Annotated in this window: 62 protein-coding genes and 1 CRISPR repeat array; of the genes, 11 read left to right on the forward strand and 51 right to left on the reverse strand. The window is 24.3% G+C overall.

Annotated features, from left to right (window positions below):
* Window positions 1-114: 114 nt before the first annotated feature.
* From thrC to npdG, 5 genes are all read right to left on the reverse strand, one after another.
* Window positions 115-1,320 (reverse strand): threonine synthase, encoded by a 1,206-nt coding sequence (gene thrC, locus Q0087_RS00815; protein WP_297897346.1) that lies wholly within the window; start codon window positions 1,318-1,320, stop codon window positions 115-117.
* Window positions 1,321-2,002: 682 nt separating this feature from the next.
* Window positions 2,003-2,566: a stage II sporulation protein M gene (locus Q0087_RS00820; RefSeq protein ID WP_297897349.1), complete on the reverse strand. Its 564-nt coding sequence runs from the start codon at window positions 2,564-2,566 to the stop codon at window positions 2,003-2,005.
* A 300-nt stretch (window positions 2,567-2,866) separates the two neighbouring features.
* The gene (locus Q0087_RS00825; RefSeq protein ID WP_297897351.1) at window positions 2,867-3,955 is read right to left on the reverse strand and encodes a tryptophan--tRNA ligase; all 1,089 of its coding nucleotides are present in this window, start codon (window positions 3,953-3,955) and stop codon (window positions 2,867-2,869) included.
* A 320-nt stretch (window positions 3,956-4,275) separates the two neighbouring features.
* Window positions 4,276-4,800, reverse strand: a complete 525-nt coding sequence (gene endA, locus Q0087_RS00830; protein WP_297897353.1) for a tRNA-intron lyase — start codon at window positions 4,798-4,800, stop codon at window positions 4,276-4,278.
* A 314-nt stretch (window positions 4,801-5,114) separates the two neighbouring features.
* Window positions 5,115-5,795 (reverse strand): NADPH-dependent F420 reductase, encoded by a 681-nt coding sequence (npdG, locus tag Q0087_RS00835; RefSeq protein ID WP_297897356.1) that lies wholly within the window; start codon window positions 5,793-5,795, stop codon window positions 5,115-5,117.
* Between the two features lie 526 nt (window positions 5,796-6,321).
* On the opposite strand from npdG, the gene Q0087_RS00840 reads away from it, so the two are divergent.
* The gene (locus tag Q0087_RS00840) at window positions 6,322-6,855 is read left to right on the forward strand and encodes a DUF2115 domain-containing protein (protein ID WP_297897359.1); all 534 of its coding nucleotides are present in this window, start codon (window positions 6,322-6,324) and stop codon (window positions 6,853-6,855) included.
* 123 nt (window positions 6,856-6,978) lie between these two features.
* Window positions 6,979-9,373: direct repeats of the CRISPR family, unit length 30 nt; unit sequence ATTTCAATCCTAATATAGTCTGATTTTAAT.
* Window positions 9,374-9,726: 353 nt separating this feature from the next.
* On the opposite strand, the gene cas2 is transcribed toward Q0087_RS00840, so the two are convergent.
* The 9 genes from cas2 to Q0087_RS00885 all read right to left on the reverse strand — a co-directional run bounded on the left by cas2 (window position 9,727) and on the right by Q0087_RS00885 (window position 19,572).
* On the reverse strand, window positions 9,727-9,990 hold the full coding sequence (cas2, locus tag Q0087_RS00845) for a CRISPR-associated endonuclease Cas2 (RefSeq protein WP_297897362.1): 264 nt from the start codon (window positions 9,988-9,990) through the stop codon (window positions 9,727-9,729).
* A 26-nt stretch (window positions 9,991-10,016) separates the two neighbouring features.
* Window positions 10,017-10,985 carry a type I-B CRISPR-associated endonuclease Cas1b gene (gene cas1b / locus Q0087_RS00850; RefSeq protein WP_297897365.1) on the reverse strand — a complete coding sequence of 323 codons (969 nt, stop codon included), beginning with the start codon at window positions 10,983-10,985 and terminating at the stop codon, window positions 10,017-10,019.
* 9 nt (window positions 10,986-10,994) lie between these two features.
* Complete coding sequence (gene cas4 / locus Q0087_RS00855) at window positions 10,995-11,501, reverse strand: CRISPR-associated protein Cas4 (RefSeq protein WP_297897368.1); 507 nt, start codon at window positions 11,499-11,501, stop codon at window positions 10,995-10,997.
* A 4-nt stretch (window positions 11,502-11,505) separates the two neighbouring features.
* Window positions 11,506-14,334: a CRISPR-associated helicase Cas3' gene (cas3, locus tag Q0087_RS00860; RefSeq protein ID WP_297897371.1), complete on the reverse strand. Its 2,829-nt coding sequence runs from the start codon at window positions 14,332-14,334 to the stop codon at window positions 11,506-11,508.
* Entirely contained in the window at window positions 14,316-15,140 is an 825-nt protein-coding gene (gene cas5 / locus Q0087_RS00865; protein ID WP_297897373.1) for a CRISPR-associated protein Cas5, read from the reverse strand. The genes cas3 and cas5 overlap by 19 nt, the downstream gene beginning before the upstream one ends.
* 46 nt (window positions 15,141-15,186) lie before the next feature.
* Window positions 15,187-16,170 (reverse strand): type I CRISPR-associated protein Cas7, encoded by a 984-nt coding sequence (locus Q0087_RS00870; protein WP_297897375.1) that lies wholly within the window; start codon window positions 16,168-16,170, stop codon window positions 15,187-15,189.
* Window positions 16,163-18,121, reverse strand: coding sequence for a hypothetical protein (locus tag Q0087_RS00875; protein ID WP_297897378.1), 1,959 nt, complete (start codon window positions 18,119-18,121; stop codon window positions 16,163-16,165). Before Q0087_RS00875 ends, Q0087_RS00870 begins: the two co-directional genes overlap by 8 nt.
* A 94-nt stretch (window positions 18,122-18,215) precedes the next feature.
* Window positions 18,216-18,947 (reverse strand): CRISPR-associated endoribonuclease Cas6, encoded by a 732-nt coding sequence (gene cas6, locus Q0087_RS00880; RefSeq protein ID WP_297897381.1) that lies wholly within the window; start codon window positions 18,945-18,947, stop codon window positions 18,216-18,218.
* 355 nt (window positions 18,948-19,302) lie between these two features.
* Window positions 19,303-19,572, reverse strand: a complete 270-nt coding sequence (locus tag Q0087_RS00885) for a winged helix DNA-binding protein (protein WP_297897383.1) — start codon at window positions 19,570-19,572, stop codon at window positions 19,303-19,305.
* Between the two features lie 532 nt (window positions 19,573-20,104).
* Here Q0087_RS00885 and Q0087_RS00890 point away from each other — a divergent pair.
* A complete protein-coding gene (locus tag Q0087_RS00890; protein WP_297897386.1) occupies window positions 20,105-22,054 on the forward strand; it encodes a hypothetical protein in 1,950 nt (649 codons plus the stop codon).
* A gap of 750 nt (window positions 22,055-22,804) precedes the next feature.
* Here the strand turns inward: Q0087_RS00890 and Q0087_RS00895 are convergent.
* The 3 genes from Q0087_RS00895 to Q0087_RS00905 all read right to left on the reverse strand — a co-directional run bounded on the left by Q0087_RS00895 (window position 22,805) and on the right by Q0087_RS00905 (window position 31,432).
* Window positions 22,805-23,440 carry a hypothetical protein gene (locus Q0087_RS00895; protein WP_297897392.1) on the reverse strand — a complete coding sequence of 212 codons (636 nt, stop codon included), beginning with the start codon at window positions 23,438-23,440 and terminating at the stop codon, window positions 22,805-22,807.
* 23 nt (window positions 23,441-23,463) lie between these two features.
* Window positions 23,464-30,576: a pseudomurein-binding repeat-containing protein gene (locus tag Q0087_RS00900; protein ID WP_297897395.1), complete on the reverse strand. Its 7,113-nt coding sequence runs from the start codon at window positions 30,574-30,576 to the stop codon at window positions 23,464-23,466.
* A 448-nt stretch (window positions 30,577-31,024) separates the two neighbouring features.
* Entirely contained in the window at window positions 31,025-31,432 is a 408-nt protein-coding gene (locus Q0087_RS00905; protein ID WP_297897397.1) for a hypothetical protein, read from the reverse strand.
* 526 nt (window positions 31,433-31,958) lie between these two features.
* On the opposite strand from Q0087_RS00905, the gene Q0087_RS00910 reads away from it, so the two are divergent.
* Window positions 31,959-32,720 carry an alpha/beta hydrolase gene (locus tag Q0087_RS00910; RefSeq protein ID WP_297897401.1) on the forward strand — a complete coding sequence of 254 codons (762 nt, stop codon included), beginning with the start codon at window positions 31,959-31,961 and terminating at the stop codon, window positions 32,718-32,720.
* Between the two features lie 184 nt (window positions 32,721-32,904).
* On the opposite strand, the gene Q0087_RS00915 is transcribed toward Q0087_RS00910, so the two are convergent.
* The 7 genes from Q0087_RS00915 to Q0087_RS00945 form a co-directional block, all read right to left on the reverse strand.
* Window positions 32,905-33,735 (reverse strand): Bro-N domain-containing protein, encoded by an 831-nt coding sequence (locus Q0087_RS00915; RefSeq protein WP_297897405.1) that lies wholly within the window; start codon window positions 33,733-33,735, stop codon window positions 32,905-32,907.
* Window positions 33,736-34,088: 353 nt separating this feature from the next.
* On the reverse strand, window positions 34,089-35,606 hold the full coding sequence (locus tag Q0087_RS00920) for an MATE family efflux transporter (RefSeq protein ID WP_297897408.1): 1,518 nt from the start codon (window positions 35,604-35,606) through the stop codon (window positions 34,089-34,091).
* A gap of 824 nt (window positions 35,607-36,430) precedes the next feature.
* Complete coding sequence (locus Q0087_RS00925) at window positions 36,431-37,915, reverse strand: glutamate synthase-related protein (protein ID WP_297897411.1); 1,485 nt, start codon at window positions 37,913-37,915, stop codon at window positions 36,431-36,433.
* 51 nt (window positions 37,916-37,966) lie between these two features.
* On the reverse strand, window positions 37,967-38,713 hold the full coding sequence (locus Q0087_RS00930) for a GXGXG domain-containing protein (RefSeq protein ID WP_297897414.1): 747 nt from the start codon (window positions 38,711-38,713) through the stop codon (window positions 37,967-37,969).
* A gap of 15 nt (window positions 38,714-38,728) precedes the next feature.
* Window positions 38,729-39,682 carry a glutamine amidotransferase gene (locus Q0087_RS00935; RefSeq protein ID WP_297897417.1) on the reverse strand — a complete coding sequence of 318 codons (954 nt, stop codon included), beginning with the start codon at window positions 39,680-39,682 and terminating at the stop codon, window positions 38,729-38,731.
* A 38-nt stretch (window positions 39,683-39,720) separates the two neighbouring features.
* Window positions 39,721-40,341 (reverse strand): pyridoxal 5'-phosphate synthase glutaminase subunit PdxT, encoded by a 621-nt coding sequence (gene pdxT, locus Q0087_RS00940; protein WP_297897419.1) that lies wholly within the window; start codon window positions 40,339-40,341, stop codon window positions 39,721-39,723.
* Between the two features lie 1,043 nt (window positions 40,342-41,384).
* Window positions 41,385-41,858, reverse strand: coding sequence for a HEAT repeat domain-containing protein (locus Q0087_RS00945; protein ID WP_297897421.1), 474 nt, complete (start codon window positions 41,856-41,858; stop codon window positions 41,385-41,387).
* 970 nt (window positions 41,859-42,828) lie between these two features.
* Between Q0087_RS00945 and aksF the strand changes: the two genes are divergently transcribed.
* Complete coding sequence (aksF, locus tag Q0087_RS00950; protein WP_297897424.1) at window positions 42,829-43,857, forward strand: homoisocitrate dehydrogenase; 1,029 nt, start codon at window positions 42,829-42,831, stop codon at window positions 43,855-43,857.
* Between the two features lie 186 nt (window positions 43,858-44,043).
* On the opposite strand, the gene argB is transcribed toward aksF, so the two are convergent.
* The 4 genes from argB to Q0087_RS00970 all read right to left on the reverse strand — a co-directional run bounded on the left by argB (window position 44,044) and on the right by Q0087_RS00970 (window position 49,017).
* Window positions 44,044-44,949, reverse strand: a complete 906-nt coding sequence (gene argB / locus Q0087_RS00955) for an acetylglutamate kinase (protein WP_297897427.1) — start codon at window positions 44,947-44,949, stop codon at window positions 44,044-44,046.
* Window positions 44,950-45,349: 400 nt separating this feature from the next.
* On the reverse strand, window positions 45,350-46,759 hold the full coding sequence (locus Q0087_RS00960; RefSeq protein WP_297897429.1) for a glutamate decarboxylase: 1,410 nt from the start codon (window positions 46,757-46,759) through the stop codon (window positions 45,350-45,352).
* A 179-nt stretch (window positions 46,760-46,938) separates the two neighbouring features.
* The gene (gene argJ / locus Q0087_RS00965; RefSeq protein WP_297897432.1) at window positions 46,939-48,195 is read right to left on the reverse strand and encodes a bifunctional ornithine acetyltransferase/N-acetylglutamate synthase; all 1,257 of its coding nucleotides are present in this window, start codon (window positions 48,193-48,195) and stop codon (window positions 46,939-46,941) included.
* A gap of 504 nt (window positions 48,196-48,699) precedes the next feature.
* On the reverse strand, window positions 48,700-49,017 hold the full coding sequence (locus tag Q0087_RS00970; protein ID WP_297897435.1) for a hypothetical protein: 318 nt from the start codon (window positions 49,015-49,017) through the stop codon (window positions 48,700-48,702).
* 918 nt (window positions 49,018-49,935) lie between these two features.
* On the opposite strand from Q0087_RS00970, the gene Q0087_RS00975 reads away from it, so the two are divergent.
* A complete protein-coding gene (locus Q0087_RS00975; RefSeq protein ID WP_297897438.1) occupies window positions 49,936-50,133 on the forward strand; it encodes a hypothetical protein in 198 nt (65 codons plus the stop codon).
* Window positions 50,134-50,358: 225 nt separating this feature from the next.
* On the opposite strand, the gene Q0087_RS00980 is transcribed toward Q0087_RS00975, so the two are convergent.
* The 18 genes from Q0087_RS00980 to glmS form a co-directional block, all read right to left on the reverse strand.
* The gene (locus tag Q0087_RS00980; RefSeq protein ID WP_297897440.1) at window positions 50,359-51,564 is read right to left on the reverse strand and encodes a hypothetical protein; all 1,206 of its coding nucleotides are present in this window, start codon (window positions 51,562-51,564) and stop codon (window positions 50,359-50,361) included.
* Window positions 51,565-51,743: 179 nt separating this feature from the next.
* Window positions 51,744-52,784 carry a Zc3h12a-like ribonuclease gene (locus Q0087_RS00985; protein ID WP_297897442.1) on the reverse strand — a complete coding sequence of 347 codons (1,041 nt, stop codon included), beginning with the start codon at window positions 52,782-52,784 and terminating at the stop codon, window positions 51,744-51,746.
* Between the two features lie 519 nt (window positions 52,785-53,303).
* Window positions 53,304-54,074: a metallophosphoesterase gene (locus Q0087_RS00990; protein ID WP_297897445.1), complete on the reverse strand. Its 771-nt coding sequence runs from the start codon at window positions 54,072-54,074 to the stop codon at window positions 53,304-53,306.
* Window positions 54,075-54,301: 227 nt separating this feature from the next.
* A complete protein-coding gene (locus Q0087_RS00995; RefSeq protein WP_297897450.1) occupies window positions 54,302-54,652 on the reverse strand; it encodes a nascent polypeptide-associated complex protein in 351 nt (116 codons plus the stop codon).
* A gap of 338 nt (window positions 54,653-54,990) precedes the next feature.
* Window positions 54,991-55,683 carry a hypothetical protein gene (locus tag Q0087_RS01000; protein WP_297897452.1) on the reverse strand — a complete coding sequence of 231 codons (693 nt, stop codon included), beginning with the start codon at window positions 55,681-55,683 and terminating at the stop codon, window positions 54,991-54,993.
* A 313-nt stretch (window positions 55,684-55,996) separates the two neighbouring features.
* A complete protein-coding gene (locus Q0087_RS01005; RefSeq protein ID WP_297897454.1) occupies window positions 55,997-56,503 on the reverse strand; it encodes a hypothetical protein in 507 nt (168 codons plus the stop codon).
* A 214-nt stretch (window positions 56,504-56,717) separates the two neighbouring features.
* Window positions 56,718-57,128 (reverse strand): tetratricopeptide repeat protein, encoded by a 411-nt coding sequence (locus Q0087_RS01010; protein WP_297897457.1) that lies wholly within the window; start codon window positions 57,126-57,128, stop codon window positions 56,718-56,720.
* 259 nt (window positions 57,129-57,387) lie between these two features.
* Window positions 57,388-59,376 (reverse strand): tRNA guanosine(15) transglycosylase TgtA, encoded by a 1,989-nt coding sequence (tgtA, locus tag Q0087_RS01015; RefSeq protein WP_297897519.1) that lies wholly within the window; start codon window positions 59,374-59,376, stop codon window positions 57,388-57,390.
* A gap of 632 nt (window positions 59,377-60,008) precedes the next feature.
* A complete protein-coding gene (locus Q0087_RS01020) occupies window positions 60,009-61,283 on the reverse strand; it encodes an MnmC family methyltransferase (RefSeq protein ID WP_297897459.1) in 1,275 nt (424 codons plus the stop codon).
* Window positions 61,284-61,512: 229 nt separating this feature from the next.
* Window positions 61,513-62,682, reverse strand: coding sequence for a DegT/DnrJ/EryC1/StrS aminotransferase family protein (locus Q0087_RS01025; protein ID WP_297897462.1), 1,170 nt, complete (start codon window positions 62,680-62,682; stop codon window positions 61,513-61,515).
* 183 nt (window positions 62,683-62,865) lie between these two features.
* Entirely contained in the window at window positions 62,866-63,822 is a 957-nt protein-coding gene (locus Q0087_RS01030) for a GDP-L-fucose synthase (RefSeq protein ID WP_297897466.1), read from the reverse strand.
* A gap of 21 nt (window positions 63,823-63,843) precedes the next feature.
* Complete coding sequence (gene gmd / locus Q0087_RS01035; RefSeq protein ID WP_297897469.1) at window positions 63,844-64,914, reverse strand: GDP-mannose 4,6-dehydratase; 1,071 nt, start codon at window positions 64,912-64,914, stop codon at window positions 63,844-63,846.
* Window positions 64,915-65,028: 114 nt separating this feature from the next.
* Window positions 65,029-66,147, reverse strand: coding sequence for a glycosyltransferase family 4 protein (locus Q0087_RS01040; protein WP_297897472.1), 1,119 nt, complete (start codon window positions 66,145-66,147; stop codon window positions 65,029-65,031).
* A 29-nt stretch (window positions 66,148-66,176) separates the two neighbouring features.
* Window positions 66,177-67,175: a glycosyltransferase gene (locus Q0087_RS01045; protein WP_297897475.1), complete on the reverse strand. Its 999-nt coding sequence runs from the start codon at window positions 67,173-67,175 to the stop codon at window positions 66,177-66,179.
* A gap of 92 nt (window positions 67,176-67,267) precedes the next feature.
* Complete coding sequence (locus Q0087_RS01050) at window positions 67,268-68,284, reverse strand: glycosyltransferase family 2 protein (RefSeq protein ID WP_297897478.1); 1,017 nt, start codon at window positions 68,282-68,284, stop codon at window positions 67,268-67,270.
* On the reverse strand, window positions 68,271-69,212 hold the full coding sequence (locus Q0087_RS01055; protein ID WP_297897480.1) for a UDP-glucuronic acid decarboxylase family protein: 942 nt from the start codon (window positions 69,210-69,212) through the stop codon (window positions 68,271-68,273). Before Q0087_RS01055 ends, Q0087_RS01050 begins: the two co-directional genes overlap by 14 nt.
* A gap of 86 nt (window positions 69,213-69,298) precedes the next feature.
* Window positions 69,299-70,306 carry a sugar phosphate nucleotidyltransferase gene (locus tag Q0087_RS01060; RefSeq protein WP_297897483.1) on the reverse strand — a complete coding sequence of 336 codons (1,008 nt, stop codon included), beginning with the start codon at window positions 70,304-70,306 and terminating at the stop codon, window positions 69,299-69,301.
* Between the two features lie 327 nt (window positions 70,307-70,633).
* Window positions 70,634-72,415: a glutamine--fructose-6-phosphate transaminase (isomerizing) gene (gene glmS, locus Q0087_RS01065; protein ID WP_297897521.1), complete on the reverse strand. Its 1,782-nt coding sequence runs from the start codon at window positions 72,413-72,415 to the stop codon at window positions 70,634-70,636.
* Window positions 72,416-73,401: 986 nt separating this feature from the next.
* Between glmS and purC the strand changes: the two genes are divergently transcribed.
* The 5 genes from purC (at window position 73,402) to Q0087_RS01090 (ending at window position 76,861) form a co-directional block, all read left to right on the forward strand.
* On the forward strand, window positions 73,402-74,145 hold the full coding sequence (gene purC / locus Q0087_RS01070; RefSeq protein WP_297897486.1) for a phosphoribosylaminoimidazolesuccinocarboxamide synthase: 744 nt from the start codon (window positions 73,402-73,404) through the stop codon (window positions 74,143-74,145).
* 79 nt (window positions 74,146-74,224) lie between these two features.
* On the forward strand, window positions 74,225-74,470 hold the full coding sequence (gene purS / locus Q0087_RS01075) for a phosphoribosylformylglycinamidine synthase subunit PurS (RefSeq protein ID WP_297897489.1): 246 nt from the start codon (window positions 74,225-74,227) through the stop codon (window positions 74,468-74,470).
* A gap of 16 nt (window positions 74,471-74,486) precedes the next feature.
* Entirely contained in the window at window positions 74,487-75,140 is a 654-nt protein-coding gene (purQ, locus tag Q0087_RS01080; RefSeq protein WP_297897493.1) for a phosphoribosylformylglycinamidine synthase subunit PurQ, read from the forward strand.
* A gap of 124 nt (window positions 75,141-75,264) precedes the next feature.
* A complete protein-coding gene (cobA, locus tag Q0087_RS01085; RefSeq protein ID WP_297897495.1) occupies window positions 75,265-75,990 on the forward strand; it encodes a uroporphyrinogen-III C-methyltransferase in 726 nt (241 codons plus the stop codon).
* A gap of 91 nt (window positions 75,991-76,081) precedes the next feature.
* Window positions 76,082-76,861, forward strand: coding sequence for a uroporphyrinogen-III synthase (locus Q0087_RS01090; RefSeq protein WP_297897499.1), 780 nt, complete (start codon window positions 76,082-76,084; stop codon window positions 76,859-76,861).
* 459 nt (window positions 76,862-77,320) lie between these two features.
* On the opposite strand, the gene Q0087_RS01095 is transcribed toward Q0087_RS01090, so the two are convergent.
* Together Q0087_RS01095 and Q0087_RS01100 are read right to left on the reverse strand one after the other, a co-directional pair.
* Complete coding sequence (locus Q0087_RS01095) at window positions 77,321-78,610, reverse strand: DEAD/DEAH box helicase (protein WP_297897501.1); 1,290 nt, start codon at window positions 78,608-78,610, stop codon at window positions 77,321-77,323.
* A 636-nt stretch (window positions 78,611-79,246) separates the two neighbouring features.
* The gene (locus Q0087_RS01100; RefSeq protein ID WP_297897504.1) at window positions 79,247-79,975 is read right to left on the reverse strand and encodes a PD-(D/E)XK nuclease family protein; all 729 of its coding nucleotides are present in this window, start codon (window positions 79,973-79,975) and stop codon (window positions 79,247-79,249) included.
* Between the two features lie 154 nt (window positions 79,976-80,129).
* Here Q0087_RS01100 and Q0087_RS01105 point away from each other — a divergent pair, with 154 nt between their 5' ends.
* On the forward strand, window positions 80,130-80,669 hold the full coding sequence (locus tag Q0087_RS01105) for a thermonuclease family protein (RefSeq protein ID WP_297897507.1): 540 nt from the start codon (window positions 80,130-80,132) through the stop codon (window positions 80,667-80,669).
* A 179-nt stretch (window positions 80,670-80,848) separates the two neighbouring features.
* Here Q0087_RS01105 and Q0087_RS01110 read toward each other — a convergent pair whose 3' ends face one another.
* The 3 genes from Q0087_RS01110 to Q0087_RS01120 form a co-directional block, all read right to left on the reverse strand.
* Entirely contained in the window at window positions 80,849-82,219 is a 1,371-nt protein-coding gene (locus tag Q0087_RS01110) for a hypothetical protein (protein WP_297897510.1), read from the reverse strand.
* Window positions 82,220-82,237: 18 nt separating this feature from the next.
* Window positions 82,238-84,214, reverse strand: coding sequence for a transglutaminase domain-containing protein (locus Q0087_RS01115; protein WP_297897513.1), 1,977 nt, complete (start codon window positions 84,212-84,214; stop codon window positions 82,238-82,240).
* A 798-nt stretch (window positions 84,215-85,012) separates the two neighbouring features.
* On the reverse strand, window positions 85,013-85,822 hold the full coding sequence (locus tag Q0087_RS01120) for a winged helix-turn-helix transcriptional regulator (RefSeq protein WP_297897516.1): 810 nt from the start codon (window positions 85,820-85,822) through the stop codon (window positions 85,013-85,015).
* Window positions 85,823-86,229: the final 407 nt, after the last annotated feature.

The raw sequence follows: 86,229 nt of genomic DNA on the forward strand, positions 1-86,229 counted from the left end.
AAAAAATATTTTAAAATAAATAGCTAAAAAATATTTTAAAATAAATAGCTAAAAAATATTTTAAAATAAATAGCTAAAAAGAATTTAAAATAAAAAGATAAATAGATTTTTAATCTATTTGTTTAATAAAATCTTTTTTAATGCATTAATATCTGCATCGATTTTAGTAGGTTCAACACAAGCATCGATAGCTGTATTAGGATCTTTAAGTAAATGTCCAGTAACAATACATACAACTTGTTCGCCTTTATCAATTACTCCTTCAGCAACAAGTTTTTTAAGACCTGCGATTGAAGCAGCAGATGCTGGTTCAACACCAATTCCTTCTTTTCTTGCAAGTTCTTTTTGAGCATCTAAAATCTCATCATCATTAACAGTTTCTGCATAACCATTAGAGTCATAAATTGCCCTTAAAGCTTTAGTTGAACTTACTGGAGCCCCTATTCTAATAGCTGTAGCTATAGTTTCAGGATTTTCAGTAGGCACTAACTCCATAGTTTTTTTCCTAAATGCATCCACAATAGGACATGCTCCTTCAGCTTGAATACCAGTCATCATAGGTAAATTTTCAACAAAACCTGCCTTATAAAATTCAGTTACACCTTTCCATATTGCAGAAATATTTCCTGCATTACCTACAGGAAGTATAATCCTATCTGGAGATTTCCATCCAAGTTCATGGACAATCTCGAATCCAATGGATTTCTGTCCTTCAAGCCTATAAGGATTAATAGAATTAAGAAGATATAAATGTTTTTCAAGAGCAAGTGCAGTTATAGCTTCAAGTGCTTCATCAAAATTTCCATTAACTGAAAGCACACGAGCTCCATGGAACATAGCCTGAGCTAATTTTCCAAGGGCAACTTTACCACTTGGAAGAAGTACAACACACTGAAGACCAGCTCTAGCTGCATAAGCTGCAAGTGATGCAGAAGTATTACCTGTAGAAGCACATCCAACAGTGTCCACACCAAGCTCCATAGCTTTTGTCATTCCAACACTCATACCCCTATCTTTAAAACTTCCAGTAGGATTTGAGCCTTCAACTTTAACATATAGCTCAATTCCAAGTTCTTTACCTAGCTTATCACATTTGCAAAAAGGAGTTCCGCCTTCGTCTAATGAAACTATCTTATTTTCATCAACAGGCATGAGTTCTTTATATTTCCATAGTGTATCTTTCCTACAATCAAAAATGTCCTTTGAGATATCTAAACTTTCAATATCTATATCTACTTCTAGTACAGAGCCACATTCTTTACAGTTATAAATAACTTCATTATCATCATATTTTGCATTACAGTTTACACATACAATCATAAAACCACTTTGATATAAAACCACTTTAATATGGAAACAATATCAATCTTAATTTAATTAAATTTAATTATAAAATTACTAATTATTATTTCTAGTATATTAATGTTATTTATTTCTAAATATATCAATATTATCCATTAAAATATCATCAATATAATATTAATATAATATTAATTTTTGATTATTTTTATAATTTAGATCATATTTTATAATATAGATTATTTTTAAAATCTAAATTATGTTTATAATATAAATTATTTTATAATATAACTTATTTTTAAAATCTAAATTATTTTTATAATATAAATTATTTTTACAATTTAAATAAAATCATATATCATACAACATTATGTTATTTTTTTTATTGATAATATTATATAAGTTTATTTTATAATTCTAATTATTCAATTAATTAAAGATCACATTATAATTAAAATATAAATTAATATTAAAAAATTATATTAAAATAAAAAAATATTATTAAAATAAAATATTATTAAAATGAAAATAAGGATATTAAAATGAAAAATAATAGGAAAAATAATAGTAAAATAATTAAAATATAAATTAATATTAAAAAATATTATTGAAATAGAATATTATTAAAATAAAAAAATAATCGGAAAATAAAAAATAAAAATAAATTATAACTCACTAAATAGCCATACAATATTTAATAAAATTAAATAAAAAGATTAGCTATACTTATAGTAAGATATGCTTCAATAAAAGCAGCTATAACAAGTAAAATAGCTGAAAATCCTAATAAAGCTAATGATTGAGTAAGTCTATCAATATTATTATTTAGTGAATTAGTTATCCTGTGTTTTACTGATATTTTAACCTCATCTGAAATAGCTTTTGGATAGGCAATATCTTTTATAAATTCAACTAAAAATTTAAACATTACAAAACCACTTGCTCCTGCAATAATAATAGCAGGAATCTCAAATATTCCATGAGGAAGTGTTAAAAGTAAAAATGAATACAAAGGCATCTTTGTTGCAAAATATCCAATGAAAACACCATTAGTAATCAAAACAGAAGCTGTGATTAAACAAAAGGTAATAGCTCCACAATATAATATTATTCCAACATATATATTATTGAAAAAGATTGAATTATGTGTTAACTGAATATCTCCTTGTTGAACTCTTTCACGAAAAGAGTTAACCATCGGATTCATAGCCCCTGAAATATAAGGTGCAAAGAAGTATCCGAAAAACATTGGAATTAAAAATAACAAAGCTGAAAATAGAATTATAAATCTGTTCTCTGAAAATGCATTCTTCAGCTCATTCCATAAAATAGAAAAATAATGTTTAATATTCTGCAGTATATCACCTATTAATAAATTTAATTAATTTAAGAAATATTATTTATATTTTTAAACTAATTTTAAATAAATTACTATATTAGTAAACTATCATATAAAAATATTAGTTTTGTATTATAAATATAAAAATTAAAAATTCTTGAAAAATTCATACCTAAAATATAATTCATAAAATTTATATTTAAATCATAATTTCAGAAATATTTAATATTATAAAAGAGTTTTTGCAATCTCTAATGATTCTTCTCTTTTATCTGATAGCTTTTCAAAAAAATCTTTCATTTTTTCTGCAGTAAGTGATTTACATTCACCGCAAAGTAAAGTTCCGTTTTTACAATTTTCATAAACACTTTTAAGTTCATCATCATCTTCAATCAAATGATAAACTAACATTTCATAAACAACACAATGATCTGGACAACCACCAAGTTTTTTCTGCTCATCTAAACTTTCACGGCCTCCTGTTTTAGCTGATTTAACTTTTTTCTCAGCTTCTTTTGGAGTATCATTTAAGTAAATAGCTGTTTTCGGATCACTGCTTGACATTTTACCACCAGTAAGTCCTGTAAGAAACCTATGATATGTTGAAGCAGGAGGAATAAATCCATCTTGAGATTTAAATCTATCAGCAAGGTCCCTAGTTAATCTTATATGAGGGTCTTGGTCAACACCAACAGGTACAACCACATTTTTTGGACCACCATATTCTTCAATTTGAGGAAGTAAAATATCAGCTACTTGAACAATAGGAGCATATAAATGAGACATACTTGTAGACTGAGAAAACCCATATATAGCTTTTAATTCATTAAAGTTTACTTTCTTAGATAATTTGAATGATAAATCTTTAACAGGGTTGTGTTCTGATTGAAGATAAACAAGAACATTTTCATCAGTTAAATCAAGTCCCAATGCAATATAATTAGATAAATATTCAGTAACAGCCATTTCTTTCGCTTGTTTAAAGTCAATTCCTCTTGCACCATAAGATTCCATATCAGCTATAGGAAGAGATAAATTTCCTCCCCTTTCTAAATACCATTTAAGTTGATCTACAACCATTTTATGGCCAATATGCATTTTTCCACTAGGCATCATTCCAGATACGACAGCGAATTCTTTATTTTCATTGACCAAAGGAACCATTTTCTCAAAGTCTCTGTGGCCAAATATAACTCCCCTAGTCATGAGAGGAAGAGGATCTTTAATATCTTTTAATATATTTGAGAATTTTTTTATTCCGAACTTATTTACTAATTTATCATAATCAACAGATGATGATGCCCATGGATCAATCAAAAAAAATCACCTTAACTTAAATCTGACTTGAATAATTCTTATATTTTATCTAATTATTCTTTATTTTACTTTAAAAAGTTTATTTTGCACTAAATACGATTATATTTTATGATATAGATTATAATTATATTTTAAAAGTATAATTTTATAATTATTTTTATAATTATTTTTTAAATTATAATTTATGAAATAGATTATAGCTATTTTTTTAAATTATAATTTTATAATTATTTTTATAATTATTTTTATAATTATTTTTTAAATTATAATTTGTGAAATAGATTATAGCTATTTTTTAAAAGTATATTTTAAATTACTAATTATGGTCTAGTCCATTCAATTTTATAGTAAGTTATATCTTCTTCGTCATCTACAACAGCCATTAAAAGCTTCTTTTTAACACCATGTGATACTCTTATATAGCTAGCAAAGTCTAAAGCATTGATATCATAATCTTCATGAATGATTTTTACTAAATAATCTGAATGTCCCTCTCCAGGAGATTTTCCTCTTTCATAGAGTCTAAATTCAGAACCATATTTAAAACCAGTTTTAATGATATATCCTCTTTCTTTCAAATCTTTGTATACACAATATTTTGCATAATTCCCTTTTTTCTTAATAATTTCCCTGAAAGAGTTTATTTCTATCTTTTCATCAGAATCTGGATAATATATATTTAATCTTCCATTTTCCATTAAATAAAAAGCTTCAATAATAGAAAGCTCAAGAATATCATCATCAAGTTTTCCAAAACAGCTTTTTTGATTAAGAGAAATAGCTTTTTGATTAAGATTTTCTTTAATAGTTATAGTTACTATATCATCAGTTAAGCATCCACGCATTTAATACCTCAAAAACCATAGATAATTAATATTTCAAATTTTAAATCATTAATAATTAAAATAATGTCTTCTAATAATGTTTATATAAATATATATAATTAAAATTATATTTTCTAATAATTTTTATATAAATTCTTATAATTATTTTTATATAAAGTTTATAATAATTTTTATATAAATTTAATAAATGTTTATAAAATGTTTATAAATTTTTTATAAAATAATTGTATAAATTTAATATAATTTTTATAAAATATTTATGAAAATATTCATATAATATTTATATATAATTTAGTGTTTTTATATTTAATTTACTATTTTTTATCTAATCCTGTTATTCGAATACCAGCATAATGAGTTTTATTTTTAATGTTGAGGCCGATTAATAATGGAGTTATCTTTTCAACAATTTTAGTTCTGGATAATGGCCCACAATCAATTGCATTTACACCAGGAAGAAGATTAACAAGTTCCATAGCTTTTAATTTAGCTTTATTATTATCTCCACAAACTAAACAATCACAATCAATATCTTCCCCATGATTCATTAAACTTGAAGAAGAGATATTACTGTATGCAGATACAATATCAACATTTTTACCTTTCAATATAGCAACGGTTCTCTCAGCAGCAGAACCTTCCCATACTTCTATAAATTCAATTGGAGAACCTCCAATATTAGAGCTAAGTGGAGCAGTAGCATCAATTATAATTTTACCATCAACATGGTCTTTTATGCTATCTAAAGTAGCTTTTTGAGCTTGTAAAGGAACAGTAAGGATAATTATATCTGCTAAAACAGCAGCATCAGGATTACTTAAACCTTCTAAATTTTTAATATTGGTTTGACCTAAAAGATTTTCAATTTCTGAAACAGCATTTTCAGCTTTTTCAGCTTTTCTTGAACCAATAACTACATCTTCACCTATTTTAGCATATCTCATAGCTAAACCTAAACCTTGGTCTCCAGTCCCACCTATAATAGCAATTTTCATATTTTGATCCTCATAAATATTATTTTTCTATTGATTATCTATTAATTAATATAATCAATAATATAATTGACATGGTTAATATAGATAATAAATAATATATTAATATAAAAAATATATTAACAATCAATACAAATTTAGTAACCAATATAAATTTAATAATCAATATAAATTATAAATTTTATATCAAGCATTAATAATATTAAGACATATTCAATGATATTAATCCCAGATTTTAATATTTTTAATTATAATATTTTAGATATTTATTCTATGCTAAATATTTTTATATTAAATATAAAAAATATTAATTTAAAATAAAGCATATTCTAAAAGAATAATATGTCTTTTTAGAAATTTGTTAAACTCCCTTAATAAATATTACTTTTAATTTAAATTAAAAATTAATATTAAAAATAAAATTGAATAAAAATTTAATTAAAAAAACTAAAAAATCAATGAAATGAAAAGAATGATTTTAAATTTAAAATAGAATTTTTATATGATATGTGAATAAAAGGTTTTTGTAATGTTTAAAGAGCTTAATACATTAAAATCAGAAGAAAATATTTTAAAAAAAGATTTAATGATAACTATTAAAAATTTAGCTAATACAATTTCAGTTCATGATCTTATGTTAGCTACTGCCATATTAAGAGATGAAGGAAAATATGTTACAGCAAGTTATAGAGAATCTTATCTTGAAATATATATAAAATATTTTATTATGAGAATAAAAGATGTAAAAGCAGATAAAAATAGCTATAATTTGGAAATCGATAACAAAGAAGATTTTTCACAAGCTATTGAATTACTAGAAGCCCAATTCAACAACAAAGAATTATATAAAAATGAAAATGATAAATTCCCAATAATTTATACAGTTATTGGTTTATATACTACTTTTATATTAAATGAACCAATTCACCCAAAAGGAACTCCTTTTCCAGGTAATTTAAAAGTTACTTATAAAGATAATACATATTTTTGTCCTGTAAAAGACAAACAAAAAGAAAACCCCAATGCAGTATGCAGATTTTGCATAGCTAAACAAACTGAGTAAATGGTATTTTTAAAAGGATTATGGTTTATTAGGGAGAAATAAAACTAAGAAGATGATTAAAGTATAAATTTTAAAAAGAAAAAATGGCTTTTTTATATACTAAAAATCATGAAATGAGGAATAATTTCAATCTTAATATAGTCTGATTTTAATAAATAATTTATTCATCTCTATCATACCTTTAGTAATTTCAATCCTAATATAGTCTGATTTTAATCAATAAAAAGATATATTGATTATAAGATAGATAGATTTCAATCCTAATATAGTCTGATTTTAATCCATATCACATGATACTTAGAGGGGCTTATGCTACATTTCAATCCTAATATAGTCTGATTTTAATCTTTTTTAGTAAAAGGTCAATGGATTAGTTTTATGATTTCAATCCTAATATAGTCTGATTTTAATACTTGAACCCCTCGCCATTGATTACTCCCAAACTAATTTCAATCCTAATATAGTCTGATTTTAATAAACAAATGCTTCAGGTAAATAAGGTAATTGTTTACGAATTTCAATCCTAATATAGTCTGATTTTAATTCCTAAACCAGGTAATATGGGTATGTTTGAGGACATTATTTCAATCCTAATATAGTCTGATTTTAATTAAATCAGTAGCAGCTGATTTAGCAATAGCTACACTATTTTGATTTGAAATATAGTCTGATTTTAATTAAATCAGTAGGTAAAACAGCACAACAGCGAACTTTATTTCAATCCTAATATAGTCTGATTTTAATGTTTTATATTGTTAGTGCCTTTTTGTAGTGTTTTTGATTTCAATCCTAATATATTCTGATTTTAATTGAATCAAAGAATCCGATTGAGTCTTTTAAAAAACAAATTTCAATCCTAATATAGTCTGATTTTAATAATTTCGCTAAAAGTCTATTATGGAGGTTTTTTTAAATTTCAATCCTAATATAGTCTGATTTTAATTGTTTACTACTTGGTTGTTGTCTATGAATGCTGATTTCAATCCTAATATAGTCTGATTTTAATAGTTTCAATATTTTTTAATGAACATTCAATTATTTTATATTTCAATCCTAATATAGTCTGATTTTAATAGTAGATACTATAATCTTTAGTGCGAATGAATATATGTAATTTCAATCCTAATATAGTCTGATTTTAATACACATTTCACTCATTCAATCACCTTGGTTCATATACATTTCAATCCTAATATAGTCTGATTTTAATAAAATAACTAATTTAATAAGAATGGATATAGATATTTCAATCCTAATATAGTCTGATTTTAATTATAATAAGAAGGAGGTTCTGTTACTCATTTTATTTATTTCAATCCTAATATAGTCTGATTTTAATTATATATTCAATTTAAATTTAAATCAATTTACATTTCAATCCTAATATAGTCTGATTTTAATCCTTCACCTTTTTTACCACTATTTTTATTAGTTTATTTCAATCCTAATATAGTCTGATTTTAATTTTCACCTAGACTATAACCTGTTAAACTTTCATCTTCTATTTCAATCCTAATATAGTCTGATTTTAATCATCCTCATATAATATTTCTCCTATGGGTAATCTTATTTCAATCCTAATATAGTCTGATTTTAATATCTAAATCGACCAGTTACTGTTAGCACTAGTGAATTTCAATCCTAATATAGTCTGATTTTAATGGAAAAGAAGATAACGCACCCTTTGCCATTTACAGTAATTTCAATCCTAATATAGTCTGATTTTAATTTGCTGTGGTAGCTTCAGGACTGCAACAGGTGTAATAATTTCAATCCTAATATAGTCTGATTTTAATCTGCGAGTATTGCTTTTTCAACTCTTGCTTTATTTCAATCCTAATATAGTCTGATTTTAATCTCACCATAACCATTACCAATATTTTGTTGGTTAAAAATTTCAATCCTAATATAGTCTGATTTTAATTTAGGTAACTTGTAATATTTTCTAATATTTTTCGATTTCAATCCTAATATAGTCTGATTTTAATAAAGATGTATGTGTTTTAAAATATAGTAAAACAATTAAATTTCAATCCTAATATAGTCTGATTTTAATCATAAAGTCCATAATCATAATTCAATATAGTAACATTTCAATCCTAATATAGTCTGATTTTAATACACCAAACGGTATCGATCTAAGGATCGATTCTTTAATTTCAATCCTAATATAGTCTGATTTTAATATCATTCTTATAAAAAACACGTTAGGTGATATTTAATTTCAATCCTAATATAGTCTGATTTTAATGCATTACTACCCCCCCAAAGTTTAGGAGTATTATAACATTTCAATCCTAATATAGTCTGATTTTAATTAGTTTCTTGAATATATGCTTTCTTAATTGGTTTAATATTTCAATCCTAATATAGTCTGATTTTAATTAGACGATGAATTAACGTGGTGATAACTTATGAAATTTCAATCCTAATATAGTCTGATTTTAATATTCTGTGAAGTCGGAAATTAATTTTAATTTCCATATTTATTTCAATCCTAATATAGTCTGATTTTAATAGGGTGAAAAATTTTGCTAAATTCCCTATAAATGGTTCTAATTTCTCCTATCAAACATTTATATTTTTCTATCGTTAATAGAGTTGATATTTTAAATGCTTTAACGATGAACAAATAATAAATATTTAACTAAAAAGATAAGGATAATTTACTTAAAATAAATTTTAGAGTATAATAACTCGATAAAACATTGAAACAAAGCAATATTTATTCTTTTAATTAATATGAATTACAATAATAACAATATGAAATAAAGTAATAATAAAAAAATTAATAAAAACGAAACAAATGATACCAATAAAATGAAAAAATTGATTCAAAATAAGTTTTTAATTACTATTTAGCGTGTTAATTCAAAGAATCCCTTCAATAGGAGATTTTTCAATACCCAATATCTCCCTTTGCATTGCTTCTTCCATTCTTAGTTTATAAATAATAATTGAATCTTCATCAGTATTTATTAAATCAATTAATCCAGAGACAATAATATTAAATTCACTTTTAGTAGCTTCTCCTTCAAAAACAGAATTTTGTATCCAATATAAATGTTGTCTAAGAAAACTCTTTACTTTATTTACTCTTTCAACTTTAATATCATAAACAATAATTAAATACATATTATCACTTTTTACTATAAAAAAAGTTACCACCATATGACAAAAGGATTATATTTTTTAGTTCCTAAAATATGTTTTACAAGTTTATAAGATTCTAATCTTATTAATCTTCTATAAGAAACTTTTTTATTCAGATCTCGGTGCTTAATAGTTTTTTCAAGCCTTTTATTGTATTCTTGAACAAATTTAGCTCTTCCTTTATCATTCAAAAGACAACAATTTAACTCTTGATCAAAATCTTTTTCAGATATCATATTTTTATTCACTAAATAAAAGATTAACCTATCTACAAAAATAGGCTTGAAAATTTCACTTAAATCCAATGATAAAGAGAATCTTCTTTCAGATGGTTCATGAAGAAATGAAATGGTAGGATTTAATTGAGTATTATAAATCTCAGTTAAAGTTGTTGAATACATCATTGAATTTCCAAAACTTATCAATGAATTAATCATATTTTTAGGAGGTTGTCTACTTCTACCTTCCATTTTAAAATTATCTGGAAGAATTTCATCAAACTTTTCATAATATTCTGCTCTAATTCTTCCTTCAACATTCATAATTTCAGTTATTAATTTACATGAATTTAAATCACTTAAAGTTTTATTTATAGAATTTTCTATTTTATAATAAGCTAAAACTTTCATTATATTTTTTGCAGCACCTTCAACAAATAATTTAGCTAATTCAATTCTTTTTACATTATTTAAATATGTTTCAGCCTGTTTAACAACTAAATCTCCAGATAAAAGTGTTTCACGAGGATAAAAGCTACCATTATAAAATCCATAATAATTAAAAAAATGAATTGGAATTCCTGATTTAGCAAAAAGACTTATTACTTGAGAAGATATTGTTATTTGACCATATGCATAAACAGAATAAATTTTATTAATAGGAATTGGTTTTTTACCTTTTTCATTAACAAAATAGATAGTATTTTCTTTTCTTTTCAATATTCCATCTGAAAGAAGATAGTAATTCTTTTTTGGCATTATAACACCTTATATCCAACATAATTCAAAGTAAGCACATTTTCGACAAATTTTTAGTTTTTTGGGTTTTGGGATTTCTGAATTTATGATTTCATTTATTTCTTGAATGATATTTTTAATTTCTTCTTCTTTTTCAAGAGTTAATTTAAATTTAATTTTTTTTCTAATTTTAGGATAATCAATATAACCAATTATATTATTAATGTCCTTTTCATTCTTTAGATAGTACATATAATATAATAACTGATATTCATGAGATTTTTCCATTTTAGGAGTTTTTTTAACCTCATGAATTTCTATATTTTTTCTTTTTTTAATAAAATCTACATTTATAAGGTTGTCTATTAGGTAGTCTTTTTCTCTTTTGTAGGTATTTTCATGGAGTTGTTTTCCAATAGAAACAGTATCAGATTCTTGTTCCATTTGAATGCTATGTGAAAAAAGCCATAATTTAGTTTTACAAATGAAAAAGTAATTAATCTGGGAGCCGTTAATTTTAAAATTTTTATTATTCATAATATTACATAATCTCTGTCATTGTAACATCATCATTTTTCTTAATTAAATCAAAATTAAATCCATTTTTCATAGAATATATACAATTTTCATCAGTACCTACCATATTTTCTGGAATTTTATAGAAATAATATGATGGTTTAAGATTATATTCACTTATAAAATTTTCAAAATCAGATTCAGCACCTGAAACCTGAAAAATAAATTTATATAAAATAGATGAAAATTCTTTTCTAAATATTTTTTTAGAATTAATATTACTTTTGAACTCTTCTATTGATTTTTCATAGTGTTCTATTAAAATAGATCCATCAATTATATTATCTTTTATGAAACGCTTATTATATTTGTTTTCTATACTTTTAAGATATAGTATTTCTTTTAAAGAAAAAATAAATTTGTCTTCGTTATAATTATAAAACTCAGTTAGACAAACAGTGTCAATTTCTTCTATATTTGTATTTAATTCATTATCATTAACTAAAATATCTAATTTAGTTGAAATAAAAAATGAATATTGACTTATCCCTTTATTATCTATAATATGTATTCCTGTATTCTTATCCATGATCTTTGAATATTTTAGCAAGTCCCAATTTTCAATATTATCTCTATCAGTTTTAACAAAATTTTCTTCATTATCATCTGAAATGTTGTTTATTATCTTAGAAATTGATTCATAATATTTTAAGACATCAAAATAATTATAATTATAATTCTCATTAATTAAATTCATTGTTTCTTTAATTCGTGTTTCAGATTCTTCTTTTTTATAAATGTATTTATAATCAGGAGATTCATTTCTTCTTTTTAAGTTAATTAAATAGATATTTCCCATTATATTAGAATCATCAAATCTTTTATTCAACTCTCGACTTCTATTACATCTCCCACGAATTTGTTCAATTGAATCAAGAGGTGCGAAATCCCTAATAACAAAATCAAAACTAACATCCACACCAGCTTCAATACTTTGAGTACTAACTAAAACATATTTCTCATTATCCATGTTATTAATTTTATAAATTATTTTTTTCTTTTCTGATGGTATTATTGTAGAATTCAATAAGTCAATTTTGAAACCATATTCCTCTTTTAAATCAAATAATTCATCATAAACTAATTTAGATGATTTAATTGTATTTAATGTAATTAAACATTTATTATAACCATTATTAAAATTTTCTTCTAAAATATCTGTGAAATAAGTTATATCTCCATTTTCTAAATTTAATTCAACTAAATTATTTTTTACTTCAGTTCTATCAAATAATTTATGTGAAATATATTTTGCAGGTTCATTTATTAAATTAATATAATCATAGTTAAAAGAAACGTCTTTGCTAAGTTTTAAATCACTAAAATTAGGTAATGTTGCACTCATTATAATAAAATATATGTTATAATTTAAAGAAAGCTCATTAATCAGATAATACAAACTTGTCCAGTTTTTAAGTGGAAGAGATTGGACTTCATCTAAAATAATAACAGAATTAGTTAATGAAGATAGATTGTATTTACTACTTTTTTTATTTTTAATTAGACAGTTAAAAATTGAAACAAATGTGGTACAAATAACAGGATAATCAAAAAAACTATCTTTCCATATTATCTCTGATTTGTTATCATCTGTTTCTTGTGAAAATATACTCTCTGTAGCATGATAAATTTTTCTAATTTCTCCATTATCTTCATTCAAGTTAAAATTATCTTTTATAACATCATAATTTTGTTCAATAATATTAATAAATGGCATAGCATAAATTATTCTATTAATATCTGTTTTTTTCAGAATATCTAATGCAAGTTTCATTGATGTATTAGTTTTTCCCCCACCAGTAGGCATATTAAGGTAAAATATTCTTTTGTTTTTATCATTTTTTAAAGATTCATTAAGATTTAATGAGGATTCCTTCAACATTTCTTTTCTTAAATCATTAATGTCTTTTAAGTTGGATATTTCATTATTTGAAATTAAATCTTCAGGAGAAATAACTTTACAAGATTTATTATATTCTAACTTAAGAAATTGTTGATTCATTTTACCGTATAATATATTGTCAATTCGATTATTCCATCTTTTGGACTTTATTTTCACTTCATCAATAGTTTTATCAGAATAAGAACTAGCAACCACATCAGAAGTAACTAAAAGAGAATAGATATATGAATAAAAAAAAGATATTTTGGTGTCATGATTTTCTTTTAAAAATTCATGTAAATTATCTTGCAGTTTTTGGTATTCAATTTGACAACTTTCATTTTCGTTAATGTATCCAGAAAAAAGAGAAAATGTATCAATATAATTATTTAAATCATATGCAAAATTATACTCATTTAAAACATCTTTTAAATCAGTATGGTGTCCATATATTATATATGGCAACAAAAGAAGAATTATATTATTTTCATTATTAAATAGTCCTTTATTTAATAAATGTGAAGTAAATAATAAAGAACTTATGTAAGAATGTTTAGACTCGATTTGATTAATATATTCATTAAAACCATATTTTTCTAGTTTATATTTAATATCATTATTTAATTTATTTATTTGAAAATTAAAAGATATTTTGGCAATATCATGAAAATATATCATGTCATACAAACATTTTTCAAAATCTTCAAAATTTAAATTTATGAAATTATTTTCAAAAAAATAAGTATAAAAATCTGTTAAAATATCTTTATTTTTTAATTTATCAAAGATAATTTTAGTTTTTGATAAATGATCACCTAAAAGTTCATTAGTATGACCCCATATATCAAGTTCATCATCATTTATTTTGAAAAAAGAAGATGAACAATCATATTTTAAATCATTGATATCCATTTATCTTCACCAATTTTAAATAATTCCATTTCTTCATTTTCTTTTAAAATTAAATTAGTGAAATAAGTATCGTCATTTTCAGCAGCATAAAAAGATATTGGAAGATATTCAAAGTTAACAAATTCATATCTTCTCACAGGATAATCTTTAATAACATATTCATAATGGCTTGCTAATTTAGTTATGTCCTCTTTAATTTTTCTAAAAATCCTTGTTGTTGTGGTTTGAGAATTCAAATCAATATTTTTAATTTTACTATTATCAATAATACCATAAATTTTTTCATTATGTCTGTAATTAGAATTTATACTTTTTGAATCTACACTTTGTAAAAATTCTTTAAATTCATAATTCAAGAAAAATTCATTCCTACCCATATATAAATTATAAACTGTTTTATTAGTTTTTATTTTAGTTAAAAAATCTTTTTCTTTTTCTTCAAATTCATCAGGAAAACTTAAATAAATTCTATAATATGGGTTTAAAAGAACATCTTGTCTTACATTAAGTAGTTCTGGCTCATTCCCATAATGAGAATTAAAAACAACTCTTTTAACTTTTAAATCAAAACAAGCTTTGACAGAAATTTTAACATCATATAATTCCTCAATTTTGTATTTTCTAATACCTTCTTCTTCATTATAATCATCAAAGTCGTATCCTAAAATAGCTGCAACCATTCCTATAATCGTTGTTTTTGGAGGGATTAAATAAGTTAATAATCCTCCAGTATTTGAAAAAGCTTTGCTAAAAGAACCAAAACTGCTCCAAATATCAAAAACAATGATATTTTTATATTTTCCCATGGAAAATCTCCTAAGATTTTAATCTGGATTAAACATTAGGTAAAAATTATTTCAAAAGTTCTTCTGGAGATTTACAAGAAATTTTTCTATTAGGTTCATCCCAATCTAAGTTTATTTCAATTTCAGAAGAATCTTTATAAATTTCAATTTGTTCAATGAAATTTTTATATTTTTTTAATTTTTTACTTAATAAAGAACTATCAATTTTTATTTTTTTATTCCGAGCATCTGATTTTTTTCTTTCAGACATATTTTCAATTTTTATTAATTCTTTCAATTCACCAATATTTAAAGCGGTTACTTTATCTTCACTTTCATTTTTGAATTTTATTAAAATTAATAATTTAGAATCAGTTTTTTTACTTGTGGATTTTCTTAAATTTGTCCCATACCAAAGAGATCTTTTAAATAGGTTTAAATCTTCTTCTTTAAGAAGTCCAGGATAGTTATTAGGATTGATTGTTATATCATAACTTATTATCGCATCATCAACAACTGCTTCTGAGCCAGTTGTAGTCTGTTTTCCATCATTTCCATCAGCAAACGGTGCTCCTATCTGTAATCTTTTTATTTGAGCATTATTTATATCTTTACCATAACTCAATTGAATTGGTCCATATATTTGTTTAGAATCAACATCTTTGAAAGTAAATGTTCCTCCAAACATTCTTACATCGGGACACTTAGATTTTATATTTTCAAAGCCATTTTCATTTTCATTATCTGGTTTAAAATACTTATTGTATATTGTATCCTTTGTTAAATATTTTGCATCACCTATTTCTGCATCATCAATTAATCTAGGATAAAAAAATACAAAATCTTCAACATCTTTTTTATTTTCAACATTAATTTTTTCAACACTTTCATGCATATATTTTCTAACATTGAACTTTATACATTTGTCAGTTGTAAAAACATTTCCATCAAAATTTCTTGGAGAATTATCTATAAAATCCCCATTAGGATTTCCCATAATAGTTTCAGTCAAATATATTCCTTGATAATAGTTTTTTATTTCATTAGTCATTTGTATCACCCTCACTTTCTTTTTTATCAGATTTCAATAAATTATCCGTATAATATCCAGTAAACATTAGTAATATATAATCTTCATAAGAAAATCCTTCAGGTTCATTAAAAATTGAATTAATATCATTTTCAAATACTTTGAAAATTAATTTACCCTTTTTACTCATTTTTTCAATATAAAAATTATTTTTTTGCAAAACTTCACTAACAAAAAGGTTATAAACATTATTTCTATTTACATTATTAATGAAATTAGAAAATACATCAGAATTTTTATTATTAGCTCTTTTAAAATTATCTATATATCTTAAAAATTGCCCAAGAAGATAATATTTTAAAGCAGGTTCTTCATTAACAATTTTACTAAAGTCGTCATTATCACTCTGTAATGATTCTTTTAACTTTTCAATTTTTTCCATTTCCATTATATCTTCACCTAAAAGTTCTTTTTTCAGCATGAAATAATAATTCAACCTTTTTAAAATCTCATAGTTTTTATTATATTTTTGTAATTTAATTATAGAATTATAAACAATATCATTTAACATATTTCTGTTTAGAGCATCTTCATTCAATTGATATATAAAATTAAAAATGGAATGCATATATTTAGAAAAAGTAGAGGTTAACCTATTATCAAAACCATTAAAAATTCCAGACTTACCTCTAAAATCTTTTGTATAAATTTCATAAAAATGGTATAATTTAGGATATTTATATTGCCCTTCTTCATCAATATCAACAAAGAAAGATGTGAATATATGTTCTAAATCAAAAATATTTTCAATTTTAGATTTTTCTTTTTTACCTTTTTTATAAGATTGATTTAAAAGATAGTTTAATTTATCATTACCATATAAGTTAATATTATCAAATTTCGCTAAATAAGATTTATAATTTTCAATGTATTTTTCAATTGTAATACCTTGCGTTGCTCTTTTATACACGGCCAAATCATAATTAAAGCCATTACTTTCTTTCATAAATTTATTTATTTTTTCAAAAGAAGATATTTCCTCATTAGATATTTTTAAAAAATCAGCATAATCCCCATTTACATTGATTGGGATAATTAAAATATTATTATTTTTATTTAAAATTTGTCTAAGTTTATCTTCGGCAAATTTTACATAATTTTCACATTTTTTACAAATTTTGAATTTAGAATTTTTTAGTTTGTTTTTATCTTTTAAAGTATAATTAAATAAATAAGCAGATTTATTTAAAGAGTAGCTACTCAATGTTGGAAAAGTAATAGTAGTGTTATCACAAAAATTACATTTGCTATTTTTTTCAGGAGTTATTTGTTGATTTCTATCTTTAAGGTATTTTATATAATAAAAGATTATATCATTAATTAAATCATTTTCTGAGTTAAAAAAACATGTTATTAAAAGATTTTTATTATAAATGTCTTTTTCTCTAATTTTTTCTGAGATAATTTCTTTATTATCATCCAAAAAGGAAAAATAATTATTTACTAACTCAATGATCTCTTTTTTATCTTTTTTATCAATGAAATTTTTTAATTTTTCTGGAAATTCATCATTTAAGTTATTAAATATTTCCTCAATAACATCTATAAATTCTTTATTCTTTAAATTAGCATCTCTTGAGCGTTTGAATTTATTATTAAATGTATTTAATTCTTTATCTTCATTGTTTTTAAGTTTTATTTGTAATAAAAAGGGTGTTGTAGCAGATAAATTTGAATTACTTGGAATTTTTATGCTTTGATCTGATACTGTTTTCATGTTTCTTTTAAAAATAGAATCATTATAGATATTAGGAGAATATTTTTCATATTCAACAATTTCATCATTGATTTTAAATTTCGCATTTTCAAATGAAACAGATAATATATAATCATCAGGTTTAATATCATTTCCAAAATCTGATAAATTATTTTTATCTAACCATTTACCAAATTCTATCATATCAGTTATCATAATATCCCTTCAATTAATTTTAAATTTTAGTTAAATTATAGTTATGAACTTGTTTGAATAATATAATATATAAATAATCTATATTAAATCATTTTCAATAAATATAACCAATCATCCCAAATCCTAAGCTATTTTTCTCTCCTAAGCCACAATCATAAGCAAATTTTATTAAATTTAAATTCCCTTCTAATTCTAAATCCATCATAAAAGCTCGGTGAAATGTTTTTATATTATCTTTTTCAATAGTTATTCTTTTTCTTTTAACAAATCCCATATTTGAACTAATATTTATTTCATCACTTGTCACTTCCTTATCATAAAACTGATTATATTTTTTAACTAAATTGTTTTCTAAGCTACCATAAAATTTTTGATCTGCTGGATTTAGATCCCATATTTTTAACTTTCCATCTATATCTTTCTTTTTTCTTACAATAATTGGAGAGATTGTTTTAACACTCATATGATTTTTAATCTCAGGTTCTCCTAATAATTCAATTTTTTCAACAAATAATTGTTTTCCTTTAAAATTAACACTTAAATCATCTAAATGTCCTTCGACTAAGCTTTTTATTAAATTTTCATTTGGACTTGATATTTGAAAATTCACAGCCCCATCTTTTGAAATAATCCCCTCTTTAATTATCTTTCTTTTTGGAATATTTAATTGTGAAAAAGTGAAAAATTTAAAAGTTTTCAATAAGTGTAATTCTTTTGCTAATTCCAAGTCGGAAATTTTATTATAAATAATTGAAGAAATAATATAGTTGTAATTAAAAGGTATTAAAAAACTATTTTCAGATTTCAAATATATTTTCAACCTCATAATAACCACATTATATTCATTTAATTGATATCTATTGATAATTTAATTATAAAATTTAATATTACTCCTAATTTTATATACTTATATATCTCCCATATAATTTAGAAAAGTATTAATTTATTTTATTATAATAATAGTATAATTAAGACATATATAAAGTTGTTCATTAAATTTATAGACAATAACACATATATTATGCATATATAATACTAATTTTTTTAATATAATCAAAAATTTCTTTTAATCCTTTTATTAATTGATAAAATCTTTGTTTATATGAACAAACATTCACTCTAAATATTAATACTATCAATATTTTTTTGATTAATAGATAATAATCATCAAATTTAATAAATTATCCCTTGAAATAATTTAATATTTCTTTCCCTTTCTCATTGATTTGATATAGCTTTTGTCTTTTGTTTGAAGGATTAGGATTATCTAGTAATCCTTTTTCAGTGAGTTCTCTTAATAATGCACCCATATGGTTAACTCTAATTCCAACTTCTTTTGTAATATCTGAAGCAAAAACTAGTTTTTCCTGTTTTTCCATTATTTCTAATACTTTCAGTCTATTTTTACCAGATTTTACATAAGCAATCAAATTAGCTTTTTCTTCATCCATAATACTAATTTAATAAAATATTCTTATAGAATTTTAGACAAAATATATACAATTTAAGACAAATTTAATACAAAATTATAAATAATAGAATTAATAAAATTCAATTATCGAAAATAAAACTTGAAAAAAATCCCCTCGAAAAAATTATATAAAAAACAATAACTCCAAAATAATCTTTTTTATCATTAAATTATTCATAAAATGAATTATAAGCAAATTAAAAACAAAATCAAATATCTTAACAAAAAAATTCTAAAGTGAGCATTCATTATTAATAAGAAGAAAACTACCTAAAAAATAGTTTTCTTCTGATTAATAATAAAAAAAATCCAGCTATCTTAAAAAAAAAAAGAATAGCTAAAAGATTCAACCATTATTAATCAAAAAAATGTATGATAATCCCATGTTTTAGTAAAATTATATAACCATTTTCACTATTGAAAATGCATTATTATATCCTAATCCAATTTTACTAATCAAGATTATCATATTTTCATAAAATAATTAAATATAAAACGGAGGTGAAAAAACTATGCAATTAAAGAAAATAACCACATTTACTTTATTAGCAGTAGTTTTAATAATTTGCAGTTTAACAACAATCAGTGCAGCTAACCAAACAATAAGCGACACAGACACTGGCGGCATATTACAAGGCATAGCTAACACAGGAACAGGCGAAACATTATACCTAAACCCAGGAACATACAACAAAACCAACCAAGACACCAACATAACCATTAACAAAAACATAACAATTCAAGGAAACGGACCAAAAGAAGACGTAATTATTGATGCAAAAGGACTAAGCAGAATATTTACAATAGGAAATAATCAAAGTGTTACTTTTATTAATCTAACATTTATTAATGGATACACAACAAACAATGGAGGAGCAGTATACAGTAATAATCCAGAATCTACAATAAACTTTTTCGATTGTATCTTTATTAATAACACAGCAAATGTAGGTGGAGGAATTTTTTACAATGGAGATAAAGATTTCTCTGTGATTGATTCCATATTCATAAACAATAGTGCAATTACTAATGGTGGTGGAGCAATATATAATAATGGAAATGGATTCATTGTAAATAATTCCACTTTCACAAATAATAATGCATATGTCGGTGGTGGAGCAATATATAATGTTGGTAATGGATTCATTGTAAATAATTCCACTTTCACAAATAATAGTGCATACCATGGTGGAGCTATTCGCAGTGCAGGTAACAATTTCTTTGTAAATAACTCTATCTTTGCAAATAATGAAGCAATTAATGGCAGTGGCGGAGCTATACGTAATCATAACGGCAGTAATTTCATTGTGGATAATTCTACTTTTACAAATAATAGTGCAGGTAATGGTGGTGGAGCATTATATCATAATGAAGGTAATGGATTTTTTGTAAATAATTCTATTTTTACAAATAATACTTCAATTTATCATGGTGGTGCAATACGTAATGCAGATATTAATTTTATTGTGAATAATTCTATCTTCACAAACAATGTAGCAATTAATGGTAGTGGTGGAGCTGTATTTAATAATGGAGGCAATGGCACTTTAATAAAAAGTTCTAAATTTATAAACAATATGGCAATTTATAGCAGTGGTGGAGCTATCAGTAATCTCCATGGCGATAATTTTTATGTTGAAGATTCTAATTTCACAAACAATATTGCAGATATCGGTGCTGGAGCCATATTTAATTATATGGGAAATAGTTTTTCAATAAATAATTCTATCTTCACAAACAATATTGCAGGCAATAGCGGTGGAGGTGCTATCAGTAATAGTAATGGCAGTGATTTTTCTGTAACTTATTCTACCTTCATAAATAATACTGCATATTATGGTGGAGCTATCTATAATTCAGGCAACATGTCTATTTTAGGAAATATTATGAGCAATAATACTGCTATTTTAGGCCAAATGATATACAACAATGGAACAATTGGCATCCTTAACCTAACTTATCTTAACAATTCTACAGTAAAAACTAGCAAAGGTTCTAAAATAACTATTTATGCTACTTTAACCGATGATATGGGCAATACTATTACTGGACAATCTATATACTTCTATGTTAATGGAGTGTTTATAACTAACATAACTACTATTGAAGGACAAGCTAAATTCAGCTATTCAGTAACCAATAATCCAAATTCTACTGTTTCAGTTACAGGATATTATGAAGGTTCTGGAGAATACCCTAAATTAGTCAATAATGGAGAATTAACAATATCATCAGCTCCAAAAACAGATTTAATACCATATACACCTAAAAAACCAGAAGACCCCAAAACACCAAAAACTCCTAAAAAATCAGATAAAACTAAACTAAACAATAATCCAAAGAAAACAAGTAACAATCCAGCTGTAAAAACATCTGCAGCTATGAAAGAAACCGGAATACCGATAAACATAATACTACTAGTACTTCTAAGTTGTTTAGGAATAGCTATAAGAAAAAAATAAACAAAAATTTTAAAGGATAAATTAATTTATTTATCCTTCTTTCTTTTTTTAAAATTTAAAATAAATATAAATTAAAATTATTAATTTTTTAATATAATCATAATATTAAATAAATTATTAATTAAATAAAAATTCAAATACACTAATTGGTTTTTTAATAATTTAAAAATAAAAATATTTGCCTTTTTAATAGCTAAATATTCATTTCTAGCTTCAATTATAGCTACAAGATTATTTTTATCATTTTAAACAATTATAATAAAAAGGATTAATTTAGATAGTAAATAAATCTTAAGCTATTAAAAATTAAAAAATATAGAAATATTTAAAGATTAATATATTATCCATAATCCAATTATCAATGCACTAACAATACTTATAATAAAAGAATAAACGTTATTGGGTAAAAATAAATGTTTAATAAATATAACTAAAAATAAAGCAATAAATCCTATTAATATTTTGAAAAAATCCAAATAATCACCAACCAGTCAAAAATTATTCCCATTAAAAAACATACTAACAACTTATTTTTTCAAGATTATTTTATTATTAAATAAATTTAATATAATTAGTTTATTGAAATTTAACTATTCAAAAAGATCAATTGTTTGATAAGAATACTTATAAAAACAATGATAATAATTAAAATTTTCCAATACTTATCTTTCATAAAACACCATTATTTATTAATTTTCCATCTAATACAACAAAAAATTTATTATTATTAATTTATTTTAACTTAATAGATTATAAAATTAAAATAATGGACAAAGCTATAAATACCCATGAAATAGCAAAAAATATCCAAGTTATCTTTTCTAAAAAGGATTGTCCTTTTTCAGATCTAATATCATAAGACAAATATTTATTAATATAATCCGGAAATAAAGGAATCAAACCTGTTATTAAAATCAAAAGCAATGCAATAATAGGCAATATTAAACTATCACTAATATTCAATACAAAAAAAATCACCGAAAGCCCAATTGAACCTATCAAAGATAATGTCCAAGATTTTGTAACATCATAACCCATACCAGTTTCAGGTAAAATATTATCATCATTGAAAGTACCAATCCTCAAAAAAAAGATGAAAGATAGGAAAAAAGGAGAAAAAAGAGCCCAACCAACCCAATTTAATCCAAAAGAAAAAAACACCGAAATAGCTAAAATAACTCCCGCAAATCCTGCATATATTGCTTGTCCTTGATAAGTAAACTCTTCTTGAAAATTCTTATACTTATAATTCCCCCCTTCACGCAATAAAGGAAAAGAAAAATGATTATCTAAAAATCTCCCAAAAGAATACCTAGTAAACCACCAAATAATCCCAATAAGAGACAAAATAATCATAAAAAAGAAAGCATTACCAGTAAGATCCATTAAAAACCCCCATAATTTTATTTTTAAGTTCGATTAGGAAGATTTTCAAATGAATAAATAAAGCTATTAGTTATCCAACTATCAACAGAATTTATAACCCCAATTCCAGAAAGTATAATCGCCTGTGAAACTCTTTTACCAGTCCCTTTAACACCTTGCATAGCAGTTTTATATAAATATTTAAATGTAGTTCCACCAATGCCTCCTCCAGTGGCAGCACAACTCACGGAAAATCCGAAAGTCGCAAGATTCTGAGGATTAGTTGGATCTTCAAACATTCCATTACCATATGCCATTAAGCCAATACCAACTCCACCAATTACAACCGCGGGTAAAAAACCAAGCCCTGAAGCCGATAATATGACAGCAGTACTTAATAAAGCCCCACCTAATGCATCTGCAGTTGTACGCATAAGGAATTTATTTTTAGAATCACTTTCGAAACTTTTTATAGTATTACTAACACTATCATATGTAGAAGTAACAGTTTTTGTAATAGTATTTACAACAGAACTAACAGTTTTTGTAACAGAGTTAGTTGTACTTGTAATTGTGTTTACAATTGTTTTAACTGTTTGTGTAGCCTGTTTTTTAACTGTATTATAAATAAAGTTACCTACATTAATAACATCTTTCCAATCATAAACTTTCACACGGTATTTTATTGCTTCAAACCAACCAAAACTTTTAACATACGGAACTCTAATAGTATAAGATTTCCATATAACTTTTGTTTGGAAAGTAGGATATTTAATTCCAAACCAACCAGTCTTCCATATAGTTTTTACAGAAATACCTGCAATATATTTTATTGTAATAGTTTTATAATATATTTTTGGTGGATGATATTTATAATATGTACGCCATTCATAGTGCCATAAACCTTTAATTTCCTTCATCATTTTATCAGATAATGGAGTGCAATTAACTATTGTATCATTAAAGACCATTACAATCCCAGTAAATAATTCATTGAACCTAGTCAAATTCATATTTATAATTCCAAGATTAGGATCAAACAAAGTAATAGTTTGATTAGTTATATTCAATATTAATTCAAAATGATTAAAACCATTAATTTTCAAAAGAACAATATTATCAATTTTTAACTTATCAAAAGTTACATTATATGCATTAGAATATATTCCTTTAGATTCTGAAGCATTTTGAAGACCCCAGAGGCTTGTTCCTTCATTATCAGTACCAGCAAGTTTTGATAGTTCTACTTCTGTTGTAAAAATTCCCCACTTTTTAAATAGTGTTGCAAGAGCTGCTGGACCACAGGTATACACTGTAGTTGCCATGACCATCTCACTATCATCAATGATAGAAGTATCAGCCACCCAATTATTTTTAAAAATATTAGAACTATTAAAAGTAGCAATAGAATTATAAATTGATAAACCTGCACCATTTTCAGTGAAATTATTATTTATAATATTATTACTATCTGTTTTAAATAGATAAACACCAACCCAATTATTAATTAAAGCATTGTTTAAAACATTGATATTGTCACTAAAACTAATATAAACAGCATAATAATTATAAGTTAATTCATTAAAACTAATAGTATTATAATTTGAATTTTGTAAATTAATACCATTTTCATTAGAAATTAAATTATTGCCATTAATTTTATTATTATTTGAAGCTATTAATGAAATTCCTTCAACACCATCTAATATAGTATTATTTTGTATAGTATTATTTCCAGAGAGATATAAATAAATATCTGCATTAAAGCTAGATATTATATTGTTTTTTATAATACATCCATATGATTTAATTAAGCTTATAGCATATGCATAACCAGAACCTATAATATTAAAACCGTTAATAGTACTTCCACTACCAGAAGAAGTAATTGTAATCATATTTTGATCAATTTCCTTAGGGCATAAATATACTTTTTCTCCTGAAACAACTTCTAAATTAATTTTTTTATTTATAATTATATTTTCATAGTAAGTACCCTCAGAAACACGAATTGTATCTCCAAATCGTGTATTTATGCTATTAATAGCATCTTGAATAGTTTCAAAATATTCCCCAGTTCTAGTATTTAGAACACCAGTAGAATTAATAGAAATTACATTTAAAGTTTTATTTAATCCATAGTCATTAAAAGAAGCAAAGATATTTGTTGTTCCATTAGTTGTGTTTACAAGTTTTGCTCTAGTTTTACCATTAAGTGTGCTTGTAGAGGCATTGATATTTCCATTAGTAGAATTAAAGTATATAAGTAAATCATCAGGAATATTTCCATTAGTAGAAGTATCTTCCCCATTATTATTATATGTTAAATCAGCCTCGATGAAATATTCATAATATGTGCTATTCCAAGTAGATCTGTCTGTAGATGTAGTAATTTTCAAAATCAAATAAGGATTATATGAAAAATTCCCATTATTTATACGAATATCACTACCATTAGTTTGTGATGCTATAGGATTGTTGGAACCCCACCAATTATTAGTAAAATTCACAACACTATTTGCACCTTCACCATATAAACCATACTGTGTATTTTTAGATATAATGTTATAATGGCCTTCACCTGAAGAGTTTTCAAATGCAAATCCTATCAAATTTTCAGAAACAATATTATCATATATCTTAAAACTATTAGAAAGACGAATGAAAATTCCATAAATATTGTTAGTTATATTATTATAAGCAATTTCATCGTTTAAAGAATTTTCAATAGAAATACCTTTGAGAATATTGTTAGATATATTATTTGTGGATATTACAGTTCCCATAGAATTAATAATTTCAATTCCATTAAGGTTATTAGTAATCTTACTTTCCAAAATAGTGTTATTAGAAGAATTATTAATAAAAATACCTGAACTATTAATAGAACCATTAACCCAAATATTTTTTATAAAACTACCACTTGCATTATTTTTAATTGACAAAACAGGCATAGAAGTATTTAATGCTTGAATCAGAACAAGATTATCAAATAAAGAAGTAATGGTTAATTCTTTGTTTAAAATAATATTTTCAAAATATCTTTCTTTAGAAAGCCATAAACTATCACCCTCAATAGTATCAATGTCATTAATAGCTTCTTGTAATGTATCAAAATATTTATTTGATCTAAAGTTATAAGTTTTATTAGGATTAGAAACTGCTAACCAAGGAACAACTGACAATTGATCACTAATAGTACCATTAACAATGTTATAAGTTGCCATGATACTTGAGAACATGAAAACTAAAGATTCAAAACCGATGAAATCTCCTAAACTACTATTAGTAAAATTAGAAGGTAATTTTTTATTATTATTTGAATAAGAAACAATATAATCTGCTATTTCTAATATTTCATCATAATAAATATCTCCTTTCATAATATCTTCAGAAACATTATTTGAAATATGAATATTCAAACTTTCTAGAATTAAACTTGTATCCAAATCACTTTTAAGAAAAGTCACAGATTTTGCTGAAAGAATTAAAAATTCATCCATTGAGATATTCACACCAGAAATCAAAACACTACTTGGAAGAACATGATAAGTACTAACATAAGATTGAATATAAATTGAAGCATTTTTCAGTTGCTCCATAGATATAAATACAGTACTGGTATTAGAAACCACATCCCAAGGCATAATTGTTATAAAAGAGAAAGTTTGATTTATTATATTGTATGATCTCAAGATTTGACTAAAAGTATAAACAAGCGAATTAAAACCTACTTTGCCAAAAGTAGAATTTTGATAATCAGGAGCTTTTCCATTAACTTCCATATATTCAGCAATAATAGATGCAAGGTCTATTATATCATTATTAGAAATTCCAAAAGATTGATTAATATTTTCAGAAATATTAGTAGGAGAACCATAATTTTTAATAGGAATCATTCCACTAAAACCATTATCAATATTCATAACACTAATAACAGCAAGATTTAAAAACTGAGCCATAGTAATATTAGAACCATTAACAACCACAGAACTAGGCAAAGTATGATATTTTTCAATATAATCCGTCATAAATTTACCTGCAGCTAAAATATCATTATTAGAAACAAATTTAGTATTATTACTAGAAACTATACTCCAATTATTAAAATAAATTTCATTAGGCAAATTATTAGTGTCAAAATAATAACTTAAAATACTTGAAAAAGCATAAATCAAAGATTGATAAGAAATATTACCCAAGTTAGTCACCATATAAGAAGGAACATTACCATTAGTCATTATATACGAACTGACATTATTTGATAGAGAAATGTAGAATTCTTCATCAAAAATAGAAAAATTTATTTTTTCTAGAATACCTGTAGGAATACCATAATTTTCTAATAAAATATTACTCCATAAATTACCACTAATATGGCCTAAACTATCACTTAATAGTTTCAGATATTGAGGTAGGGACATGTTAATATTTAAAATACTAATATTTGTCGGAAGAGTATGACGATTCTCAATGAAATACTTAATAACACCAGAAAACAAAACAGCAGTTCCCACAGAAACAAAAATATTAGAAGAATTAGAAACTTTACTCCAAGGCTCAACTATAATAAAATCAGGTAAGTTGCCGGTTTTTTTAGTTGAGCTTAATATTTGTGAGAACATGTATATTAATGAGTCATATCTTATATTCCCAATAGTTGAATTTTGATAGTTTGGAGCTCTTCCATCAAACATGAAATATTCAACACTACGAGCAAGATCCAAGTAAGAATCTTGATTTAAAATACCCCCATTAGTAGTTTCAGAATATGATGTAGGATATCCAAAATCATTGAGCAATATCTGACCTGCATAAGTACCATTCAAATTATGTAAAGTAGTTGTTAAAAGCTTTAAAAATTGAGGCATTGTAACATTATAACCACATATAATAACATTATTTGGCAAAGTATGATTAACTTCAACATAATTTTCTACAATTTCCGCTGCCTCCATGATTTGAGTTTCAGTAAAACTAACAGTAGTAGGATTAGATACAAGAGACCATTGATTAATAGAAACATATTCGGGCAAATAACCCCTAGAAGTATAATAATCCAAAATTAATGCATAAGTGAAAACTAAATTATAATAAGACATATTTCCTTGAGATACCCAAGCATAATTTGGAGCTTGATCATTAGAATCCATATAAGATTTAATATTATCCAAAGTATTAAAATAATTATCAAACTGAATTTTACCTTCACGAATATTTTCTGACGGATTAGAAGGAGCAGCATAATTTTTTAAAATAATAGATTGATATAAACCTTCTTTAATATTCTTTAAAGAAACAATCTCGAGCATTAGAAACTGAGGCATATTGACAATATTTCCAGAGAGATTCATGTTATTAGGTAATGTGTGATTAAAAATAACATAATTTTTAACATAAAAAGTCATAGAGCTTACTAAATCCATGCTAATAAATTTAATTGAACTATTTTGAACAATACTCCATGGGACCAAAGTAATATAATTAGGTAAGCAATTATTTTTATTTGCAGAAACTAAAAGTTGAGCATAAGTATAAATCAAAGATTGATAGGAAATATAACCCCTAACACTAGTTGCATAATTCGGAGCAATACGGTTATTATCCATAAAATTAATAACTGAATTAGCTACCGCTAAATAATCAGCATATAATAAATTACCTCCAGTAATACTTTCATATGGATTAGAAGCAACACTGAAATTTTCTAATATAATTGATTGTAATAATTTTCCATTTACATTTTTTAGAGATTTTAATGAAATCATTAAAAAATCGCTCATTTTGACTTTATTTTCTGAAATGATAATAAAATCAGGTAAATCATGTTGTGACTCTGCATGGGATACTAAAGTATCAGAAGCAAGAATAATATCTGGCATATTTAAAAATATGGTCCTATTATTAGAAACATTACTCCATTGATAAACTGTAATAAAATCAGGTAAAGTGTTTAAAGATTGATGAGAAGATAATATTTGTGCAAATGTAAAAACTAAAGATTCATAGCCAATATTACCAAGACTAGTAGATATATATGTTGGAGCATTAACATTATTATCCATATAAGTTTTAATCGTGTTTGCAAGATTTAAATAATCAGTTTTGTTTAAACTTCCAGATTTATTTAAATTTTCCGAAGAAACAACTACTGTTGCATTTCCTAGTTCGATAGAAGAATTTATACTATTGTTAATATTGATAATTGAAATAGACAACAATTTTAAAAATTGGGCCATATTAATTGTTATACCATTAATTGTGATATTTAAAGGTAATTTGTGATTAACTTCCACATATGCCCTAACAGAACTAGATGCATATTGTAAATCTTCAATACTAAATTTAGTAATATTATTAGTAGCTAAATTGATATTATATGTCACTGTTTTTGTATCAGATGGGTTTCCACTAGAATCAAGCCCATAATACTTTAAAATGGTTTCTCCAGAATTAAGCGTTAAAGTAACTGTCCTAACCACATTAATCCAATTCCCATTATTTATACTATAATAAACCCTTGGATTTGAATCTCTACTATCTGTAGCTGTTATAGTAACATTTTTAATAGTATTATAAGTGCCGCCAGTTAAATTAATACTTACTGTTGGTGGTAAATTATCAATTATCACCCCTGCAGAATTTACACCTGAAATCTGAGTAATAGTTACAGAATTCGGTAAAACACCATTAACATAATAATAATTAACAATTCTTGCATATGCATATACTAATGATTCATAACGAATATTACCCAACGAGCTTGATGCATAGTTAGGTGCAACACCATTAGTATTAATAAAATTTTTAATATTTGTAGCTACTGTCAGATATTGTGCCTTTGTTAAAGTTCCTGTTGCTGTTCCAGATGGACCAGTAGGTGCACCAACATTAATTATAGTAACTGGCGTTTCATTGTTATTATTAAGTTGTATAGTGTAAGTAACTAAAGAATTTAGATAAGAAGGCATAGAGCTATTCTTATCAGAAATATCAACATATTTTGGCAATTTACTATTAGAATCTGTGTAATTTTTAACAGCAGACGAAGAATCCTTCATCTCAGTTTCATTCAAAGTAGCAGAAGAAACAGCCCCAATAAATAAAAAAACCAATATTAAACAAGTGAAAAAAAAGATTAGCTTTTTAAAATTCATTTTAACGAACCCCCTAACAATTTTAACAATCAAAATTAAATTTTTAAGAATAAAACCATGAAAATTAAATATTTAATCATGATTATTAAAGATTACTAATAAAAAATGATTATTAGTAAAAAACTAGTTTTAAAAATTCATGATATTATTTTAGTGGTCAAAAATAGATAGAGGAAAAAATATCAATTTTTAATAATAGTTTATTAATAGTATTAATAAATGAAATAAATGTATAGACATGCTATGACATTTTATTAAAAATAGTATTAAACTAATTAATATTTAAGCTTTACTATTTAATCTTTACAAAAAAAATATAGTAAACATTCATTAATAAATAAAAGATGTACTAATACAATTCGAAAATGAGAAAAAATGTAAAATTAATGTAAAAAATTAAAAAAAATAAAAATATATAATTAATAATAAATAAACAATTTAATGTTTTTTAAGCACCAGGATTTCTAAAACTTTTTTTGTAATGTTTATCATAATATGACTTAGCAGATAACTTTGTAGAAATATAATCTGTATATTTACTATAAGGATTATATTTAGTTTGATAACTAACAACTGTGGTTCTCAATTTGGTTTTACTAATTTTAGTTAAATAAACCTTATTATTCAAATAAACTTCATATTTACTTTTATTAGGATACTTAACATACATCTTATAAACAGAAACCACAGTTTTACCATTATAATAAGACTTCCAAGAATTTTTATAAACTAAATGATTATCACCCTTATCTATAATTTTATAATTAGCAGCAGAAACCGTATTAGAACCAATTAACAAACCAGCAAACAGAATAAAAACACAAACAAAGACAAAAAAGTACTTTTTATCAATCATGACAAACTCCCCAGCATAAATGTATAATAATAGTAATAATAATAAATATAATATAAAATAATATATAAATATTACTAAAAAGAGTAGTAATAAGAAGAATAATTTTTATTCATATAAAAGATTAGCTATTTGAATTATTTTTCATTAAAAATACAATTTTTATATTAATTAAAATAATAAAATATAATGTTATTTATTTTTAAAAACATCATAATATCTATTTTCAATTCTAAAAGATCTTCTTGTATTAATTTAGAATTATAAAAATATTTTCCTAATATATAATAAAATATAATAAAAAATCTAGCATCCTAAAAATATTTATTTCATATTTAACAAATATATTATTAATAAAAATTAATTATTGAAAATTAATTAATAAAAATTAATTAATGAAAATTAATTAGCAAAAACTAATTTTAAAAAATAATAATAATAATTTCAAAAAAAGAATTTATTTAGCCACTACTCTTTTAAATGTTATAGTGACTTTGTTTTTATTAACTATTAGATGGCTAGTGATAAAATGTCTAAAAAGAAAAAAATAGGTATTATTATTGCTGTGATTTTAGCTATTATAGCAATCTCCAGTATTGTCTATGTTAATGATTATTATCGTCCAATGCCTTATGCAACTGAAGTTTTAGCTGATAATAACATAAGTAGTAATGTTTCTATAACTGAAACTGATGATTACATTTATTTTGAATATAAAGAAAAAAACAATATCACTAATAAAGAAATAAAAGGTAAAAAAGGACTGATTTTTTACCCTGGTGGAAAGGTAGCTTATGAATCTTATGTTCCTTTTGCAAAAGAACTTTCAAAAAGAGGTTATGATGTGGCTATTGTCAAAATGCCATTGAACTTAGCTATAATTGATACAAACAAAGCTAATAGCATTATTGAAAAATATAGTAATGTTGAATGGGTTATTGGAGGTCATTCTTTAGGAGGAACAGCTGCAAGTATTTTTGTCCATAATAATCCTGATAAAACCAAAGGAATTGTATTTTTAGCTTCATACCCTTCTGAAAATTTATCAGACATAAACATAAAAGGACTTTCTATTGTTGGAACTAAAGATGGTGTTTTAGATAAGAAAAGTTTTGATGAATCTCTTTCTAAGTTTCCAAAAAATACTACTTTTGAAATTATAAATGGTGGAAATCATGGTTATTTTGGATATTATGGATTTCAAGAAGGAGATAACAATGCCACTATTTCTAGAGAAAAACAAGAAAAAGAAACAGTCAATATCATTGATAAATTTTTAAAATCTATTTAAAATAGATAATTAAAACATTAAAAAAAAAAAAAGAAACAAAAGTAAATTATTAAAAATAAATATTAAAAATAAAATTGAAAATAGAAATTAAAAATAGAAATTAAAAATAAATATTAAAAATAAATATTAAATAAATAAAAATTAAACAATATCAAGAAAAAAAAATTTAATATGAATATATAAACTATATTTTATCATCTAATAATTTTGGATTTTTAGAATTATTCCTAGTTATTACTTTCCTACCTACTTCTTTCTCTAAGCTTTTACGAGCATCTCCAGCAACACTTCCGCCTCTCTTTGCAACATCTTTACTTTCTTCAAATCCTTTAGGATTGACACCCCTAGATATCTCAGTAGTAGACGCCTCTGCTAACATATTAAGTACTAGTTCAATATTACTCATGTTGTCCCTGAGATTTTCTTTTTTAATATCTTTAAATTGTTTATATTCTTTTGTTGTCATATCAGACCATGCATTAGTAATTTCATCTGTTAATAATGCATATTCTAATCCTTCTTTTACACCAGATCTATCCCATTCAGCTGTTAGGTCTTTACGAAATTCTATTGTTTTTAATCTTTGTGTTATCCATTCTTCAGAATATCCTTTTTTTCGATAGTTACTTATTGCTCTTTCAATAGCTAATTGAGGGTCTGCTATTTCATCCAACCTTTCTTTACCAACTTTAGCTAACCATTGCTTAAATGGTTCTGCATTTGGTGATGGTATTGATTGAATTATCCTTAATATTTGTTCACTATCAGCGACATCAGTTAATCGCATTTTCCCATCAGGAGCAGGCATTTTTAAACCGTTACAATTTGTAACGGTTTCATTACCTTCATCTTTTAACCTCTTTTTAAGAACTCTCCAATAAGTCGTTGGATTTTTACTCCCACTAAGAACTCCTACAACATCTATAACTGAAAAAAACCATTCTTCCTTATCTTCATCCCAAATTGCCCTAATTTCCCTATCTTCAAACAATTTTATGCTGTTTTTATTGGACATTACATCAAAACCTTTTTATGAAAATTCTTTTTTTAAATTTTTAAAGCTTTAATTATAATTTTTTGCTTTTTTATTATAAATTATTTTTTTATAATGTTTAATTATAATTTATATATAATATAATATTATTTTTTTCCAAGTAAATGAGAAATAATATAATTTAAAAAAAGATATTCAATTATAAAATAAATTGATTTTTAATATTTTATTAAAATATTAAAAATAAATAAATAAAAATTAAGTAACTAAAAATTAGACAAAAAAAATTAAGTAAATAAAAATTAAGTAAATAAAAATTAAATAAATAAAAAATAAATAAATAAAAAATAAAGCTTAAATAATTAAATTAATTATTATAAAGCTTCATTTTCTCCACCTTTAATAGCTACAACCTTTTTTATATACATTTTAGACCAAAACAATGCTATTAGACTTCCAATTATGTTTCCAATTACGATTCCCCACCATACTCCATATTGACCCATTCCTAAAGGAATAGCTAAAATATAAGCAAATACCACAACAAGGAGCAACTCTCTTATAGCTGTAAGCATGAATGAATCCAATCCTTTACCAACACCTTGGAAAATAGAAGCTGCGGTAGAACCCATTGGAACAAATAGATAAAACAATGCCATTACTCTGAGAAAATCAGTTATAGGTCCATTTAACATTGCAGTTTCAGGAGAATATGTAAATAATAATGCTATATATGGTGCAAGTATGAATGTAGATACTGCAGTAATAATAGATATTATAGTTCCAATTTTAATAGAGTAATTTTGGATAATACTAAAGTTTTCATATCTTCTAGCACCAAAGGAAGCCCCAACTATTGCAACAACTGAAATTGAAACAGATATTATTGGGACGATAGCTATCATAATTACTCTCCAACCAGAAGAATATATAGCTACTGCATCAGAACCTGAAACAGATACTAAAATCATGTTTAAAGAACCTGCAAGTATTGCCATTATTAAAAATTCAGCACCTGCAGGTAAACCAACAGCTAAAATCTTTTTTAATATATCTTTACTGAAATTGAAAAGATTTAAAGATAATTTAATATATGTATCTTTTTTAAACCAATAAAGAATGATAAAACTTGAGATTGCCATTGATAGAACTGTAGCAATTCCTGCACCAGCAATACCATAACCTAAAGTATAAATGAATATAGGATCAAGTATAATATTTAGAATAGCCCCTAAAGACATAGCATAAGTAGTTTTTTTAACATTACCTTCTGCACGAAGTATTCCGTAAGCAGCTGCAGTAAAGACAATGAATATAGAACCTCCAAAGACAATATTACCATAGGCAAGTCCAAGTCCAACAGTAACTCCTGCACCAAGCATTTCAAGAATAGGTCTTAAAAATAAACCTAATGATACCATTATGATTATTGTAAATATTATTGTGAGAAGTATTATATGCATAGCTGCATTATTGGCTTTATCACGATCACCTTCACCAATAAACCTAGATATAACTGCAGTAGCTCCTGCACCAAGACCATTAGAAAATCCAATAACCACCATAAATATAGGCGTTATAAAACCAATAGCAGCAAGAGCATTTTGACCAAGTCCAGCTACCCAAACTCCATCAATAAGATTGTATAAAGAAGTAATTAACATTGCAACAATCATAGGTCCTGATAATTTCAATATAGCTTTTTTTGGATCTCCAAGAATAGTAGAAACACCTTCAGTTTGATTAAAATCATCAACTTCCTTATTGATATTTTTGTTATTATTATCATTTATGTTTTCATCTAATTCATTAGCTTTCAAAGAATCATTGCTGTAATTTTTATTATTATCATCATCATTACCATTGTCAATATTATCATTATCTTTGCACATTTAATCACCTCTTATTGTTTATTAAATTTTTTTAAAATTATTTTAACTTATTTTAAATTATTTTAAATTATTTTAAATTATTTTGAATTATTTTGAATTATTTAGATCATTTAGAATTGTTTTAGATTATTTAAAATTCTTTTAAATCATTATAAATTGTTTTAAATCACTTAAATTAATTTTAAATTAATTTAAATTAATTTCAGATTAGTTACAAATTAATTATAAATAAATTATAAATAAATTATAAATAAATTATAAATTTATAACAGAATTAATCTATAATATATTAAAATATCCAATTAGAGAATAAGAATATCAAAATATAATAGAAATCTAGATTAATAAAAAATATTAAAAAAAGTAAATATTATAAAAACATTTAAAAAAAGATTTTATCATATTATTTATAATTTATAAATCTATAAAAAGATATTAAAGCTTATTTAATTATAAAATAATCTTAAACTGTAAATTATACATTAATATATATTATTTTTTTATAGTATATAACTTTTTTTAATAAAATATTTGAAAATATTAAAAATATAAAATAGTTTCAATATAAGAAAACTTTAAAGATATTTAATAAAAATTACATATAAAAATGAAAGTAAATTTTGTAATTATTAAAATCATTAAATAATAAAAAAATAAAAATAACTAAAAAAGATTATTTAAAGATATTTAAAAAATTATTTAAATATTATTTAAAAAATTAGTTAAAGATTATTCAAAAATTATTATAAAAAATATAGAAAAATATTAAAAAATTGGTATAATAATTAAAAAAAATAGATTAAATCTTAAAATAAAAAATTAATCTATTTAGATCCTGCCATCTCAACACCAGTTAATGCAGAAGCTTCAAGTGTTAATGATTTGAGATCTTGTTTTTCAATTTTACTAATATGAGTATTACCACCTTGTTGAACTAACATACATGCTTCTTCAGTCATAGCTTTAATGTAATTAGCAACTTGAATTCCCTTTTGTTTATAATCAAGCCTATGACGTAAATGCATATTTTGAGTAGCAATACCTTTTCTACAATTTCCTTTAAAGCACATTTGGCAGGTTTTACAGCCAATAGCTACTAAAGCAGCAGTAGCTATATATACTGCATCTGCACCAAGAGCAATAGCTTTAGCTACATCGGCACCGTTTCTGATTCCTCCACCAGCAACTAAATCAACACTACTTCTAAGATTAACTTCTTTAAGTGCTTTATCAGCCTCTACGATAGCAGCTAATGTTGGTATTCCTGCATGTTCCATAATTATATCAGGACCTGCACCAGTACCCCCTTGCATACCATCTACAACAATAATATCGGCTCCACCTTTAGCAGCTATTTTAACATCATCAGCAACACGTCCAGCAGCGAATTTTACCATTATAGGAATTTGCCAGTCGGTAATTTCCCTAAGTTGGGAAATTTTCATACTAAGATCTTCTGGACCAACAATATCCATGTGTCGAGCTGGTGAAAGTGCGTCAGCACCTTCAGGAATGTTTCTAATTTTTGAAACTTCTGCTGTAACTTTTTCACCAAGAAGATGTCCACCCATTCCAGATTTTGCACCTTGTCCGATTTTAATTTCAACTGCATCAGCATTATTTAAATAATCTGCAGAAACTCCAAAACGACCAGAAGCATATTGAGCAATTAATTTATTTGCGAGCTCTCTTTCTTCAGGAAGCATTCCTCCTTCCCCAGTATTAGCAGCTGTGCCAGCAATAGTAGAACCTATAGCTAATGCCATTTTAGCTTCTTTACTAAGAGCACCAAAAGACATTGCACCTATCATGATAGGAGTAGCTAATTCAAGTGGTTTTTCTGCAAATCTACTACCTAAAACAACATCAGTCCGACAAGGTTCACGATATTTATCAATAGGAGGTCTTGAAACCTGTGCAGGAGTAATAACTAAATCATCAAAAGTAGGAAGAGATCTTGAAGAACCAGTACTCCTTATTTTATAAGAACCTTCATTGGCTTTTCTTGAAATCTCATTAAGGGTGTCATATGACCATACTCCTCTTTTATCATTAGATACAGCATTAACAGTAATTGCATCATTAGGACACATTTCTTCACATATCCTACAGCCAACACAATTTTTACTATGAATTGGATAAGGGTCCCCATTAATAACTTCATAAACCCCATGAGGACAATTGTTTAAACAAGAAAAACATTTACTACAAATATTTTCATCCCTACTATCACAAAGATACCAACAACATCCTGGGCGATTAAAATTTCTCTTACATAACATCATGTCTTTTTCAACTTTATAAGGCATTTACTCCCTCCTATTAAGTTTTTTTGAATAAATAATAATATTTATTCTATATCAATCACAATAACAATCTTCTTCCTCATCATTACCATAAAAAGGACGTTTACTTTTAGGAACTATCTTTTTAAAACTTTTATAATCTTCATCAGATAAGTCAAAATTATATTTATTTAATGTAGATTTAAGTTCTTCTAAATTTTCTTCAGATATATCTACTATCTTAGCATTTTGACCTAAACTTTGAACAGAACCTTTAACATATATAGCTCCTCGAATAATAGATTCTCCTGCATCTTCACCAAGATCACCTAATACAATAATTCGGCCACCCATCATAAAAATACCAGTCATGAATCCAGAATCCCCACCAATAACAACAGTTCCGCCTTTCATTATTTCTCCAGTACGGGATCCTGCATTATTTTTAACAACTAGAATTCCATCATAGATACCTTGACCAGCACCATCACCAGCAGAACCATCTACAATAATTTCTCCACCAGTCATGTTGTCACCAACAAACCAGCCAGCATTCCCATGGATAATAAGTTGAGCTTTATCTAACATTGTCCCAGCAAAATAACCAGCAGACCCTTCAACTTCAATATGTGCCTCTTCAGTGAGTCCTGCTACAAGATAATGCATAGCATTAGGATTTTTAATTAGAATTTTATTATATTGAGTAGAAACTTCTTTTATTTTTTGATTAGCTTCCCTTGGAGTCATTGATGAAAAATCTAACTCAAAAATATTATTTTCAACTTTAGCATTATTTGAATCTTTAATTATATTTGAATTCATAAATAAAAACTCCTCTTAAATTTCATAAACTCTAACTTCACCTGGAGAAATTTGTTCTACTTCTTGGGTATCCATAACTTCATGAAGTGCTATTTCTTCAGATGCAATTGCAAATACATCATCATTTTCAGCCATTATTCCTGGACGAAGACCTAATTTATCTTTAGCTATTCCAATACCATTTGGAGTTCCTATAATATAAGAAAATGGACCATCCATATCTTCAACAGAATGTTCTAAAGCCTCTTCAAGAGAGTATCCAGTATCCAATTTATCAGCTATATAATGAACAAGACATTCAGTGTCATTATTAGTTTCAAATTTGTGACCTTTCCTTTCTAAAGGATCTCTGACTTTCCAATAATTAGTGATTTGTCCATTATGAACAACAGTTATGTCTTTAACAATATAAGTTTGAAATGGATGAGCATGATAACGATCTACATTACTTTCAGTAGAAAATCTAGTATGTCCAATAGCATGAGTTCCTTTTACATCACGAGTATTATAACGATCTGCAATTTCATATACTGAACCAACATCTTTTATCATTTGGAAAGAATGACTTCCATTTAAAACTATTACATCATTATCTGCATTAGCAGTAGAAGAATTACCTAAATCTCCAATATTATCAATACTAGTAATTAAAGGTTTTAAATCACTAAAATTATCAAGAGCTATTTTACATTTATAAATAAAAGAATCATCAACAGAAGGTATAATTTCATCTTCTTTAATAGGAGTTTTAACATTAATAGCATCTTGAACAGTGTGTAGTAACCCTCTTTTATCAGCTACTTGTATATTTAATACATATTCATTATCTTCAAGACCCATTCCACCATAAATTGCAAAGCCTGCAGAATCTGGCCCTCTGTGTTGAAGAGCATGCAACATTTTAGTCATATCGTCTCCAACATTATGTAATTTTTTATCTTTATAAACAATTCCAGCTATTCCACACAAATGAAATCACCCCTGTTATTATTATTTTAAAATTTTGATTATCTATTTAAGTTTATAATTTGATTTAAATAATATTCATGTAATCTTGTATCATCAGTTAATTCAGGATGGAAAGACATAGCTATATTATTTCCTTGCTTAACAGCTATAATATTTGAATCCAATTTAGAAAGTATTTCAACCTTATCATTAATTCCTTCATTAACTACATCATTACTCTCATTAAGAATATTTGAAACAGATGGCGCTCTTATAAAAACTCCTGGATAAGTATGTTCAAATATATTGATTTCACTCTCAAAAGAATCTCTTTGTCTTCCAAAAGAATTTCTTTTAACTTCAATATCCATAATACCCATTATATCCTGATCATAATCAGTTCTTTTAGAAAGAAGAACCATACCAGCACAAGTTCCAAAAACAGGAATATTTTTATCAATAATTACCTTATCAATCTCTCTTTCCTTAATAAGCTTACCAATAACTGTACTCTCTCCTCCAGAGATTATTATACCATTACATTCTGCCACTTCATCAGCATATCTAACTACTTCAGCTACAATTTCATTTGTTTTGCCCATGTTTTTTATAGCTTTTAATGTAATATCAACATGTTCACTAACAGCACCTTGTAGATTTAATATTCCGATTTTAATCATATTATTATTCCTTTACCAATAAATTTCCAAATATATCTTTAAATAAGTTATTTCTTCAAATAAAATTTATATATTTAATGAACCACATTCTATAAAAATTATAAATTAATTGAGAAAATTTAATCAAATAATATAAAATATCAATCAAATAGTAGATAAATATAAAATATTACTATTTAAAATTTTACACACTTTCAGATTATAAAATTATTTTGAGATTATAAAATTATTATATAAAATTATAAAATGTTTATAATAAAAACTCTAAATAAATAAAAAATATAAATAAAAATATTATTATCCAATGAACATTATTCAAGGATTATTAAATATAATCATTTAAATTAGATAAAATATAGAGTTTATGACAAATATTAAATTAATAAATATAATATTTATTAATAAATCTAATATTTACATGTAAAATTCAATATTTACATTAATATTAATATAAAGCAGTAATAATCTATAATAACATATCTAACAGTGAATCATAAATTATATTCTTAATAATTATAAAAATACTTTAAGAAAAATTACATATTTGAAAATAATATAATTAACTCAAAATAGATTAAATTAATATCTTATTTACTAAAAACTATTAAGTAACTGTTATATTAAGCTAATAGCTAAAAACAATGATTAGTATATAATTGAAAGGAATAAATACAGAATATATTTTATGGCTAATTATCAGTAGTATTAATATAGCTTTTCTTATATATAAATTTACCGGAAGTGTGTTTCCGAGTAGACGATTTTTCTGAAAAAATAGGTTAAAGAATGGAGTTTTTTTTAAAATTGTTTAAAAAAAAACAAAAAATACTAAAATATTTTTAGTTTTCATAAAAATTAATTTTATAATTATTATTAAAATACTTTATTATTTATCAAAAATAAAATTTTATTTGTTTAATAAAAAATAAAATAAATAAAAATCAATATAAAATATCAATTTAAAATATCAATTTAAAATATTTATTTAAAATATTAATTTAAAATATTAATTTAAAAAAGAATATAAAATAATAATTAAAAGATTAATCATTTTCAATACTATCTAAAGCAAATTTAGCACCACTTCTTACGAATCCACTATCGTCTTCAAGAAGAGATTTTAAAGGAGCAATAGCTTTTTTATCCCCTATTTTTCCTAATGCCCATGCAGAAGCACCCCTAACTCTCCAATCATCATCTTTTAAAATAGATAGTAAAGGATCAAGAGCTTTATCACCCATACGACTTAATGAAGTAGAAGCCTCTCTTCTTACTAGCTTATTATTATCTCTTAAAGTAGCTATTAGAGGATCAATAGCTTTTTCATCCCCAATGATTCCTAATAATTTTGCAGAAGACATTTTTATGTTTTTATTTATCCCTTTAGTAGATAAAACTTCTATGAGAGGATCTAAAGATTCTTCAGATCTAAATTCAAGAGTTCCAAATGCTTCTTCTTTAACAAATTCATCATCATTATTTAAGTCCTGAATAAGTTCTTGTATTGTTTTTTCCATATTAATAACTCCTATAATTATATAAATTTTCTATTAACTATATAAACTTATCTTATAGAATTGTTTTATAGACCAAATATTATAAAATTATCTTATAAAAGTATTTTATGAGATTATTCTATAAACTTCACTTATAAAATTGCCTTATAAAAGTATTTTATGAGATTATTTTATAAACTTCACTTATAAGAATGTTTTATAAACTTATTTTATAAATTTAGACTATAAATTTATTTTTTATTAAAATTAATAATTCTATGAAAAATTAATAATTTCACTATAAATATATCTAAGATATATCATGATACATATTAAAAATATATCCAAAATATATCCTAAGTAATATTGTTATTATATTAATAATATATTTGTAACACATATTATAAATACTTTGACATTATACGAACTATATTATTGATATTTTTAATCAATTAAATAAAATTATAAAATAATAAATTAAAATAATAAATTAAAATTATAAATTAAAAAGTATTAAAGAACATAAAAAACACAAATAATTAAAAAGATAATCCATAACATAAATATAGGCAATAATATAAAATTAATATGATAATGTCAAATAAATATTAGATAAATCACCTAATAGGATATATTTTAATATATTTAGAATGTATTTTAACATAACATTTGAGTTTAATCTAAATCAATCAACTAATATTTTAATATTAAAATAGTTTATTGATTAAAATAATTTATTAATTTAATGTTAATGTACAAAATAGAATATTATCTATGATTTAAATAATTTTATGTTTATAAAATAAATATTTATCCAAATAAATATTAGTTAAAAATATATCATGATAAAATCTATAATTAAAAATTTATCAAGATAAATTATAGTTAAAAATTTATCAAGATAAATTATAGTTAAAAATCAATAAATCAAAAAAAATACAAATTATCAAAAAATACAAATTTAAAACTAATACTAATTGAGAGATAATCCATGAAAAAAATAACAACAATAGCCGGAGATGGAATAGGTAAAGAAGTTATGGAAGCTGGAATGATTGTTTTAGAATCTCTAGATTTAAATTACGATTTTATTGAATCAAAGGCAGGTTATGAATGTTTTCAAAAATGTGGTACAACAATACCTGAAGAAACTTTAAAAAATGCTAGGAAAAGTTCAGCAACATTATTTGGAGCTATTGATTCTACCCCCGGTGAAAAAAGCCCAATAATAACTCTTAGAAAGGAGCTTGAGGTTTTTGCTAACTTAAGACCTATAAAATCATTTGAAGGAGTAAATTCCTTATTTAAAAATGTTGATTTTTTAATTGTTAGGGAAAATACAGAAGGATTATATTCTCAAATAGAATCTTTTGAAAAAAGTGAAAATGGAAAAGTAACAAAATCAATAGCTAAAAGAATAATAACACAAAAGGCAAGTATGAAAATTTGTGAATTTGCATATAAAAAAGCTATAGAAAATAAAAAGAAAAAAATTACATGTGTTCACAAAGCAAATGTTTTGAAAAAAACTGATGGCATCTTTAAAGATTCATTTTATAATATAATAAACAAATATTCTCAGGAAAACCCACAAATAATTGCTAATGATTATTATATAGATGCAACTGCAATGTATCTAATAACAAAACCACAAGAATTTGAGGTAATTGTAACAAGTAACTTATATGGAGATATTTTATCTGATGAAGGAGCAGGATTAATAGGAGGTTTGGGACTCTCACCATCCGCAAATATAGGAGATAAAAATGGATTATTTGAACCAGTTCATGGTTCTGCCCCGGATATTGAAGGTAAAGGATTAGCTAACCCAGTAGCAATGGTACTTTCTATTAGTATGATGCTTGAATTTTTAAAAGAAGAATATTATGCAAATAAAATTAATTTAGCAGTTGAAAATGTTCTAAAAAAAGGAAAAACAATTACTCCTGATTTAGGAGGAACTTCCAAAACTATGGATGTAGCTATAAGCATTAAAGATGAACTTGAAAAGTTAATATAAAAATAAAAAATATCTAAAAATAAAAATTAATATAAAAATAAAAAATATCTAAAAATAAAAATTAATATAAAAATAAAAAGTATCTAAAAATAAAAATTAATATAAAAATAAAAAGTATCTAAAAATAAAAGTTAATATAAAAATAAAAAGTATTGATAAATAATCATTATAGTAAATTATTTTTAATTAAAGAGTAATCATCGTACCAATACCATTGGTAGTGAATATTTCAAGAAGTAAAGAATGTTTAACTCTCCCATCAATAATATGAGCAGATTTTACTCCTCCCTCAATAGCTTTAACACAAGTTTCTATTTTAGGAATCATACCACCACTTATAGTACCATTATTAATTAAATCATCTACTTCATCTACTTTTATTTTTTTAATCAATGTGTTTGGATCTTTAGGATCTTTAAGCACTCCCGGAACATCGGTTAAAATTATTAATTTTTCAGAATCCATTTCAGCAGCTACTTCACCAGCAACAGTATCTGCATTAAGATTTAATGTGTTTCCATTATCATCTACCCCAATAGGAGATATAACCGGAATATAATCATTATCTGTAAACATTTGGATAATTTCGGTATTTAAAGAATCAATCTGACCAACCAAACCCAAATCAATTTCATGTTCTTCACCAGTTGTCTCATCTTTTATTTTATGAGGTGCTTTTTTAGAAGCTATAATCAATTGGCTATCTTTACCAGAAACACCAGAAGCTTTTCCTCCATGAATTCCAATTTTTGAAACAATTTCAGTACTGATTTTTCCAACCAAAACCATAGTAACAATATCCATTGTTTCTTCATCAGTAATCCTAAGACCCTTAATAAATTTAGGTTCTTTACCCATTTTATTCATAGAGCGAGTAATCTCAGGACCTCCTCCATGAACAACAATAGGCTCCATTCCTACATATTTAAGTAAAACTGTATCCCTTGCTGTAGAATTCATAGCTTCTTCATCAATCATAGCATGTCCACCATACTTTATCATGATTTTTTTATGATGGAATTCTTTTATATAAGGCAATGCCTCGATTAGAAGATTTGCTTTGTTAGGTTTATCATTTAATTCTTCAGACATATTGTTCACAACAAATTATTTATCAATATATTATAAAATTGATATCAAAATAATAATAATAATAATAATAAAAATATAATTTAAATTAATTTATACCTAATTTAATTTATATCTAACTTAATTTATATCTAATTTAATTTATATTTAATTTATATTTAATTTAAATATAATTAAAAATGCAATTATAATAAAAATATATTTAAATTAAATATAATTAAAAATACTCAAATGATTTTAAAATTATACAAATTAAGTATAACAATGATAATCATTATTATAATTATTAAAATATATAAATTTAGCACAAAATAAACAAAATATAATATAAAAACTAAAAATAAAAAATAAAAAAATAAAACTAAAATTAAAAAATAAAAAGAAAAAGAAAAAGATAAAAGTATTAAAATATGTTTATTGAAGGTTCATTTTCTGGATTTTCGTCTAAATTCTTTTTATATCCATCAAAAATATTTTTTAAATCTTGAACCAACAGATCGGCCATATCTCTTGTAAAATTTTCTTTTATAACTATTCTTAATACTGCAATTTCTTCTGCATTTGCAGGAAGAGTGTATGCCGGAACTAACCATCCTCTTTCTCTTAATTTTCTAGAAATATCAAAAACTGTCAGATTATCTATTCCAATAAGATCTTTCAGATTATCATTTAATTTTATAGCCAATATAGGAAGAACTAATTCTTCATCTAAAAGTTTGAAAAACCCAGTGCTTTTAAGAGTATTTGCAAGATAATTTGCTGTTTCCATTAAATTATTCATTATACTGGAATAACCCTGTTTTCCAAGCCTCAAAAGATTATAATATTGAGCAATAACCATACTACTTCCTTTTGAAAAATTAAGATTAAATGTAGGAATAATACCTCCAAGATAATTAACTTCAAATATTAAATCCTCTGAAAGATATTTTTTATCTTTAAATACCAACCAACCAATACCAGGATAAACAAGCCCATATTTATGACCTGATACATTAATTGATTTTACTTGAGAAAGTCTAAAATCCCATTCAAATTCAGGATTAAGGAAAGGAACAATGAAAGCTCCACTTGCACCATCAACATGAATTGGAATATCCCATCCTTTTTCTTTCTTAATATTAACTAAAAGATCATTTATTTCTTGTATTTGGTCTATTTGACCAGTGAAAGTTGTACCAAGAACCACACCAACAGCTATAGTATTTTCATCAATATTTTCTTTAACTTTATCTGCAGTTAATGTATATTTCCCTTTTTCCATTGGAACCATTCTAAGTTCTACATCAAAATATTTTGCAAATTTTTCCCAAACAACATGAACATCTGCACCCATAACAATATTAGGATTAGAACAATCTTCACCTTTAGCTTTCTTATTTTCTCTCCAAGCCCATTTATGTGCAAGTGCCCCTAACATAATAGCTTCAGATGATCCAATAGTACTAGTACCTAGAAAATCACAACCTTTAGGAGCATTAAAAAGTCTTGCAAGCATATTTATTACACGATTTTGGATAATTTGTGTTTGGGGATATTCATCATTATCAACAAAATTTTTTCCATTTGTCTGATTAATAAGCATATCTGCTTCTGGTTCCATCCAAGTTGTTACAAAACTTGCTAAATTTAAATTAGGATTTCCATCAAGATTTAACTCATCATTAATCAATTGATATGCTGCTTTAGAAGGCATACCTTCTTCAGGAATTTCATATTTAGGAATAGGTTCTGAAACATACCTAGTACCATAAATTGATGTATTTCTTCCAGTTTTTTTCATATCTTTTAAATTTACTTTATTCGAAAGCATTTAATTCATCCCACTTTTTTCATATAATTATTTAATTTTAATTAAAAAATCAAAATGAATCCTATAAACAATAGATTATAGTTATTTAATTTATTAAAATTAATAAATAAAATTATAATATCCAAATATTGTGTTTTTAAAATTATAAATATCAATTAATAAATTAATAGATAAATAAATCATGTAGTATACTCTGCATTTATTTTAACATAATCATAAGTTAAATCACAGCCATAAGCTATAGCATCATAAGTCCCTTCTTTCAAATCAACAATTATTTTTATTTCTTTTTCATTCATAATTGACTCAGCAATTTTAAGATTATCAGTACCTTCAAAAGCTAAAATTTCACCATCAAGCACTAAATTTACAAGTTTTTTTTCAGAAGATATAGCAATGGTAATATCATCTGGATCCATATAAGCTCCAGAATATCCAACAGCTGCAACAATTCGGCCCCAGTTAGGATCTCCCCCAAATACTGCACTTTTAACAAGAGATGATTTAACAACTGATTTAGATGCAATTTGGGCATCAATTTTTGTCTTTGCACCTTTAACTTCTACTTCTAAAAATTTAGTTGCACCTTCTCCATCTTTAGCCATTTGTTTAGCTAAATCTTTACAAAGAATATTCAAACCTTCTTGAAAATTTTTATCTATATTATTATCTACCAATATACTATTTCCAGATTTTCCATTTGCAAAAAGAAGAACTGTGTCATTTGTACTTTCATCACCATCAACAATAACCATATTAAAACTATCATTAACTGAATTTTTAAGAGACTCATTTAATATTTTTTGATCTGCAACAGCATCAGTAGCAATGAAACACAGCATAGTACCCATATTAGGAGCAATCATCCCAGTACCTTTACAGATTCCACCGATTTTAATTTTTTTATTATTTTCTAATGTTACTTCAACAGCTGCCTCTTTATATACTGTATCCGTAGTCATTATTGCTTTTGCAGCATTTATAGAAGCTTCATTTGAATTTTCGACATTTTGACTAGCCTGATTAATTAATTCTATAATAATATCCATTGGCATTTTACGACCAATAACTCCTGTTGAAGCAGTAGCTATCTGATTCTTAGGAATTTCAAATATTTTTGAAAGAGTTTCCACAGTTTTCTCACAATCAAAAATTCCTTGATCTCCTGTAAAACAATTAGCATTTCCACTATTAGCTATAATTGCAGAAACCTTTCCATCCTCAATTATTTTTTTTGTATATTGAACGGGGGCAGCTATTACTTTATTTGAAGTGAAAACTCCTGTAACATTGGAATCTTTACAGATAATAATAGAAACGCCATATTTTCCATTACGAACACCTGAAACTTCCACTTCAGAAACAGCACATATTCCTCCATCAATCGATATTATTTTATCTATAAACTCTCCAGATAAGTCATTTTTAGTTATCATTGTATACCTTGATAATAATTAATTAATTAAGTGAATATTTAATAAAATTAATTTGTTATATCTTATATTTGTATGTATCTATCATATAATTAATTAATAAAAAAATAAATAACATAATATTATATAGAAATGGGTAATCAGATAGTATATAGAAATAAATATTTAAAAAAGATGAAAAAATAATCTAACTCAAAATTATACAATTATAAAATACAAAAATACCTATTAAAACTAGAAGAATACATAATTATAGCCATATAATAATAGTTAAAATAGCAAATAAAAAAAAATAATGCTCATATATAGGAAAAAACTTAATAATAAATATAAAATAATATAAAAAACTTTAAATTAGAATAAATAATTCAAATTCATGAATAATATAGTTAAAAATTCTCCATAATTAATGATGTTCCATAAAATAATTAAATAAAGTATAATAATAGGTTATGAATATTTTAAATTATAATAGTTTTGTGGGGTTAACTATTAATTCAAATTAAATTAACCCATTGTTATACTATTACTATTATTTTTTGCTAAATCTTCTTCAGAGTAATAAACCCCTGAATTTGATGAATTAGAATTACTTGAAACATTACTTTCATCATAAGGATATGCATCCATATTGTAATTAGGATTATCTTGACTAATATTATTAGTCACATCAACAGTTGTATTAACTGGTTCTTGAGTATTTGATGAATTAAAATCATCTCCTGACATTCCAACAGCAATACCAATACCCGAACCTAATCCAAAAGCTATTAAAGAGATTATCAAAGCTATTACTATTTTTCCATCGTTGTTTTTAGAACTCATACTTCCTCCTTATATAAGTCTTTAAATCATTGAGACACATCAATGAAGTTAAAACAAGCATGGTAAATCTACTTATAGATTTAAATGCTTATTGGTCAATGAACATTAAAATCCGCCAGTTAATCTATAAATAATATGTATTCCCTCACAAACGAAAACACAAACTTTTTTATTTATTGATTCTTTGATATAATGAATTAATCAAGCATATGATTAGTTAATCAAGTAATAGAAAATAAATTAGAATATAAATCTACCTGTTTCCACATATTCTAATTTATTTTTATTTATAAATGATTAGATAAATCCATTTTTATTTAAGTTTACAAATTTTAGTAAATAATCATAATTATATGATTCAATATTGAAACAAAAATTACATTACTACAAAATTGATACCTCTGCTTAAAGAAACATTAAGCAACATGATACTTTATAAAAGAACATGTTACTTAATATCAACAATGCAATTTTATCATATATTAATAACCATATATATATTTTATTGTGTGTGTATGTGTGTACACATAAGTGCAAAAAGATAAAAAGTTTGAATATTTATTAAAAAGATTATATAAAATAAAAAATTTTAAGATAATGTAATATTGATTGATGATAACTAAAAAAATATTTAAAATTTTTATATAAAAATTAAAGTTAGTAAATATAGTAAAAATAAAAATAAGAAAATTAAAGAGAATAATAAAATTTTAAATAAAAAACTTGTAAATAATATTAAAATATTAAGTAAATGATTACATACACACATACACACTAAAATAATTAAATACATAAATATACATATAAATCAATAAAAAATATTAATTATATGTGTAAATATTTAAAAACATAATTAAAAATATAATGCACTAAATAAACCAAAAAAAATATATATAGAAGAAAGATAATGTAGATACAATGGTAAATAAAGAAGAAGTTGACAGAATCTGGAAATTATCAGAAAAGTCAAGAATGAATATATCACTTCCAAAAGATTTAGCTAATTGGTTAGATGAAAACGCATCAACTAATTGGAGATTAGACAAAGGAGCTAGATCCAAAGAAGTAACAAAATTGCTTCTTGAAGCAAAAAGAAGAAGTGAAGAAAAATTATAAAATATAATTAAATTTCTTTATATTACTAATAGAATTTTATATAAAACTAATTTTAAAAATTTTAAATATAATTATAATAAATAATAATTTTTAATAATAATTTTTTAGACTATTTTTAATAATAATTTTTTAGCCTATTTTTAAAATATTTTTTAATCATTATATCTCAATCATATATACTATTTCAAAAATTAAAGAATAAATATTAAAAACTTTTAAATCAAATTAAGAAGCTAATGCATAAATAGCTGCCAAAATAACGATTATAAAACTGTATTCCCAATAACCAAGAATAGTCATAAAGTATACAATTAAAAATACTAAAATGAAGATTCCAATTAGTTTAGCTCTTTTATTTAGTAACAAATTAATAACTGTTCTGAAAAATTCTGAAGGAATATAATATGCATAAAGACCATTAGCAAGATCAAAAATAACTAAAGATAAAGGATTTGAAATTTGAACCTCATCAGCAAGTTGAGCTCTTTCTCCAGCTTCCCTTCTACTTCTTCCTATTCCTGCCCTAATTTTAGCACCATTATTAAGAATATACCATGCAGTATCAAGACCTGCCCTAATAGCTAGATCTTTGCTTGGGAATCTTGCAATTAAATCATCCCCTCCTTCACGATAACCTTCAATTTTTCCGTTACATTCAGTTTCCATGAAATTTTTAACACCAGTCATTAATTCAACTAACTTGTCCCTACCATAATCATCAATAAATTTAGTAGAATTAATTATATCTATAAAAAGATAATTTTGAAGTTCTGGTGTTGTGGCTGTAGATTTAAGAAAATTAGAATCAAAGACAAGAGCATATTCCCCCCCTAATCTAGTAAAACCTACTCCTGAAACTTCACCCACTTCTTTACTAAGATTAATTGAGCGTTCAATAGCAGCAGCACCAGTCATTCCAACAGCTGCACGAACATTTATGCCATTATCAAGACCCATTCCAATCATTTTAATAGCTACTCTAATACCATCGTTTTTAGAAAGAAGTTTTGAAACAATTTCAGTTGAACTTTGTTCTACAATTTCGCCTTTTTCTTCAATTATTATCTTAGAAAAATCAGAGATAACTGAACTCGGTTCTGAAAGCTCAACATATAAATAACGATCACTACCCATTATAATATTACTTACAAGTGCAAATTCTTCAATTTTATTTTCAGCAGCTTTTAATTCATAAAAATGATGGTTTTCAGGTATATTTTCTTCACCTACATCACGTAAAAGATTATAAAAAATACTATCCGTTGTAATATCTGCTTTTTCAAGCTCCATAAGCATTGTTTGAGTAAAATTGAACATTTCAACATATTCAATTTCTAAGGGAGTTGTCGGATAATACTTAGTACCAATACTAATGATTTCATGTTTAGTTAAAAGTTTAAATATATATCTAGTAAGTCCATGATTAGCCATTTCTTGCCCCCTCAATTATTTTAAAAAAATGATTATTATAATTGAAATTCTATAAACTATAAAATTTTTTAATATATTAAAGTATATAATTCTCTTTAAGAGCAATTATATAAAATTATTAATATCTAAAGACATCAATATAAAATTATTAATCAATTAAAATATTTATAACAAAATTATTAGTCTTCTTTTTTACCATACTTCTCATTTTTATCCAAATAAGTTTCAAATTCTCCTGGTTTTTCTAAAATAATATCTGGTTTAACAGCTACAAATGGGAATTTCCAAGAACCCATCCTTCCAGCCACAGTACTTGCTATGTTTCTAGAATTCTTTTTTATAAAAACTTCATCGTGAGAATTAATCTTTATTTCAACATTGAAAGGAGCTTCCTCTTCAACTTCATCTGAATAAAGAATATTAAGTTCAAATGTCCCTGGTTTCATGAAGAGATCATTCCGAACAGCTATAAGTGGTCTTTTATCCAATCTTAACCTATCAGCTATAGTAACAGAGATATTACCTGCACTTTTAACTGCTTCTTTATAATCCTTAGGATGCACTAAAACAAAAATAACATATGGTGCTGATGTTTCAACATCTTCTACCATATCCATGACTTTATCAAACATTGGAATTTTTGAAAATAATCCTTCAATCTTATTACCAACACCATCTTGTTGTGATTTATCCATTCTGATAATTGATTCTTTAGCTATGTTTAATGGACTAAATTCAATTCCTTCTTTTCCTTTATAAATTTCCCATCTTTTATTTTCAATAGAAACTAAAATATCATTGCAAATATGTTGGAGTATATTTTTATCTCTTTTAGGTTTTTTAGATTCTCCAATGACAATATTTTCACCATCAAAAGAAAAAGGTAATCTTCTGCTTTGTATATCCTTAAATTCATCATTAAATTCTCTAAAAAGATCATTTGATAAAATTTTTGCATTTTCTTCTTCAGCTAACTCAAGAATAAAATGATCCGCATTATTACCTGCAGGGACTTCCTCTATAGCTTCTTCATCAATTAAGCCGACATACTTTTTTTTATCATCAATTTCATGTTTAAGTGAAGCATCAGCCAAAATAACAAAATCATGCCCTTTATCTTCTAAGACTTTCACTGCTGAAAGAATATTAGCTAATTTAGGACTTGAATCATTTCCTTTACCGAAATGTGCTACATTAGATGCATCTATGATAACTTTCAATTTATCACCAAAAATTGATTATTAATAACTATGAGTTATAATTAAATAAAATTCCAATAGGGATTAATTTCCCATATTTTTACCGATAATAATATAATAGTTAAACATATATTTAAATTTTACTACAAATACAATTAAAAACAAAAGAAATTAGTCTTAAAATAGTAATTAAATTGATTAAATTAATTAAATTAAAAAATAAATCTAATTTAAATATGTAACATAAAACAAAAAGCATATTTTAAAATTTATTATTTTAATTTATAATCAATATATAAAATAATATTATTTAAAAAATTAATTATATAAAAAATAGAATTATACAAATAAAATATAAAAAAATATAATTATAGAAAATATGCTTATAAAAAAATAGAATTATAAAAATAAAATATAAAAAATATGGTTATAAAAAAATAGAATTATAGAAAATATGCTTATAAAAAAAATAGAATTATAAAAATAAAATATAAAAAATATGATTATAAATTATATATAAATATTAAAAAATATTAAAAATTAAATCCTATTAAATTTTCCTAAAAATAACTTTTCCCCATTAATATTATTTAAAACAACATCAATATGGTCAGAACGAATATGATAGGTGTTATAAGAATTTTTATCTTTACCTCTCAATTTAATAGAAGAAACAGAACCTGCATTTATAAATAAAGTATTTTCCATCCTCCAAAGGTGAGGAACATGTTTATGCCCACATATAACCATATTAACATCATGATCAATTAAACTTTGTAGTATATCTCCAGCATCAGATAAAACATTTCTTTCCCTTCCAGTTTTTGGAACTGGGATTACATGATGATGCATAGCTACAATGGAGAAATTAGAATTTTCTAAAGATTTATCTAATTCATTTTCCATCCATAATTGTTGAGGTCTACCAATATGGCCCCTATCTATATCAGGACCACTACTATCCATACCAACTACAGTTAAATCATTATCTTTTGTTAAAACCCAACTACGCTCCCCAATTAATTCTTCAAAAATTTCATAACCGACATTACGAGAATCGTGATTGCCAGGAACAGCAAATAATGGAAATTGAATCATAGAAAGATATTCTTTAGCTTTTAAAAACTCAGAATAATAACCATGATCAGTAAGGTCCCCAGTAACAATTACCATATCAGGAGCTAAATCGTTGATTTGATTAACAACTTCCAAAAATATCTCATCATCAAATGCATTATTACTAATATGTAAATCTGATATATGAGCAATTATAGTTGTAGAATCTGAAGAATTTTCAGTTGAATTTGACATATTATCACATTGAACAAAACATATAGATTATTCTAAAATATTTAATAATAAATAATCTAATTCTAAAAAATTTAATGTTAAAAGATTTAATACTAAAAAATCTAATTCTAAAAAATTTAATGTTAAAAGATTTAATAATAAATAATCTAATTCTAAGAAATTTAATGTTAAAAAAATTAATATTATAAACCTTAATATTATAACACTTGATATTATAAAAAGTTATATTATTCATTTAATTTTAAAATTGCTTCTGCTAAATCCCCTTTAGTAGAAATAAGTGCTTCTTCAGCATCTGCTTTATTTACTCCAGCTTGATTTGCAACCATTTCTATATCTTCTTCAGGAATAACAATTTCTTCATCTATTTCAACTTCAACCGCATTTCCTGTAATTTGATAGGTTTCTTGACCCATTACATTCATAAGATTTACTTCAGCATCAGGAATAACTAGTTCTTTATCTTCAAATCGGATAATAACCTCTTTAACACCAGGAAGGTCTTTCATTTCCATTCCCATTTTTTTCATTTGTCTTTCCATCTGCTTCATTTGTTTTGGATTCATTCCAGGTATCATAAATATCTTCCTTAAGTTGATTATATTACTTATATGATTATATTACATATATGATTAAATTAATTATTCAGATTTAATAAATATTACTTTAAATTAAGATTTAAAATATTAGTTATTAAATATAGATTATAATTTAAAATTAATATAGTTTATTATCATATTAATTACAATTTATTATAATTTTACAATATTTTATCATTTTATAATAATTTTATAATTAGGCATCTACTTTAAACTTATTTATCAAATTAAACTATTTAAAATAATTCATTTATTATAAATATTTATTATATTTATATATTTAATTGAATTATATTTAAAACATCTAATAGTTATTTTTAATATTTTAGGGATTTTCTAGTGAATGGACAATTAGAAATACATAAACCACAAATGGTATCATTTACACCTAGTTTTTCATTTGCATACATTTTAGCAGATTCAGAACAAGAATTAGCATTATAAAAATTATCTCTTTCAATGCCTTTAATCCAAACTCTTCCAGAAATAGCATTTCCTGGGCAAATATTTTTACAAATATTACATGTGTAAGGACAAGAAGATGTTTCAATTGGTTTTCCACAATCTAATTTTGCATTAGTAAGAACTATGATTATCCTAATAGCTGATCCAAAATCTTTAGTAACAAGTAAACCACATTTACCTATCCAGCCTAAACCAGCTAATGTAGCTAATGTTTTATAAGGAAGTTTAGAAGAATAATTATCATCAACTTTAATTTGATTTCTCAGTTGTGGTGATGAAGAATAGCCCTTATCCTCTAAAAAATCTGCACATGAAGTAGCTAATTCATCTAATCTTTTGTTTAATTCATTGAACTCTTTATAATATTGATTTAGATTGCCATTTTTATTATTTAAAATAGCTTTTTTGGAATATTTTAAACCAATTACAATTCCAAAATTAAAATTTTCGGAAAAATTGGTTCCTAATAATCTTAAATCAGCAAAACCCACAATATTTGCACCCTTATTTAATAAAAATGAATTAATTTCTTTTGTTAGTACCATTCTTACAAATCCCTATTTATAAATTAAAAGATATTAATCTAATAATAAATTAGATATAATAATTGATTAAACTAAATCATGATAATTTATAATATACTATTAGTTTTAAAATATTTAATTTTTAAAAAAAATTATATAAATTATATTTAAAAAAATTATATAGATCATACTGTAAAAAAAATTATATAGAGCAATATTGTAAAAAAAATTATATAGATTATATTGTAAAAAAAAGTTATATATATTATCTATATCTCTAATTATATACTAATTTTTTAATTAATTTAATAATAGTTAACAAATAATTTACCAATTATTCATACATTCCTTTAAATTTAATATTTTTATCTTTATCAATATTTACCATAAAGTAACTACCATTAAAATAATCAGGACTATTTGTTAAATTAAGTTCTATCAAAGAATCATTAGATTTATTAAAGTTAATAATCATTGATTCAACATACAAACTATCAAAAAAATCATCCTTCGTTATTGGAAAAAATACTTTTGACCCATCTTCTAGTAAATAACACTCTTCAGAAGAGCATTCTAAAAGCATAGCAGAACTTGTGATATTTTCAGCTAATTCTAAAATATCTTCTTGAAATATAGATTCTTTAATCTTATTTTTATTATTCTCAACAAAATTTATATCATATATAATATTATTTAATAATGGCTTTAAAATGTCTTTTTTATTCATATTATTTTCAAAATCTTTTAATATATTAATAAACAATTCAGATTCCTTTTTCCAGATATTTATATTAGTCTCAAATGATGAGAATGTACTTTCAATGAAATCATCCATATCCATTTTAAAACCACCAATATAGTATAAACTATAAATTATAAACTATAATCCATACAAAATCATTTTTAAGATGAAACTTAAATAAATCGAGTATGGAGAAATAAAATTAATAATAAAAAAAATAAAATATCTAAATCAATTTAAATTACAAATCTAGTTTAAATTACAAATCGATATAAATTATTAAAAAAATGAATAATACCAAATATCCACATAATTAAGTATTTTCTTCATCTTCTAAAAAATTTTTACCAAGAAATAAGTTGACCTTAAGAACTTCAAAGTGATGTTTTATAGTCCTATCATTTTTATCTAAGCTATGAGCTGTTTCATATTCCTTCAAAGCATCCTCAAAATTTTCAATATTTAAATATGCATAGCCCAATCTAAAATGCCAATAAGGATCAGACTCTCCCTTTTGTTTAATAGAATCAAGTTCTTTGATAGCTGATTGAAACCTATTAACACTATTATATGCCCTTATTAAATAAGAAACAGTTTCATAGTCTCTTTTTTCCTTTGGAATTTCTAAAACTTTATCAATTACTTTATCAAAAAAAGAATTGTCATACCAATAGCTAAGTTTCTTTATTAGCTTTTCTTTTGTTAATTCATTATCTATTTTCATTATTTCTCCAATAAGTTTAATAATTAATATTTAAATTATATTAATATTTAAATTTTAGTTTATTAATAAATAAGCAAAATTGAAATAAATTTATAATTGAAATAATTTATATTTTAAATAATTTATATTTTAAATAATTTATATTTGAAATAATTTATATTTGAAATAAATTTATATCAAAATAATTTATATTTTAAATAAATTTAGAATATAATAAATTTATGAATAAGAATATTTTTAAATTATTCTAATTTTGCTATTAATCAATTTTTTTAAACCCTTTTCTTGTTTTTATAGCTTGACCAGTATTAAAATCCATAATTTCATTATGATTTAGTAAAGATTTGCCAAAAGCTAATAAATCATCATTTTCATTAACTATTAAAACTTCATCTTTAGACCTAATATTAACATCACAATCAATCACAAATTTGGAAAAGACACTTTTACCTTCAAGGGCAAAAGGTTCAGAATCTTTATTTACAATTACACGATTTTCAGGAAATGTTTTGAAACTATGGAGCCTTTTAGCACCTTCTTTTGCCAAAACAAAATAAGAATCAGAAGCCCTCATATTAGCAATTAATACTTTATTATCATAAATATGTCTAATTTTTCCAGTTTTTTTACTTTTTTCAATTTTAATATTTCCTGAAAAAAGAAATTCTCCTACACCATTGCCAAATTGATAATCTGCTATTGCCTTGATTTTTCTTATATCATCTTTAATAAATTTCACATTATCAGAATCAGGATGTATATTATAAAGACAAATACCTAAAAAGTCTATTACTTTAGAACTAATTAATGTTTGATCATAATATTCAATAAATTCAGAGATAAAATTTTCTAAAAATTCTATAGAATCAATATCATTTATTTTAGGAGATTCATTTTGAGATAAAGGATATACTTCGTCTATATCAAGAGGGATAAGACAAAAAGGAACATCTAAAACCATGAAATCAGTATTTTCTAAATCTAAATCTCTTTCACTACCATAACTATAAAAATCACCAAAATCAGATTTTTTAATATATTTTGAGTATGGTTTTCTAGATTTAGGCAAAATAACTAAATCTCTTTTTTTATCCATATTATGAAGCTTTTTTAAATGTCTAAGAACTTCAGATCTTTTTAAAGATTCAGGACCAGTGTAAAAAAATGCAGACTTTTTAATTCGAGGATCATAAAGTTCTAAATCTTCAGTATATTTATCAAGCTGACGACATGCATCCAATAACAATGGATGAACCCTACATCTTTCTTCAACTAACTCCATTAAGTCCCCATCAATAATAGCTTGTCTTACAACTCTTAATTCAGCAAAACTAACACTTAAATTATGTTCAGCAATCAAGTTTGTTCTTTCTTCTTTATCCATATTTCTAAGGTCATCAGGCGTATAATTACTACAAACTTCACATGAACAAGGCATTTCCTGTAGATTTTCAAGTTTATAAGTCCCTCTTGTTGTTAAGAATCTATCATCCTCAGCATATAAAATATAAGCTGCAGAATCAAATAAATCGCACCCCATAGCTACAGCTAATGCAAAAAGCATAGGATGACCAGCCCCCATAAGATGACGAGGAACAGAATCTGGAAGATGAGACACAGAAGACATTACTACATCTACAAGATCTTTATATTTGTAATTTTCCATTAAAGGAACAACTGCCCCAATAGGATATAAATCAGCATTTAACTTTGAAAGTTCATCAGCACAATAAGAACGAAGTTCCGGATAAGTTGAACCTTGAACAACAGAATTTAAAAGCATTTCCATATTTTTTTCTTCTTTATACTCAACAGCTTCTTTAGCTCTTTCAAGTGTTATTTTTAAATCCTCTTCAGCTTTTTCTAATGTTTCATAGGGTGCGGTTGGAATATCAAGAGAAGTCCCTATATCTGTTTTAATTGATTCTTGAAACTCTATAACCTCTTTATTACTTATATCAATATCCCCATAAACTGAAAGTTGGAATGAACCAGAATCAGTCATAACAGGACCATTAAAATTAATTAAATTATGAATACCTTCATTAAGAGCTTTTTCCTTTAATTCTGAATCTTTATAAACCAAATAAGCATTTGTAATTACAATTTCCGTATCAAACTTTTTAACATCAATTTTTTGTTTTTTTGGATGAATAACAGGCATTAAAGCAGGAGTTTTAACGTTTCCATGTTTTGTTTTAAGTAAACCTACCCTACCCCTATTATCCTTATATTTAATTTCAAATATAATAATTCCTCCAAATTTTTATAATTTATTTATACTCTCTTATCTAAATTTATTATTTTAAAGTCAATTATAAAGCCAATTATATAATTATTATCATTAAATCTTTTATTTTAAGTCAATATTTATATCCCTATTTATTAACTACGTTATATTCTAAATTTAATTTATATTTTAATATAACCGTATAAAATAATATTAATACAATTTAGTTTACTATTAAAAAATAGTTATAATAATATAAATATTTAATGAAAAATTTTTATAAAAAAATATAAAAAATATTTATAATATCTTATAATATCTTATAATATTTTAAAATATAAAGAATGATAATTACTTGTTAAAGAATGATATTTATAATAGAACATATAAACATTGCTAAACTAAACTTGTAATAATTAGTTAAAATATTAAAAATAGGTTAAAACATTAAAAATCACTTATAAAATAGAATATTTATTATATAAAATAAATATTTATAAAAATAAATATTTTTATATGAAAATATAGCCAAGTGAATAATATTATGAAAATAATTTTTTAGATCAAATAAATATTGATTAAGTAAATAAATATTAATTAGATGAATAAATATTGATTAAGTAAATAAATATTAATTAGATGAATAAATGTTAATTAGATAAATTTTTATTATTTACAATATCTAAAAGTCTCTTATTCATCTCAATAATTCTATCTTTTGAATTAAATTCATCATTAGGACCATTATTATAGAATTTTTGATGTTCAATAATATAAAAAGACTCCTTAGATTTTAAATCAGAAATATTAATCTTATTAAAATTTCTAATAACTCTTCTTTTTAGTTTTTCGTCTGAAATATCTTCCCCAATAAATATTGGAGTTTGTACAGCAGAAGAAATTTTATAGTTATGTCTAGCTAAAGATCTTTCTTCTGCTCTGTTTTTCAAAATTTCTTCACTAGTCAAATCTAAATTTTTATCCCTAAATGGGATACCAGCATCAGATAGAGCTATTGTTCTTTCATCTAGAAGTGGAACATTTTTAGTAATATTATTAATATCAAGAGATGCTATAGTTCCGCCAGATTTCCTGCCAAAAATAGGTCCCTCCCCAATATAAAATCCAGCTTCAACAAAAGCGAAACGAACCCCTGCAGCAAGAGTATATGTAGATATAATCCCATTATTTTTAATAACTCTTTTTAATTCCTCAAAAAATTCAACAGTGCATAATTCAGGAGCCATAGCTGGAGAATAAGGGTCTAAAAAAATAACATCATATTTATTATCACCAAGTTTTTTTAAAGAATTTCGAGCATCCTCACAAAAGATTTTGATATTAACATTGTCAGGGATTTTAATTTTCTCAATTTCTAAACTTGCAAAATCTTCTTCAATAAGTTTAGATTCAATTGCTTTTTTGATAATATCATGACTTTTAATTGGAGATGGAATTAAAAGGCCCATAGCTAAAGTTTCAATAGAAATTTCAAGCATATCTAGAGAAATTGATGAATTATCGTCACTATGATTTAAAAACTCTTCTATAGTAGCAGAGGAGTTATAACCTATCCCACTACAAATATCTAAGACAGATATATTCTTTTTATAATAAAAATCGTCTTCATTTTTAATAAGATTATTTTGCATATAATTATTTTTAAAAGGCTTAACAAATTTTTCAAATGATTCTGTGATAGCTCCATTAGAATTATGCATAGTTTCAATTTTACCATCAAAATCTGGAGAATTTAATGTGTATGATCCATCATCAGTTTGAATTATATAATCATGAAAAATTTTTGAAAGTTTATGTCTATAAATATTATCATTAGTTTTTTTTTCCTTTGAAAAATAACTATTTAGAATAGTATAAAAATTTTCAATTGAATTTAATTTTTTAGAATCTATAAACTTATCCATAATAAAATATATTACATCATAATATAAAATATATTGCAAAAAATAAATATAACATTATCAATTAAAAATCGATAATTAATAAATTTTTGAACTATTATATTTATTGAGAATAAAATACTACTAAAACTAATATAAATTATTTTTAAATTTTTTATTTAAATATGATAAATAGAAAAAATATAAATTTAAAAAAAAAAGATAATATAAATATTTGTAAAATAATAAAATATTATACTAATCCTAAACGGTTTTCTAAGTAATTATAAATCTCTTTAATTTTTTTAGTAGAATCAAAGTGATGATTCCCGATAAAAAGTCCACAATCATGTACAATATCAGAATTTTTTAAGTTTCCATAAATAGTATAATCAAAATACTTAATTACACTATTTTTTGCGAAATTTCCTGCAACAATAGGCCTACATTCTATATTTTCAGCAGAAAACAGTTCCACAACAGTATCCCTAACTTCTTTATTTTCAAAAATCATTGAAAACCCAAAATAGCTATTTTTTCCAATATTTTTTTGTATTTTTATTTTTTTTTGGTTTGAAAATAATTCTAAAAAATATTCTCCATTTCTTTCCCTATTATAAATAAAATTACTAAGTTTTTTAAGTTGTTCTCTGCCAACAGCAGCTTCTATTTCTATAGGTCTTAAATTATAACCAGGTAAAATAAAATTAAACATTTCATAGAACTTTTCTTTTTTAACAAAAAGTTTACTCTTTTCATTTATATTCCTTGTCCACCCATGAGATCTTATTGAAATCATAATATCTCTTAAATTACTATCATTAGTTAAAACCATACCTCCCTCCATGGTATTCATGTGATGTGAAAAGAATGTGCTAAAAGTTCCAACAGCCCCAAAGGTCCCAGTAAATTGTTTATTATACTTTGCACCCATAGATTCACAATTGTCTTCAATCAAAATTAATTCATTTTTAATGCATATTTTTTTTAATCTATTAAAATCATTAGGATTTCCTAATAAATTAACAGCAAAAACAGCTTTGGTTTTATGATTGATAGCTTTTTCAAGTTTATCTAAATCAATATTCAAAGTATCAATGTCAATATCCACAAAACGCAACTTCAATCCACATTGATGTAAAACAGTATATGTAGTTGCCCATGAAACTGCAGGAACAATTACTTCATCCCCAAAATTGAGATCATAATCTTCTGAAAGTATTAATGATGAAATTGCAATTAAATTAGCTGAAGACCCCGAATTAACCATTATACCATACTTTGTGCCAAAATATGATGAAAATTCTTGCTCAAATTTTTCTACTTCTGGACCTATTGTAAACTTATTACTTAATATAACACGATTTATAGCATTAATTTCTTTTTTATCCCAAGTATCAGTTGCTAAAGGGTAATTTATCATATTTTTAACCTTATTTAATCAATTCATTAATAATTTATTTAATAATTAAACCATTTGATCTAATCATACTTATTTAATATTAGAAAAATAATTATATAATCTATTTTTAATGATTACATTAAATCACAACAAATTTATAAATATATATGCATTTTATTATAAAATTTGTTTTTAATAATTTTTTTACTCATCTAAATCAATAGGTTTCTCAAAAGAAGCATACTGTCTTTTAAACCACTCATAAGTCAGCTCTAATCCATATTTTAGAGATATTTTAGGATTCCATCCAATTTTTCTCGAATTTTCACTATCTAAAAGTCGTTTCATCCTACCATCTGGCTTCGATTTGTCAAAATAAAGTTTTCCTTTATATCCAACAATTTCTTTTATAATCTCTGCAATCTCAGTTATAGAATAATCAATATTATTTCCAGTATTTATAAAATAACCACAATAATTTTTCATTACATATAAAGCAGCATCTGCAACATCATCAGAATAAATAAATTCTCTTCTCTGTCTTCCACTACCCCATACAGTTACTTTTGGATAATTATATAATTTAGCCTCATGCATTTTTTTCATAAGGGATATTATAACATTACTATTTTCAGATTTAAACTTGGAATTAATTCCATATATATTTGGAGGTACAATTGTAACATAATTTAAACCATACTGTTTATTATAATACTCACAAAGTTTTAAGCCAATAATTTTAGCTAAAGCATAACCTTCATTTGCGGATTCTAATTTCCCAGTTAATAAATATTCTTCTTTAAGGGGTTGTTTTGAATTTAAAGGATAAATAGAAGAGCTAGCGATAAACAAAAGATTTTTAACATTATTTTTATATGCATTTTTTATTACATTATTTTGAATAGTAATATTGTCTATTAAGAATGATGAAGGATTTTCTATATTAGCCCCAATACCACCAACTCTAGCAGCTGCAAGAAAAATAACGTCGGGTGTCTCTTTTTTTAAAAAATTATTTACCTCATTTTCATTAAGCAAATTTAAATCATGTCTATTTCTTGTTATTATATTAGAATACCCATTATTAATTAATTTACGGAGTATTGCAGACCCTACTAATCCATTATGCCCAGCCACATATATTTTATCTTTCTTATTCATAATATCGTTAATATTATTTTTTTAAATATTATTTTTTTGTTCAGACTTTATTTTTTCTAAATCTGATTTCACCATTTCTTTAACAAGTTCTTCAAAAGTTATTGTGTTTTCCCAGCCCAATTTATTTTTAGCTTTTGATGGATCTGCACATAATTGATCAACTTCAGAAGGCCTAAAATATTTAGGATCAACTTCAACAATAACATTACCAGTGTTAACATCAATACCTTTCTCATCAAGACCCATACCTGTCCATTCAATATCAAATCCCATTTCTTTCATTGCTAATGTTGTAAATTCTCTAACAGAATGCATCTCACCAGTTCCAATAACAAAATCATCAGGTTTTTTTGATTGAAGTATTAACCACATACATTCAACATAATCTTTAGCATGACCCCAATCCCTTTTTGCATTTAGATTGCCAAGATATAACTTTTTTTGTATCCCTTCTTTAATCCTAGCTGCAGAAAGAGTTATTTTTCTAGTAACAAAATTTTCACCTCTCCTTGGACTTTCATGATTAAATAAAATTCCATTTGAAATAAACATATCATATGCTTCCCTATAATTTTTACTAATCCAAAATGCATATAATTTAGCCACACCATAAGGGCTTCTAGGATAAAAAGGTGTTTTTTCTGTTTGGGGAACTTCTTGAACTAATCCAAATAATTCTGAAGTTGATGCCTGATAAATTTTTGTATAATCCTCTAATCCCAACAATCTTACACATTCTAATATTCTAAGTGTTCCAATTGCATCAGCATTAGCAGTATATTCAGGAGTTTCAAAAGAAACTTTTACATGAGACTGTGCAGCTAAATTATAAATTTCATCAGGTTTAATTTTAGATATTAAAGAAGCAATACTTGAAGAATCAGTCATATCCCCATAATGCAAAGTAATGCTTTTTTTATTATGCATATCCTCAATTAAGTCATCCATATATAAATGATCAATCCTTGAAGTATTAAATGAAGAACTACGTCTTACAAGACCATGCACTTCGTAATTCTTATCTAATAATGATTCTGCTAGATATGACCCATCTTGACCAGTGATCCCTGTAATTAAAGCTTTTTTTTTCATGTATATCCTCCTTGAACTGATAAATTATTTTTATACTATTTATTAATAGTTTAAGATTAATATTTCTTAATAAAGATTTTTAAATTTTAAAATGAACTTTTACTATAAAAAAATTCAATTGCCTTTTTCCAAAAATTTAGAAAATTCATTATATACTCTTTTAGAATATTCCTCCCAAGAATAGTTATTTCTAATAAATTCAGAAATTTTATTCGTTTTTTTTGAATAATATTCCTTATTTTCAATAATATCTTGTATCTTATTATACAATGAATTGATATCCCCAGTTTCTACAATAAAATCAAATATTGTTTCCTTATCAAAGATTTCTATTATTCCACAGCTACTTGATATGATAGTTGGGATTCCACCTAACATGGATTCTAAAGGAAAAATGCCCCAAGGTTGATATTCGGGAACAAATATTGATAAATCTGCAATATTATACAATTCATGTAGCTTTTCATCAGTTACATAACCATAAAGACAAATTTCTATCTGTTTTTCTTTACAGATATATAAAATTTCATCCAATAATTTTTCGGATAAAACCTCACCAACAAAATGTAACTTAAATTTTTTCCTATCTTTAATCAAAGAGATAGATTTTACAATATCTAGATGGTGTCTCTGATAAGAAATTGGCCCTACTGATAAAATATCAACAAACTCATTATTAATGTGAGTAATTTTTTTATCTAAATCAACACTAGATCCAATAATATTAACTTCTTTCTTTGGATATCTATCTCTAATATCCAAAGTAACTTTAGAATCTAAAGAGAGAATCAAATCAATATTTTTTGACATATATCGATCAAATTTAATAACTGGTTTAAGAAGATATTTTTCAATATTATTAACTCTATGATAAAAAGGAGGTTCATTACAAGTCCATATCCCCTTCATTTCTGTAAAATTAGAAACCCATTGAGCAGGAGAATTATGATAATTTAGAATATCATGATTTTTGAGTTCTTTAGAAAGTTTTTTAGATAATAAATACCATCTAGGAATATCTAAACCTAATTTTGAATTAGTTATCCATTTTTTACCTAATGAAACTATTTCAACATTTTTTAACTCATTATCGAAGTAATAAGGGTCACTTTTTTCAAAAGTATATACTGTAACATCATTTCCCATCTTTTCTAGATAATAAGAAAGTTTAGAAACCTGTTTTTCAGCACCTCGAGGATATATTAAGTTTGGGTGTACAATACCTATGTCCATTTTTTAGCTCCAATAATTTCAATCAAATATCAACTTATATCTCTATAAATCTTTAATAACTCTTTATTCATATTTTCCAAAGAATGTTCTTTTGCAAATTTCAAATTAGATTTAATATCACATTTAAAATTCCTATTCTTCAAATCATAAGCCAAATTATTTGAGATATGAGTCCTTTTTTTGACATCATCAGGAATAAACGCATCATCTAAAGTTATAACCGGTTTTTCACAAGCCATGGCTTCAACAATTGGTAAACCATATCCTTCCATGATTGTTGGGAAAACAAAAACATCTAAAGAATTATAAAAATCATTCATTTTATCATCCGATATAAATCCTAAAAATTTTATTCTAGAATCTCCTTCAGAAATTTTTTTCAAGTTTTCAAGTTCAGGGCCCTTTCCTCCAATCAAAAGCATTGAATTTTTAATATCTGCTTTTAAAAAAGATTCAATGAGAATATTTACCCTTTTTCTATTGTTTAAATGAGAAATAGTCCCAACAGTAAATATCTCATTTTCAATATTTTTTGGGAAAAAGCCACTTTTTATAGCTTGTCTTATAACTTTAATATCATCAATATTAATATTATAATAATTTTGCACATCTCTAGCAGTTTCATCAGAAACAGCAATAATTTTTTTACATTTAATAGCTTTTTTCATGGATTTATCAAAAAATAATTTGAGAAGTTTTGCTTGAATCCCATTAGAAATTAATTTTGGCATTTTAATAGGTATTAAATCATGAATTGTAACAACTGACCTATCAGGATCTAAATAAATACTTTCTATTGGAGATAAAGCATGATAAACACCTGCTTTTTTTATTTTAAATTTTAACTCAATTATTGAAAAAAACAAATAGTCTAAAGCATTATCATTTTGAATGATACTATCATCTTGAGATATCATCTTAATATTAAATTCTTTTTGATCCTTAATACTTTCATAAAGTACTCTCGAATAACTACCCATTCCTTGCTTATGGGACTGAAATGAACGGGAAATTAATGTTATATCCATACTAAAACCACACAATATAATCTAATAATATAATAAAATTATATCAAAATTATAATTTTAAAAGAAATTAAAAATTTTAAAAATAATTATAATCACCTAAATAAATTCATTGCATTTAAAAAAACATTAGCTATTTCGAAGTTAGATGAAAATAGCTTAACAAAAATATTTATAAAAATGTTTTTAGCTAAATTTATATTAACTAATCTTGTTCTAAAATTATAAATATTAAACAAATTTTTTGATTTATGATAAATTATTTCTTTTTCATATTTTGTCATGTCACTTTTTGAAAAAAAGAGTATCCAATGAACTAAAGGTTCACATAAAGCATTAATATAGTCAGGATTTTCTTTTAAAATAATATCTAAACTTTTATTTAAACCATATAAAGACCCCATAACTTGGCTCATACTGGGAGATGAACTTCTTATTTTAGATAAATCTAAAAAATAATCAATTCCAATATAATTGTTTAATAAAACCAAACCGTCTGCCTTAAGAAAAACATTAATAGAAAAATATAAGTCTTCATTCCAAGTTTTAATAAATTTTATATTATTTGATTTTATAAATGATTTTTTATAGATTTTATTCCATATAGTTAAATTCGCTGGAGTATACATAACTTCTGGAAATTCATCAATTGAATTTAATTTTATTTCATCACCATAATTATCTAAAAAATTTTTATTTATTTTATTATTAATAGAATATCTACATCCTACACAATCAACATCTTCCAAAATTGCCACATCATAAAGATGTTTACAAATATCATTCCTAAAAACATCATCAGAATCTAAAAACATTAGATATTCGCCTTTAGCATTTTCAATACCCATATTTCGAGGAATTCCTGGTGAGCCATTATTCTTATCTAAAAAAATTCCAATTATATTTTCATAATTTTTGGAATATTCAGTAATGATTGCTTTTGTATTATCATTAGAACAATCATCAATAATAATAATTTCTAAATTCTCAAAACCTATTGATTGATTTATAACCGATTTAATTGTTTTATTAATTGAATCTTCTCCATTATAACATGGAATAATGACACTTATTATTGGTTTTGAAACATTAATGTAATTAATTAGAATCACCCATAATACTTTTAAAATATTCAATAGTATTTTTTAGGCCATTTTTTAGTTCAATTTTTGGTTTCCATCCTAATTTTTCTTCAGCTAAACTTATATCTGGACAACGTTGTTTTGGATCATCTTTTTGAGAAGGAAGATGGACTATATTTGATTTAGAGTCTGTTAAATCAATGATTTTTTCTGCTAGTTCCAAAATAGTAAATTCATTAGGATTACCTATATTTACAGGACCTGTGAAATCTTTAGTATCCATCATAAGCAATAATCCTTGAATTAAATCATCAATATATTGAAAGCTACGAGTTTGAGATCCATCACCATGAACCGTCAAGTCTTCATCTTTCAAAGCTTGAATAATAAAATTTGAAACAACCCGACCATCATTTTTAGCCATATTAGGACCATAAGTATTAAATATCCTCACAATCTTAATATCTACATTATTTTGATGATAATAATCCATGAATAATGTTTCAGCACACCTTTTACCTTCATCATAGCAAGATCTTACCCCAATAGGATTTACGTTCCCCCAATACTCTTCACTTTGAGGATGAATAGTAGGATCACCATAAACTTCTGAAGTTGAAGCCTGTAAAATACGAGCATTAATCCGTTTAGCAAGACCTAACATATTAATAGCCCCACTAACTGAAGTTTTAACAGTGCTAATAGGATCATATTGGTAATGAATAGGAGATGCAGGGCATGCTAAATTATAAATCTCATCCACCTCAACATAATAAGGAAATGTCACATCATGACGTACTAACTCAAAATAAGGGTTATCTAATAAAGATATAATATTTCTTTTTTGGCCAGTGAAATAGTTATCTAAACATATTACCTCATTACCTTCATTTAATAATTTTTTACATAAATGAGAACCAACAAAACCAGCACCACCAGTAACAAGAATTTTTTTCATATAAATTCCTCGAATAAATAATATATAGTAAATAATATATAAATAATCAAAATTATTTTAAAATTAATTTTCTAGAAAATATACAACTATCGAGTGTAAAAATCCTTTACTCTTACAGTATCATCTAAGAAAGGTGTTGAAACTTCATGAAGTATTGTGTTTTCAGTAGCTACAATAGAATGTTTAATATCAGGCTCAATTCTTATTGTATCATTTTTACCAAAGTATTCTTTTCTATCATTGAAATCTATATAACCGGCTCCAGAAAGTATATACATTGTTTCATCCTTTTTCTCATGATAATGGAAACTAGTTTGAAAGCCTTCCTTGATGAAAAGTTCTTTAGTCAAATATTTTTCAGTATAAATTAAAACTTTTTCATATCCCCATGGTTTATCAGTTCTACTTTCATATTCCTGTCTGACTGTTTCAAGCTCTTTAGATGTATCTATGGCCATCCAAAACAAACCATCTTCTTTGTAATACCCAATTTTATTTTCTTTAGCCATTAAGGGAAATAGTGTTTTTTCTATATCTCCTGTTTTAAAATCTCCAAAATCAATTCCCCCTTTAGAAAAATAAACACCACCATTTATATAATAATCAAGAAGAGGTTTTTCTTTAAATGAAACTAATCTATCACCACTAGTTTCAACAATACCATAAGGAGATTGCATCTGTGTTATAAAAATATTAAATGGATAGTCTGATTTTTCACCTTGTTCAATCATTTTTTTAAGGTTTAAATCAGCAACAACATCACCATTACGAATGATACATTGTTTATAATCGTTAGCAATTGCATCCATACCTAGACGAATTGCATTTAGTGTTCCAAGGGGTTCATCTTCTATGACATAATGAATATTTACCCCTTTATATTGATCACTAAATCTTTCTTTTATTTTTTCATTTAAAAATCCTGTTAAAAGGTAAACATCCTCAACACCAGCATTTTTAAAATCAAATAATTGTTTATCTAAAATAGTGTAATCATCTTTAATTTCAACGAGTGGTTTTGGAATTTTTTCTGTTATAGGTCTAAGTCGTTTTCCAAATCCTCCGCAGAGGATCATCCCGGCAGTTTCTGACATTTTAGTTCCTCAATGTTTATTATATATGTAATTGTTTATTATATATGTAATTTTTATATTATATTATTATTTAAAGTATTATATAAATAAAACTGAAAAATTGGTTAATTTATAAAAAAATAACAAAAATATAATTAAATAATAAATTTTAAAATAAACAAATTTATATAGAATTAAATTTTTAGAATAATTAATTATAATTAATTCATTTTACAAAGCAAATATTCATTCATATTATAATATAATATTAATTTATTAACTATTAAAAATATTTATTATTAAAAATATTAAATAATAAAATAAATTATAAAAAGATTAAAAATAATTTTATTCAACAGTAACACATTTAGCTAAATTTTTAGGTTTATCTGGATCTAATCCTCTTTTTACACTAATATAATATGACAATAATTGTAATGGAACAACATAAATAAGTGGTGCAATAATCTCATTTACATTCTCATCAATACAAAAAGAGTCTGTAACTTCTGTTTTTATAAATTCATCAGCACAAGATCCAATAGCAATTACATTAGCACCTCTAGCTTTTACTTCCTCTAAATTACTTATTGTTTTATCATAATTATCTCCGGGAGGCACTATAACAACAACTGGGACATTATCATCAATTAAGGCTAATGGACCATGTTTCAGCTCTCCTGCAGCATATCCCTCACCATGAATATATGTTATTTCTTTTAGTTTGAGAGCTCCTTCTAATGCTGTTGGATAAGATAAACCTCTTCCAATGAAAAAGAAATCATTTACATTAATATATTTAGATGCAATTTCACTTATTTCTCCCTCTTTAGCTAAAATTTCAGAAATATATTCTGGAACTTCATCAAGACTATCCAATAGTTTTTTATTATTTGCTAAAATCGCGGCAAACATGTATATACATATTAATTGACTAATATAAGTTTTTGTCGCAGCTACCCCAATCTCAGGACCTGCTCTAGTATATATAACAAAATCAGCTTCACGAGTAGCTGAACTTCCTAAAACATTCACAATAGCAAGTGTTTTAGATGTTTTTTTAGCTACTTTCAAAGCTTTAAGTGTATCTGCAGTTTCTCCAGATTGACTAATAAATATAACAAGAGTATCTTTATTTAAAGTATTAGCAGAATATTTAAACTCTGAAGCAAGAATAACATCGGTGGGAATTCCTGCCATTGATTCAATTAAATACTTACCTGTTAAAGAAGCATGATAAGAAGTACCACAAGCAACAAAACATATTCTACTTATATTTCCTATTTCAGTTATTATTTCATTAATATTATCTCTTTCAGAAAGTGTATCTTTAATAGCAGAATCTTGTTCATGGATCTCTTTTAGCATGAAATAATCATAACCTTCTTTTTGAGCCATTTCTGCATCCCATTCAATAAGATTGATCTTTTTATCAACAATATTATCTTTAGAATCTTTAACAATTACTCCATCATGATTGAGTATAGCTATTTCCCCATTATCAACATATATAACATTTTTTGTATAATTTAATATAGCTGGTGCATCAGAAGCAATGAAATAATCTTTATCTCCAACACCAATAATCAATGGACTGTCTTTTCTCGCAGCTACTATTTCATTAGGATTATTTTTAGAGATTGCCCCTATAGCATATGATCCTTTTATAATCTTAAGAGTTTTTTTCAAGGCATCTTCTAAGTTAAACCCTTTATCCATATATTTTTCAATTAAAATAGGGATGACTTCTGTATCTGTTTGAGAATGGAATATATAGCCCTCAGATTCAAGTGATTCCCTAATTTCACCAAAATTTTCAATTATTCCATTATGTACAACAGAAATATTTCCTTCATTGCTGATATGAGGATGTGAATTTTCTTTGCTAGGTATTCCATGAGTTGCCCACCTAACATGAGCTATTCCTGTAGACCCAGGAAGTTCTCCAAGATCAATTTTGTCATCCACCTCTTTAATTTTACCTGAACCTTTTTTTAAGTGAATACCATTTTCATCAACTGTAGAAATTCCTACAGAATCATACCCTCGATATTCAAGCTTGCTAATGCATTCTAAAAGAATTGGAGCTGCTTTTCTATTAGTTAATACACATCCAACAATCCCACACATAATCTTACCCATTGTAAATCTATTAATTGCAAATCTATTAATTGTAAATCTATTAATTTTAAATATATTAATATAACTATTATTAATCAAATTGTATAATCTGTAAATAATTAATTAAATATTTGTTAAATTTAAATATTTATTGATATAAATTTTATTTAATATAAACTATTGAATTACATTATATTGAATTAATGTTTGAATTTGATATTGAATTAAATATTTGTTAATATTTAGTAAAATGTATAAATTTGTTCTCTAAATTATCTTTACTTAATATTGATTAATAGTGTTTAATATTAATTAATATTAATTAATATTAATTAAATATTTGTATTATCTATTATTAATATTTATCTTTATTATTATAATTTATCAAAAAATTAAATTTATTATCTCATTTTTAAAATAATTAAAAATCAGTTTTCAATTAAAGTTATTAATCATGTAAAACATATTTAATAAAGAGATATACATAATATTAGAACTAGTAATGTATAAGTAAAATTAGATATATATACTTAACACTAGATTATCCAAATTATATTAAGATTTAATATAAAATATGTGAAATAATGATAATAATCATGAAAAAAAGTTAATATTGATTATAAAAATGAGATTAATTTTATAAAATATTTAATATGAAATTAATCTTGATAAAATATATAATATAAAATTTAATTAATATAAAATTTTAATTTTATAAAATATGTAATATGAAATTAATCTTGATAAAATATGTGATATAAAATTTAATCTTATAAGATATATAATATAAAAATATATATCAAAAATATATTAATTGTATCATTAAAATATTTATTTATATTGAATAATCTAAAAATATATTGAATACTTAAAATATTTAATATACTTCTATAGATCAATTATAATTAAAATAACCTGAATATCAATTGTATTAAATAATAATTAAAAACTGCAATGTTTTAAAATCTGTAATTAAACTTATTTTGGTGTCTTATATGAGCGAAACTAAAAATTTAATTTATGCTGGAAAAGCTAAAGATGTTTATGAAACTGAAAAAGATGATGAAGTTATTGTTGCTTTTAGAGACGATATCACCGCAGGAGATGGTGAAAAAAAGGATAATTTAAAAGGCAAAGGGCACTGCAACTCATTAATTTCTTCAAAACTTTTTGAAGTATTAGAATCCAATAATATAAAAACACAGTATATTAAATTAATCGAAAATGGATCAATGCTATCTAAAAAGTTAGATATGATCCCTCTTGAAGTTATAGCTAGAAATATAGCTACTGGAAGTTTACTTAAAAGATTTCCATTTGAAGAAAATCAAAAATTAGATCCCCCTATTATCCAAATGGATTTCAAAAATGATGAATATCATGATCCTATGTTAAATGATGAAATAACTATTAGCTTAGGAATAGCTACTCAAGAAGAGCTAGATGAAATAAAAAATATTACTCTTAAAATAAACAAAATATTAAGTGAATTTTTAAAAGAAAAAGGAATTTTATTAGTTGATTTTAAACTTGAATTTGGAAAAGATGAAAAAGGAAATATTGTTTTAGGAGATGAAATTAGTCCTGATACATGTAGATATTGGGATATTGATACCCTAGAAACTTTAGATAAAGATTCTTTTAGAAAAGGTCAAGATAATGTTATGGATATTTATGAACAAGTATGTAACATGATAGTTAATAAAGAAGACCTTGCTAAATGGGGAGTTTCTTTCTAAATGAGAAGTTTAATTAAATAAATTAATAATTCTAAAAATATTTAAAAATAATCAAAAATACCATATTAAATGTGATAAAATGATGTTTGATGTTGAAGTTAAAATCTCATTAAAAAAAGGAATGTTAAATCCAGAAGGTTCAACAATAGAAAGAGCACTGGACTTACTTGGATATAAAGTTAAAAATACTGATACCATAGATATTATTACTTTCCAAATTGAAGAAGAAAATGAAGAAAAAGTTCTAGAAGAAGTTGATGACATGTGTCAAAGATTGCTTTGTAATCCGGTAATTCATGATTATGAAATAACTGTAAATAGTTAATGGGGAGTAAAAAGAGATGAAAATAGGAGTAATAAGGTTTCCCGGATCTAATTGTGATCGAGATGTCTATCATGCAATCGAATTAGCTGGTGGAGAAGGAGAATATGTATGGTGGAACAAAGAAGATCTTAGCTATTTAGATGCAGTAGTTATACCTGGAGGATTTTCTTATGGAGATTACTTGCGTGCAGGAGCAATAGCATCGATTACTCCAGTAGTGGAAGGAATAAAATCTCTTGTAAAAGAAGAAAAACCTGTGCTTGGAATATGTAATGGTGCTCAAATTCTAGCTGAAATCGGTTTAGTTCCAGGAATTTTTACTGTAAATGAAGATCCAAAATTTAATTGTGAATGGGTTGATTTGAAAGTATCAACAAACAGAACTCCATTTACAAGTAATTTCAAAAAAGATGACATAATTAAAATGCCAGTTGCTCATGCTGAAGGTAGATACTTTGTTGAAGATATTGATTTATTGAAAAGTCAAGACCAAATAGTTCTTCAGTTTTCTAATAAAAATCCAAATGGTTCTCTTGAAGGTATCACTGGTGTTTGTGATGAATCAGGACTTGTTTGTGCAGTTATGCCCCATCCAGAAAGAGCATCAGAAGAAATTTTAGGTTCAGTAGATGGTTTAAATTTTTTTAAAGGGATTTTGAAAAATTTATAAATATTAATCAAATAGATAGAAATTTATATAAATAATTCAAATTTAAAAAAAATTAAATATTGAAATTTAAATAAAAAATTAAATATTGAAATTTAAATAAAAATTTAAATATTAAGGTGAATATATGACTGTTTATCTGGTTGGAGCTGGTCCTGGAGATCCCGAACTTATTACACTTAAAGCTATAAAAGCACTAAAAAGAGCAAATGTTGTTATATACGACAGATTAGCTAATGAAGATATTTTACAACATGCTCCTAATGCAAAATTGATCTATGTAGGTAAAAAAGCAGGAGAACATTATAAATCTCAAGAAGAAATTAATAAAATTATTATTAATGAAGCAAAGAATGAATCAAATAAAACCATTGTCCGACTCAAAGGAGGCGACCCTTTTGTATTTGGAAGAGGTGGAGAAGAAATATTAGAACTTATAAAAGAGGAAATCCCTTTTGAAGTTATTCCTGGTGTAACCTCAGCTATAGGAGCGCCAACAACAGTTGGTCTTCCAGTTACTCATAGAGGAGTAGCTACATCATTTACAGTTGTTACTGGACATGAAGATCCTACAAAAGATAAAAAACAAGTTAAATGGGATTATACTGCAGATACAATAATTGTTTTAATGGGAATAGGAAAAATACAAGAAAATACTGCCGAAATGATGAAATATAGAAGTCCTGAAACACCGGCATGCGTTATTGAAAATGGTACACTTCCTAATGAAAAAATTATTTTTGGAACATTGGAAAATATAGCTAAAAAAGATATTAATACTCCTGCAATATTAATTGTTGGAAATGTTATAGATGTTTTTAAAGAAATAAAAAGTTTTAAAGATAATAATTAATATTTAGAACCAGATAAATATTTAGAATAATGATATTAAAAATACAATAATCAATTTTATTTCCAATAGATTCAATAAAGGAGATGTAAATATGAAAAAATGTGAAAAAGAAACAATAGTAGCTATCACAAGACCTTTTAATAGAGTAGATGAAGCTGTATCAATTGTAGAATCATATGGAGCAACACCATTTATAGCTCCAACATTGGAATTGAAATTGACCAATACAGAATCTCTTAAATCACTAATTGAATTAGCTGATGATTTAGACTGGTTGATATTTACTTCTCCAACATCCATAGAGTCAATTTTCAAATTTTATCCTAATTTTGGAGAGTTGATTAATGAAAACTGTCAAATTGCTACTATAGGACATAAAACACAAGAAATGGCAAATGAATATGGTTTAGGCACAGATCTTGTTCCTGATGAATATACCGCAGAAGGACTTCTTGAATCATTCAAAGAGATTAACATTAATAATAGTCTTATTGGACTTCCAAGAACATTGAGTGCTAGAGATACCCTTCCAGAAGGGTTAGAAAAAATGGGTGCTGATGTCATACTCGCTGAAAGTTATGAATCAATTATTCCCCTTGATACAGTGCGAATTGAAGTTTTAATTAGTAAAATACTAAGCTCTGAAATTGATGCAATTACATTTACAAGTCCATTAACTGCAGAAAACCTTTTTAAAATAGCGAGTGATGAACAAATTCCAGAATTAGTTAATAAATTATCAAATAGTATTTTAACTGTAGCTATTGGACCTATTACAGATAAAACTCTTAAAAAATTTAAAGTGAAATCAATATATCCAAATAAATATACAGTTCAAGACATGATGGAATTATTGTTTGAAAATATATAAAAAATTAGCTTTTTATTATGATTAGTTAATAATTTATATATTATTAACTTTTTTTTAGCTTCTATTCATGAAAAATTAATTTATAAATTTGATTTTTATATATTTATCTATAATACTTTATTTTTATATCTTTTAGTTTTATATTTTTAATTATATATCTTTAATTTTACGATTTTAATTATATAATTTCTCATTTTATATTATTTTTAATTTTACTACTTATTATATTAATTTTTTAAATTATTTTTTTATTTTTTTTAATTATAATATAAAAAATAGTGAATAAAATAGTTTAAAATAATAAAATTAAAGATTGAAAATAAATATAAAAGAAATAAAAAAATAATTAATAAATTTAGCATTAAAAACAAGAAAAATAAAAAATAGTAAATAAAAAAAGGAAATAAAGATGAAAATTATAGATATACAAAAATAATTTAGGAAAATTAAATAATATTCCTATTCATCTTTAAACATTTTCATCAAAGCAGCTGCAATATCTATTGAATTATATCCTATTTCAATCAAAGATTCTACCTGATGAATTTCATTATTCAAGTTATTATCTTCTATGGATTTTTTAACTTTATCTAAGACTAAATTATCTTTAATATTTTTAATATCATCCAATGAAGGGACTTTCTGTTGTTTTATTTTTGATTTTGTATATTTTTGAATATCTCTGAGTTTATATATCTCTTTTCCTGCTACAAATGTAAATGCATAACCAGTTTTTCCAGCTCGTCCAGTTCTTCCAATCCTATGTACATAATACTCATTATCATTAGGTACATCATAATTAAAAACAGCTTCAACATCAGGAACATCAATACCTCTTGCAGCAACATCAGTAGCAACTAATATCTCGATTTTTCCTTTTCTGAATTTGTTCATTACTTTATCTCTTTGAGCCTGTCTCATATCTCCATGGATACCATCAACATCGTAACCACGGCTTTTTAAATCCCTTACAAGACGATCAACTCTCCTTTTAGTATTACAAAATACTAAAACTAAGTTTAAATCATATATATCCATTAATCGAGAGAATAATTCAAGTTTAATCTTTTCCCTTGCTTCAAAATATATTTGTTCAATTTCAGGAGCAGTTATCAAGTGCTGAGCTACTCTTAAATGTTTAGGATTTTTTTGATAATGATGAGTTAATTTCTTAATAGCTTTTGGCATTGTAGCTGAAAAAAGCAAAGTTTGCCTATTCTTAGGAGTTTTTCTTAATATTTTTTCAATATCATCTCTGAATCCCATATCAAGCATTTCATCAGCTTCATCTAAAACAACTGTTTCTATTCCAGATAAATCCAAAGTTCCTCTTTCAATATGATCAATTATACGACCAGGAGTCCCAATGATAATATGAACTCCTTTTTTAAGAGCCCTAATTTGTCTTCCAATAGGTTGACCCCCATATACTGGAAGTACATGTAACTTTTTCATAAAAGAAGATAATTTTCCCAATTCTTTAGCTACTTGTAAACTAAGTTCACGTGTAGGACATATAATAATAGCTTGTGGGGCTTTATCTTCAACAAAAATTTTCTCTAAAACAGGTATTCCAAATGCAACTGTTTTACCAGTTCCAGTTTGTGCTTGTCCAATAATATCTTTACCTTCTAGAGCTTCAGGTATTGTTAAACCTTGAATTGGTGTTGGTTCTTCAAAACCCATATCTTTTATTGCTTTCTTAATTTCATTTGATATATCAAAATTATAAAATGATGTTTGTTCCATAAAATCTTCCTTACAAATTTAAATAAATAAAAATAGGATTAGTAAAATTTACTAAAAATAATCAATAATATAATTAAAATGACTAATTAAAAATTAATTAACAAAAATAATTAGAAACTAATTAGAAATTAACTAATAGAAATGATTAGAAATTAATTAATATAAATAATAAGAAATTAACTCATAATTAAAAGTTAATTCAAATTAGACTTTGATTTAAAATTAGATATCCGATTATAACCAAAATCTTAGAGCATAACTAAAACATTAATTACAACCAATTAAACCGCTAATTTATAATTAAAATACTAATCCAATGTTAAATAATAATGATAAACATTATTTATTATATTAATAATTAATACAAATTTTTTATTAATAAATGTTAATAAAATTCATCGTTTTATTAAAAATAGAAAAAATACTTAAAATAATATTATTAAATTGAATATAAGATTAATGATTTATTCTATTAATTCTAACATTAGTTATTATGTTATTAATCGTATTTAAATACTATTATTAAATTTGTAAAAATCAACAAAAAAAAGATTTATGAAAATATAAAAATAAAAAATAATTATTAAATAAAAATATAAAGATTAAAGGCAAAATTTTATAAAAATAGTAATATTATTAAAAATGCTCACAATAACTTTGAAATCTACATTTATTACATTTATTAGGGTTTTTTGTAGGTAAAAATGGTTTTGATCCTTCAAAAAGTCCATGCATACGATTTATTAAAAATTTAATTTTTTTCTCATTATTTTCATCAAATTCTTCAATCCAAAAAATGTTATTTGTGCCTCGCTCACGTAAAGCTGCTTTTATTTTTCTTTTATCATTTTTTTGTGAGAATAATGTTGTTTGACTATTTACTGGAGATTCGTTAATCATAGACTTAAAAGCTAAAGAATAGGCTAAAACTTGATTAATAGTTGAAGGATAAGGTATTTTTCCAGGTTTATCATCAATAATAACAAATTCATCAGGAGTCATCCATATCTCATCGATAAATCCCCTAATCCCATATTCTGGTGCAACAACAAAAAACTCTCTGGAAATAGCTGCTTCCTTCATGGAAGTCTTTAAAACCTCATCAAAAGTTGTTGGAACTGCATCTTCTTTAAATTTATTTTCAAGTTTTTGATGTTCTTTTGTTCCTAAGGTCATTGCAGTAGTTGGTGCTGTTTCAATCCCTTTAAAATATTGAAGATATAAGCTATACTCACAATAACCTTGTTGATTTAACCAACTAATAGGAAAATTATTTCTACCATTAATAATTTGAATGCCTTTAATTTTAGGATGATTTTCAGCATCATATCTAATATTTGGATTATTTATTAACTTATTTTTCATGAAAATTCACATATAATAGTTATAATGATTTATAAATAAATATATATTTATAATTTATAATAATTATATTTATTTAATATACAAAATATGGAAATTTATAATAATTATATTTATTTAATATACAAAATATGGAACTTAATAATTGAAGATATATATGAAAAAAAGAAACAAGAGAATCATCATAATTATATTTTTAATATTTTTATTGTTTAGCATTGGAGGGAAACTTTTAAATGATTTAGACAATCAAAATATTTCAAATAGCAATAATAATATTTATGGAAATCAAAGTAATCAAAACTACAATTATAGTGAAAACCACCCTAATATTACAATAAATTCTAAAAATTATAATAAATATTACGAAGCTAAAGGTTTTTGTGAAAATGTTGTGGATGGAGATACAATTGATGTTTCTGGAGTAGGTAGAATAAGACTTGTAGGAATAAATACTCCCGAAAGAGGAGAAGAAGGTTATCAAAATTCAACAGATTTTGTTAAACAAAAATGTCTTGGAAAAACAGTTTATTTAGACATTGATGATGTTAAAAACAAAGATAAATATGGAAGAGTTTTAGCAATTGTATATATAGATGGAATAAGCATAAATGAAGAATTATTAAAAAGAGGTTATGCAGAAATAATGTATATACCTCCATCTGAATTCCAAAAAGGATTTGGAATTATTTCATGATTTAACTCATATAATTAGTTAAATTAAGTAATAAATAATATCTATCACATATTAAAACTTAATTGTCATTAAAATTTTTTATTAGTCATTAAACTTTTTCAGTTTTTAAATTTGAGTTAATAATTAGAAAAATAATTAAAAATTTAGTTTAATATTAAAATATTAAACTAATAATTATTTTATTTTTTCTTATATACTAATATTAAAATTCCTAAATTCTTTTTATTGAATTTATATGGTAACAAATTTTTAGCTTTGATAGAAAAAGACTTTTTAGATTTATTATAATTAAAAACAACATTTTTATAGCTATATTTAACTAACTTATATTTAGAAGATATCTTTCTATTAAATGTCTCTGATTCTAAAGAATTACCATTATTTTTAATATAATACTTTCTATAAACCATTTTACCTTTATTTTTACTATTTTTTAATTTAAGAACAATATCTGATTTACCAATAACATACTTAGAAGCAGAACCATTAAATGAAGCTTCATTTATATTAGTTGTTCTAGCACTAGTTGTATTATTGTATTTTTTAAAAACAATTTGAACATTAAAATTCAAATTAGATCTTTTAATGGCGAAAGTGGCTATACCATTTTTATTAGTCAGAGCAGAACCAATATACTTACCATTAACATAGAAATATAACTTCTTATTGGAAAAAACATCCCCAAATTTAGCTAAAATAGCTTTAAAAACTATAAGGTTGTTTTTCTTCAAATGAACATTAAGATGAATATAAGGATTTATATTAGCTATAGTGCCTATTTCAACAATATTTGTAAGTTCTTTATTATGAGGAACACTAGGATGACTATAGGGACCACTTATATAAAATAAATCTGAACTACCAATAGTATTGTTTATAAATCTTGAATTTGACAACTTTAAAGAAATATAATCAGCCATAATACTAATTAAAGCATCATATGCATTATTATTAACAAAAGTTAAATTATCTAAATTTAGAGTTTTATCAAATCCTGAAACATGAATCAACCCATAAACTCCACCAATACTATTATTAATAAATTCAGTACTTTTAATAGTTATATTATGACCACCATAAAGACTATCAATACCACCAAAACCATTTTTAAAAATTGAATCAATGACAAAAAGCTCACCAGTGCTTAAAATTTCACTACCATAACGATTATTATCAAATGTAGTATTAATAACCTTTAATGATCTAAAATTAGAAATTAAATGAGTACCATGACCATTTCTTATTGTTAAATTCACTAAAGTCAAAGAACCATTACTCACTGTAAACAATTCTCCATATCCAACATCAATAATAGCTAAATTTTTATTTAATCCAATAATAGTAGTATTTTTTGTAACATTAATCCCTTTATTCATAGAACCATTATAAACACCATCATCCAAATAAATAGTATCATAATTATTTACAACATTTTTTAAAGTATTATTTGTATTATCTATGGTTATAGATGATGCAGATACTATATTAATGGTTGTACAAATCATTAACAATATAAATAGTAAAATAGTAATTTTTTTAAATATTTTCATAAAAATCCCTCAAAAGTATCAATAGACATATAAAACATCACATAGTACATATTTATAAACATTATTTGGATTATAAGCAAAATTATAATAGTTAGAATAGTCCAACAACCTTTGATAATCCCATAAAGGAATAGGTAATCCACTATAATAATTAACACCATCTAATGTTCTATCCCCACCAAATACAGACTCAATACCATAATATATTATTTTATTTCCATTAGAATCCCAAACAATATCCATAGGTCCTTTTTGATAAAAGTTATCCTGATTTGGATATACATTACCTGAACTTGTCTGAGGTTCAATAATTACTCCATACCATTTTCCATTTTTAATACTATATGCTGCAACAATCATATGCCCGGGAATATTAATATAAGAAACTGGAAGTCCTGCAGTTCTAGCTAATGAAACAAAAAGATTAGAAAATCCAACACAATTAGTATCATTTTTAATAGATTTGTTATTTATTCTTTTAAGAACTTCTGCACCACCTGCAGGAGGTATTAATCCACCAGGAACTTCGTACAAATAAACACAATTATCTCCAACCCAACTTTGAATAGCCCTAAGTTTCTTCTCAGGAGTCAAGAGACCCTTAGCACCTGAAGATTTGGATTTTAAAGATGAACTAACTAATATTTTAAGAGTTTGTTTGCTTATGGAAGATTGATTAACATCAGCAACACCACTGTAACCCCATAAAAATTTTCTTAAATTTGAAGGTACTTTCTCTGCTCCTAAAAGGTAAGCATTATCTGATGCATATTGACCAATAGTTTTAGTTATAATTTTACCATTAGATAGCTTAATTTGTAATTTATCTTTTCTATAAGGATAATAACGTTTAGATTTTTTATTTTTATCCATATTATAAACATCAGTATTAGCTATTCTAGCACTAAATTTAAATTTAGTAGTTGATTTATTGAATATACCTCCACCATTAAATGTAGCTGTAAACATGAAATCCTTCCATTCATAGGTAGGGTATGTATTAATATCAACATAAGAACCTGTTTTAGATTTAAACTTAGTATTTATAGCTTTGCCATTAACATATAGTTTAAATTTAGTACCCGGTTTAACAACATATTTTTTTGCTGTTTTGCCATTAATTTTAACACTTTTATAATTATCAGCCCATATTGGCACATCTTCTCCAATCTTAATATTATTGTTATAACCATTAACCTTAACTTTCAACTTTGTTTTACCATATTGAACAACTTTATTTACTAATGATGTAGATAAACCAATTGATGCCTTATTTTTATTAAATTTAACAGTTTTAGCAATAGTTAAACTATTCTTTTTGGAAAAGATAGCTGCACCTTTATGAGCGGAATTACTATTAAATTTAGAATTTCCTTTAATTGAAGTTTTACTAGAAGTATAAATACCACCACCATTAGAACTAGCATGATTATTAAAAAAAGTACTTTTATCAATAGTCAAACCAGATGAAGAATATATCGCTCCACCATTTATAGCTCTATTATTTGTAAATGTTGCCCCAACAATATTTAAATTAGCTGTTGAATATATTGCTCCACCATTTAAAGCATTATTATTAATAAAATCACAGTTAACAATATTTAAATTAGCACTACTAGTACTAATAGCTCCACCAAAAATATTAGTTTTAGCATTTCTAAAAATCAGATTTTCTAAACGAACATTATTACCCCTAATTACCATTATCTGTGTCTGACTACCACTACCATCCAAAATAGCTTTAGAACTAGAAGATTGACCTTTAATAATAATATTATTACTATTTAAATTAATATTAGAATTAGTATTAGAATAATAAGTTTTATTTCCTAATAAAATAGTATCCCCAGAATTAGAACTATCAATTGTATTTTGTATATCATCAAAATTAGATCCATTAACCGTATTATAAGCAGCAGAAACCGTTCCAAAAGACAATATAACACTTACAAAGAATAGTAAAATAAATATTTTAATATTATGTTCTTTTTTCATTATGTTAAGTCTCCATGTAAATTTTTTATGCAAATTCTTTATAATGTTAAAAACAGCCATCATTTTGATTCTTTATTATATTATAGTGACTATTCACTTAATAAATGATAAATCTTCAATGAAAAAAATGAAGAAAAAATAAAAAATCTAGCTCTTTAAAAAATAAGAATTATACTAATTTACTATTAACTATATTAGTATAATTAAATATTATAAATATAATTAAATATTTAATAAATTAAAATTTAATATAATTATACTACCATAATCAATATTATATTATTTATATAATCTTTATAATATATATAATTTATTATTAACTTACAAAAAAGTTTATAGAAATATATAATAAAATCATTGATAAAAAGAGATTAAATAATGAATTAAAATTGAAAATAAAATAAAAAAATATCTTTTATAACATTTTTAAAATAATAGAGAATAATCATTACCCCCTTGACAAAATAATCCATTAATAACATCAAACAATATCTTGAGAAAATATGTATAAAATCAAAGAAAAAATTAAAATATAAAAGTATATATAAAAAAACTAGTATGAAAAGTAAATATAAATTATAACTATAAAAAAGAATAGAAAAAGCAAATATGAAGTATAACTATAAAAAAGAATAGAAAAAGCAAATATGAATTATAACTATAAAAAAGAATAGAAAAAGTAAATATGGAATTATAAGTATAAAAATAATATAAAAAAGAGAATAATTGAGTTATATTCCTATTGAACTTAAATATATAAAAATCTTATAAATATTTTATTATAAATTAAGTAATTTATTATTTACTAGCATCCACAATATTATATTTAATACCTTCATCTTCTAATTTTCTTATTATGCCCTTAGACATATCTCCAACAACTAAAACTAAAACATTTAAACCTTTTTTTGCAGCAGATATACTAGAAGCAGATATTGCAAATTCAATATCAACAGGAATATTTAATTTATCAGCTACTGCCCTGGAAACTGTTCCCATAGCCCCAAATTTATCAATTTTATCAATTCCCCATTTTTTAAAATCAGAAGTATATAATGATTTAATTAAATCAAAATCAGCATTACGTGATCCTCCTTGTTTAATTGTTGGTAAAGTAACAATAACTACTTGACCTACTTTTAAATCAATAGTACCATTTAAAGAACTTAAAGGAACATCTTCACCTTTTTTAACATCAGATAAAACTTCAGCAGATGCAGTTTGTTTAGATTTATTTGCATAAAGAAGTCCTCCTTCCATAAATAAACCAACTTCTTCTCCTTCATTTAAATCTTCAGTAGCAATAGCTGGCCATATAGACTTATAATAATTCATAGTTTCTAAAACATCATCAGAATATTTTCTAAGACTAATAGCATCTTTTTTAACTTTAGCTATCCCTTTTTGTGTTATTTTATAAGGAGCTCTTCCATCTTTAGAAGTTATATACATTTCTTCAATTAAAGTTTTTATATTCTCAGATACGGCCTGTACAGTTATTCCTAAGCGTTCAGCTATATCTTTTTGACGTAAATGAGGTTCTTGTTTTGATATCTCACTTAATATCTGAAAATGGGTCATTTCTCCTCTTTTTTTAAAGATTTTCATTATATCCTTCCTAAACATACACAATTAAATTTAATTATATTTATATTTAAACAATTAATAATTTATACTTTTGTAATAATATCATACCTTAAAATTATTTTAATCCATACTTAATATTTTTTTTTAGAATAATTTCAAATAAACAAATAAATTAAATTAGTTAGCTATATGAAATTTTATAAAAAACAAATTTTAAATTTTTTATATTAAAAATTTTATAATACTTATTTTATAATACTTATTTTATAACCCATATTTTATAATACTTATTTTATAATACTTATTTTATAAGATGATATTTGTATTAAAATTTTTTATATTTAAAGAATTATAAAAAAATAAAAACAATTCAAATAATAATAATAATAATAATAATAATAATAATAATAATAATAATAATAATAATA

The organism is uncultured Methanobrevibacter sp., assembly GCF_937881195.1.
Lineage (GTDB): Archaea > Methanobacteriota > Methanobacteria > Methanobacteriales > Methanobacteriaceae > Methanobinarius.

What these genes read in the sequence shown, in the direction of transcription:
- thrC (WP_297897346.1), bottom strand. Translation starts at nt 1,320, where the DNA reads ATGATTGTATGTGTAAACTGTAATGCAAAATATGATGATAATGAAGTT.
- endA (WP_297897353.1), bottom strand. Translation starts at nt 4,800, where the DNA reads ATGCGTGGATGCTTAACTGATGATATAGTAACTATAACTATTAAAGAA.
- npdG (WP_297897356.1), bottom strand. Translation starts at nt 5,795, where the DNA reads ATGAAAATTGCTATTATAGGTGGGACTGGAGACCAAGGTTTAGGTTTA.
- Q0087_RS00840 (WP_297897359.1), top strand. Translation starts at nt 6,322, where the DNA reads ATGTTTAAAGAGCTTAATACATTAAAATCAGAAGAAAATATTTTAAAA.
- cas2 (WP_297897362.1), bottom strand. Translation starts at nt 9,990, where the DNA reads ATGTATTTAATTATTGTTTATGATATTAAAGTTGAAAGAGTAAATAAA.
- cas1b (WP_297897365.1), bottom strand. Translation starts at nt 10,985, where the DNA reads ATGCCAAAAAAGAATTACTATCTTCTTTCAGATGGAATATTGAAAAGA.
- cas4 (WP_297897368.1), bottom strand. Translation starts at nt 11,501, where the DNA reads ATGAATAATAAAAATTTTAAAATTAACGGCTCCCAGATTAATTACTTT.
- cas3 (WP_297897371.1), bottom strand. Translation starts at nt 14,334, where the DNA reads ATGGATATCAATGATTTAAAATATGATTGTTCATCTTCTTTTTTCAAA.
- cas5 (WP_297897373.1), bottom strand. Translation starts at nt 15,140, where the DNA reads ATGGGAAAATATAAAAATATCATTGTTTTTGATATTTGGAGCAGTTTT.
- Q0087_RS00870 (WP_297897375.1), bottom strand. Translation starts at nt 16,170, where the DNA reads ATGACTAATGAAATAAAAAACTATTATCAAGGAATATATTTGACTGAA.
- Q0087_RS00875 (WP_297897378.1), bottom strand. Translation starts at nt 18,121, where the DNA reads ATGATAACTGATATGATAGAATTTGGTAAATGGTTAGATAAAAATAAT.
- cas6 (WP_297897381.1), bottom strand. Translation starts at nt 18,947, where the DNA reads ATGAGGTTGAAAATATATTTGAAATCTGAAAATAGTTTTTTAATACCT.
- Q0087_RS00885 (WP_297897383.1), bottom strand. Translation starts at nt 19,572, where the DNA reads ATGGATGAAGAAAAAGCTAATTTGATTGCTTATGTAAAATCTGGTAAA.
- Q0087_RS00890 (WP_297897386.1), top strand. Translation starts at nt 20,105, where the DNA reads ATGCAATTAAAGAAAATAACCACATTTACTTTATTAGCAGTAGTTTTA.
- Q0087_RS00895 (WP_297897392.1), bottom strand. Translation starts at nt 23,440, where the DNA reads ATGGATCTTACTGGTAATGCTTTCTTTTTTATGATTATTTTGTCTCTT.
- Q0087_RS00900 (WP_297897395.1), bottom strand. Translation starts at nt 30,576, where the DNA reads ATGAATTTTAAAAAGCTAATCTTTTTTTTCACTTGTTTAATATTGGTT.
- Q0087_RS00905 (WP_297897397.1), bottom strand. Translation starts at nt 31,432, where the DNA reads ATGATTGATAAAAAGTACTTTTTTGTCTTTGTTTGTGTTTTTATTCTG.
- Q0087_RS00910 (WP_297897401.1), top strand. Translation starts at nt 31,959, where the DNA reads ATGTCTAAAAAGAAAAAAATAGGTATTATTATTGCTGTGATTTTAGCT.
- Q0087_RS00915 (WP_297897405.1), bottom strand. Translation starts at nt 33,735, where the DNA reads ATGTCCAATAAAAACAGCATAAAATTGTTTGAAGATAGGGAAATTAGG.
- Q0087_RS00920 (WP_297897408.1), bottom strand. Translation starts at nt 35,606, where the DNA reads ATGTGCAAAGATAATGATAATATTGACAATGGTAATGATGATGATAAT.
- Q0087_RS00925 (WP_297897411.1), bottom strand. Translation starts at nt 37,915, where the DNA reads ATGCCTTATAAAGTTGAAAAAGACATGATGTTATGTAAGAGAAATTTT.
- Q0087_RS00930 (WP_297897414.1), bottom strand. Translation starts at nt 38,713, where the DNA reads ATGAATTCAAATATAATTAAAGATTCAAATAATGCTAAAGTTGAAAAT.
- pdxT (WP_297897419.1), bottom strand. Translation starts at nt 40,341, where the DNA reads ATGATTAAAATCGGAATATTAAATCTACAAGGTGCTGTTAGTGAACAT.
- Q0087_RS00945 (WP_297897421.1), bottom strand. Translation starts at nt 41,858, where the DNA reads ATGGAAAAAACAATACAAGAACTTATTCAGGACTTAAATAATGATGAT.
- aksF (WP_297897424.1), top strand. Translation starts at nt 42,829, where the DNA reads ATGAAAAAAATAACAACAATAGCCGGAGATGGAATAGGTAAAGAAGTT.
- argB (WP_297897427.1), bottom strand. Translation starts at nt 44,949, where the DNA reads ATGTCTGAAGAATTAAATGATAAACCTAACAAAGCAAATCTTCTAATC.
- Q0087_RS00960 (WP_297897429.1), bottom strand. Translation starts at nt 46,759, where the DNA reads ATGCTTTCGAATAAAGTAAATTTAAAAGATATGAAAAAAACTGGAAGA.
- argJ (WP_297897432.1), bottom strand. Translation starts at nt 48,195, where the DNA reads ATGATAACTAAAAATGACTTATCTGGAGAGTTTATAGATAAAATAATA.
- Q0087_RS00970 (WP_297897435.1), bottom strand. Translation starts at nt 49,017, where the DNA reads ATGAGTTCTAAAAACAACGATGGAAAAATAGTAATAGCTTTGATAATC.
- Q0087_RS00975 (WP_297897438.1), top strand. Translation starts at nt 49,936, where the DNA reads ATGGTAAATAAAGAAGAAGTTGACAGAATCTGGAAATTATCAGAAAAG.
- Q0087_RS00980 (WP_297897440.1), bottom strand. Translation starts at nt 51,564, where the DNA reads ATGGCTAATCATGGACTTACTAGATATATATTTAAACTTTTAACTAAA.
- Q0087_RS00990 (WP_297897445.1), bottom strand. Translation starts at nt 54,074, where the DNA reads ATGTCAAATTCAACTGAAAATTCTTCAGATTCTACAACTATAATTGCT.
- Q0087_RS00995 (WP_297897450.1), bottom strand. Translation starts at nt 54,652, where the DNA reads ATGATACCTGGAATGAATCCAAAACAAATGAAGCAGATGGAAAGACAA.
- Q0087_RS01000 (WP_297897452.1), bottom strand. Translation starts at nt 55,683, where the DNA reads ATGGTACTAACAAAAGAAATTAATTCATTTTTATTAAATAAGGGTGCA.
- Q0087_RS01005 (WP_297897454.1), bottom strand. Translation starts at nt 56,503, where the DNA reads ATGGATATGGATGATTTCATTGAAAGTACATTCTCATCATTTGAGACT.
- Q0087_RS01010 (WP_297897457.1), bottom strand. Translation starts at nt 57,128, where the DNA reads ATGAAAATAGATAATGAATTAACAAAAGAAAAGCTAATAAAGAAACTT.
- Q0087_RS01020 (WP_297897459.1), bottom strand. Translation starts at nt 61,283, where the DNA reads ATGGATAAGTTTATAGATTCTAAAAAATTAAATTCAATTGAAAATTTT.
- Q0087_RS01025 (WP_297897462.1), bottom strand. Translation starts at nt 62,682, where the DNA reads ATGATAAATTACCCTTTAGCAACTGATACTTGGGATAAAAAAGAAATT.
- Q0087_RS01030 (WP_297897466.1), bottom strand. Translation starts at nt 63,822, where the DNA reads ATGAATAAGAAAGATAAAATATATGTGGCTGGGCATAATGGATTAGTA.
- gmd (WP_297897469.1), bottom strand. Translation starts at nt 64,914, where the DNA reads ATGAAAAAAAAAGCTTTAATTACAGGGATCACTGGTCAAGATGGGTCA.
- Q0087_RS01040 (WP_297897472.1), bottom strand. Translation starts at nt 66,147, where the DNA reads ATGGACATAGGTATTGTACACCCAAACTTAATATATCCTCGAGGTGCT.
- Q0087_RS01045 (WP_297897475.1), bottom strand. Translation starts at nt 67,175, where the DNA reads ATGGATATAACATTAATTTCCCGTTCATTTCAGTCCCATAAGCAAGGA.
- Q0087_RS01055 (WP_297897480.1), bottom strand. Translation starts at nt 69,212, where the DNA reads ATGAAAAAAATTCTTGTTACTGGTGGTGCTGGTTTTGTTGGTTCTCAT.
- Q0087_RS01060 (WP_297897483.1), bottom strand. Translation starts at nt 70,306, where the DNA reads ATGTCAGAAACTGCCGGGATGATCCTCTGCGGAGGATTTGGAAAACGA.
- glmS (WP_297897521.1), bottom strand. Translation starts at nt 72,415, where the DNA reads ATGTGTGGGATTGTTGGATGTGTATTAACTAATAGAAAAGCAGCTCCA.
- purC (WP_297897486.1), top strand. Translation starts at nt 73,402, where the DNA reads ATGAGCGAAACTAAAAATTTAATTTATGCTGGAAAAGCTAAAGATGTT.
- purS (WP_297897489.1), top strand. Translation starts at nt 74,225, where the DNA reads ATGATGTTTGATGTTGAAGTTAAAATCTCATTAAAAAAAGGAATGTTA.
- purQ (WP_297897493.1), top strand. Translation starts at nt 74,487, where the DNA reads ATGAAAATAGGAGTAATAAGGTTTCCCGGATCTAATTGTGATCGAGAT.
- cobA (WP_297897495.1), top strand. Translation starts at nt 75,265, where the DNA reads ATGACTGTTTATCTGGTTGGAGCTGGTCCTGGAGATCCCGAACTTATT.
- Q0087_RS01090 (WP_297897499.1), top strand. Translation starts at nt 76,082, where the DNA reads ATGAAAAAATGTGAAAAAGAAACAATAGTAGCTATCACAAGACCTTTT.
- Q0087_RS01095 (WP_297897501.1), bottom strand. Translation starts at nt 78,610, where the DNA reads ATGGAACAAACATCATTTTATAATTTTGATATATCAAATGAAATTAAG.
- Q0087_RS01100 (WP_297897504.1), bottom strand. Translation starts at nt 79,975, where the DNA reads ATGAAAAATAAGTTAATAAATAATCCAAATATTAGATATGATGCTGAA.
- Q0087_RS01105 (WP_297897507.1), top strand. Translation starts at nt 80,130, where the DNA reads ATGAAAAAAAGAAACAAGAGAATCATCATAATTATATTTTTAATATTT.
- Q0087_RS01110 (WP_297897510.1), bottom strand. Translation starts at nt 82,219, where the DNA reads ATGAAAATATTTAAAAAAATTACTATTTTACTATTTATATTGTTAATG.
- Q0087_RS01115 (WP_297897513.1), bottom strand. Translation starts at nt 84,214, where the DNA reads ATGAAAAAAGAACATAATATTAAAATATTTATTTTACTATTCTTTGTA.
- Q0087_RS01120 (WP_297897516.1), bottom strand. Translation starts at nt 85,822, where the DNA reads ATGAAAATCTTTAAAAAAAGAGGAGAAATGACCCATTTTCAGATATTA.